The sequence below is a fragment of the Brevibacillus sp. AG162 genome, from assembly GCF_006715575.1.
Lineage (GTDB): Bacteria > Bacillota > Bacilli > Brevibacillales > Brevibacillaceae > Brevibacillus > Brevibacillus brevis.
Window position 1 is genome coordinate 1 of the sequence record NZ_VFNO01000014.1, and the last position, 114,057, is coordinate 114,057.

A 114,057-nucleotide genomic window follows, 5' to 3' on the forward strand; every position below is an offset into this window, starting at 1 on the left:
GTGTGGAAGCGCGGTAACGCGTGGAGCTGACGAATACTAATCGGTCGAGGACTTATCCACACATTTAGCAAATGATCATGCAGATCCAGTTTTCAGGGAATAAAAGAAACCTTCTTGCTGATGATAGCAGGAAGGTTTTTTCGTGTAGATAAAGCAGTGGCAGGAAAACTAATACAGATCAGAGGGCAAAGAGGGAAGGGGCATCCGGTGATTTCGGTGAAATTGCTTTCGAATAACCGAGGGAAAGGTATCCATATGATTATCCAAAAAATGTTCGACCAAATATCGCTCAACAAGTCCGTGAGACATTGTTAGCTCTCCCCACCACTCCGTTTCATAGCGGCAAAGCATGCTGAGTAAATAAAGCAGCAAGTAATGACTGGCCCATTCGGGAAGAGGTAGAGAAGAAGCAGAACCATTCCAAAAAAAGAGGACGTTCTGATGCAAATGAAATAACGGGTGTTGATCCAGTTCAGACAGGGCACACTGAGGAAGGGTCAGTTCCTTTATGTTTTTATTATTCCCAGGGGAGAGTTTTTCCAAGTTACAAACAGAGGGAGCCAGCCTGCGAATGTACTGGATGAAGGTCTCGGTAGAATAGGATAATGGCCCGTCCGTTTTTTCAGGAAAGGTAATGCGAACCAAATCATCCTGACTTATATACTCAATCTTTAGCGTTAACCAGTTACGTGGTTTATCCGTAGCAATTCCGTAACTTTCGCTGACGCTGGGGATGGATGAAAATAAGTCATGGACTGAATAGCGGTCTTGTAACGGCACAAGCTGGAACGCTTGAGCTAATTGCGCAAAAAACCCTTCCTTTTGTGGACGAACCTCGTCCTCCATTAGCATATAGGCGTTTCGTTTAAGCTTTCGTGTCGTGACACCATGTTGAAGAACACGACTGTTTTGGGGATAATACGGATCACGAGTCAATAACATCGCCTTCAACAAGTGAGAGCAGCCATAAAACAGCAGCAATGGCTGGATGGACAAGTCGGCAACAGCGGAAGTGGAATAAAAGTGTCTGGCTTGTCTCCAGAGATACAGGAAACGCGAGCTTTGTTGAAAAGCTAGTCGCTCGGCATGCTCAAGACCCTTGTCATGATAGCAGGCAGCCAAATATTTACGTGCAGTTGGTTCTGTCTCAAAATAGCGTAATGTTTTCCAAGCGTTATCCATGTTACCCACCTTTACCAATTTTCGTAATATGGCTAAGTTTCCCTAATTGTTTTTTGATTTATCTGTCTTATTGATTCTATAACCGAACAATATACTCATTTCTTGACAGTAAATTAAGCCGTTTGTTAAACTGTCTTAAACTATTCGCCGAGAGGAGCTTTCAACTGTGCGGGAAGACAAATTTGTTAAAGAGGGCTTAACGTTTGACGATGTATTGCTCATTCCAGCAAAATCTGAAGTTTTGCCAAGGGATGTTGATCTGCGAGTACAATTGAGTGAGAATGTGAAGCTGAATATTCCTCTGATCAGTGCTGGGATGGACACCGTAACGGAGTCTGGACTTGCAATCGCCATGGCTCGCCAAGGTGGTATCGGGATTATCCATAAAAACATGTCCATTGAGCAACAAGCAAGCGAAGTAGATCGTGTAAAACGCTCCGAAAGTGGCGTTATTACCAATCCATTCTCTCTGTCCCAAGAACATACCGTCGAAGAAGCGAATGCTCTCATGGGTAAATATCGTATCTCCGGTGTTCCGATTGTCGATGAGAATCAAAAACTGATTGGAATTCTCACCAACCGCGATCTGCGCTTTGTACATGACTTCTCCATCAAGATCAAAGAGGTTATGACCAAGGAAAACCTGGTGACGGCTTCTGTCGGTACTACATTGCAACAGGCAGAATTGATTTTGCAACAACATAAGATCGAAAAGCTCCCGCTGGTAGACGAGAACAACATCCTGCGCGGACTCATTACGATTAAAGATATTGAAAAAGCAATCCAATACCCAAATGCAGCAAAAGATCTACAAGGCCGCTTGCTGTGTGGTGCTGCTGTTGGGGTATCTGCAGACACGTTTGAGCGTGCAGCAGCACTTGTACAAGCTGGCGTGGATGTTTTGGTGATCGATACGGCTCATGGGCATTCCAAAGGCGTAATTGAAACGGTAAAAGCCGTTCGCAAAGAATACCCAACGCTCACAATCGTCGCAGGAAACGTTGCAACTGGACAAGCTACTCGCGATCTGATCGAAGCTGGCGCATCTGTGGTGAAGGTTGGTATCGGTCCTGGTTCCATTTGTACAACTCGTGTCGTAGCAGGTATTGGTGTTCCTCAAATTACAGCGATCCACGATTGTGCACAGGTAGCGCGAGAGTACAATATTCCAATTATTGCCGATGGCGGCATTAAATACTCCGGTGATTTGCCAAAAGCAATTGGTGCAGGTGCTTCAGTGATCATGATCGGCAGTCTGTTCGCCGGTACAGAGGAAAGCCCGGGCGAATTCGAGATTTTCCAAGGTCGTCGTTTCAAGGTATATCGCGGAATGGGATCGATTGGCGCGATGAAAGCCGGCAGTAAGGACCGTTACTTCCAAGAGAACGCACAAAAGCTCGTTCCGGAAGGGATCGAAGGCCGTGTTCCTTACAAAGGCCCATTGGCGGATGTCACGTATCAGTTGATTGGTGGACTGCGTGCAGGTATGGGATACTGCGGAGCAAAGACCATCGAAGATTTGATTCAAAACTCCCAGTTCGTTCGCATTACCGGCGCTGGCTTGCGTGAGAGCCACCCACACGATGTACAAATCACAAAAGAATCACCGAACTACTCGATTTCTTAAGCGAAAAATAGTATAGAAGACCTACGTCCCCTTTCTTTTTAAAAGAGAGGGGATTTTTGCTAGTGTCTGGTATGTGGAAATGGGAGGAAACACGCTTTAGCCACCCTGCAACCTATGGTACACTTACAATTGTGTGCTTGTTACATGAAAAAATAAAATCGACAGAAATAGGAGAGTGAGAGATTACATGAAGCGAAAGACATGGACAAAGCGATTGACAGGTCTGTTCCTTTCTGTCGCTGTTTTTGCTACAGCAATGGGAGGAATGGTTTCAAAGGTCGAAGCAGCCCCTGTAGCATCTCAAGCGAATTTACAACTGGAAGCGAAGTCTGCCATTCTTGTTGAGGCATCGACGGGAAAGGTTCTCTATAGTAAAGATCCTGACGTAGCACTTCCGCCTGCGAGTATGAGTAAGATGATGACCGAATACTTGGTTCAGGAAGCTGTGAAGCAAAAGAAAATCACTTGGGATGAGGTAGTGCCTGTAAGTGAATATGCGTTCTATATCGCTAAAATTTCTGATTCGTCCGGTGTGTATTTAAATTTAGGCGAATCCTTTACGGTTAAACAATTGTACGAAGCGATGGCAATTGTATCGGCCAATGACGCTACTGTACTTTTGGCTGAGAAGATTGCGGGAAGTGAGCCGGCCTTTGTTGAATTGATGAACAAAAAGGCAGCAGAGCTTGGCATGAAAAATACTTCGTTCGTCACTTCTACCGGTTTGCCAGCCAATGAATTAGGCCCTTACTCTGTTCAGACCGAACAAACAGAAAACCTGATGTCTGCTCGTGACTCCGCGATCCTCGCACGTGCTCTGATTCACGATTTCCCGGATGCGTTGGAAATCTCCAAAAAACCAAGCTTCACATTCCGTACAGGCACCCCAAATGAGTGGAGTAAGAAAAGCTACAACTGGATGCTGCCTGGCCTGATTAGTTACTACCCAGGTGTAGACGGATTAAAAACAGGGCATACACAAGCAGCGGGCTATTGCTTTACAGGTACGGCTGTTCGCGACAACATGCGTTTGATTAGCGTTGTGATGAAAACAAGCACCGAGACAAAGCGTTTTGCTGAGACGAGAAAACTCATGGACTACGGTTTTGGCAATTTCAAACTCACAAAACAAATGGACAAAAATGTACCAGTCAAAGGATTTGAAACAGCTCCTGTGAAAAACGGTGTAGAGGTAACTGTACCAGTTGTTACAGGCAGTGAAGTAAATATGATCACAAAAACCGGTACCGAAGCAAAATACACACCAACGGTTACCTTCCAGGAGCTAACCGCACCGATTACGCAAGGACAAGTAGTCGGTAAGATCGTTTTGAAAGAAGAAGGTGTGAAGGAAACCGATTTCTTGCAGCCAGAAGACGCAGCAAAGGCAGGCGTGGATATCGTAGCAGGACAGGCAGTAGAGGAAGCCAGCTGGATTCGTCTGTTCTTCCGCAGCATCATCGAATTCTTCAGCAATCTGTTTAGCAGTGGAACAGGAAATTAAATAACTATTGTTTTCCCCTACATCTATCGTTTACAATGACGGTAACAGGAACCATAACACCGCATAACAGTTTCGGTTCTGACTCATGATGTAGGGGGTATTTGTAATGGTACAAGTAGGAACGTCCCGCGTTAAAAGAGGTATGGCTGAAATGCAAAAAGGCGGCGTCATTATGGACGTCGTGAATGCTGAACAAGCGAAAATTGCAGAAGCAGCGGGTGCTGTTGCTGTAATGGCTTTGGAGCGTGTACCGTCTGACATTCGCGCAGCTGGTGGAGTTGCTCGTATGGCGGACCTTAGCATTGTAGAGGAAGTACTGAATGCTGTTTCGATCCCTGTTATGGCTAAAGCTCGTATCGGTCATTTTGTTGAAGCGCGTGTTCTCGAATCTCTGGGTGTAGATTATCTCGATGAGAGCGAAGTACTCACTCCGGCAGATGACTTGTACCATATCAATAAAAAAGAGTTCACTGTACCGTTTGTATGTGGCGCCCGTGATCTGGGTGAAGCTCTCCGCCGTATTGGGGAAGGTGCATCCATGATCCGCACGAAAGGTGAGCCAGGAACCGGAAACATTGTAGAGGCTGTTCGCCATATGCGCACGATGATGTCCCAAATCCGCAAAGTGCAAGCCATGTCCTACGATGAACTGATGGCAGAAGCCAAAAACCTGGGTGCCCCATATGAACTGCTTGAAGAGGTACACAAAACAGGTAAGCTGCCAGTCGTAAACTTCGCAGCAGGTGGAGTAGCAACACCAGCAGATGCTGCCCTGATGATGCAATTGGGCTCCGATGGCGTGTTTGTTGGCTCTGGTATCTTTAAATCAGAGAATCCAGAGAAGTTTGCTCGCGCGATTGTGGAAGCGACTACCCACTACACGGATTACGAACTGATTGCTCGCGTATCCAAAGGCTTGGGAACCGCAATGCCAGGAATCGAAATCTCCAAAATTCGTGAAGCTGATCGCATGCAAGAGCGCGGCTGGTAAGGTGAGTAGCATGAAAATCGGCGTACTCGCTCTACAAGGAGCTGTAGCAGAACATATGCGAATGCTAGAAGAGGTTGGTGCCACAGCCGTCCCGGTCAAAAAAGTAGAAGATCTGGATGACCTAGACGGGCTGGTCATTCCCGGCGGAGAAAGCACCACGATTAGCAAGCTGATGCATAAGTACGGATTCATGGAGGCGGTTCAAGAGTTCGGTAAGGCGAACAAGCCGATCTTCGGGACTTGCGCAGGAGCGATCCTTCTGGCAAAACAGATTCAAGGACAAGACGATTGCCATTTAGGCTTGATGGATATCAAAGTCGAGCGAAATGCTTTTGGTCGCCAAAAGGAGAGCTTTGAAGTCTTGATGCCTGTTGCGGGTGTGGCGGCAGATTACCCGGCCGTGTTCATCCGGGCACCGTATATCATGGAAGTGGGAGAGAACGGTCAAGTCTTGGCCAAGCACGAAGACAAGATTGTTGTCGCCCGAAGCGGTCACTATTTGGCAGCAGCTTTTCACCCAGAATTGACCGAAGATACAAGACTGCACAAATACTTCCTCGACATGGTCAAGGAATACAGAAGCTAGCTGCTATACCGGAAGATCGGCCGTAAATAGGTGCCGATCTTCTTTTTTCTGTAAAGATCGAGGCGGGCTGCTCTTTACATACGTATAGAACCTGTAGTACAGTTAACAATAATAGTATTCATGAATGAGAATGCGATGATGAGAACAAGTACTTTACAAGAGCCAGGCCTAGAGAGTCGGTGGTAGGTGCAAACCGATCCGGTTATGTGAAGGAATCCATCTCGGAGTGGCAAAGGAACAACAACTTTGCCCGGAACCGTCCCGTTATGACGGAAGAGTGGGCATATGCATGAAGGATTGCTGCATGTGTCAACGAGGGTGGCAACGCGGGTATACAACACTCGTCCCTTACCAGGGGACGGGTGTTTTTTGTTTTTTTTCAATACGATTCGGAGGGATTTACACATGTTGGACGTAAAAGTATTACGCCAGGATCTAGAAGAAGTAAAACGCCGTTTGGCTCACCGCAATGAAGATATTTCTGCGTTGGATCAATTCGTAGAAGTAGATGAAAAGCGCCGCCAAGTCATCCAAGAAGCAGAAGCGCTGAAAAATAAGCGTAACACGGTGTCCGAGCAAGTAGCGGTTATGAAACGCAATAAGGAAAATGCAGACCATCTGATCGCTGAAATGAAAGAAGTAAATGAGCGCATCAAGGCTTTGGATGAAGAGCTGCGCCAATTGGATGAACAGCTGGAGTTCATTTTGCTGAGCCTCCCGAACCTGCCGCATGAAAGCACGCCGATCGGTACGACAGAAGACGATAACGTGATTGCTTGGACATGGGGAGAGCCACGTGCATTTGACTTCGAGATTAAGCCTCACTGGGAGCTGGCTAGCCAAGCAGGAATCCTCGATTTTGAAACGGCGGCAAAAGTAACAGGAAGCCGTTTTGTTTTCTATAAAGGTTTGGGCGCACGTCTGGAGCGCGCACTGATGAACTTCATGATGGATTTGCACTCGAATGAGCATGGCTATGAAGAAGTGATCCCGCCGTATATCGTCAACCGTACGAGCATGACGGGAACGGGTCAATTGCCTAAGTTCGAAGAGGATGCATTCAAAATCGAGGGACCAGATTACTTCCTGATTCCAACTGCCGAGGTGCCGGTCACCAATATGCATCGTGATGAAATCATGGATGGAGCGGATCTCCCTCGCTACTACACTGCTTTCAGCGCATGTTTCCGTTCGGAAGCGGGTTCTGCCGGCCGTGATACGCGTGGGTTGATTCGTCAGCATCAATTCAACAAAGTTGAGCTGGTGAAATTCGTGAAACCAGAAGAGTCTTATGACGAACTCGACAAACTGGTGAAAAACGCTGAAAAGGTGCTTCAACTGCTTGGACTGCCATACCGTGTCCTGAGCATGTGCACAGGCGATCTAGGATTTACGGCTGCGAAGAAATTCGACCTGGAGGTTTGGATTCCAAGCGGCGGCACATACCGTGAAATCTCGTCTTGCTCGAACTTTGAAGATTTCCAAGCGCGCCGTGCCAATATCCGTTTCCGTCGCGATACAAAATCGAAGCCGGAATTTGTGCATACATTGAATGGTTCTGGTTTGGCGATTGGACGTACAGTAGCAGCGATCTTGGAGAACTACCAAGAGGCAGACGGAACAATCGTAATTCCAGAAGTTCTTCGTCCGTACATGGGCGGAGTAGACAAGATCGCACCGAAGCAATAAGCGAGAGATTTGGAAAGCAGCTCTTGATCCATAACGGGTCAAGGGCTGTTTTATATTGTGTACTAATACAGGTGGAATTTTTAAAAAAACGTGTTGCACTGTACCAATCTCTGTTATATAATAAAAACAAATTTTAAGAATATTGTTTTAATACAGAGAGGGAGGAATGGAGAATGGACTGCTATCGGTGTGAAGGAAACGGAGAACAAAATTGCCCAAGATGTGGAGGCGTTGGTCGTGATGCCAACGGAGCGGCTTGCCATAATTGTTTGGGAGATGGGCATGTAAGCTGCAGCCATTGCAGTGGCAGCGGGTATCAGGAGTAAGGACATTTTTTTTGCCACTACTGTTATATAATAAAAATCATTTTATCGATCTGTATCATAATAACTTTGGAGTAAGGGAGGAGGAGCTGTTTTGACTACTGTACCAACGAATCCATATCCGCTGGAGGTTCAGATTTCCGGTGAGATGCACCCGGGTTATCAAGATATCCTGACACCAGAAGCAATCCAATTTGTAATGAAGCTGGAGCAAAGGTTTGGCGAAAGACGCCAGCAATTGCTGGCTAAACGCGTGGAGCGTCAATTGCAGATCGATGCAGGTCAACTGCCCGATTTTTTACAGGAAACAGCGGACATTCGTAAAGGAGATTGGACTGTTGCTCCATTGCCTAAAGATTTGCAAGACAGACGGGTGGAGATTACAGGACCTTCGGGTGACCGGAAAATGGTCATCAATGCACTGAACTCCGGTGCTCGGCTTTTCATGGCTGACTTTGAGGACGCGAACTCGCCGACCTGGGAGAACACCATACAAGGTCAAATCAACATGAAGGATGCGGTACGCCGCACGATCTCCTACATCAGTCCAGAAGGCAAATCATACAGCCTCAATGAAAAGACAGCGGTATTGATCGTGCGTCCTCGTGGCTGGCATCTTGATGAAAAACACATCCGCCTCGACCAAAAACCGATCTCCGGCAGCCTGCTTGACTTCGGACTTTACTTTTACCACAACGTAGATGCTCTTATCGCGAATCAGACAGCACCGTATTTCTACTTACCGAAACTGGAGAGCCATTTGGAGGCTCGCCTCTGGAACGATGTCTTCCTTTTCGCGCAGGATGAATTAAATATTCCACGCGGCACGATTCGTGCGACCGTATTGATCGAAACGATTCTCGCAGCTTTTGAAATGGATGAGATTCTGTACGAGCTGCGCGAGCATAGTGCAGGACTGAATTGCGGACGTTGGGACTACATTTTCAGCTATATCAAAAAGCTGCGGAATCAGCCTGATGTGATTACACCGGATCGGGCGCAAGTAACCATGACAGTTCCGTTCATGAAAGCATACACCACGTTGGCCGTGAAGACTTGCCATAAACGGATGGCGCCTTGCATTGGCGGAATGGCTGCACAAATTCCGGTGAAAAATGACCCGGTACAAAATGCAGAAGCCATCGCCAAAGTGCGCGCTGACAAAGAGCGGGAAGCGTACGATGGACATGATGGGACTTGGGTAGCTCACCCTGGGCTCGTGCCAGTAGCCATGGAAGTGTTCGATCGCTTGATGAGAGAGCCGAACCAAATCTGGTACAAACGTGAAGACGTAGACGTATCTGCTAAGCATCTTCTGGCAGTCCCAGAGGGCACGATTACAGAAGCGGGTGTTCGTACAAACATAAGTGTCAGCTTGCAGTACATCGAGGCTTGGTTGCGAGGCTCTGGGGCTGTGCCGATCAATAATCTGATGGAGGATGCGGCTACAGCAGAAATTTCGCGGGCACAAGTCTGGCAATGGATGCGCCATCGTCACGGAGTCTTGCAGGATGGTAGAAAGGTGACAGAAGGCTTGGTGAAGCAGTGGCTGAGTGAGGAGCTGCAAGCAATCAAGCAAGCAATCGGCCAAGAGAGATACGACAACAGCAAGTATCCGATTGCTGGTGATCTGTTCTTGCAATTAGTAACGACAGAAGATTTTGAAGACTTCCTTACGGTACCGGGTTATCGCTATTTGTAAAAATAAAAAGAGTGGGGGAAATGAAAATGACGAAAGTAACCAAGCAAGAAGCGATTCAACAGGTGGAGCAAAGCTGGCAGGGGGAGCGTTTTCAAGGGATTACACGTCCGTATACGGCAGAAGATGTCGTTCGTTTGCGCGGCTCCGTACAAATCGAACATACGCTGGCTCGTTTAGGAGCAGAGCGTCTGTGGGACCTCTTGCATACCGAGCACCATATCAAAGCGTTGGGGGCTTTGACCGGGAATCAAGCGATTCAGCAGGTAAAGGCAGGATTAAAAGCGATTTACTTGAGTGGCTGGCAGGTAGCGGCCGATGCCAATCTGTCTGGTCAGATGTATCCTGATCAAAGCCTCTACCCAGCAAACAGTGTTCCCCAAGTCGTAAAAAGAATTAATCAGGCATTGCAACGGGCTGATCAGATCGATCAATCAGAAGGCGGTACCGACACGCATTGGTTTGCTCCGATTGTAGCAGACGCAGAAGCGGGCTTTGGTGGGCCACTGAACGTCTTTGAATTAATGAAGGGTATGATTGAAGCAGGTGCAGCAGGCGTGCATTTTGAAGACCAACTGGCTTCGGAGAAAAAATGCGGCCATATGGGCGGAAAAGTACTCATTCCGACGCAAGCAGCTGTGCGTAATCTGATTTCCGCCCGCTTTGCAGCAGATGTGATGGGAGTCCCGACGATTATCGTGGCACGTACCGATGCCAATGGCGCTTTCCTGATCACCAGCGACATCGACGAGCAGGATAAACCATTCCTGACAGGTGAACGAACAGCAGAAGGATTCTTCCGTCTACGCGGTGGACTGGACGCGGCGATTGCACGTGGTCTTGCGTACGCTCCTTATGCAGATCTGATCTGGTGCGAGACTTCTGAGCCGAATTTGGAGGAAGCACGCCGTTTTGCAGAAGCGATCCATGCGAAATACCCGGGCAAGCTGTTAGCCTACAATTGCTCTCCTTCTTTCAACTGGAAAAAGAAGCTGGATGAAAAGACCATCGCTCGCTTCCAGGAAGAGATCGGCGAAATGGGCTACAAGTTCCAATTTGTCACGCTCGCTGGCTTCCACTCCCTGAATTACAGCATGTTTGAACTGGCGCGTGGTTATCGTGATCGCGGAATGGCTGCCTACTCTGAATTGCAGCAGGCGGAGTTTTCCAGCGAAGTACATGGCTATACGGCTACTCGCCATCAGCGTGAAGTCGGTACCGGGTATTTCGATGAGGTTGCGCAAGTTATCTCTGGCGGTAATTCCTCTACGACTGCACTCAGCGGGTCGACGGAAGAGGAGCAGTTTGCTCACAATTAAAGAGGAAAAACGAAGGACTAGGTGGTTCTCTGGTATTCAGAGGGCCACTTTTTGCGTTCACTTCTATTTTTCATAGAGTCTTAATAGCTTTTTAACAACGCATTTATATCAGTTTCATTTTGGTTGTTTACGATTGGATTAGAAAAAACCAAAAGATCAAACACAAACCAAAAACGAAAAGGGGCCTTAAAGATGAGAGGGAACCAGTTAAGCTGGAAACGAACCGTTGTTGTCATGACATCCGTTTTTCTGCTTGCGGGATGTGCCACCGAGACGAAATCAGGCACTTCTCTGGATACGTCGCAATTGACCCTGGATCAAATTGTGGAAAAAGCGAAGCAGGAGGGAGAAGTCAATTCCGTGGGTATGCCTGACACGTGGGCAAACTGGGGGGAGACCTGGAGCAATCTCGGAAAGGAATATGGCTTGAAGCATACGGACACTGACATGTCGAGCGCAGAAGAATTGGCGAAGTTTGAAGCAGAAAAAGAAGACGCCACAGCAGACATCGGTGACGTAGGCATCGCTTTTGGACCGTTAGCCAAGCAGAAAGGGCTGACGCTTCCCTACAAAACCTCTTACTGGAACGACATTCCCGACTGGGCAAAAGATGATGAAGGACATTGGTTGCTGGGCTATACCGGAACACTGGCTTTTATCACTGACAAGACAAAGGTGCAAAACCCTCCCAAGACATGGGCAGATTTGAAAAACGGAAGCTACAAGATCGCGATCGGCGATGTCATGAAAGCGAATCAGGCGCAGTTTGCCGTTCTGGCCGCCGCCTATGCTAATGGGGGAGATGAGAAAAATATTCAGCCTGGCATTGACTTTTTCGCTGACTTGGCAAAAAACAAGCGGCTCAGTACGAGCGATCCGAGCCTTGCCAATCTAGAAAAGGGTGAAATCGAAGTCGCAATCTTGTGGGACTTCAACGCGCTCGGGTATCGGGACAAAATCGATAAAAACCGCTTTGATGTCCTCATCCCGGAGGAAGCATCAGTCAGCAGCGGGTACGCTACGGTTATCAACAAGTACGCCAAGCACCCGCACGCTGCCATGCTGGCTCGTGAATACATTCTCTCCGACGCTGGACAGTCCAATTTGGCACGCGGCTATGCACGACCAATTCGCGCCAACGCCAATCTGGATGAATCCGCGAAAGCCATGCTGCTCCCCGATGAAATGTATAAAAACGCACGTCCGGTGGGCGATTTGACTGCGTGGGAAGAGACAGCCAAAAAGTTGCCGCAGCTATGGCAAGAGCAGGTGTTAATCCATGTGCGCTAGCAAGCTCGCCATGATTGTGCTCGACGGATTGAGATTTGACACAGCCGTCTCGCACATGGGTTACCTACATCACCTGGTCGAGTACGGCATTGCAGCCCGCTTTCAGGTACGATCGGAATTGCCAAGTCTGTCTCGCCCTTTGTACGAGGTTCTTTTAACGGGAACCCCTGTTTGGAAGAACGGCATTTCCAGCAATCAGACGGTTCGGCTTTCACATCAGGAGAGTCTCTTTCACCTGACGCGGAGAAACGGGATGTCCAACGCTGCTGCCGCTTATTGCTGGGTAAGCGAGCTTTATAACAAAGCCCCATTCAATCCGTTTCACGACCGAATCCAATTGAACACCGACAAGCCGATACAAAACGGGATGTTCTACTGGGAAGATCACTATCCGGATACACACTTGTTTGCTGACGCCAACTTTTTGTTGAATGGATACAATCCGGATTTTCTTTACGTCCACTCTATGAATATCGATGATGACGGACATAAGCATACGGCCGATTCCGCGCGATATCGAAATCGCGTTCTGGCGGCAGATTCGATACTGGCAAATGTGCTTCCTGCGTGGATCGATGCGGGTTATCAAATCATCGTAACAGCCGATCACGGGATGACAGCCGATGGAAATCATGGTGGCACTTCTAGCGCTGACCGGGACGTTCCCTTGTTTGTCATCAGCAACCTGATATCTCCGGGTATTCGCGAGGAGGCAATTCCGCAATTGCAGGTGGCTCCGCTTGCCTGCCATTTGCTCGGGATCTCCCCCTCGAAAGAGATGCAGCCATTGAACGTATGAGGGCTGAGTAAGACGTCTCCCTGAGGGGGCGTCTTTTCCTCTAAGAAAGGAGCTTTTGCGATGAAACGATTTGTCAGAATGCTTTGGATCACGACGATTCCGTTCTTTGCAATGATCGCTCTGTTTCTCCTCGTCCCATTGCTTTCCATGATCGGAGGGAGCTTTCAGGCCGAGGGGGGCGGCGGTTTTACAATCAGTCACTATCGGGAGATTTTTTCAAATCCGTATTACTTGCAGGCTTTTGAGAACAGCGTGCTCATCTCGTTCCTGTCTGCTCTCATTGGAATCGTCGTTGCTGTTTTCGCCACCTATGCGATTACCCGTTTTCCACAGTCTCTGCAAAAGCGAGTACTTGTCATTACCAATCTAACCTCCAATTTTGCGGGGATTCCGCTCGCTTTTGCCTTCATTGTCCTGTTGGGAAACAGTGGATTGTTTGTTTTGCTCGCGAAGCAACTGGGGATTGATTTTGGACAGTCCTTTACTCTGTATTCGTGGAGCGGCTTGACGCTTGTTTATATTTATTTTCAACTGCCCTTGGCGGTAATGCTTTTGTATCCCCTGTACAACGCCATTCAGAAGCAATGGTTGGAAGCGGCCGAACTGCTTGGGGCAAGTCCCTGGAAGTTTTGGCTGAGAATCGGGTTTCCCGTACTGCTTCCAGGCATCGTCGGCACATTCAGCATACTGTTTGCCAATGCAATGGGTGCCTATGCTTCCGCCTACGCGCTCACCGGGAGCAATTACAATCTGGTGCCCATTCGGATTGGTGCGCTAGTATCTGGCGACATTTTTGCCAGACCCGAGCTGGGTAGCGCACTCGCAGTATTGCTTGGACTGACGCTTGCCGGCGCCTTACTCGTGAACGAGTGGCTGACGCGGAAGATTCGGAGGGATTTGTCTTGAAGCGGATCAGTTTGTCATCCTTGTCGTTTGCGTTGGTCATGCTGTATTTGTTTTTGCCAGTAGCTGCTACCATCCTTTACTCGCTGGCAACCGAGTGGAACAGCACGGTTTTGCCGGAAGGACTCACAGGAAAATGGTTCGCGGAGCTGTATGCCGATCCCCGATTCTTGCAGGCATTCGGGCGTTCTTTTCTGCTCAGCTTTCTGACGACTGTCGTTGCCGTGGTCATTATTGTTCCTGCTGTATTTTCCATTATCGTCTACGCTCCCCGGATGGAGAGGCTGGTTCAGATTTTGGTGATGCTGACCTATGCCGTTCCGGGTGTCATTATGGCGGTCGGATTGATCCGTACGTATTCAGGAAACGGAATTCCAATGGTCATCATCACCGCCGGGGCGTATTTGGTCGGATTGCTTCCGTATCTTTATCAGGGAACGCGCAACAGCCTGCTTGCCATGCAGGCACGTTCGTTGATGGAGGCAGCCGAGCTATTGGGTGCGAGCCACTGGCAGGCGTTCGTACGGATTATCGTTCCGAATATCATGTCTGGAATTTTCGTGTCCTCGCTCTTGTCTTTCTCCATTTTGTTTGGTGAATTCGTATTGATTAACATCCTGGTAGGAGGAAGATACGAAACCTTACAGATGTATCTATACGCCAAGCTATCGTCAAGTGGACATGTCGCCAGCGCGATTACCGTCACTTATTTTGTCCTGATGGCTATTATCACTGGCCTGGTTGTAAAATTCACGCGCCGAAGCTTCGCACGCAAGGAGGTCCCCTGATGAGTTACGTCCAAATCGAACACTTGTCCAAAACCTTTCACGGTCAACACGTGCTGCAGCAACTTGATCTTTCGATTGAAAAAGGCGAGCTGGTTACCTTGCTTGGCCCTAGCGGGTGTGGCAAAAGTACGCTGTTACGCATTCTTAGTGGTCTGACGGCTCCTGATACGGGCATGATCTACATTGACGGCAAAGATGTGACGGACGTGTCGCCAAAAAACAGGCAGATTGGCATGGTGTTCCAATCGTATGCGCTCTTTCCCAATCTTACGGTCAGTCAAAACATTGCCTTTGGTCTGGAAATGAACAAAATCTCGAAAACGGAGATTCGGCTGCGTGTCCAGGAAATGATTGAGCTGGTGGGATTGGTGGGAAAGGAGAAGGCTTACCCACGTGAATTGTCTGGCGGCCAGCAGCAGCGTGTGGCACTCGCCCGTTCTCTGGTCACCCGGCCAAAAGTGCTTCTGCTGGATGAGCCGCTTAGTGCGCTTGATGCCCAGATTCGTAAAAATTTGCAAAAGCAGCTACGCACCATCCAACGTGAGTTAAACATGACGACTGTGCTGGTTACTCACGATCAGGAAGAAGCCATGGCTGTCAGTGACCGCATCTACATCATGAATGGTGGACGAATCGTTCAGCACGGCAGTCCTCAAGAGATTTACACGCAACCTCGTTCTGAATTTGTTGCTCGCTTCATTGGCAATTACAACGTGCTGACTGCCGAGCAGCTTAACCGAATCACGCCTAATCTGTCTCATCCGGCAGTTGAACGTTTCGCAATCCGTCCTGAGACTTTTCGCGAACAGCCTCTGGGTGGGGAGGACATCTGTTTGACCGGGAATATCGCTCAGGTAACCATGCTCGGCAACATTACCCGTTACGAGCTGAACATTGGTGATGTTCCTGTACTGGTGGACACCCTTCACCTGTCCTTCGAGCAGGAGCAGATAGGCACAACAAAAACATTGTATGTAAGTCCCAAGGATGTGATTCCGCTTTATGACACTATTGCCTGAAGAACGACAGCAAGTGATTCTGGACGAATTGAACCGCCACGGTAAAATTCAGGTGATGAGTCTGGCAAAAAACCTGGCAGTAACACCGGAGACAATCCGGCGTGATCTGGACCATTTGGAACAGCAACGTTTGTTAAAGCGAGTGTACGGAGGAGCAATCCCTTATCATTTGGTGAAACGTGAGCCGCACTTTGAAAAGAAACAGGCGATCCAACAGACGGCAAAAACGAAAATCGGGCAAATCGCGGCAGAGCTTTTGTCTGACGGGGACACGATCGCGCTTGATGTCGGGACGACAACACTGGAATTGGCACGGGCTATAAAGGGCCTCAACCAATTAACGATTGTCACGAATTCGCTCCCCGCCGCTTCTTTACTAAACGAGCTGTTGGAAGCCAATCAATTCAACGGTCAGGTCATTATGCTGGGGGGACTGACCCATCCGGCTCAACAATCAGTTGCCGGGGCGTTTACCTGCGAGCTGCTCTCTCGTTTTCATTTTGATAAAGCGTTTATTTCCTGTGGAGGAATTACGGCTGATGGCTTCACCGACTATGACATGGAAGAAACTTTGTGCTCGACCATAATGGTACAGCGGGCGGAGCAAGTCTTTTTATTGGGGGACACATCCAAGATCGGCCAAACGCAATTTTTTCGCATTTGCGGCTGGCCGGATGTCAGCGCGGTCGTTTGTGACCAGCCAATGCCGGATGAATGGCTTTCGTCTGGCATTCAAACTACCTGGATAAGCGAACTTCCGGGAAGGAGAGACTTCACATGATGATTGACTATCATCTTCATCTGGAAGAGGGGCCCTATTCTTTGCGTTGGCTCGACCGTACGAATGCCGCCCTCGACCACTTTTATCCGCTGTCTGAATCTCGACATACCCGTGCCTGGCTGCTGGACAGTCTTGCACGATTAAATAATCGGATGTCTCTAGGAGCATATGACCCATCTTGGATCGATCTGTATTTACGTGAGGCGTTAAACAAAGGCTTGAAAGAAGTGGGGATTGTCGATCATTTATACCGCTTTCGTGAAGCTCGTCCCTACTTTGAGCGGTATATGGATCTAAGTGATACTGATTTGGGTCGCTTGCAGCGCACATGGCTTGATCAAGTATGCACCGAGAGCCTCAGTGACTTTTGTGTCGCCATTGAGGCGGCAAAGCAGCGTTGGTCAGCAAGCGGCGTGGAGTTGCGGCTGGGGATCGAAGCGGATTACTTTATCGGCGGGGAAGCAGAATTGGAGAGCTTGCTGGCAGGTGGTTCATGGGATTATGTGATCGGCTCCGTTCATTTTTTGCAAGGATGGGGCTTTGACAATCCCGAGACTCGTCAATTGTTTGAGCAGCATGACCTGAAACAGCTATATGCGGATTTTTTCCACACAGTTGAATCCATGATTAGGAGCAACTTGTTTGATTTTGTTGCCCATCTGGACAATCTGAAAGTGTTCTCCTATCGCCCAGAGGAATCGGAGCTTGTTCCCTATTACCATCGAATCGCAACTGCTTTGAAAGAAACGGATACAGCGACCGAAATCAATGCGGGTCTGTACTACCGCTATCCCGTTCAGGAAATGTGCCCCAGTCCTGCTTTCCTCGACGTTTTGGTGGCGCATGGCGTTCCACTGACCCTCTCGTCCGACGCCCACTTTCCCGACGATATTGGGAGATACGTGGCGGCGAATCTGGAGATCCTCCATTCAATGGGGGTAACGGAGATTGCCACTTTTTCCGGTCGTCAACGGATCATGAAGCCAATCCGTTATGCATCAGCTATTCCAGACGAGAGCTGCTGATAGGAACTGGAACGGATAGGATTTGCCGAAAAATGGATATACACATATAATAAGAAAGTAGGTGATCATACTTGTCCCCGTAGCTCAGCAGGATAGAGCAACGGTTTCCTAAACTGTAGGTCGGAGGTTCGAATCCTCTCGGGGACGCCATTGAAGGAAAAGCCTTGGTGTATCAAGGCTTTTTCTTTTTTATGCATACCCCTCTCATCGTTTATTTGGAAAACATGGAGACATTGAACATGTCTTGAACGTATAACTTGTAGCAGAAAACGATGGAGATAAGGGGTGTTTCCTTTGAAAAAAGTGATCATAGGCATGGTTTTGGCGATTTTTTTCAGCGGTTGCAGCTCAGATGCGGTCGTACAAAATCAGACTGCTGCGCCACCAGCAAAGGAAGTAACGAACACTGGCACAGAATCGCAACAATCGGTCGACAGCTCTTCAAGCTATAACCAAATCGCAAAATATATGGAAGAAGAGAGCAAAAAAGCTTTCTCCCCCTACTATGAGCTTGTCGAGTTTACAGTATCAGATTATGAAGAGAAAACAGTGGACGGAAAAGTAGAAGCGACATTCGGGTATCAAGTGAAGTACAAAAACTTTGAGAAAGACCCTGACACTGTGGACTACATCAAAGCGGCAAAAGATAAAAACGATCCTAACTACCAACAGCTGTATGATGAATATTTGCAACCCAAGGACATGAGCTTTCATTTGAAAGCCGTAGTTGAAGATGCGGACTCCATAACGCTTTACACTAATGTGAGCCCAAAAGGAATCCAATGGGAGAAGGCAGTCATGTCTGATTTTATCTTTAAGAAATAATGAAGATAACAAACACACAAAGAACGTTCACTTTAAATAGGAGTGGACGTTCTTTGTTTAAGATGATTTGGAGAGACGTCTAGCATGTAAATAGCACATTCTAAGAATTACTATACAACTAATAAATCCAATAATCGTAATGATTGTATTGTATTCATGGTAGCCATTTGATTAAGGATTCAACCATTGAAAAGCCCCAAAGAAAAGAAGGGATAACAAGAAAATAAAACGAGCTTGTGTTAGACGTAACTTTTATATAGAGTAGGACTACTCTTGTGGAGACGAGTAATATTAGAAACATATTTTTCATATTAAATAACGTCTTCCAAAAGGCTGAATATCAATGTTTTTAATAGGGTAAATGGACAAATTGCAAACCTTTCGCTAACAAAAGTGCATTTTTTGAGCTGAAAATGACAGATTCTAATGAGTCAACTGCTAACATTCTGGCAGTGAAAGCCGATCAAGTGGTAACGTTCCTGCTAATACCATTGTTAAAATCACTACCCTTGGTCACCAGGAGTACCAGGCTATGTGTGAAAAAACTGCCCTAAATTTCCGATGAGCACGTTCCGTACAATTTACTCACAGTTCTTACAAAAGGCTGTGGGTAAAGTGAAGTGGATCGCGGTCTGGAGAGGGATTTTCCATTTTTTGGGACAATTGTGTGAAGCGTAAGGTAAGAGTATGCAAAATTACAATTACTTACAAAAGTTTACACAACAGGGATATTAAGTTATTGAATTTGGGTGTTTGGTAAAATGGACTGAGTGGATCGGGACGTGTCAGTGTGATATGGCACGTCTTTTTTTTGATCAAAAACCGAATGTATGATCCTATTTTGTGAGGAGGCATTATGTGATCGAACTTACTGACGCAGCAAATAAAAAGTTTCTGGATGCATTTCTTGCCCAAGCAGACAATCAAGAACTTTACCAGCGAGTGCTTTTTTCCCCAGACGATACGAAAGGTATCGAAGAACTAAATAGACGATTCAAAGAATTCTATGCCGAAGCGAGACTTATCAAGTACATTTCATCAATTATTCACTATACCTCAATCGAACTTTCTTTACGGAACCGAAAGATAGACAAAGCGTGTCAACCGACCGATGAAATTGAGCGGTTGGTTGACGGGCTTACATGCATTTCGAATGAGGGTGATCGGGAGGGTATACAGGAGTGGAAGGATGCTTTGTCTGACAAACGCTTGCTGGAGGCTATTCAAAGACTTACAGAAAAAGAACAGGCGACATTGACACTTCTTTATTTAAGGAACCTCAAAGAACGGGAAGTTGCACGTCTATTAGGCGTCACCCAGCAGGCTGTTTCCAAGGTAAAGAAACGAGCGTTACTAAAGCTCAGAAAACAGTTAGAGGGAGGCGAAATGCATGAGCCTGTTAATGCTGCTATAGCGAGCGCAGAACAACGATGAGGATGCTATGATGGAGATTATCGAAAGGTTTGAACCGAAGATTCGTAAGTCGCTGAGATCAACAGACTCATCTGTACGGGATGACATTAGGCAGGAAATGTCATTAAAAATTATCGAGTATATATTGAAGTATAATTTTGATAAAACACTGGAATGTTTTGATTTTGTGAAGGGGGTGTCCCAAAAATAACATTCGCCTTATCAATACTCAACATCCCGTCCCACTTTTAGCAGTGAAACGGGATGTTTTACCTTTCTCATTTGGGATTCGTTTATTCGAGGTTACCCATTTGGAATACTCCCCAAGGTAATTTTTACTTCTTTGGTTTTAGTTTCACTTTCCTTATTAATCCATTTTTCAATAGTTTTAAACGAGTAGTCCTTTATATCGGGAATCGTTACTTTTAACGTCGTATCATTTTCCCAATGCAAATTACGAATGGGTACGGTGAAATTTCCATTTGTTATCTTGTTGATTATTTCGCTATTATTTTGAAACTCCGTGTTCTTAATTTCGACAGTGTCAATTATCACTAAACTACTTCTGCTTACAGTTGATCCTTCATTTTTCCCGAATTTTATAGCTAAATATTTGTTATCGACCGTAAATAGAGCCTCCTGAAAAAAGCTTGATTGCGGGAGGGGGATAGATGTGACCTGATCGTTTTTATATTTTACAAGAACATTGTCACATAACTTTATTCCACAACTGTAACTTATGACTGCGAAGGTAGCGTTGGGATTCGGAAGTGGGTTAACTCTCATGCGATCTATTTCAGTTTTTCGTTCAGATGAACTGGTAGTATATTCTTCTAAATATGTACGTATAGTAGGGATTTGTTCAATTGGTATGGCAATCGTTTCACTTTCATTTGTGATAATCAGTTCTTCCCTGTTTTGATTTTGGTTACTGTATGAGCCTACAGAATCAGTAGTTGTCTGATTGTTTGAAGAACATCCAATTAATCCGACTCCTAATATAAAAATTAGAAATAAAGCGTAAGTTATAAAATTTTTCATTTTAATCATCTCCTTTGGTTGTAAAAGTTTCAAAAAATTCCTCTTTATATTATTGAATACAAATTAAAGGAGGAAGAAACATGGCACTAACTAAATCTTTGAAATTGAATCTTCTTGAAAGCACTGGTTTTTTTGAAGGTAACGATGGTTACTCTAGCGTTTCTGGAGATCATGATGAGCAAGGTATGTCTTTCGGAATTATCCAATTTAACTTTGGACAAGGTACGTTAGCTCCATTACTTAAGGACTATATCAATGAAAACGAAAAAGATTTTAAAGACATTTTCGGCAGCAGCAAAGCAGCTACACTGAAAAAAGTTGTTTTTGATTATTCGAAATCAAAGCAAGTCTCCTGGGGAAAAAGTATCACAACTAAAGGTGGGGCTGATATTAGTGCTGAGTGGAAAAAACCATTTCAAAAATTGGGCGAAGAAGCAAGCATGCAAAAACTACAATTAAAACATGCAGAAGGATACTTTGATCGCGCTGAATCATTGGCTGAACAATTTGGCATCATTAGCACACAAGGATTAGCATTTCTTTTTGATCATGCAGTACAATCTTGGCGTTTCAATGGTTCGCACTCAAAAATCGAAGACGAGATCAATGATTTGGATCGTGAGTATCGTAACAGCGAGAATGGAGCAAGGTTGCCTGATGAAGACCGTCTAAGTGTACTTCTTGATTACATCCGACCAGGTGATGAGAGTGATCGGCGCCGCGCAATTAAAAATGGTCGGGGTAAAGTGCATGGTAAACAGTATGACGTGGATGATTATGGCCTCTCGTACGATGATGAGTTCTAGAGAAAATCCAGGGGCAATCCCTGGATTTTTTTGTTACAAATGATAGACGCTAAAAAATGTAAAATAGTTACATTTCAAATTGCAAACCGTAACTAGGGAACTGCTCGGAACACGAAGGAATGGAAAATGCAATTAAAAGCTGAGGAATCAGGATTCTTCAACGCCTCAGAACAAGAGAGGGAATCCAGAGGAATGCAGCAAAAAGATGGTTCTGAACCAAATAGCAATAGCACTGTTAGCACAAAATATAAAAAGTTTTTTCATGTTTACCTCTTAGATTTACGTCTGCTACTCGGAATTAAACCGTCAATTTGGCAGGAAGGATTACGTACTCACGCGGTCTTATTCATTTCTCTCGCACCAGTACTCGTACTCATTGTCGATCCAATCTTTAATATGATCGTAATTCTCCCAAGTATCTTCCACGTGATACACACTCGGCTCACAATCAAACGCTTCTAGATAATGATAGCGATACTCCCCCGTATCGAAATCGAAGTAAAACATCGCGAACTGGTTTCCTTCTTCATTCAGCATGTCTTTTGCAAATACTCCACCCGACTTCTCATAAACCTCAGGGCCAGTAATCTTCCTTTGTTTAAAATCAGCGATTAGGTTTTCGAAACTCTTCTTGAAATCCTCGCTAACCATATCCTTTTCAATCAACCAGCCAATGAAAAAGCCTGTATGTACGTATGCCTGTTTTTGAGGAAGATCGTCTTCAAAGTTTTCGTAATGATATTTCGCTTTATCGTATACCGTTGTCACTAGCGAATCCTCGCTTTCTATTTGCCCATTTTCCAAAAATTATACAGGATAGATGTAAGGGTAAAAAGCCAAAAGAGGGTGAAGAAGGAAGGATAGGAATTTTGTAGCATTGCTATGATGCGGAGTGGTAGTATTTAACTGTTATATAGAGAGAACCATTGGTTGGTTCATAGAGGGGTCATATTTCATGCGGAAATTGCTTGCCTATTTTCTTAGCGCTGTAATGATTAGTCTATTAATCCTTCCTGTAGAACCCGCGTCATCTAGAGGCTCAAGTTCATCTAGCTCCAGTAGTTCAGGCAGAAGCTCAGGATCGTCTAGTACCAGCTCATATTCGTCCGGCAAAAGTTCAGGATCATCGAGTACCAGTTCATATTCGTCGGGCAGAAGTTCAGGATCGTCGAGTACCAGCTCATATTCGTCGGGCAGAAGCTCGGGATCATCGAGCAGGCTCATCCTCCTCCAGCAAAAGCTCAGGCTCGTTCAGCAGAAGCTCATATTCTTCAGGAAAAAGCTCAAGCTCATCCAGCAAAAGTTCAAGCTCCACGATAAAAAGTGCAAAACCGTCAAGCGGCTTCAAATCATCCAAGCCGGTTAAAATCAAAAAGGATGATGACGATGACGACGAAGAGCAATTTGGGGAAGAAGAGGCTAGCCAAGAAGAGGAGACGAGCGAAGAAACCGCTGCGGAAGAGGAGAGAATCAAGCGGAACGAACTCTTAATACAAATCGATAGTGGTATTGGACCATACCATTTACAATCGAATCAATTTTATCATACGACCATATGGGGTGACCCAACTCATAATGGCTCTCTATACTTTACCGTACATGATAACGGACAGTTAGAAGAGGTAGATGAGAGTGAGATAAATGGGGCAACAGTATTTAACATCCCATACAATTTCGATCCAACGCCATTTGAAAAACAGTTTTATCTTCATAGCCTACCAACCAATCAAATCTATCTGACATCTTTTCAATATATGCAAATTTACTTGTTTTTACGCCCGGATGGTACCATTCAATGGCTCCCTCAATATGAAGCCTTTGAGAAAAAACTCCCCATCATAGAAGCAGAAGAGGTACTGCTGTCAGAGCAGACACTGGAAGTGCATAGCAACGAAATGGCCTTGCATAATTTCCCGAAAAACAAAGTCTATCGGAAGAATATTAATAGGATTCCCAGGTATTTTCTGTTCAATAATGAAGAAAATGTTCAATTAGTAGGAAAAAAAGAACTTAAGAACTATGAAGTTTTGGAATATGACCAAATGATTGAGCCGACTTCTTCTGATCTTATGGGAGAGATCAAAGAAAAAATCCAGGATTCAGGTGTGCCGACAGGGTACATATACCAGATGACAGTAAACAATGCCCCGCGATATTTTAACTATAATGGAAGCGGTTCGGTTGGGTTTGTAAAGAACCTGTCATCTGTTCAAGCAAATTATAAGGTTCGCGATTTTGAACAGGTTGTCCAAAAGATGCGGGAAGAAAAAAAAGAGGAAGAGAAAAGGCAATCGATCTGGAAGCTGTATTTGATTACAGCCGGAGCGATTATGCTCGGCATTTTTCCTTTATCTTATTGGTTTATGAATAGAAAAAGAAAGAAGAAGAAGCAACCTCCTAACAAGATCATTACGAAAAGTACGAGAAAGAAAAAGAATGTAAAGCCAGTAAAGCCTGAAAGAACACCGATTCAACAGCCCCTACCCAAAAAGAAAGAAATAAGAGTAGAAGAAAAAAAGAAGTATGACGGCGGACTGTTTCAGCAATTTGAAGCCGCAAACAAAAAAGAACAGCCGAAAAGCGCTGGAAGCGGGCTGTTTGATCAATTTAATTCCTCCAAATAGAGACCATTAAAAAAGCAAAGCCCGTCCTCAGCCAAGCTGGAGACGGGTTATTCATTCCATTCTATAACGTATACTCGCTTAAAATAAACTGCGGAGCTAATAAATACTCGACGGGGTATAAATCATCTCTCCTTGTTAGTAATGCCTTCACTAACCCAATTTGATACTCTGCCGTTACTTCAATGACCACGAACGCATCCTGCTTCTCATTCAGAGGATAAATCACATTGCTCGAATCAAACACTTTGTGATCCATATCCAATGTAGCCAGGTGGTAGGGTTGGCCTTTCCACTCTGTGCGATAAACCGCAAACGCTTTATTTTCTAACAAGTGAACCAGCTTGTCTTTGGATAAATTCAGTTCAATTCCTGTCATGTAGCCTTGCTCATCGAGATCGTTCTGGTACTCTTCATCGATCTCATCGCCAACCGCCTTCTTATACGTTTTCGTGGATAATCGCATGTCATGCAACAGCTTTCCCCTGTTGAAATCAACGACTAACGGGATGTGCAACGAGGAAGGATCGACATAACGGCTAATCTGGTTATCCTTCTCCTTTTGATAATCTATGATTTCCTTATCGGGTGGTTGCAAATAAATATAGCCCATGCTGCAATAACCATCGCATGTAATAATCATGAGACTGCCCTCTCTTTCTTTAAATAATTCGACGAATGGTCAGAATTTTGTGCGTATGATAGAATGGTTTACCAACAAATGTGAATCGGAGGGAGCATGTCGGATGCAGAATGATAAGCGAATCAAATTCATTAACCCTGAAACAATGCCACCCACGTTTGGCTACACCCATGCGGTGGAGGTTCGGAACGCACGTACGATTTATGTATCTGGTCAGGTCGCTCTCAACAAGGACGGCCAAGTGGTCGGCACAGGCGATTTAGCGGCACAGACAAAACAAGTCTTTGAAAATATCCGATTCGCTCTGGAAGCGGCAGGAACCAGCTTTGATCATGTAGTGAAATTGACTTTTTTCGTGACCGACATTTCCAAAATGCACATTGTCCGTGAGATTCGAGATCAGTACGTGAATACAGAAACCCCGCCAGCGAGCTCAGCAGTGGAAGTGAGCAAGCTCATCAGAGACGAGCTGTTGATTGAGATTGAGGCCATCGCCGTAGCAGATATATAGTTGTCCCATCTCCCTTCTGTTCGATTATTCATCGTTCAGGAGGGTTTTTTTATGTTCTTTTGGGAAGATTATGGAGCGAGATAAGCGGATCGGAGTTGGTTGCATGAATTATATCATCGCAGGAATAGGTTTGATTACGGTATTTTTGCTTGCTTGGCTGGCAAGTAGCGATAAAAAGCACATTCGGTATCGCCCTATCCTCATCATGATTCTGATTCAGATCGTGTTTGGCTTGCTGCTGTTGCGAACCAATATTGGACTCATTCTCATATCAGGCATTGCCAGCAGCTTTTCCGTACTCCTGGACTATGCTTACGAAGGGATCAATTTTGTTTTTGGTGGCATTGCGAATCCGGATGCGTCGCCGTTTTTCTTGCAGGTTTTGCTGCCCATTGTGTTCGTATCCGCTCTGATAGGCATTCTACAGTACACGAGAATCCTCCCTTTATTTATCCATTATGTAGGACTCGTATTGAGCAAAGTGAATGGCATGGGAAAATTGGAATCGTATAATGCGATTGCCTCGGCGATCGTCGGGCAGTCTGAAGTATTTATTACCGTGAAAAAACAGCTCGGCGCCATACCGGAAAACAGGCTGTACACACTGTGCGCCTCTGCAATGTCCACCGTGTCTATGTCGATCGTGGGTTCCTTCATGACCATGCTCAAACCGGAGTATGTAGTAGCTGCGTTGGTACTCAACCTATTTGGTGGTTTTATCATTGCTTCCATTATTACGCCGTATGAAGTGAAGCCGGAAGATGACTTGCTCGATCAAGAAAAAGAAGAGAAACAGGCTTTCTTTGAAATGCTCGGGGAGTACATTCTGGATGGATTTAAAGTAGCCGTGGTTGTTGCCGCGATGTTACTCGGATTTATTGCACTTATTGCGATGGTGAACGGGTTGTTCACTGCGGTATTCGGTATCTCGTTCCAAGCGTTGTTAGGATATGTCTTTGCTCCGCTCGCTTTTCTTATGGGGGTTCCTTGGCATGAAGCTGTACAAGCAGGAAGTATCATGGCGACTAAAATAGTGGCGAACGAGTTTGTCGCCATCCTCGACTTTACGAAGATTCAAGGTCAGTTGAGCGAAAGAACGGTGGCCATCGTGTCAGTGTTTTTGATTTCGTTTGCGAACTTTGGCTCCATCGGGACAATTGTTGGCGCGGTAAAAGGCTTGAATGAAAGGCAAGGGAATGTCGTCGCCCGGTTTGGATTGAGGCTGTTGTATGGGGCAACACTCGTCAGCATTTTGTCAGGAATTATCATCAGCATTGTGGTGTGAAGGGGGACCCTTTCGGGGGTCTTTTTTTTGTTAGGTACCGTTTCGTAACCAAATGATGGGAAGCAGCGTCTATCAATTGAGATATTCGTCTTTATTTCTCGGGTCGTATCCTTCATCAAAGGAATGGGAATCACGGTTGTTACGCTCTATGAGGACTCTCTGCTTCCGGCGCTTGGCAATCCAATCGATGATGGCTCCAATCAGCAAGAGACCTCCGAAAATAAGTACGACGAGTAACCAGAGTGGCATTCAACCAACACCTCACTTTTTACTAAAAGATACGTTATACCAGTGAAGAAGTTGCGATGAAACCATTCAAGAGGAAATGAAGGAGTGAAGTCGGATGAGAAAATGGGTGTGTATGACCGTAATGGCAGGCTTGATTGTGGGAGGCTGTTCAACTGACACGAGCGTACCAACAGATACTAAACAGCAGCCTGTAGCAGAGCAGAAGCAAGAGGCGGGAAATAGCGGTGGCGACCAAAAGCAAGAGAAGCAAACCGCTGACGTACGTCAAATTATTCTGGATGAGCAGTTTTTGAAGCTGCTCGCCAAAAACGAGATCAGTGGCTTCGATATCCACATCGGGATGAAGCGGGATGAGGTTTCTGCGCTATATGGCAAGGTAATAAAACAAGATTATTGGGATGGCGGGCGCTATGAGGTCTTTGAGAAGCTAGAAAGTGCGCTCATTTATTTTGATGGGCAAGATCGCGTATATGGGATTGATTTGGCCGGTCTTCATCTAAATGAAACGAATCTGGACACGATCCGTAAAAATCTGGGAGCGCCCGTCAGTGAAGATAAGAGCATGGCCGATGAAGATTATGTCATGTTTTTTGAAGCGGGAGATAACTCCGTATTTATTAGTGCAAAGGACGAGAAATCACCAGCAGACAAAATAAGAATCATCAATAAAAAAATGATCGAGGAATCACCGCAGAAAGAATAAAAAAAGCCAAGTCAGAAGGATCTCAAATGTGACCTTCAGGCTTGGCTTTTATATTTTTAACAATGGTATTACTCAACCGATCTTTTACCAAACAGGATAGCGTCCAACGCGAACTTGGAGCTGCCGCTGATACCAAGAGCAACCAACATCGCAAGCAAGGCCAAATCCAGCTCATAACCAGCTCCACCTTCACCGCCCAGGAAGCCGGCAGCAAGCTTGGCTTTAAAGATCGCACCAAGCATGACAACAGACAACGCACCTGCGAACACGCGAGTACCCAGACCCAGAATCAAGGCAATGCCGCCTACGACCTCCAAGAAGGCTACGAGATAAGCAATGAATGCAGGGAGTCCCATGGTCCCGAAGAAACCAGCGACATTCTCCAGCCCCATTTGGAATTTAGCCACTCCGTGAATGGCAAAAGTAAGACCAGCAATCACACGTAGAATAAGTGCGCTCCATTCAAAACGATTAGACATGTATGAATCCCTCCGAAAATTCAAATGCGTAACAAAGTTACTTTTCGTTAGTAAGTATACAATAATAATTTCTTGAGTCAAGTGATTTAACAAAATCCCAACAGTTGGCAAGTGTAATTTTCAAGGTTGATTCCCATCATTGGTTTTGATGGATGGAACAAAGAGCGTTATACTGGAAGGAGAATGAGGTGATACCTATGAAACAGTCTACCCTCTGTCCTAAGTTCGAAAAAGGTATGCAGTTGTTGGGGAAGCGATGGACAGGTCTAATCCTATACCAGTTGTTGTCGGGACCACAGCGATTCTGTGCATTGGAAGGGGCCCTGCCAGTAAGCGGAAGGCTACTTTCTGAGCGTTTGAAGGATTTGGAGAAGGAAGGACTCGTGCATCGGCAGGTGTTTACTGATTCTGCTCCTGTCCGCGTAGAGTATTCCTTAACGGAGATGGGGAAAGCTCTGACTCCGGTTCTCAAAGGAATTGAGTCTTGGTCGCAGAGCTGGATCGAGTTGAATGCAGACGAAATGGCTAACGACAGCGAAGAATAACACAGCCTATATAAAAAAGCATCAGGAGAGTACGCCTGACGCTTGCCACGATGAAAACCCCTGGAGACAGGGGTTTTTCTGTTATCCGTTAATCTTCAAGAAGGGTCTTCGCTCTTTTCTTGCAAAGACTTCCACTTCAAAAATTCAATATGGCGTTTGACCTCAACCAGGTCTTTCTCGGTCAGGCCATCGACATCCAAAAAGGTCGCCGGCGTTTCCCGGACAGAACCGCGTTGCCAAGATGGTTCTTCCGTGCGCCCGTGGAGAAAATCGGTGGATACTTCAAATAAATCTGCGACTTTGGAAATCAGATGAAAATCGACGCCCTTCTTTTCGCCTGACTCGATCCGCGAAAGTACCGTATTATGTATGCCCAGCTTTTCAGCTAATTGAAGTTGTGACCATTGTTTTTGTTCGCGCAGCCATTTTATGCGTTGACCAACTATGGACATCGTGAGACCACCTTTATCGTTTTGGCAATTCCATTCTAACAATTTTCCAAAACGGAAAAAACAAGATTGCTAATATGACAAAATCTGTATTGACTTTGCTAAAATTGAAAGGATATGATGTAACTATAAATATTTGCCATTTTTGCAAATCAGGAGGGGATAACTGGTGGAACGACTCAACCTCCCGTTTATCGCGCAACGACGTAATGAGTGCAAGCTGACCTTGCAAGAAATGGCGGAAGCACTCGGGTTTCGAAATGCTTCAACATACTTGAAGTACGAGAAGGGAGATTATGATTTCAAGGCTAATCATTTGCCGGTGTTGGCTAAAAAGCTACGATGTAACATGCTTGATCTTTTTATCAGGATAGTTTGCTGATTTAGCAAAAGGGGTGGAATGGATTGAACGCTTGGGAGGCAAATAGAAGGCAGCTGGAAATATGGAGAAAGACCGTCGCTTACGAAATTGAAATGATGGCGCCACAGAGTATGCCAGCTTGCGAGGGATTTCTCGAGCGCTTGGTCATGTTTGAAAAGGAGTTGGAAAACAACGCGCGATGCCCATATAGTACGACACATGATGGGAATGATGCCGGGTCGCGTCCGTTACCCATTCAGGAAACAGAAAAAAGCCCGGTACGGACTTCACCGTGACCGGGCATTCGATATATTTTACAGCTTGCTTATCTCTTCTTTTAGCAGCTCCGAATGGGTTCCAAAGACGACTTGCACGCTTCCTTGACCCAGTCGCATGACACCTGCTGCACCGAGGTCCTTCAAGGCTTTGTCGTTCACCTTTTTGTCGTCTTTTAAAACCAGACGCAAACGAGTGATGCAAGCGTCTACGCTAACGACGTTTTCTTTTCCACCAATGTGAGTGAGCACTTGGATCGCTTTATCCTGCATCGAATTGTTCCTTCCCGTAGCTGTAGCTGTCATTTCTTCGTCATCTTCACGCCCTGGCGTCTTGAGGTTCAGCTTTACGATCATGAAACGGAACAGGACGTAGTAGACCACGGCGAATGCCAGACCAATCGGGATGATCATCCAAGCATTCGTAGAGAGATGGAAGTTGATGCCGTAGTCGATCAGACCCGCTGAGAATCCAAAGCCGTGCTTGATGCCCAGAGAGGTCACGATATACCCGGACACACCCGTCAATATCGCGTGGACAAAATACAGGAGTGGAGCAGCGAACATAAACGCAAACTCAACTACTTCGGTAATCCCGGTCAGGAACGAAGCGAGAGCCGCACCAATAAACATAGAAGCAACTACTTTGCGCTTTTCAGGGCGCGCTGAGTGAATAATAGCGAAAGCCGCTCCAGGAAGTGCGAACATCATGATCGGATAGAAACCAGTCATAAACATTCCTGCTGATGGGTCTCCCGCAAAGAAGCGATGCAAGTCGCCGTGTACCACTTTTCCTGTCGCATCGGTAAAGTCACCGATTTGGAACCAGGCAATCGCATTGAGTACGTGGTGCAGACCAAATGGAACGAGCAATCGGTTGAAGAATCCGAACAAGAAAGAACCTGTTGCGCCGAGACCTACGATCCAAGAGCCCAATGAGTCGAGGGCAATCTGGATCGGGCCCCAAATGATCCCGAAAATCAAACCGATGACAACCATGGAAAGAGAAGTGATGATCGGGACGAAGCGTTTTCCACCGAAGAAGCCTAGCCATTCTGGCAGCTTGATCGAATGGTAGCGGTTGTAGAAAAACGCTGCAATACCACCCGCCATAATACCGCCGATGACACCCATGTTCAGTTTTAAATCGTCCGCGATGAAAGGCATGGCAGCAGGAACAGCTGCAAGTACTTTCGTTAATACGACGTAGGCAATGACAGCGGCCAAAGCAGCAACAGCATCTCCAGCCAAGCCAATGGCAACACCGACAGCAAAGATTAATGCCAGGTTGTCAAAAATGGCTGCACCGCCAGCAGCCAAAAGCGGAGCGATGTACGTGTCCATGAATGCACCGAAGGCGCCGAGATTGAGGTCCTTCTCGAATTTGAGAAGACCAAAGCTTTGCAAAATCGCTGCGGCTGGCAACGTTGCGACCGGGAGCATCAGGGCTCTTCCGATCTTTTGCAGAAAAGCGAGCATAGGATAAAACCTCCTTGGAATGGGATGAATTTATCAGGGAAGCCGCTCTCCGGATGAATGGCAAAATGATGAGGGCACAAGGAATAAGCCGGAGAGAGACCATTCTGATCGATATATTGGAAGCGCTTACACTACTCAGGCGACAAAACCTTTTATAAGGCTTTGTCTTTCAGATATTGAACGACCTCGTCTACAGTAGAGAGTGTAAGAACGTGCTCAGCCAATTGCTTCGCTTCCTCTACGCTGGTGGAGCGGATACGTTCTTTGACTTTTGGCATGACCGAAGCGGCACCGCTGAACTCATCGAGCCCCAATCCGAGCAAGAGCTTGGTAGCCAACGGATCTCCCGCCATTTCCCCACACAGCCCAGTCCAAATGCCCGCCCGATGGGAAGCTTCGATGACTTGGGAAATCAATCGTAAAACAGCTGGATGGTAGTAGCTGTACAGCTCGGCGATATTGGCATTCATCCGGTCTACTGCCAGGGTATATTGAACGAGATCATTCGTGCCGATGCTGAAAAAGTCTACCTCTTTCGCAAACGCATCTGCTTGCAGGCAAGCACCCGGAATCTCCATCATCATGCCTACTGCGATCTTCTCGTCAAAAGCGATCCCTTCTGCCCGCAGCTCTGCTTTTGCTTGCTCCAGCAATCGTTTGGCTTCACGCAGCTGCTCCAAATGGGAAATCATCGGGAACATGATCAGCAGGCGGCCAAATGCGCTGGCACGCAAGAGAGCGCGTAATTGCACCAGGAACAATTCCGGTCTGGCTAACGAGATGCGCATGGCACGGAAACCAAGGAACGGGTTTTCCTCCTGTGGAAGCGCGAGGGCTGGCAAATGCTTGTCGCCGCCAACATCCAAGGTGCGAATGATGACCGGCTTGTCGCCAAAAGCAGCGGCTACGTGCTTGTATGCAGCAAATTGTTCGGCCTCATCGGGAAGAGTGCTGCGATCCATGAACAAAAACTCGGAGCGGAACAACCCGATTCCTTCTACACCAGATGCGATCAGTGCATCAGATTCTTCTGGCACAGCCATGTTTGCCATCAGGTGAACGAGGTGACCATCTGTTGTTTCGGCAGGTAGATCTTTAATGGCTTCGTACCATTGGCGTTCCTTTGCTTCCTGTGCGGCTTTTTCCTGATAGGCAGCCAGTGTATCCGCATCAGGCGAAACAATGAGCTGTCCAGAGGTTCCATCGATGATCAGCAAACTTCCGGAGTCTACTTTTTCCATCAAGGTATCGCCTGCACCCATGACAGCGGGAATTCCGAGAGAGCGTGCCAATATGGCTGCATGAGAGGTAGCGCCGCCTTTTGCCGTGACAATTCCCCGTACATGCTGGAGTGGGAGCTGAAGCGTCTCGGATGGGGTGACGTCCCAAGCAACCAGGATAAAAGGCTCTTCCGGGTAGGAGATGACGGTGTCACCGCCCGAAATATTTCGAATCAGACGGCGGCTCACATCACGAATATCATCCGCGCGCTCTTTCATGTAGGCATCGTTCATACTCTCAAAGAGAGCAATGAACTGATCGGCTACTTGCGAGACGGCAGCAGATGCCGCCAGTTGTTGATTTTCAATGAGCGCACTCATCTCCCCCACAAATGCCGGGTCATCCAAAAAGGCGATATGAGCAGAGAGGATGGCCGCTTTTTCCGAGCCCAGTTGTTCCTCTGTCTGTTCTTTTAGCTTTTCCAGTTGTTCGCGAGCTTGCTCTACGCTCTTGCTAAGTAGTCCAAGCTCCTGAGTCGTATCCACTGGAGTCGTATCCACTGGAGTGGTGGACTCTGCCTGCGTGATGGCTGTTTCGTGTGTGAGGCGTAAAACAGGGGCAATCGAAATGCCAGCGGAAACCGGGATTCCTTTTAACATACATCCTTCACCTTCCTGTCCGTCGTTTACACTATATGTTTGACGAGGATTGCTCCAACAGCTGCTGAATCGCAGTGGCTACGTTTTGTTCATCCGCTCCGTCGATCCGAACGGTCAGGGTGTCGCCTTGGGAGACACCCAACGTCATGATGCCGAGAATGCTTTTGCCATCTGCGTGTTTTGTCCCTTTGCTCAGGGTAATCTTTGACTGAGATTGCGACGAACAATTCACGAGTAGAGCTGCTGGTCTCGCGTGGAGCCCACCCTCTACATTGACGGTTACTTCAAATTGAACCATGTTGTACCTCCTTCAACCATGCGCTTCGCTTATTTTAAGACGACAGTCATCAGTGGCTCTTGGCCTGCTTGCACAGTTGCTTTTGCCACCACATTTTTTTCAGCAACCCGATCACCGTTCGTAATAACGATTGGTGTTACGATCGGACAGCCCGCTTCTTCCAGTACACTCTTGTCGAATTGGATGAGCTTGTCGCCAGCTTTGACTTGATCGCCAACGGAGACAAATGGGGTAAAGCCTTTTCCGTTTAATTTCACGGTATCAATACCGATATGCATCAATATCTCGAGACCGCTTTCAGTCGACAGCCCAATAGCATGGTGGGTAGGGAAAAGATGCGTTACCTTTCCATCGACAGGGGAGACGAGAGTGTCTGCACTTGGCAAAATCGCTACACCATCACCGACGACTTTGCCTGCGAATACAGGATCAGGAACTTCAGACAGGGGTAGTACGGTACCTGTTAATGGTGCAAGAAAGGTTACCTCTTGTTGTTTTTTCCGGGAAAAAAGACTGCGTAGCATAGTATCCTCCTTTTGCGTCTGAACCAAAAAAGGCATGAGACGGTTGAATTCATACGACGACATACTTACTATGTCCGTATGATCTCACCGCTCATGCCTAGTCGAGCTAGTAACACGCAGGATTATGATTTAATTTTGTTGTAATAAGCGATAAAGGTGCAGAGCCATGTAACCAACCTCGTCTTCTGGTACAGCAATCTCGAGACGGGTGGAGATGTATTGAGCCAGCTCTGTTGCCAATTGATAGGCTTCTGGCATGGTGGTTTTGACTCGGTCCAGAAGCGGGTTCTTGATGAATTTTTGCTGACGGATGCGCTCAACGGCAAAGCGCAAATGGGTAATGAGACGAACGTAATCAATGGTACTGCGTTCAATCGTAATGGCTGTTCGCTCTTCAATCAGGCTTACCAAGTCTGTGATGATGTTGGTGAATTGGACAGCCTTTTTTACTGGGACGTAGCTGATCGCGGAGTGAATGTGCAAGGCCAGAAATCCGATTTCACTATCTGGAATGTCCAGGTCGAATGCGTTTTTGATCATATCCGCTGCCCGATTCGCCAGTGCGTACTCTTTCGTGTACAGCGTCTGGATTTCGAACAAAAACGGATTCACGATCTCCATGCCGTTATTGAGCCGATAGATCGCAAACTGGATATGGTCAGGCAATGCAACATGGACGTGTTCGTTCAATTCTGGCGTAATTTCACTCGCAATGAGAGCGATAATTTCTTCCGCAATTCCTACGACAGCAGGATCTACTTGGCTCAAGATGTTCTGATACTGCTTCTGATGATTTTCATTTTCGAGCATGAAGCGCTTTTCCACACGCGAATCTTGGGCGGGGATGGCATTCCCGGGTTTTGCGCCAAATCCGATTCCTTTTCCGAACAGGACAATTTCTTGTCCGGATCCGGGTTCTTCTACGAGTACGACGTTATGGTTCAACACACGCGTAATTGCGTACGTTTTTTCCTTTTCACGGGACAATCCATTCCACCACCTTTTGATAGACAAAAAACGGTCCATGACCGTATTTGCTTACCGCAAGCGGTCACATCCAATTTAATGAAAAACGCCGATGAACCATGACGTTAATCAGAAAAAAGAGCCGAAAAAACCTTTTTAACAAGAAAAAGATCTTCTCGGCTCATGCCTGCATTACCAGTAACACGCCTTGTGAAAACGCTTCAATTAAAGCTTATAATAGCTCACGTCTCGTACATTGTCAATCACCCTATTAACCGGCAAAACACAGTAGGCAGGAGAAGCAGGAGCCTGTCCCGAATTGTTTGAACCAACAAAAATAGGGGCAAAACAAAGCCAAGCGGACGCCTCATTAGCAATCCGCCCGCTTTGTTACTTGGTGTACTTGTCGGCAATCGTAGATGCACAGAAGGAGTTCGGTTTGATCTCGGCACGAAAGTGATTGGTTTCTGCTAAGCTCAACAAAGACTGGATAAACTTACGGGTAGGACCATTCGTGCCGATATCAAAATGCAGGCGGATGGGAGTATCTAAGTGGCGGTCCCGCAAATATTGGCGTACTTCTGTGGCAAGTCCGACTGCGTACATCGCTTCCTGGAATATACGCTGTTGCAAGGATGAGTACCGGCGTTCTTGAAATTTGTGATAAAAGAAGGTTCCCCCATGGCCGGGACGAATCACTGTGATAACTAGGGCAAAAAAAGTCCCGCGGCTTTTTAATTGAGAGTCGGCCCCCACAATAATTTCAAATGGACCACCTATGGATGAGATGGTATGTTCGATGTGGGAAAACACTTCTTCTTTTGCCAGTAGACCTCTAGTCGGACTGTGAAAGCGATCAAATAACGTATTTGCAGAGGTTAAGCCCACTCACATCCCTCCAGAAAGAGGCTAACAATGATTTGCATACTTCTTATCCCTTACATCATTAATGTATGTAATCTCTCAGATAGTATGTGAACGGGTTAGGACAAAAACTTCTTGAATCAACTTTTTTGGGGAACGTGGTCCGTTTGTTCGGGACGAAAGACTGTTTTTGAAGGAGCTTTAGGAAACGTGATACAAGCAAATGAACATGATTATTATATGAAACAAGCCATGGAAGAGGCCCAGAAAGCCGCTGCGATTGGCGAGGTTCCGATCGGTGCGGTCATCGTGCGCGACGGGGAAATCGTTGGTCGCGGCTACAACTTGCGGGAAACACAAAAAGACCCTACCTTGCACGCGGAATTGATCGCGATACGGGAAGCAAGTGAACGCTTGGGTGGATGGCGCTTGATCGGATGTACGCTGTACGTGACGTTGGAGCCGTGTCCCATGTGTGCAGGTGCAATCGTTCAAAGCCGCATCGAACAGGTCGTGTATGGCGCTCGCGATCCAAAGGCGGGCTGTGCCGGGACATTAATGAACCTGCTCGCGGAACCGCGCTTCAATCACCAGGTGCCAGTCATAGAGGGGGTTCTTGCAGAGGAATGCGGGAAGATGCTCAAGGACTTCTTTCGTGGATTGCGAAAAAAAAGACAGCCGGTACAGGAATGACCCGGCTGTCTGGACAAACCGCCTGCATGCAGGCGGTTTTTATTTGTTTACGTTTTGCAGCATATTCAGTTCTTCTTCGGTCAGTTCGCGATACTCACCAGGGGCGAGTGACGGGTCAAGGTGAAGCGGGCCCATACGAATCCGTTGCAGATAGGTGACCTGCAAGTCGAAAGCAGCAAACATCCGCTTTACCTGATGGAACTTTCCCTCCATGATGGTGACGCGAATCTCTGATATTTCTCCCGAAGAGATAATCTCCAGCTTGGCTGGCAGTGTAGTAAAGTCCTCCAATTCCACGCCTTTGGCAAACTCCTGTACATGGTGCTCAGTGACCCGGCCATCGATGCGGGCAAAGTACTCCTTGTCCACTTTCTTTTTCGGGGACAAGAGGCTATGGGAGAGCTGACCGTCATTGGTCAAGAGCAAGAGACCCTCTGTATCAATATCCAGTCGGCCTACCGGATGCACTTTGATTGCCCATTCGTACGGGAGCAAGTCCACTACGGTTTCATGGACATTGTCCTCTGTAGCAGAAACCACTCCAGGCGGCTTGTTCAGCAAAACGTATACCCAGCGCTTAAAGTTAAGCGGTTCTCCATCCACAAGGATTTCCTGTTCCTCGGGAATAACGTGCATCCCCGGGTCTGTTGCGACAACGCCGTCTACGACGATCAGTCGCTGCTTTACTAATGCTTTCACTTCCTTGCGCGTGCCGATTGCCATATTGGCCAGCACCTTGTCCAAACGTTCACGTTTCATATATGTTCCTCACTTTTCTTCTGATCGGATACCAATCGGGTGTGCTGTTATTAGTTTGGCCTAATGAGTCGCGCAAATCAAGGGGCATGCAGAGGAATGAGTCTTGCATTTTTGACTGTATTTTGCTATAGTAGATAATGTTTCTGACAAACTAAATATGGAGAGATACCCAAGTGGTCATAAGGGGACGCACTCGAAATGCGTTAGGCGTCGTGAGGCGTGCGTGGGTTCGAATCCCACTCTCTCCGCTTAGATTTTTCGGATCGAAGAGAATGAAGCATAAGTTTGCCGCTATGGTGAGCTTATGCTTTATTTTTGTAGAAAACGGGAGTTCCAGCTAGAAGCTTTTGATAAAATTTTTCTGATCCTTTGTAAATAAATAGCCACGTCGTTCATAGAACCTGTGAGCATGTATGCGAATTGGGTGGGATAACAGCTTTATCCCGGAAAATCCATTGTTCTTTCCCCACTGTTCCAGCTGTTCAATCAACATATTACCTACACCTTGATTTCTATACGTTTCCTTCACAACAAATCCCAGGACGTTTACGAGAGAGTCGGAAAAAAGCAATTCATAAGGGCTTCCATGAATATATCCGATGACTTCGTTATTTTGCTCACAAACAAAGATCATATCATTTGTTTTCTTTGTGATGATTTCGATTTTCTCTTTTACCTGATCTTCGGTAAATACATGCAGATTCGGGTTAAATTCTAGGTTTAACAAATAAATATCACGATAATCCGCGACCCTAATTTCTCTCACACTTTTTTCTCCCATATTTGAACGCCTCAATTCGTTGTATGGTGCTGTCCTCCTAGGTAATGGCTCAGGTGGGACAGCATTTTCTTTTTTCTATCACAAAAACTGTAAGCAAATTTCATTTTCGCGTCTAATAAGATACAAACTTCATAAAGGAGCGTACGAATGGATTCCGATGACCGAATAGAGCGATGGTTCCAGCAATACGGCCATGATATTTACAATTACCTCGCGTATTTTACCGGACGTAGAGATGTGGAAGATTTAGTCCAGGAAGTTTTTACGAAGGCGCTAAGAGCCTTATCAAGCTATGAAGGCAGAGCACAGCCCAAGACATGGCTTCTGACCATCGCGCGCCATGCAGCGATTGATTATAGGCGAAAGCAAAAAATGATGGATTGGTTCCCCGAAAACGTCCTTCGACTTCTTACTTCCAAAGAGCGTACACCTGAGAAGGCATTGGTGTTAAAGGAACAATTGCAAGAAGTTTATGAAGCGATGAATCACCTGAAAAGCACATATCGAGAAGTTCTGATCCTGCGGTTGATCGAGGGAGTATCTACAGTAGAGACAGCAGAAATCTTGGGCTGGAGTGAAGCAAAAGTCAGCACGACGCTCCATCGAGCCATCAAGGAATTGCAAAAACAAATGGGCAATAGCGGCAGGGAGGTCCATCTACATGACGCCATCTTTTGAAGAAAAAGAGATAAGCACAATGCTTCAATCATTTCCGTCGCTTCAGATGGACGAGGACAAACGACGTGAAATCGCGAGTCATATCCGTCGAGAAAGGGAGCTGCTCGTACAAATGAAAAGGCGAAAAAAGTATGCCAAGGTCATCGGGGGCGTAGCTGCTTCATTTGCTTTATTGTTTATTGCTTATCAGTGGATGCCTCCCGAGGTTACCCCTTCCGTACCAAGCGCACAACAGATGAATACAGGGGAGAGTCAAAAGGCAAAAGCCGCGGAAACTTCATCCCAAGCCGATATGGTTCTGACCCTCGATTCACAAATTCAGGAGTATGTAGAAGAAGCGATACATAAGACCGACAAAGCCTATCAGCCCGAGAACATGACGGTAATCGTTACCGATCCAAATACTGGAGAAATTCTTGGGATGGGGAATCTGAAAAAACAGGATGCCAATGACCGGGTTCCAGACATAGTAAAAGCGAAACCAGATCCTGTGGCCGCATTTCCGATCGTGACGTTGGCGGCTGCTATTGAAGAGGGGAAGTATGATGACAACGAAACTTATAAGTCCGGAACCTACGAGATTACCCCGGGCAAGTTTATAAAAGACCACAATAATGGTACAGGCTGGGGACAGATTACGTATTTAGAAGGTATCCAACGTTCTTCGCATGTCGCTTTTGCCAAGCTCAGTGAACAGATACCCAATGATTCGTTGCAGCAATATTTTAAACGGTTCGGTTTTGGAGTGAAAACTGGTACCGAACAAATCAATGAACAGCCTGGAAAGATACCAAACATGGATACTCCCTATGATAAGGCAATGGCAGCTTATGGACTTGGGGGTTCTGCCTCTGCCATTCAACAAGTAGCTGCTGTCGGGGCCATCGCCAACGGGGGTGAATTGATGAAACCCCATGTCACGAGGGAGGCAAGGAATCACATTGACAAAGGGCGTCGAGTCATATCAGAAGAAACAGCCAAACAGGTTCGAGAAATTTTAGAGGTGTTAGTAAAAAACAAACCTGGCTCAGATACAGCCTTTTCCATAAAAGAACATACAGTCGCTGGGCGCACAGGAATCGTAGAGAAACGCGACCAGAAAGGAAACTTCATCGAAGGAAAATATACGTATTCCTTTATCGGATTTGCACCAAGTGATGATCCAAAGCTATTGGTTTACATAGCTGTTGATGACCCGAACACAGACCTCTGGGTAAAATTATGGGGACAAGAAATTGTTGCTCCTCCTTTCAAAGAGATCATGGAAAACAGTTTGCAGTATCTCCAGCAACGATGATCAAGCCATCCATCAAAAAAGGAAGCATGGCGGCATACCCCCAAAGGTATCCGTATGCTTCCTCTTTTTGTTTTCCCCATTCTACTTCCTGCAAAAATAAGGCCCACACCACTGGGTTTCATGGGTCTTCACATACGTCCACGTAAAATCCTTATCTACTACATACACATCGTATTCTTTTTCCAAGTCCGCGACAGAAAACTTTGCAGCATTTTCCAAGATCAACACTTCGTTTTCAAGCTGGTAAAACACATAGTACGACTCATGGGCAACTTGCTGAAAGGCTTCATCCGCTTCCTCGCGTTCAAGACAATCCCTCAGCTTATTGCTGAATAAATGCCACAGATACCCCTGGTAGCCATCTTTATTTTTGAGAAAAATCCTGTCTTTATTTTCTTCGGTCAGATGGCTCGCAAAATGCTTCTCCCATTCTTCCCGTAAGTATGGTCCCCAAATAGACAGCTCTGTTGTCTTCGTGTTCTTTTCCTTCATCCGGTCAGCTAGTTTCATTGGGCGCCTCCATTTTGGTACAAGATCATTTCTTAGAAAATACGTTTGAAAGAGTGAGTCGGTCACGTCTCGCCTATTGACAAAGAAAAATTGGGCGCATATTATAATACCCATAAGGGTATAGGTATAAAGTTGATCAATCACATTTTCATTCAAAAACCTAGGAGGAGACAACATGTCTGCACAATCGAATTTTTCCGCTGATAAAACATTAGATTGCAAGGGCTTGGCATGTCCCATGCCTGTCGTACGCACAAAAAAAGCGATGGAAGAAATGTTACCGGGTCAAGTGATGGAGGTACAAGCGACGGATAAAGGGTCATTGGCTGACCTGAAGAGCTGGGCAAATAATACGGGACATGAATTTTTGGGAACGATTCAGGAGGGGGAAGTATGGAAGCATTTCCTGCGAAAAGCGAGTACCCATGAGGTGAAGGAGGAGACGAACTTCTTGCGGACCATTTCTAATGAAGAACTGCAAAAAAAGCTGGAAGCCAATGAGAAGCTAACGCTCATCGATGTGCGAGAACCGGCGGAATACGCTTTTCATCGCATTCCTATAGCTATTTCAATACCCCTGGGAGTATTAGAGCAGCGCTTGGATGAGCTACAGCCCGATGACGACATCTATATCATCTGCCGATCTGGCAAACGCAGCGACATGGCTTGTCAGTTGCTGGCCGAAAAAGGTTTTACCAAAATCACCAATGTAGTACCGGGTATGTCCGGCTGGAATGGCCCGGCAGAAAAACAGTAAGGGGGAGAAAAAGATGATGGAACAACAAACAAGCGTGAAGGCAATGACAGCACACGAGCTAACGCAGCTTCTTTTTGCACAGGAGGAATTGTTTATTCTCGACGTTCGCAATACGAGCGATTATGAGGCTTGGCAAATCGAAGGGCATCGTGTAGTGAGCATGAACATCCCTTACTTTGATTTGCTGGATGGGGTGGAGGCTGTTCTTGAGAAAATCCCTGTGAAACAGAAGCTGTTGGTCGTCTGTGCAAAAGAGGGCTCGTCCATTTTTGTCGCAGAGATGCTGGCAGAAGCGGGCTTTACGGATGTTTCTTACCTGCAAGGAGGCATGAAGGTGTGGAGTGAGCATCTGGAGCCAGTGAAGGTGGGAGACCTCCGTGATGGCGGTGCGATTTATCAGTTTGTCCGCATTGGAAAAGGCTGCTTGTCTTACATGATCGTATCAGGAGGGGAGGCGGCTGTCGTCGATACATTGCGGATGACGGATGTGTACGAAGCTTTTGCAGCCAAGCATCAATGGACGATCAAGCACACCATCGATACTCATCTGCATGCCGACCATATTTCCGGTGGAAAGAAGCTGGCAGATCGGCTCGATGCATCGTATTGGCTTCCAGAAAAGGATGCGGAAGAGGTTACGTATTCCTATCGTAAGCTAGAGGAAGGGCAGGAAATTCAGGTGGGCGCAACCAAAATTGTGATTCTGCCGATCTATTCCCCCGGACATACCATCGGGAGTACGTCACTGATTGTCGATGATACGTATTTTCTCACGGGAGACAGTCTGTTCGTAGCTTCGATCGGACGCCCGGATTTGGCTGGGAAAGCAGAAGATTGGGTGGGAGACCTGCACAACACCTTGTATAATCGATATAAAGAGCTTCCCGAGCATTTAGTCGTGTTGCCTGCTCATTTTGGCAGCTACACGGAGCTTGGTCCAATGGGTGCCGTATCTGCTCGTTTGGGTGACTTGTATCGCAATAATCCAGGGTTAACGATTGCGGATGAAAGTGAATTCCGGCATATCGTAACGCATCATTTGCCGCCGCAGCCGAATGCGTATCAAGAGATTCGTCAAGTGAACATGGGGAAATTAAAACCGAGCGAAGAGGAACAACAAGAGATGGAAGTAGGGCCAAATCGCTGCGCCGTTCACGATAAATAACCAAAAGGTAGTTCAAAAAATCGTCTTTTGATCACGTATTTATGTAACAGGAGGAATGAAAACATGGCGGATATTGTGGTAGATACAAAAGGTCTGGCTTGCCCGATGCCCATCGTCAAAGCAAAAAAAGCAATGGACGGGATGCAATCCGGTCAAACCATGGAAGTACTCTCGACAGACAAAGGTTCTCTGAACGACTTCACTGCTTGGGTCAAGCAAACCGGGAATGAGCTGGTTTCCCATGAGGTTGAGAACGGTGTGTACAAATTTCTAGTGAAAAAGCTGTAGGGAGACAGGAGCGAGCACGTTTGGATGAAGCAGCTACCAGTTCGTGCAGTGCTCGCTTACTCCTGATTTTCATAAACGATACGTACGCCAAGGTGCGTATAGGTTTCTTCTTTGTAGTGGCCATTTGGGCATTGCTTTTCACTGAACAAGGCATTTTTGTGTGAGCGCAAAGGTTCTTGGCAGGTGGGGCACCGATGCTGAAAAATGGATTTGAAAAAACGAACCATTTAAATCACCTTATTCACAGTTATTTACTTGGGATTAATTTTACTTGAAGATGGTTCATTTGAAAAGAGGGTTGAGCATTCCGATGTGTTAGGTAGGAATGCGAGGAGGATATATGGACGTTTTATTGCTTCTGCTCATGGTCTCTCTCGGTTTTGTCGGTTCCTTTTTTTCCGGATTGCTCGGGATTGGCGGAGCGATCATCAGCTACCCGATGCTCCTGTTTATACCACCGGCACTAGGTGTGGCGCAGTTTTCCGCCCAGGAAGTTTCAGTGATATCGATGTTTCAAGTATTTTTCGCGTCACTGTCTGGCGTACTGGCTTTCCGCAAAAGAAACGGGAAAAACTCGCCCCTGATTCATAAAGGACTCGTCAGAGATATGGGTGTAAGCATCTTGGCAGGGAGCCTGATTGGTGCGGCCCTCTCTCAATACTTGTCGAATGAAAGCATCAATTTGGTGTACGGGATACTGGCGATCATCGCTGTGATTTTGATGCTCGTGAAAAACAGGGGAACAGAAGCGGCAGCAGGGGAAGTCACATATAACCGCTTCATTGCTGCTGGCGCTGCGTTTGCCGTGGGAATCGTATCCGGGATTGTCGGTGCAGGGGGTGCGTTCATCCTCATTCCGATCATGCTGACTGTATTGAAAATACCTACAAGGGTGACGATTGCCTCATCTTTGGCTATTGTATTCATCTCCGCAATAGGTGGTGTGATCGGGAAGCTGTCAGGTGGGCAAATTCCGCTTTTGCCCGTTTTGTATACGGTCATCGGAAGTGTTTTGGGGGCACCAGTGGGCAGTATGGTCAGTGCCAAGAGCGATGTGAAATATTTGCGGTATGGCTTGATCGTGCTGATCTGTGGAACGGCTATCAAGATTTGGAGTGACATTCTATAAGGAAAGATGCTTTTCGTAGCAAAAGCTTCTTTTGCCTATTTTTATGCCCATACAAGTATAAGTATTGTAAAGGAGCGTTCTTAGATGGAAAAACAAAAAGAAAAAACGACGATTGTGCTGTTCAGCGGCGACTTGGATAAAGCAATTGCAGCCTTTATTATTGCGAACGGTGCTGCTGCCTATGATCATGATGTCACGATTTTCTTCACCTTTTGGGGTCTGAATACCATGCGCAAGGACGAGATCGTGAAGGTAGAAAAGGGCTGGCTTGAAAAAGCGTTCGGTTGGATGATGCCAAGAGGCGCCAATAAGCTCGGGCTGTCTAAAATGAACATGATGGGCATGGGGCCAGAGATGATCAAGCATGTCATGAAAAAACACAATGCCCTGACGCTTCCTCAACTCATCGAGCTGGCTCAGGAGCAGGGAGTGAAGCTGGTCGCTTGTACGATGACGATGGACTTGCTTGGTCTCAAACAGGAGGAATTGCTCGACGGAATGGAGTATGCAGGTGTAGCCGCTTATTTGGGGGATGCCACACAGGCAAAAGTAAACCTGTTTATCTAAAACAGCTCGCGTAGGCGCTTCGCTTGACATTGCCTGTATTTCGCATAAGATACCTGTATGTAAGTAAGGTTGTTCCAAGATTATAAGTATGCCTTGTCGTGAAACAGGAGGAATTCATATGGATTACAACTACAGTGACGATATCAAAAGACGTTTACGCCGAATCGAAGGACAGGTTCGCGGTGTGCTGAAAATGATGGACGAGCAGAAAAACTGCAAAGACGTGGTAGCGCAGCTCTCTGCCGTTCGCAACGCTTCAGACAAGGCGATTGCCCAGATTGTAGCGGAAAATCTGCAACGCTGCTTGTTAGAAGAGCAGGCTGTTGGAGGAGACACGAGCAAGCTGGTGAAAGAAGCCGTAGAGCTTTTGGTCAAGAGCCGTTAAACCGATTTTGGAGAGGAGTTTCCTATGAGTTTTACTACGATTCTTTTGCTGATCGCCTACGCCATCATTATTTGGTATGTCATCTCTCGCTTTGTTCCTGTGAAAGGGTTGGAGAATCTCAAATCAGATCAGTTCAAGGAACGGGTCAACCAAAAAAGCAGGGTGCTGCTCATCGACGTACGCGAACCGCACGAATATAAAGCGGGTCATATTCCATCAGCGGTGAACATTCCTTTGTCTCAGCTCGACCAACGTGCAAAAGAAATTTCCAGCAAAAACGATATATTGCTGTACTGCCGGAGCGGGATGCGCAGCAAGCAGGCAGCAAAAATTTTAAAGAAACACGGCATTCCTCAGATGGCCCATCTGCAAGGCGGGTTCATTACCTGGCACGGTCCGACGAAAAAGAAGTAACAGCTAGCACCTGGTGTATGTGTGAATACCCGGGTGCTTTTTTATGCGATGAAAAAACAGGGTTGACATTTTGTTTCGTTGTAACTAAAATGATTACAACAAGGGCGATGCAGTAACGCCTATTCTTTTCGAGATAGTTGTAACTAATTCAGTTACAACTATCTCATACAAAACGGAGGGAATATCATCATGAAGATTGCAATTGTAGCAGCAAGCGGTAAAGCAGGTAAGGTGATTATGAAAGAGGCGTTGGATCGTGGCCATCAAGTGACCGCGATTGTGCGTGATGCATCCAAAATCGAGCAAGCTGACGTAGCTGTGATTCAGAAAGATGTGTTTGACCTGACAGCCGCAGATTTGAACGGCTTTGACGTAGTCGTGAATGCTTTTGGGGCACCAGCGGGCCAAGAACATCTGCACGTAGAGTCAGGGAAGGCTTTGATTGAAGCATTGAAGGGTGCTCCCTCTACACGATTGCTCGTTGTAGGTGGTGCAGGCAGTCTGTTTGTAGACGAAGCCAAAACACTGCGTCTCGTAGAAACTCCTGATTTCCCTAAGGCTTACTTGGCAACAGCGCAAAAGCACGGAGAGTACTTGCGTGTATTGGAAGAGTCAAACGGCATTCAATGGACCTATATCAGTCCATCTGCCTTTTTTGACCCAGCAGGGGAGAGAACAGGCACGTATCAACTCGGAAAAGACCATCTGCTAGTGAATGCTAGCGGACAGAGCTATGTGAGCTATGCCGACTACGCAGTGGCGTTGCTCGATGAAATCGAAAATCCGAAGCATCGCAATGAGCGCTTCACAGTGGGCTCCTAATCTCGATTTGGAATTAGGCTCCTGAACAAAAAGACCAGCTTCCTACTAAAGGATAGCTGGTCTTTGTTGTGTATCGAGATTATCTGCCAATCCCACCGACGAATGGGTAGGAAAACGGGCGTCCATTTAAGGAATAAATGATCCCTTTAATCGGGTAGTAGATCGCCATCAGTCCAAACACAATCAGGAACGGAATCCCAATCAACAAGAAGGTGAAGAACCAGGAAATAGCGATGAGCACCGTCATAATGATGTGGAAGAACAAAGCTTGCAGCGCCATATTTTTGGCGTCACGATTTTGTACGAGCAACCAGACAAGAATGGGCACAAGGATCGGTGCAAAAAATGTGCTAGCGTGCGTTATGACTTTTACACCTTTATAATCCATAAATAAGTCCTCCTTGATTAGATGTAAAACTGATCTACTGTCATTGTAGCGTATGGAAATCATTGAAAAAACCATCATGAGCGTGATTATTTGATCCGACTATAGACGGAGGAATTTTTATTTCCATTCGTTTACTGTTATAGTAGTAAGAAAATCTTTCGTTTTTGGTAGATAATTCGTAATGTTTTTTGGATATGATAAATGGATAAGCAAGAATTGAGAAGGGAGCATATAGACATGATGATCGATTGTCATCATCCATCCAGCATGAAGGATCGGATGATGTTCTTCTATAATTTTTTGCGGTCACCTGGCCAAGTAGGCAGTATTACTCCTAGCTCCCGTGCGCTTTGTAAACAAATGGTTGCGCCCATCGACTGGGAACAAGCACATACAATTGTGGAATTAGGAGCAGGAACGGGTATCTTTACGAAATGGATCGAGCAAAAGAAAAAACCGGAAGCGGTACTGGTATCCTTTGAAAAGGAGACCAAGATGCGCAAAAGGTTGGAACCACTATTTCCCGATGTACGCTTCCACGAAGATGCGGTAGATTTGAATCGGGTTCTTTCGGAAGCGGGATTGGGCAAGGCCGACTGTATTTTGTCGGGACTGCCATTTGCCAACTTCCCGCAAGAGCTGCGCGATCAAATTATGGATCAGGTATATCATGCGCTAAAACCAGGCGGAGTATTTGTCGCTTTTCAATATTCGCTGCAAATGAAAAAGCAGCTTTCCTCTGTATTTGAGCAAGTATCGGTGAAGATGGTTCCATTGAATCTGCCACCTGCCTTTGTCTACGTTTGCCGGAAGGATGATGGCAAGGGTGTCGGCTAGGAGGATTTCGAAATGATTGTCGATATGCTGTCCGAGTCTGTGGGTCAGTTTGGCTATTTTGCTCTTTTCTTTATGTTATGGCTAGGGATTGTCGGTATGCCGATTCCTGACGAGGTGATCGTGCTGTCTGCAGGAGTACTGACCTCGATGGGACTTCTGCATGTTTTTCCTGCATTTATTGCGACCTATTTGGGTGTCGTTTCTGGGCTGTCATTGGGATATGTACTCGGGAGATGGCTAGGTGCACCTGCACTGAACTGGATTAGTCGCAAAAAAGGAATGAACAAGTACGTAGATCAAGCGCAGTCGCTGCTCGATCGTTACGGAAGCTACGCCCTATGTATCAGCTATTTCTTTCCTGTCGTCAGGCATGTGGTTCCTTACTTGGTCGGGATCGGGAAAATGACGTTTCCACGGTACGCCCTGTTTTCGTACACAACCGGCTTTGTATGGACGCTGATCTTGTTTTTGCTCGGTCATTTCATGGGGAATAAGGTGGAGATGCTTACTTCCTATGTGGCCTTGTTGAATAATCGAACCGTGATTTTCTCTGCCTTAGGTGTACTGGTTCTCATTGCTGCTGCTTATTATGGATTTACTGTTTGGAGAAAACAAAAAAGCATGGCAGCTGTGTCACAGCCTTTGATGATCGATCGTGATCGACAAGAGTAATCCGGATGTAATAATAACGAACCCTCTGCGTAGAGCAGAGGGTTTTTGCGTATGTGCGGCACTGGCACAATGGATGGGCTTTGGATAGCGATTATGAGGTAGCCTTGTTTCTTCGAATGTTTCGCTGGCGCAGCCATTCCGGCAAGATGATTCCGAGTAAAATGATCACGACACCGCTCACTTGGAGTATAGAGACAGATTCATTCAGAATGACAAAGGAGGAGAGCACAGCCATAGGTAGCTCAGCTGCTCCTAATATAGCTCCCATCCCCGGTCCTATGTGGGGCATACCATAATTGAAAAAAACGGTCGGGATCAAAATACCGAAAAAGGCGAGTAAAAATACGTAGGGAAACAACCCGTCCAACAATGCTCCGTTGAATAGAAAAACGGGTGGGTAAATCAGGCTGGCCAACAGAAAAGAGCCAGTCGCCATGCTGGAGCTACGAATCCACGGATTAATAGCAATGGCGGTTTTCCCGCTGAACAAAATAAACAATGTAAAAGAAACGGCTGAGAGAAGACCGAATACGACACCCAGGATATGAAATTGGGCCAATCCGCCACTCTCAAAAATTCCTCCTGCAAGAAGGGTCCCTGTCAGCAGCAATAGGAGGGAAAAAATCGTCTCCTTTCCAGGCATCCGGCGAGTCATCACAGCTTCAATTAGTACGCCCATCCACGTGAATTGAAACAAAAGGACAATGGCGATCGAGGCTGGGATATATTGCAGGGCATTGTAGTACATAATTCCCGTCGAACCGACTGACAGACCTACGGCGACCAATACTAGCAACTGGCGAAGGGGAGGCTTGGTCCGCAGGAAGAAAAGAGCGGGTATCCAGGTCAGCACAAAGCCCAAAAACATTTGCCCACCAATTACCTCTGCGGGCGAATATCCTTGCTTGTAGGCAAGTTTTACGATGGTTGATAGTATGCCGTAACTACATGCTCCAAGAAAAACCAGGAGGATGTATCTCATCTGATGCATCTCCTCACATACGATAATAATTCTTAGCTAGGATATTACGACAGCGTCCGTTTGTCTATGGATGAAGAAGATTCCATTTTTGGTTCGAACAAAGGTTTATGTTTGATCCCAGCGGGAAATAGTGAAATGACACTATGTAATCGTACCCACTACAAATGGTGTAGCTATTTTGGTGAACAGCTTAGAAAAAAGGGGGAGGCTTGTGTACCTGAAGTGGAGGGATCGATTATTTTCCACATTTTTATTGTTGATTCTAGGTCCTACTATTCTTATTTGCTTCCTTTTTTATGAACAAGCCGAAGAGGCAGTATTTGAACTACACGAGACGAACATGGATGTGAATATCGGGCTCGTCGATGAAAGGCTTTTGTCTCTTTTTCAGTCTATCCAAAAGGATACCGATGAATTGGCGAATAGACTGTCCAGACGTATGACAGAGGGACCATCTTTTGTCGAAGGAAAAAAGAATGGCTTCAGGCGTGAATGGACATCGCAGGAACAAGCCGTCCAAAATTTATTCGAGCGTTTCTCCCGTAATCAAAATGTGGTAGGAAATATTGTTTTTCTCGGTGAGGATGGAAGAGTTTTCTCATTATACGAAGATAAGAGCTGGAATGCGGAAAATCAATTTCTGGAACGCGAGCCATGGGGAACCGGAGAAAACAGGGTAAATTTCCTTACCAAAAGGGAGCAAGAGGGGCGCCCAAAATCATTTTTTCTTGAGAAGCGCCTGGAGAGTTCGAATCCAAAAGCTGCGGGACTTTTAGTAGTGGAAATCAATCTGGATAAACTGACAGACTGGATCCGTACCTATGTCGTTCCAAAAGAGTATGGCATGATGGTCCTTTCCCCCTCCCGAACCATTATGATTCACACCGATAAAACAATGATTGGAAATCATGTTTCGGTGCTTCCTCATTATGAAATGGTACGCAGTCAGTGGGAACAATCTAATGAAAATGGACTCTTTTCCTTGCTCATCCAAGGCAAGGACATTTACGTATACCGTCAAGTATCTGAAAAAAGCGGGGGTGCTTTTTTTGAGTGGATGCCGAGAGATGGGATTAATGAACGATTACAACGATTGAACCTCATCTTTTTTTTCACTCTTTTTATCGTTGTTTTATTTGCCTGTTATGTGGCTCACCGATTATCAAAATGGATTGGTGAGCCGATCTATAGCTTGGTATCTGCCACTGACTCCTTGTTGAAAGGCGATTTTTCCGTACGTGTCCCGATACAGGGGATGAAAGAAATAACGCTGCTGGAGAATAAGTTCAACACCATGGCAGAACAGATGCATGCGTTAATTACCCGAGAGCGGGAGTATTCGCAACAGAGCCTGGATCAAATCGTTCGCAGCTTTTATTTAGCCGTAGAGATGAAGGACCCTTATACAGCAGGACATACAGAACGAGTTACGCACTATGCCCTTATCATTTACGATTATTTACAGAAACAGGAGCAGCTTGCGGTTTCACGAGATGATTTACGTTATGCTGGCTTAATGCATGATATCGGAAAAGTAGCCATTCCTGATCACGTCCTTTTAAAAACAGGAAAGCTATCGCCTGACGAGTATGAATGCATGAAAACTCATTCCATCATCAGTGGAAAAATTGTGGAGCAGATAGAAAACCTGTCTCATATCAGTCCAGGGGTACGGCATCACCATGAGCGATGGGATGGAAAAGGTTACCCTGGTCAGCTCACAGGGGAAGAAATCCCACTGATTGGGCGCATTCTTGCCGTTGCAGATACGTTTGATGCGATGACTTCTACGCGTTCCTATCGCAAAGCTATGTCCGCAAAAGAGGCGTACGAAGAAATTCTGCGATGCCAAGGAACACAGTTTGACCCCTCCATTGTTACGATTTTTAAGAAGGCTTTTGAGGATGGAGCTATTCAGATTACACAATCGGCGAATTGTAAGGGAAGAGTTAGTAAGGATAGAGAGATTTCCTAGCGCTGGATAGCTTTACTCCTTGCTATCGGCTACTAACTTTGGTATTCTAGTTCTACCGTGCTAGACGGGGAGGTTGCGGTGCCCTGTAACCTGCAATCCGCAATAGCAGGGTTGAATTCCTATCCTAGGTTTTCTTATGTGAGGCTGCCTTATGGCGGCGGTGTTGAGGAGCGGGTCCTGTGCAACGCGAACCCATGAACCTGGTCAGGTCCGGAAGGAAGCAGCCATAAGTGGATCATCGCGTGTGCCGCAGGGTAGCCTGCTCTGAGCTGCTACCATAAGTAACGCTCGGATAAGGATTATCGAAGATAGGTGCACGGTACTTATCACGCATGTACAGATAGCATGTTTCCGAAGGGAAGCATGCTATTTTTGTTATACGATCCAATTGTTTTTTGTTGGAATTTGGCGATAACTAGCGAAACATTTCCATGCTTTTCAGGTGGATAGAATGAAGGTTTTACGAGTATTTTCACGAATTTTCATAATAGGCGGAAAGGATTTCGGTTTCTTTCCTTTCAAAATACGTCATAGGCCAGGAGGGACAAGCAATGAGTGCACTTTCTTCGTTACATCTCGTTGGCTCGTCCGGTCGATTGCAGCGGTTCATGCATCAACTGCCTACTGCCGTTTTATTGGTGAATCAAGCGGGTAGTATCGTGGAGGTCAACGAACAACTGCTTCGTGTAACCGGATATTCACGCGATCAACTTGTCAAAAAGCCTTTCAACTCTCTTCTTCCCCATCGAGGTTCCATGGAGCACTTGTATGAGGAATATTTGCGAAAGGAAGAAGAAGTGGGAACCAAAGGTGAGGTCGAACTGGAATGGTGTGATAAACAGGGGAGATGCAGGAACACATCTGTCATGATCATGGTACAGCAAGCAGAAGAGCTTCTGTACATGATCCATTTTCCCCAACTCGCAAAAGAAAGCGATCAGCTTTTGTCGCAACGATTGCTGACCAAACTGACCTATGATACAAGCATGGGCTTATTTATCCTCGACGAGAAATCGATCATTATCGAAGCCAGTCAGACGGCGTGCAAGCTGCTGGGTATGGAGAGACTGGACGTCATCAATAAACACGTCGATCAAGTATTTAGCGGCATCCCCGAACCGCATCGGTTCATTAAAAAAGAACTGTTGGAAGGCGTGAAGCTGCAAAATGTCGCGACTTCCTGGACCAATGACAACCAACGCTATGAGCTGATTGTTGACGCAAATACACTCCAAGACGAGTCAGGAAAAACAGTAGGGGCGTTTATTCTTTTCAAAGACATTACAAACCTGCGATCCTTCGCCCAAAAGCTCGAGCGGAATGAACGCTTGGCGATGATCGGGCAAATTGCTGCGGGTACAGCACACGAGATTCGCAATCCCCTTACCTCGATCAAAGGATTTCTGCAAATGTTCCTCAGGTTATTCGGTGACAGCGGCATGGACAGGGAGAAAACGTACACCGAAATTATGCTCACCGAAATCAATCGCATCAATTCTTTAGTCAGTGAATTCCTACTATTGAGCAAGCCGCGTAATATTCAATATTCCATGGTGGACTTAAACACCGTTTTTGAGGAAATTTTGCCGATCGTCGAGTCACAGGCGAATCTGTACGGAATTGATGTCCAGTTTGCCTCTTGCGGTAAGCTTCCGATGGTCGTCGGGGATAACGAGCTATTGAAGCAAGTGTTCATTAATATCTGCAAAAATGGAATAGAAGCAATGGGAGAGCAAGGGTCGCTTCGGATTTCCCATCATATCGATCAGGATGGCGACAAAGTGAGTATCGATATTCATGATACAGGTCCGGGCATCCCGCTTTACATTATTGATAAGATTTTTGATCCGTTTTTTACGACAAAAGAGGAAGGGACAGGACTCGGATTGTCTGTCTGCCAAAAAATCATTCACGATATTGGCGGTCAAATCCGTGTCTCCTCCAAAGGGTTTGGGACGACCTTCCATATCATGCTGCCGTATTAGGAGTAAAATGCGTCCCGCACAATTGTGAACGGGGCGTTTTTTAAGTGAGGCATGTCCGTTAACTTTGTACGAACGGTGGCAATCGTGTATACTGAATAGGATATAGAAGAGGACTGTGCAGATGGGGAGTGTCACACGAACATGGCTTATACCGCGCTATACCGCGTATACCGACCGCAGACTTTTCAAGACGTAGTCGGACAAGAGCATGTTACGACAACCTTGCGTAATGCTTTACGCGAAAATAGGCTGTCCCATGCCTATTTATTCAACGGTCCCCGAGGTACGGGAAAAACAAGTGCAGCCAAAATTATGGCGAAAGCAGTGAACTGCGAGCAGCCCATAGATGGTGAGCCATGCAATCAATGCGATACGTGTAGAGCCATCTCCAACGGTTCTGTAACGGATGTGCTGGAAATCGACGCGGCATCCAACCGTGGTGTTGAAGAGATCCGCGACATTCGCGACAAAGTGAAATTTGCCCCGAGCGACGTCAGGTATAAAGTGTACATCATCGATGAGGTGCATATGCTGACGACAGAGGCATTTAACGCTTTGTTAAAAACCCTCGAAGAGCCGCCGTCCCACGTCATTTTTATTTTGGCGACGACAGAGCCGCACAAGCTGCCAGCGACGATTATCTCTCGTTGCCAGCGCTTTGATTTTCACCGAATTCCACTGAGAGTGATGGTCGATCTTTTGCAAAGGATTTGCCAATCACAAGGGGTGCAGGTGGAGGAGCAGGCCCTGCAGCTCGTAGCGAAGATGGCTGAAGGTGGAGCCCGTGATGCTCTTAGCTTGTTGGACCAAGCGATTAGCTATAGCAAGGACGAGGTTCGTGCTAGTGATATTATGCAGATTACGGGCACAGTTGCCCAATCTTACTTTTCTGTGCTTGCGCGACACATTGCCGAAAACGATGTTGCACAGGTCATGGAGCAATTTGATCAAGTCATGGTGCAAGGGAAGGACCCGGAGCAGTTCCTGCACGATTTCCTCTACTATTACCGCGATATGCTGTTATTGAAGACAGCGCCGCAGTTGGAAGAGATTGTCGAGCGGACCATGATTGATGATCAGTTTGCAGAGGTTGCAAAGCTGTACTCGTTTCCGGTGCTTTACGCAGCGATTGAGACCTGCAATCAGGCTTTGTCGCAATTAAAATGGTCGACCTATGCAAGGGTGCTGGTTGAACTGACCCTTGTCAAAATGTGCCAGCCTAATGCGAATGCGACGGAATCTATGGGAGCCTCACCCGTTAACAGCGAAGAACTGACCGCCATGTCTACTCGCATTCGCGTTTTGGAAGAGCGTTTGGCTCAAGTGATGCAAGGTCAGGTGAGCATTCCTGGCCAGCAAAAGGCCGAAGAAACCCGCAAGAACGAGCCAAGGCGCATAGCTGCGGCATCTGGTGGTTCACGAACCCCGATGAATAGAGTCAGGGAAGTCGCGAAAGCCATGGATGAGAATTTGACAAGACAGGTGCGCGGGCAGTGGAGTCAAATTTTGACCGAACTGAAAAAGATCAAGATCCAGTACCAGGCTTGGCTAGTCAATGGTCAACCGGTAGCAGCCGGCAATGAAGCTGTTGTCGTCACCTTCAACAGTGCCATCCATTGTGACAAGACGATGGAGGCAGAGCTTCGGAGCGTGATCGAGCGCGTTATGTCTACGGTGCTGGGCAGGCCCTTGCAGCTCTTGTCTGTCATGGAGGAAGAGTGGCAAAGTGTAGACCAGCAGGTTGGTCAAAAAGATGCTTCAGATGAGCCAGAAGAGGACCCGTTTTTGGCGGAGGCCATCAAGCTCGTCGGAGAAGGTCTTGTTGAAGTGAAAGACTAAATCATAACTCATAACCATTTAGGGAGGATACCTCAATGAAAAACATGCAGCAAATGCAACAAATGATGAAGCAAGTGAAAAAAATGCAGGAAGAAATGCAAAAAGCGCAAGAAGGCTTGAAAGATAGAATCGTGGAAGGCTCTGCTGGTGGCGGTGCTATCACTGTAAAAATCGATGGACATAAGCAAATCAAAGACATCGTGATCAAGCCGGAAGTAGTAGACCCTGAAGATGTAGAAATGCTGCAAGACCTGGTGCTCACTGCTGTGAACGATGCACTGCGCAAAGCAGATGAAATGGTAGGCAAGGAAATGGGCAAATTTACCGGAGGCATGAACATCCCAGGCCTGTTCTAAAAATTGGGCAGGAAAAGAGGAGTAGGCGATGTTTTATCCAGAACCGGTCTCAAAGCTCATTGATGGTTTTATGAAATTGCCCGGCATCGGTCCCAAAACGGCTGGGCGGCTTGCCTTTTTTGTGCTCAATATGAAAGAGGACGACGTGCTTGATCTGGCAAAAGCATTGGTCAATGCCAAGCGTCAGCTTCATTACTGCTCCGTTTGCAACAATATTACCGATCTCGATCCATGTCATATTTGTCGGGACAAACGTCGCGACGGCTCGATCATCTGTGTGGTGCAAGAGCCGCGAGACGTGGTAGCGATGGAGAAGACGAGAGAGTTTGAAGGGTATTATCACGTTTTGCACGGGGCGATTTCTCCTATGGATGGGATCGGTCCGGAGGATATTCGCATTCCCGACCTGTTGAAGCGCCTCGGTGACGAGCAGGTGAAGGAAGTCATTTTGGCGACCAATCCGAATATCGAAGGGGAAGCGACAGCGATGTACATTTCCCGGTTGATTAAACCTTTTGGCATTCGCGTGACACGTATCGCGCACGGCTTGCCAGTCGGTGGAGATTTGGAGTACGCCGATGAAGTGACGCTGACCAAAGCATTGGAAGGCAGACGCGACCTGTAAAGGAAATTTTCAAATATCATCCTAGAGTACGATAAAGATAGAAAAGAAGACGGGGTCTGCCTGTCTTTTTTTCGTTTCGAGAGGGGGATGAAGAATGCCGGTTATTCGTATGGAGTTTTTGATAGATGCGCCGCAACAGGTTTGCTTCGATGCTGCCAGAAGCATTGATTTGCATATGGAATCGACCGCCATCACGAAGGAGAGAGCGATTGGAGGAGTAACGAGCGGACTGATACATGTGGGGGAGACGGTTACCTGGGAAGCCATTCACTTTGGTATCAAGCAGAATTTGACGGTAAAAATCACTGAGATGGAGGAACCGCGCTATTTCGTCGATGAGATGGTTTCTGGCGCATTCAAACGGTTTCATCACACGCATGAGTTCATTCCGATATCGGACAATCAGACGAGGATGATTGATATTTTTGACTACACATCTCCGTTGGGTGTTTTGGGAAAGCTCACGGATTGGTTGTTCTTGGAGGCGTATATGACGCGTTTTTTGCGGACGCGTAATGAATATCTCAAGCAAGTAGCAGAAGCACAGATAAAAGCATTGCAATCTTGATAGAAATGCCGGACTTTTTTGAATGGACGAGACATACAGTGAAATAGGAGCGTGAGGAGATGCTGACAGGACCAGGACTGTCGCTTGCGAGTGGGGTACGGCGACAAAAGTCCACTCCATGGGCGATCATGCTGTTTATTGGGTATTGGCTCATGTTTGTTGCGGAGTTATCCATGATTCGTTTTCACAAGGGAGAAGACGGAAAGTGGGTCGCTACCACCGTCGGGCAACCGGAGGTATGGCTAGGATTACTTGCATTTGCAGTGACGGTATTTAGCTTCATTGCGACCGTTGGTTTCATTGTGAGCTTGCTAAGAGAAAGACAGCAGAAGACGTCATGGCTATGGAAATATGACGAGCTTACAGGGAATGATGTACTGCATATTGTAGCTTGGCTGCATGTGTTTCAAACGGGCGTACTGCTGTTGTACGGGTTTTTACTGGAAGGTACCTTCTTTTCCACCGGTACGATCGGAGGGTTATTGGAATCAGCTATTTTTCAACTGTTCCTGTTGATTTTGATTCCGCTGTGGTTTCGTGGGCGACTGGGGGAAATCGGCGTTTGCCGACCTGTACGACTTGGCCGGATGCTGTTGATGCTCGCTGCTCTGTTTCTTTTGATTGCACTAGTGCTGGATGCGGTGGTGACTAACCCTGTTGCGGACTGGTTTGGACTGTCTCTGTCATCAGAGCGAGAGCAGCAGATCGAAAAAGAGATTGTGCAGGCGAAAGAAACGGATATTTTGGCGGCGCTCACCTCACTTCTGGTCATTGGCATATTGGTTCCGATTGCGGAGGAGATCTTGTTTCGCGGCGTGATTCAGACTTATCTGGTCCAGAGAATAGGACCCGTTTTGGGTATCTTCCTGAGCAGTCTCTGGTTTGGGCTCCTGCATATGGATCTCGCTCTGTTCGCTCCGCTTTTTGTCATTGGACTTTTACTCGGATTCGTTCGACATCGGTACCAATCAATCTGGGGAGCTGTTTTGTTGCATGCAGTGAACAACATGACAGGGGTACTTTACTACTTTCACTGAGGGGGAAGCTTGCAGGTGAGTAGGTGGAGAAAAAAAGCGCGGTACGTGGTGGAATGGAATGAGGCGAGCCTGGATGCAGCTGTTAATCAGGCCCGAATGGACTGGCAGCATGCCCGTCATCTTGCGGAGATCAGTGAACCGGATGGCGGCTTGGATGATGTCATTTATTATTTGCATGTGACCGAAAAGCGGTATATGTATTTGCTCGCGCAAGCAAAGCGCGAGAGGAATCGCCAACAGGCATAGGAGGAAAGCCGATGACTACAGGGTGGGTTATAGCACTGATTGTAGTTGGAATTTTACTGGTGATTGCCGCCAGCAAATCTGTCACGGGCCCGATCAGGTGGATTGGATTTGGGATCATGCAAGTCGTAATTGGCGCACTACTGCTGTTTTTCACCAATTTGGTTGGGGAGTTGGCTAACTTCCACATCCCGATCAACCCGGTGACGGCTCTGCTCGTCGGACTTCTCCGTTTGCCTGGATTGGCTGCGTTGATTGTCATCAAGCTATGGGTTATGTAAAGGCATATCGATTCGGTTATCCATCGGTAAGCAAAAATGCAACGCCGCGATCCTCGTATTTCACCCGGCTACGACTTGGCTGACGAAAGGAAGCAAGGAGGGCGAGGAGGCGTGGCAGCGCGACGATCAACGTTCCGGTGATCAAGGTGAGCGCGTATCCTTCTGAAAGCCACACATAAGCTCCGGCTGCTATCGCCATACTTCCCACGATTACCGTCAGCTCACTGCCCCGATAGACAGATAGCGGGATGGGAAGCGGATAGCCTGCACCCCACCACGGAGAGACGAGCATATCAGCAGTTGTCTTTGGCTTATGGCCGCGCAGCAGGGCATACAGTCGAAACAAGACCAAATGACAGATCGGTATCACGGGTAGAATCGCTAGCGTCACAATCAGCGTATAAGCGGGTACTTGTAGCATGAATGAGTGCAAAATAAGGGACAAGCCTATTAACAACAGTTGAAAAAGGTAGCCGACGAATCGCCAGCGAAAACGATAGAGCAGCTTGTAGCTATAGATCGTATGGGTGGCGGTTTCCTTCATGAGAAGTCACTTCCTTTTACAGCGGTCTGGATGAATGAAAGTCTGCGTTTTCATTATCGCACAGTCGCAAATCTTGAGAAAGCTCATCCAACAAATGAAACAAGCCGTTTGTCTAGCCTGATTAGACTGACGGCTTTTTGTTATGGGCAGGATAAAAGGAATGAAATGGGAACCGATTCGTTGGGGCGTGAGGAGGAGGAAAGAATAGCGTGAGGCTATGGGTCATTTCAAAGGAGGTCGTAGCCAGATTCGGGAAAGAGCTCGGAGCATGTGGAATAGAGCTGGTTGTTTGCAGTACAGATGCCATACAAGAAGGCGCCAATGGATTTCTGCTGACAAAAGAGAGTGATGGCAAGTTTTTGCAGGAAAGGATGCAACAGCTGGGAACAGGGCCATGGCTCACACTTGTCTACGGAAGCGACGTTCCATACGACTGGGCGAATACTTTACATACCCAATATGAGCACACAGGAGAGTATGAGGTCATTCGCATGGCGCTATTTACCCGCGATCGTGCTTTGCTTGGAGGGGAACCCAATGGGAGTTGGATGCGGTACCTCTGTAAGCAGCTTGCTCGCTACTCACTAGTGACCATGGTATGCGGGATACGCGAAGTGGATGAAGCGCTTCGGCAATTGCCTCGCTATTTGGCGTGGAAGGAGCAGTTTTACATCGAACTTGGTGCCAGCTGTGATGAGAAAGGAATTTCTCTGCTCCAAGTCAGTCGCGCGCTGAGTATGGATAAACGAGTCGGTCAGGGGTGGCTCTACCCTTCCCGCGAAGACGATTCCCTCATAGTTCGATGGCTCGAAAAAGAATGCAGGCTCGTTCTACAAAAAGCGAATATACAGCGGATCGCACTTTGGGGAGAGGATTCGCTATGGGAGCATATGCCTTCCGACTGGTTGGCTGAAAAAGAGGTTGCGGTGTACACGGGGGAGGACAAGCCAATTCCGAACAAAAGGATGACGGGTTGGACTTTATGCGATTCGTGGCAGGACGCTGTAAAGGACGCGGATTTGCTCGTGATCGGGAATACCGCAGGAACGACCATTGCTGAGCTGCCGTTACCCGAGCTGGTTTACGGGATGAGGCAGTCCTACGTCATTGATGCGGCAGCTTGCTTCCCTGTGCAAGAAGCCCAGTCCTACTTCCAAGCCTACCGAGCTATCGGCGAAAACACGAACGTTTGGGAATGATGCTGATTATAATGGGGTATAATGGTTGGTATATTGAGGAAAAGGGCAGGCGTTTTCACTATGGAAAAAGTTGCTCAGCGATGTATCGTCTGTGAACAAGAGCAGAATGACGGAATCGCCATTTGTGAGCAGTTTATCTGTCAGCGGTGCGAACAGGAAATGGTCAATACCGATGTACAGGATGAAAAGTATCCGTTTTTTATTCATCAGATGAGACGCATTTGGTTGCGAAAAGATGCGTGAAGAAAGAAGGCATCGGTGCATTCCGGTGTCTTTTTTTTGCTGGACTCACGTGTGTCCAAATCATGCTAAAATAGGGGAATAAAAATAAAGGACGTGAGTCGCGCGTGTTGGAGAGAGATGTTGAATTTCGGGAGCGACAAAAGCGTGCGCCCCTTTATGAACAGCTTGAACGGCACGCCAAGCATCGGCCGCATCCGTTTCATGTGCCAGGACATAAAATGGGCCATAGCTTTGACAACCATGCCAAAAATCGCTTTCAAGACATACTGGAGCTCGATGTAACGGAAATTAGCGGAACAGATGACCTGCATCAGCCACAGGGCGTCATTGCAGAAGCGCAGGATTTGGCGGCGCAAGCCTTCCATGCGGAACAGACCAAGTTTTTGATCGGAGGAAGTACAGTAGGAAATATCGCCCTCATCATGACGGTATGTCGGCCGGGCGACAAGATTCTCGTACAGCGCAATTGCCATAAGTCTGTATTCAACGGCATTATGATGGCGAGAGCAACTCCGATCTTTTTAGTACCTGCCGTCGATTTGGCAACAGGAGTCGCTGCGGGTGTAAGGCGCGAAGATGTAGAGCGTGCGCTGCTTGCACACCCCGATGCCAAGGCAGTGTTTTTGACGAATCCAACCTACTATGGAATGGGTATCGATTTGGCGAAAATGGCGGCTACGGTCCATCGGTTTGACGCACCGCTTTTGATCGACGAAGCTCATGGTGCCCACTATGGGTTCCATCCTGCCTTTCCGCGTTCTGCCATGCAGGAAGGTGCGGATGCTTCGGTCCAATCGACACACAAAATGGGAACGGCGATGACGATGTCCTCGATGCTGCATATACAGGGGGAGCGGATTGATCGTGAACGGCTGTTCCGTCATCTGGCCATGCTTCAGTCTTCCAGCCCGTCGTATGTGCTGATGGCTTCACTCGATTTAGCCAGACGTCATCTGGTGTTGGAGGCGACCGAAGAGTGGAACAAATTGTTGCCGCTTTTGGACAAGTTTCGGGAGCGACTCGATCGACTGGACTGGCTGGATTGGCCGCGACTGTCCACGAACAGCGTATACGCTACGCTTGACCCGTTGAAACTGTTTTTCCATTTGCGAACGTCTCAATTCAGTGGATTTGAGTTGCAGCAATGGATGGAAAAGCACGGGATTTTCTCAGAGCTGGCGGATGACTCTCATGTACTCCTCGCAGCCTCGACAGGAACATCCTCTCGTGATCTGGATGCATTGTGGAGACTGCTTGAATCGATGGCGCCACAAGTAGAGCCGGGAGAGGAGCGCATTCTTTTGACGGGAGTCGTGTCTTCCCATTATTTGCGTGAGCAGGCACTGCCGATGCATGAAGCCGTTGACTGCCCAAGGGAGTCGATTCTTTTGGAGCAGGCTCTGGGACGAATTGTGGCAGAGATGGTGATTCCATATCCGCCAGGGATTCCGGTGCTGGTGCCAGGCGAGCGGATCGATGAAGAAAGTCTGGCGATGCTGAAGGAATTGGCGAGAGGACAAACGCGATTCCATGGCGTACAGGACGACCAGCTACAAACGATACAGGTTTTACGATAATCTAAGCAACTGGCCTGCTACAACAGGGGTGGAAGGAGTATGGAAGTGGCAACAGGAAAAAAAGGCCGATTTATTACGATAGAAGGCGGAGAAGGGGCCGGGAAATCCACCGTCATCGCCAAGCTGTACGAAGAACTGAAAGCACGGGGAGTCGATGTGCTTTTGACTCGTGAGCCCGGTGGAATTGATATCGCCGAAAAAATTCGGGAAATTATTTTGAATCCGGCCCACACGCAGATGGATGAAAGAACAGAGGCTCTCTTGTATGCGGCAGCACGTGGCCAGCATTTGGCGGAAAAGGTGTTACCTGCTTTGGCAGAGGGCAAGCTGGTACTATGCGACCGTTTTATCGACAGTAGTCTCGCCTATCAAGGACATGCGCGGGGATTGGGCATTGAGGCTGTCTACCAGATTAACCGATTTGCTGTCGGCGACTGCATGCCGGAATTGACCTTGTTCTTTGATGTACAGCCCGAAACCGGATTGGCGCGGATTAATGCCTCCCGTGGACGTGAAGTGAATCGTCTCGATTTGGAAGGGATGCGTTTCCATGAACTCGTTCGGGAAGGGTATCAGCTGGTTATGGAACGCGACCCGAAGCGCTTTGTCGTCATTGATGCCGAGGAGCCGATGGAACAAGTATATGAAGCTGCTTTACAGGCACTGCTAGATCGATTGTAAGGTTGGCAGTACCGCTAGAAGATGTACATGCTGTATAATATGTTTAAGCGAAATAACGTACCAAGCCTACGTGTTTTTCATACAATGAAGAAGTCAATTGGGTATTGATCATGGGAGAAAGGGTGATAGCCGATGAAAATGGTAGTTGCGGTCGTCCAAGATAAAGATAGTGGTCGTCTGTCTCAACAACTGGTGAAAAAAGGGTTTCGTGCTACGAAGCTGGCTAGTACGGGTAGCTTTTTACGCGCCGGTAACACAACTTTTTTGATCGGTACGTCTGACGAAAGCGTGCCGGAAGTAATCGACATCATTGCGCATAATTGCAAATCCCGCAAACAAATGGTCACTCCCGTCTCTCCACTCAGTAATGCTGTAGACTCGTTCATGCCATATCCGCTGGAAGTACAGGTGGGTGGTGCGGCAGTATTCGTATTGGATGTCGGAGAGTTCCACTCATTTTAACGTGGTTCCTTCTCTCTTTTTTCGCAACTTTCGTATATACTTGATCTCACGGGGATAAACCCTGTATTGGATCGGGCGACGGAGGTGGCGATATGAAAATCAGTGATGGGTTACGGCCTAAACTGGACTTGATTAAAACGACGGATTCACGCAAGAATCCTCAACTGGAAAAGCTGAATTTTGGCACGATGATTCAAGGAGAAGACGAACGCATGTCTCAGGAGAAGCTTACCCGGCTACTGACAGACATAGACAGGCAGGGACAGATTCTTGCTCGTTCCCGCGCCGTTCGTGACTTCTATGCTTATAAAAATCTCGTCAAGCAGTTCATGGAAGAGGCTGTGAAGTTCGGCATTGCCTTAGACGATAGACGAGGAATGAATCGGCGTGGCCGCAGCAGGCTGTACAAAATCGTCAAAGAAGTGGATGCAGAGCTGCTCAAACTGACAGATGAGCTCTTGAGCGAGCAGGCGCCAACGATTGATTTGTTAGCCAGGATTGGCGAAATCCGCGGCATGTTGATCAATTTGTATTTTTAGTGGGTGTGAAACCATCATGACATGGACCCGTTTTTCTCAGCAGCCACGAGCACAGGAACTGCTGTATCATAGTTTGCGCAACGAACGACTGGCACACGCCTACTTGCTGGCGGGTCCCAAAGGTTCAGGTAAAAAGCAGATGGCCCTGCATCTGGCGAAGTCCCTTTTTTGTTCAGAAAGGGAGGCAGACGCCTGCGGGGCCTGTGTTACATGCAGGCGCATAGAGGGTGGCAATCACCCGGATGTGTTGTTTATTACGCCTGATGGGGCTTCTATTAAGATCGACCAGATCCGTTCGCTGCAAAAAGAAATGGCGATGCGCGCCGTCGAGTCGTCACGCAAGGTATATATCATTGAGCACGTCGATAAAATGACGACACAGGCTGCCAACAGTCTGCTCAAATTTCTGGAGGAACCGCCCGCTGGTGTACTGGCCCTGCTTTTGACAGAGCACAGCCATGCGATTCTTCCTACAATTTTATCCCGATGCCAAATTGTTCAATTTTCACCACTTTCTGCGGAATCGATTGCGGAAAAGCTGCGTGCAGAGGGCGTTTTGGCGGGAATGGCGCAGGTTGCTTCCCACATTACGACAAATGTGGAAGAAGCCATGACACTCAGCCAATCAGAATCGTTTGCACAGCTAAGAAATCTAGTGATACAATTGGTGCAGGAGTGCAAACAGCGCAATTCATCTGCACTCTTAACGATCCATGATATGTTGCAAAAGAGCGACAAAAGTAAAGAGGAACTACCCCTCTTTTTAGATTTGCTCATCCTTTGGCTGCGCGATATCCTGTATTTGCAAGTAGGCAGGCATGCCCATCTCATTAACAGCGACCAACAGGATGTGCTGCAAGGACAAGCACTGGTATGGACAAAAGCTGAGCTCTTGCGCGGGATAGATTTGGTCATGGAGACGAAAAATCGGATAGAGCGAAATGCCAACGCACAGTTGGCTCTTGAGCGGTTGGTTCTTCAATTCCAGGAGGGATAACCCTTGTACGAGGTTGTTGGGGTCCGCTTTAAGAAAGCGGGCAAAATATATTACTTCGACCCTGACCGACTGCCGATTGAGCAAGACTGCACCGTCATCGTTGAAACGGCGCGAGGGGTCGAATTTGGTAAGGTCGTCATTGGCAAAAAAGAAGTGGCTGAGTCTGATGTCGTCTTGCCGCTGAAAAAGGTCATTCGGATGGCAGACGAGCGAGATGCTAAACAGGTGGATGAAAACAAGCAAGCCGCCAAGAATGCTTTTGCTGTATGTCAGACGAAGATCAAGGAGCACAAGCTCGATATGAAGCTGGTCGATGTGGAATACACATTTGACCGCAACAAGATTATTTTTTATTTTACCGCTGACGGCAGGGTTGATTTCCGTGAGCTGGTGAAAGACCTCGCCTCCGTATTCCGTACCCGGATTGAGCTTCGCCAGATCGGTGTGCGTGACGAAGCCAAAATGCTCGGCGGGATCGGGCCTTGTGGCAGGTTGCTTTGCTGTTCGACGTTCCTCGGCGATTTCGAGCCTGTCTCGATCAAAATGGCCAAGGACCAAAATCTTTCGTTGAATCCAGCCAAAATCTCTGGTCTGTGCGGCCGGTTGATGTGCTGTTTAAAATACGAGAACGACAACTATGAAAGCTCGAAGGATGAGATGCCGGACGTTGGAAAACTGGTCACCACCCCGATGGGGAATGGACGAGTCGTTTCCGTAAACGTACTTGATCAATCTGTCCAAGTGGAGCTTTCAATCGACAAACGCGTCACCGAATTCGGATTGGATGAGATTGCGATAGGTCTCCCCACCTTTGAATAAAGCGTGGGGGTAGGGGAGAGGTGAGCTAGTGGACAAACGGGAAATCTTCGTCAAGATGGCGAGCATTGAAGAACGTATTGGTGACCTTTATAAAGAAATTGGTGAACTGAAAGACGTCATCGTTGTTTTGATGGAGGAAAACGCCCAATTACTCGTTGAAAACCAGCACCTTCGCAACCGACTAGACAGGAAAAAGACCGGCTCCCAAGCAAAACAAAAGGGAACAAGCCCTGTCGCGAAGGAAAAAGCCAAAAAGGCAGTGGTCGGAGAAGGATATGACAACCTCGCCCGTTTGTACGCGGAAGGATTTCATATCTGCAATGTGCATTTTGGCAGCCTGCGAAAAGAAGGGGATTGCCTGTTCTGTCTCTCATTCCTGAGCGGCGGCCCTCAAAAATAAGCGGTGAGTAACCAGCACCACATGAAAAAGCGACCTGGGCCACGTGTCAGGTCGCTTTTTTCCGGATAGGAATAATAAGACAAGAACAAAAGGGAGTACGAGCCGTAGATGGAACCTGTCAGCAACGTGCCGCTGTATGAAACAGAGCGCATCGATGATTTATTGACACATGAAATGAAAATAATCCAGAGCCACGAAGTGTTTTGCTTTTCAATGGACGCGGTTCTTTTGGCGCGATTCGCATCGGTGCCAAAGCGCGGAAAAGTATTGGATATGTGCACGGGCAACGGAGCTATACCGCTCATTATGACCACGCGTACGCCGGAAGCCAGTTTTGATGGAATCGAAATTCAAGAGCGTTTGTTCAGTATGGCGAGCCGCAATGTGACATTGAATGGTTTGAACGAACGAATTACGATGCATCACGGCGATGTGAAGGATGCAGTGTCGTTGTTCGGGCACGGGAAGTACGATTTGATCACATGCAATCCGCCGTATATGCCTGCGACGAGCGGGGAGAAAAACATCAGCGAGCACTTTGCGATTGCCCGTCATGAAATTATGCTGTCCTTGGAGGATGTCATTCGCGTGGGGAGTCAGTTGCTAAAAACCGGTGGGAAGCTGGCGCTCGTACATCGATCCACACGTTTGATCGACATCGTTTCGCTTATGCGCCAATACGGCATCGAGCCGAAACGGATGCGTCTGGTTTATCCGCGTAGGGAAGCAGAGCCGAATATGGTTCTGATCGAGGGAATAAGGGGTGGAAAGCCGGAGCTGAGAATTCAGCCGCCGCTGATTGTGTATGAAAATGGAGAGCAATACTGTGAAGAGCTACAGGAAATCTATTATGGCAGACGAGATTCCCTCGAGTAAGAGTCACTATGTCTACATCCTGTCTTGTGCGGATGGGACACTCTACACCGGATATACGACAGAGCTGATCCGTCGCTTGGCTGCTCATAATGAAGGAAAGGGTGCCAAGTATACGAGAGGCCGCGGGCCAGTGGAGCTGCTCTATTGGGAAGAAGGAGCAGACCGTTCCTGGGGTCTCAAGCGTGAAGAGAGCATCAAACGATTAACGCGCAAGAAAAAAGAAGAATTGATTGGAGGGGCCTCCGAATGAATGTGCAACGCAGTTTTGCGTCAGAAGAAGCAGGAGTCCTTTATTTGGTGGCTACACCCATCGGTAATCTCGATGATATCACGGTGCGGTGTCTAAATACGTTGCGTGAAGTCGATGTCATCGCGTGTGAAGATACGCGCCAGACGAGAAAGCTGCTGAATCATTTTCAGATCGAAAAACGTACGGTCAGCTATCACGAGCATAATAAGGAAGCAAGTGGGAATGGGTTGTTGCAGTGGCTTGCCGAGGGCAAGAAAATTGCCTTAGTGAGTGACGCTGGCTTGCCGGCTATTTCCGACCCGGGTGCGGAGCTGGTACGAGATGCGACCGCAGCGGGATTTCCTGTCATCCCCGTTCCAGGTGCCAATGCGGCATTGACAGCGTTGATCGCTTCCGGTCTTCCCACGGATCGATTCGTATTTTGCGGATTTATGGGTCGCGAAAACAAAGAAAGACGCGAAGAGCTGGAACGACTGAAGCGATATCCAGAAACGCTGATTTTTTATGAAGCTCCCCATCGGGTGGAAAAGACGCTTGCTGCCATGCAGGAAGTGTGGGGGAATCGGCGAGCTGTCCTGGCAAGAGAGCTGACAAAGCGCTACGAGGAATTTGTGCGTGGGACGTTGGACGAGCTGCTGGAATGGCTCAGAAGCGGCGAGGTGCGCGGTGAGTTTTGTGTCATTGTCGAAGGGAACACCGGTCCCCTGGAAGCGGAAGCTGATGATACCTGGTGGCAGTCGCTGAGTATCGTGGAGCACGTGGATCATTACTGCGCACAAGGCATGGGGAAAAAGGAAGCCATCAAGCAAGCAGCCGATGATCGGAACGTATCCAAACGAGATGTTTACAACGAATATCATCGTGAATAGAAGGTAATGAGTGAGCAAAGCTGGCCGATACGGTCGGCTTTTTTCTTTTCGTCATGTCGACAGTGTATGTGAATACGATGGTAGGGAGCGCTGACGGTGTTTTCGGAAGGAATAGATGGGGGGATCAGCGGTGAGTATTCGTGATTCTCGTTTTATTGTGAATACAGATGAAAAGGATGATCACTTCATATTTACGCTGCCGGTTACATGGAACAGTAGACCGTACGAATATGCCTGGGCCAAACAGTTTGCCAAACCGAATGACGTCGTGCTCGATTCGGCATGCGGGATCTGCCACCCATTTAAATTTTATTTGGCTGATCATTGTCGAGAAGTACACGCTTGTGATCTCGATAATCGGATATTGTTTAAGGAAGCGATCTATCAAGATATTGTGGACGTATTTGGGAAAAGAGTAGCAGACAGCTTGCCTGCACATTATTTTGAGGGTATTCATTATTGTCGAGCCAATTTGACCTACTTGCCATACTCGAATCAAAAGTTTGATACTGTATTTTGCATCTCTGTTCTCGAACATCTCGAAGACCCGATCATGGTGCAAGCATTTCGCGAATTTCACAGAGTGTTAAAAGACGATGGGGAGCTCGTACTCACTTTTGATTACCCGCTGATCAATTTAGCGCGGCTACAGCAAGTTTTGGGAGAGGTTGGACTACAGTTTTCTGGCGAAGTATCCTTTGAAATGCCGGCAGATGTGGTTTATTCTGATTTGTATGTACCCAGGCTGTTCTTCTTCCGAGCACTGTTGAAGAAAAAATAGCAAACAAATAGCCTTCGTGAGGCTCGTCCCACAAAGGCATGTTTATGTAATCAAATGATATTAGCGTTTAACAGGCATTTCAGTCAGGCAATCTTGGCACACAATTTTACCTTTAAAGTGAGATACTTTATCAGCGTTTCCACAGAAGATACATGCAGGCTCATACTTTTTCAGGATGATGCGCTCTCCGTCAACGTAGATTTCCAAAGCATCTTTCTCAGCGATACCCAGAGTGCGGCGCAATTCGATTGGAATAACAACACGACCCAATTCATCTACTTTGCGAACGATACCGGTTGATTTCATCATAGCTAAAATCTCCTCCCAAAATCTGTATATGTCGATGCTATTGTTATACACTCATCATTTATCGTCAATATTCGACATTTTCTGTTGGGATAATCATACCAGCCATTCCCAAAGGTGTCAACATGATTTTGACAATTCCTTGAAAAGCAAAATGTTTTTTCAAAACGAAAATGCTGTTAAATCGGTGTTTCTCGGAATGATGGAAGTGATATGGAAATTTTTATGGATAAAATTTACTGGGAGTATTGGGTGTCGAACAAGTCGACGAATGTCGAAACACAACATGGAGATTCGACAAAAACTCCAAGTTTTCCCTTTTACGCTTGTAATTTGTAAAGTTGGCATGGAGCGAGTGATAAAATTCCTTAGGAAAATGGGCTTGCCTAGGATGTTTACAAAACAGGTTGGTCGTGTACAATAGAGGATAAATACAGCAAATGATAGCAAACGACCATGATGGGAAGAGTAAGCCGATCCTCCTTATTTCAGAGAGCCGGGGTAGCTGAAAACCGGTATAAGCGAGCAAGCTGAACATGGACCCTGAGTCTTGCAGATGAACAGTGACGGCATTGACCGTACCTAGTAGTTTGTGACGTATGCCCACGTTACGGGTAGAGTCATGTTTTGACTCACCAAGTCCGTTTTCCGTGAGGGAACGGAGTGTTTGGGTGGTACCGCGAGATAGAGCTCGCCCCAATTTTTTTGGGGTGGGCTTTTCCTTATTTTAATAAACGTAAACAGGAGGGGAATAGTTGCAATGAAACCTACTTATTACATCACGACACCGATTTACTATCCAAGCAACAAGCTTCACATCGGTAACGCTTACACTACCATTGCATGTGATGCTTTGGCGCGTTACAAGCGCTTGCGCGGCTATGATGTGTATTACCTGACAGGAACAGATGAGCATGGACAAAAGCTCCAGGAGCGTGCAGCCGAGGATGGCAAGCAACCGCTCGAATTCATCGATCCGATTGTCGATTGGGTAAAGGACTTGTGGCAAAAGCTGGACATCTCTTATGACGATTTCATCCGTACCACTGAGCCTCGTCATAAAGAAGTCGTACAAAAAGTGTTCCAGCGCCTGCTCGATCAAGGTGATATTTACTTGGGCGAGTACGAGGGCTTCTACTGTGTACCTGACGAGGCATTTTGGACAGAAACTCAATGTAAAACCGATAATGGATATATTTGCCCAGACTGTGGACGCGAAGTGAATAAAGTGAAGGAGAAAAACTACTTCTTCCGCATGTCCAAATATCAAGACAGACTGCTTGCGCACATTGAAGCGAATCCTGAGTTTATCCAGCCAGAGAGCCGCCGCAATGAAATGATCAACAACTTCTTGAAGCCAGGTCTCCAGGATTTGTCCGTATCCCGCAGTACGTTTGACTGGGGAATCAAGGTGCCAAGCGATCCGGAGCACGTTATTTACGTATGGATCGATGCATTGACGAACTATATTTCTGCTCTCGGCTACTTGTCCGAGGATGACAGCAAATACCGTAACTTCTGGCCAGCCAATGTTCACATGGTTGGAAAAGACATTTTGCGCTTCCATACGATCTACTGGCCAATCCTGTTGATGGCACTGGATATTCCTTTGCCAAAACAAATTTTTGGTCATGGCTGGCTTCTGATGCCAGATGGAAAAATGTCCAAATCCAAGGGGAATGTCATTGACCCGAAAGTTTTGATCGACCGTTACGGTTCTGACGGCGTTCGCTACTTCCTGCTTCGTGAAATCAACTTCGGTCAGGATGGCATCTTCACGCCAGAATCGTTCGTACAGCGCCTGAACTACGACTTGGCTAATGACATCGGAAACCTGCTGAGCCGTACCGCTACGATGATTGAGAAATATTTCGATGGTATCGTTCCAGCTCCACAGGATGCAGGAGAGCCGGATGACAGCTTGATCGGCCTCGCGATGAAAACGAAGGCGCTGGTGGAAGAGCACATGGAAGAAATGCGCTTCTCCAATGCACTGGCTCACATCTGGGAACTGGTGGGACGTACAAACAAATACATCGACGAGACCATGCCTTGGAATTTGGCAAAATCCGAAGAAACCAAAGGTCGTCTGGCAACCGTTATGTACAATTTGGTGGAAAGCATCCGTATTAGCTCCGTGCTGATCCAACCGTTTATGACCAAAGCACCAGCGAAAATTTGGGACCAACTGGGTATTTTGGGCAATGAAGAAGCAACGAGCTGGGAATCTGCAAGTGTATGGGGTGGATTGCCTGCTGGAAGCACCGTTAGCCGTAAAGAATTGCTCTTCCCTCGTCTGGATGTTCAAGCGGAACTGGCTTTCATCGACGATTCGACAGCAGAGGCACGCCGCCAAGCGGAGGAAAACAAGAAAAAGCAAGCAGCTTTGAAAGGGGAAGCACCTGTGAGCGAAACAAACACCAACCAAACAGAAGCCGCAACTGACAAACCAACTGATGCAAAAGAAGAAATCAGCATCGACGATTTTGGAAAAGTAGAGCTGCGCGTCGCACAGGTAGTGGAATGTGCCAAGCATCCAAATGCTGACAAGCTGTTGGTTCTGCAATTGGATCTCGGCTACGAGAAGCGCCAGGTCGTTTCTGGTATCGCAAAATACTACTCCCCAGAAGATATGGTCGGCAAAAAAGTGATCCTCGTAGCCAACCTGAAGCCAGTGAAGCTTCGCGGTGAGCTGTCTCAAGGGATGATCTTGGCAGCATCGGCAGGAGATCAGTTGACACTTGCGACTGTTGACCCAAGTATGCCAAACGGAGCAATCGTGAAGTAACGAGGGCAAGGAAAGGAAGGACCCATCTTGTTATTTGAAACCCATGCTCATCTAAATGCGAAGGAATTCGATGAAGATCGTGCAGACGTCATTGCTCGTGCGCAGGAAAATGGCGTCAGTACGATTGTGAACATCGGATTCAACGCTGAAACAATTCCAACCTGCATGGATTTGGCTCATGCGTATGACTTTATTTACGCCGTCATCGGTTGGCATCCGCAAGACGCCAAGGACATGACGGACGAACATCTAGAATGGATCGAGGAACTCAGTCGTGATCCGAAAGTAGTGGGATTGGGTGAAATGGGCTTGGACTACTACTGGGATACGTCGCCACGTGTTGTGCAGGCAGAGGCATTCCGCAAGCAGATTCGTCTGGCTCGCAAGCTCGACATGCCGATCATCATCCACAATCGCGATGCGCACCAAGACGTTTTGACGATCCTGAAGGAAGAGAAGGCAGCGGATGTTGGCGGCATCATGCATTGCTTCTCTGGTAGCTGGGAAACGGCGAAGCAGGCACTCGATATGAATTTTTACATTTCGTTCGGTGGTCCGCTTACGTTCAAAAATGCCAAGCAGCCAAAAGAAGTAGCAGCGAAGGTACCGCTAGACAAGTTGTTGATAGAGACGGATTGCCCTTATCTCACGCCGCATCCTTTCCGCGGAAAGCGAAATGAAAGTGGATATGTGCGCTACGTCTGTGAGGAAATGGCGAACATTCATGGCTTGTCTTACGAGGAAATGGCACAAATTACCGCAGACAATGCCAGACGTCTTTTTCGCATGAACGGTTAAGTAAACCTGTATCGAGGCATTTCCAGGAAGTGCGACCGCGTTTAAGCGGACAGTTTTCATGCGCTCCGGAAATATATAAGCGACTGTCACTTATATATTTCCTACACGAAAATAAAAACGGGAAATCACGTGATCAATCGTGATTTCCCGTTTTTTTGTGTGAGGTAACCGGGTTCTACTCTATTTTGTCGACGCATACGATGAACAATGTGTCGAACGATTATTGTCCATCCGACATGGCTTCTCGACAGGTTTCTGCTACCATTCGCCATGCCTATTTTGCTAGTCTGATACCATTATCGCTTCAGCCAAAAGGGAGGGTAAATTTGACAAAGCCGGGAAAGTGAAATACAATCAAAGCCGACCTTGTGAAGTACCGGCCACTTCCAGAATATTAGTGCAATTACATCGACCCTTACCTGGCTAGATAAGAAGAGCCTTGTGCTTTTCTAGGAAAAGGAGTGTGGGAAATGGAGTTACGCGCGATATGGGATAGGTATAAGAATCGTGGGTTAGTCATGTTTGGCTGCCTTGCTCTTGTCCTCGTTCCCATGATTGGCTATTTCTCTGCCCAGGCTACTCAGCCAAAACAGGTCACTTTTTCGTTGGACGGAGAAAGCAAGACGGTCGCTACAAAAGCCAAGACCGTTGAGCAGTTCTTAACCGAGAGAAACATTACGGTAACGGAAAAGGATTCCCTTCAACCGACACCAGAGACGAAGCTAAAAGACGGAGCACTCATTACTTTATATACGACCTGGTCCATACCAATCCAGGTTGACGGGCAGAAAAAAACGATAGAGACACTTAGTCGTGATGTTGCTGGTGCGTTGAAGGACGGCGGCATCGTGCTAGGTGAGAAGGACCGGGTAGAACCGGCATTGACCGCTACACTTACCAAGGACTCCTCGATCAGCGTTAAGCGGGTTGTTGAGAAAATGGTAAAAGTCGATGAGCGAGTCACCTTTCAAGAAATACGCAAAAATGATCCAGCGCTGGAAAAAGGTAAGACCCGCGTATTACAGAGCGGGCAAGAAGGTAAGGCAATTGCACACTACAAGCTAGTCATGGAAGATGGAAAAGAAGTCTCCCGTGATCTGGTCAAAAGAGATGTCCTTGTACCGAAGAAAGATAATGTCGTAGCCGTGGGTACCGCAGTCCCAACGTTGCAGAAAAAGGGTCAACCAGATCGGGTCCTGGTTGCTTCTGCAGCGGGTCCGGTCTCGCGTGGTGGAAAAGTGTTTAGGCCGAAAAAAGTACTGAACGGGGTTACCCTGACTGCTTATACTCCTGCGGGAGGTGGCAAACACCCAAGCTCGCCGGGCTATGGACGCACATCGACAGGGGTAAAAGCCAAGGTTGGTCACACAATCGCTGTAGATCCTAAAGTCATTCCGTATGGATGGTGGGTGTACATTGAAGGTGTTGGGTATCGTCGAGCTGAAGATACGGGCGGTGCCATGAAAGGTGGCAAAATCGACGTATTCGTAGGCACGGAATCCGAGGCGAGGAAATTCGGTCGAAAGCGCAACAAAACTGTATATATCATTGGACCACAGAAGCCTTAGGACAGGAGCGATTGCTCCTGTTCTTCTGTTTCCTCTATGGTAATTGTGATAAGCTGTTTGTTAGTAAGACGATCCTCTTTTGCCAAATGTTACATGTATTTTTGGCTTTGGGTACGATTTTTTTTGGAACACTAGTATCGTACCGACTTTGTACGAAAGTGGGAGCACATGATGAAGATCAAAGAAGTCATCGTGGTGGAAGGACGAGACGATACCGCAGCTATCAAGCGTGCGGTTAATGCCGATACGATTGAAACTGGCGGTTCTGCGATTCATAAAAGAACGATTGAAAAAATCAGGCTGGCACAACAAAAACGCGGTGTTATTATTTTCACAGACCCTGATTATCAAGGGGAGCGCATCCGAAAAATTATCAGCAAGTCAGTTCCAGGCTGCAAGCACGCATTTATTACCCAGGAGGATGGGACCAAAAAGGGCGATATCGGCGTTGAGAACGCGACACCTGACGTGATTATTCGTGCGCTCTCAGAAGTACGTACCGAAATGGCGGAAACGGCTGGAGAGATTACCTCTGACGATTTGTTGGCAAATGGCCTGACGTCCGGAGTAGACGCCAAAGAACGCAGAATTAAGCTGGGAGAAGCATTGGGGATTGGATACGCCAATGCCAAGCAAATGCTGCAGCGGCTCAATGCCTTCCAAATCAGTCGAGCAGAATTCGAAGCAGCCATTACGGCCATCAATAAAGAGAGGGAGTAAGCCATGACCCAAATAGCGGGCAAGGATATTGCCACACCTACGCGTACAAAAGAAATATTGGAGAAGTATGGCTTTTCTTTTAAGAAGAGTCTGGGCCAGAACTTCCTGATAGACACGAACATTTTACATAACATCGTTTCAGAGGCAGACCTTACCAAGGAAAAGGGAGCGATTGAAATTGGGCCCGGTATCGGTGCGCTGACGGAACAATTGGGACGAGCAGCCAAAAAAGTGATGGCGATTGAAATCGACCAACGTCTTTTGCCTATTTTGCAGGACACGCTCTCTCCTTATGAAAATATTGAAGTCGTTCATGGGGACGTACTGGAGCTGGATCTGAAGAAGTTAATAGAAGAAAAGATGACAGGAGTGGAAAAGCTGAGTGTAGTGGCGAATTTGCCCTACTATGTGACGACACCGATCCTGATGAAGCTGCTGGAAGAGAGATTGCCCCTCGAAAACATCGTGGTCATGATTCAAAAGGAAGTGGCTGAGAGAATTGCAGCCAAACCAGGAACGAAAGACTATGGCTCTCTATCAGTCGCAGCTCAATTTTATGCAGATACAGAAGTAGCGATGATTGTGCCTGCTAGTGTGTTTGTTCCACGTCCGAATGTCGACTCGGCAGTGATTCGCTTAAAGGTAAGAGATCGTCCGCCAGTGGAAGTAGACGATCAGGATATGTTTTTCCGGGTGGTACGCAGCTCGTTTGCACAGCGCCGGAAGACATTGTTGAACAACCTGATGAATGGACTGTTTCCTAAAACCCAAAAGGATGAAGTAATACAGATGCTCACTGACATCGGGATCGATCCGACCCGACGTGGTGAAACACTTAGTTTGGACGAATTTGCCCGCCTAGCGAACGAAGGTATGCGCCGCGGACTGATTACGTAAATCGTGTAGACGACCCCCTTATTTTTGGGCGAGATTCCCAAAGAATGGGGGTTTTTGCGTGTTTATTCCCTTTATGCATATCATTTGACAAATATCTACGTTTTTTATGAAAAAAACCCCGTTGACAAAATATCGGCAGGGTTGCTATAATTTTTTATTTCTTTGACAAAATATAAGGGAGCTGTTATAATAGATGTAAGCGAGGTGGATGGAACAATGGCAAGAAACGCGTTACTTGACATTAAACGTAGTTTAGACGGACACATTGGTGAGCGCATCCTGCTTAAGGCTAATGGCGGTCGCCGCAAAACCGTTGAACGTAGTGGCATCCTCGAAGAAACTTACCCATCTGTGTTTGTGGTAAAGCTGGATGACGACCAACTCTTTGAGCGGGTATCTTACAGCTATGCTGACATCTTGACGGAAACAGTAGAATTGACGGTGTGCCGCGAAAACGAGCACATCCGCATCACATTTGTACAACAGTAGAGCCCTTTTGGGTTCTACTGTTTTGTTTTTTATATCGAAAAGCTCTGAACATTTGGTTGAGGCAATAAAAAGAACGGTATGGAGCACACTAAGCCTGTCAACGAGAAGGAGGGTGCTATGGGTCGCAGACGAGGACTGATGTCAGAGCAGTTTAAGATGGAGCTGGCCAAAGAGCTTGGGTTTTACGATACGGTAAAAGCCGAGGGTTGGGGAGGCATCACGACACGGGACGCGGGTAACATGGTCAAGCGCGCTGTTCAGCTTGCTGAGGAAGCATTAGCCGCTAAGCGATTGTAACGTTTGGGTTTGACCGTACGAACGTTTCTCACCATATAAACACTCGTTGACAAGGGCCGGGGCATCCCGGCTTTTTTTCTATAAAGGGAGCTGAATTTTCGAAATACCCATAATGATCTCGATCCTATTCTTTTTAATTGATCAAGTGGCATGGGAGAGTTTGCCTATGCTACAATAAGAGACTAGGAAATTTAGAAAGTAGGCAGAGGTGAATTACGTGCGTATCTCGGTCAAAGCTCCGGCCAAAATTAATTTGACTCTCGACGTGCTTGCCAAACGGCCGGACGGTTATCACGAAGTAGAAATGGTGATGACAACCGTAGACTTGGCAGATCGTGTGGACATGACTCTACGCGAAGATGGTGAGATTACGCTGGACTGTTCTGCCAGCTTCGTACCGGATGATATCCGTAACCACGCATATAAAGCGGCAACGCTCATGAAAGAAAAATTTCAAGTACGCCAGGGCGTACACTTGTATATCGACAAGCAAATTCCGGTTGCGGCTGGACTGGCAGGTGGCAGCAGTGATGCAGCGGCAACACTGCGCGGCTTGAACCAATTGTGGAATCTCGGGTTGACCAGAGATGAGCTGGCTAAAATCGGAGCGGAGATTGGCTCTGATGTGCCATTTTGCGTTTATGGTGGAACAGCGCTGGCGACAGGGCGTGGCGAACAGATCGCGCACCTGGGAGCGCCTGCACCGTGCTGGGTGATTCTAGCTAAGCCGCCGATCGGAGTATCTACCCCGGATGTATACGGAAACCTGCGTGTTGCCCAGATCGATAATCATCCCGATACCAAACAAATGCTGCAAGCCATCGCGACCCAAGACTTTTCACTCATGTGCCAATCTCTTGGAAATGTGTTGGAGAACGTCACGCTCTCGCTCCATCCACAAGTAAGACAAATCAAGGATCTCATGATCGCTTCGGGGGCAGATGGTGTCCTGATGTCTGGCAGCGGCCCTACTGTGTTTGCTCTTGTGCAAAAGGAAGCGAAAGTGCATCGGATCTACAACGCGTTGCGAGGTTTTGTCAAAGATGTGTTTGTTGTCCGAATGTTAGGCGCTCAAGATGGGGAAATACTTGCATAAACCCGTATGGAAATGATACATTATCAGCATAATATTCGGTTTTGGAGGAAGAGCCATGAAGAAATTGCGCAGAAGTGCACGTCTGGTTGACATGACGCAGCACTTGCTCGCCCATCCCCATACGCTGACTCCTCTCACTCTGTTCGCGGAACAATACGGCGCAGCGAAATCATCCATCAGTGAAGACTTGTCTATCATCAAAGAGGCTTTTGAAGTCCAAGGGGTAGGCTTGTTGAAAACGGTGGCGGGAGCGGCAGGCGGAGTGAAGTATATTCCACAGGTCAAAACGGAAGAGGCCCTTCACTTCATGCGCGAACTGATCGGTCAACTCGCTAATCCAGAGAGGCTTTTGCCAGGTGGATACTTGTACATGTCCGACATTCTCGGAAATCCACAAACGATGGCGAAGATCGGAAAGCTCTTTGCAACCGCTTATGCGGATAAAAATGTGGATGTCGTCATGACGGTGGAAACAAAGGGGATTCCACTTGCGTATGCGACGGCTATGTTTTTGAATGTGCCTGTTGTGATTGTCCGCCGTGACAACAAGGTGACGGAAGGTTCAGTAGTGAGCATTAACTATGTATCGGGTTCCAGTAAACGAATTCAAACCATGTCACTCGCTCGCCGCGGTTTGGCCGAACAGTCTCGCGTCCTCATTGTGGACGACTTTATGAAAGCTGGCGGGACATTGCGGGGCATGATTGATCTGTTGCAGGAATTCCGAGCAACCGTAGTAGGATGCGGCGTACTGGTAGAAACGACAGCGGATGTTTCTGAGCGTTTGGTAGATGAATATGTATCGCTTGCAAAACTTCAGGATGTAGACTTCAAGGGCAAGCAAATCGAAATAGAGCTGGGCAGTTTTTTTGAAAAAAGAGGGGAGTAGATAGGTATGGCAATCTCTTTTGTTTCAACTGACAAGGCTCCTGCCGCTATTGGGCCTTACAGCCAAGCTGCAAAGGTAGGTCCATTTCTTTTTGCATCGGGTCAAATTCCGCTGCGTGCAGACGGCACTTTGGTAGAAGGTGACGTCGTGGAGCAAACCCATCAGGTTTTTTCCAACATTCAAGCGGTACTGGCAGAAGCCGGTGGCAACCTGACGAATGTAGTAAAGGCGACCGTATTCATCAAGGACATGAATGATTTTGGTCAACTGAACGAAGTGTACGGCCAATATTTTGGCGATCACAAGCCAGCTCGTTCCACTGTGGAAGTGGCACGCCTGCCGCGTGATGTAAAAGTCGAAATCGAAATCGTAGCTTATATCGAATAGAAAAAAATGGAAAACAGCCTGATGCCACGCGCATTGGGCTGTTTTTGTACCTGCGGAAAATGTTTCCAAAAAATGACATAAAAACATATTTATATATTTTTTCAAAAATTGCACAAAGATAAGCAGGAATATTTACCCAGCGGGTGGAAATAATCCTAAACGCGTTACATAGATAAAGGGAGTGAACTAGATGGAAGTAACAGACGTAAGACTTCGCCGAGTGAATACGGATGGTAGGATGAAAGCGATTGCATCCATTACAATTGACCATGAATTTGTGGTTCATGATATCCGTGTCATTGACGGAAACAATGGTATGTTTGTAGCTATGCCGAGCAAGCGTACACCAGATGGAGAATTCCGCGATATTGCACATCCGATTTCTTCAACTACCCGTGAAAAAATTCAGGCAGCAGTTCTCACAGAATACGACCGCGTAGGTCAAGAGGAAGAAAGCACTATCGAAGCTGGTGCTTAAAAAGTCCTTATACTCAAAGCACCCTGTCACTTGCGGCAGGGTGCTTCGGCGTCCGTTAACCATAACATTTCTTTAGGTCGTTCAAAATATTTTCTTTATCCATTCCTTCCCCGATGAAAACAGCTACCATTTTCGGTCCGAAATTTTCAAAAGGGAACAGGAGCACCTGATTATCGGTATGTTGAAACGAGATCAGCTCGGGCTTTCCGTGGAACTGGACGTAGCCTTTTGCCCGATAGACATTTTTGGGGAGATCGTATAGAAAGTCCTCGAATTTTTTCGCGTCTACGGGACCGGTGAATACATAGGAAAACGTTTCGATACTATTGTAGAGAGAGGGTTGGCTTGTTTTCAGGCCAAGGGATTGCTTGAGCCTGTCCATCGTTGACATTCGTCCGATGCTTTTCTGTACGGCAATGGGGCGGTTTGTCTCGTTGTCGAGCGATCGCTCATGAACGGTGCGTTTGACAGATAAAAGCCGGGAGACTTCTATTTCTGCCTGAACAGTAGCGTGTATGGGTGCGATTGGATTGATTTCGCTGAGCTTTTGCTTGACCCGCTCTATGACATCAGGACTGGTCAAATCGGTTTTGTTCAAAAGAAGCAGGTCTGCGTAACGCACTTGGTTTCGAATCGTTTTGACCAGAGTGGCAGTCGAGGAGAATCGTGAGTTGAGGTCTAGAAAGCGAGAAGCGTCGACAACACTAATGGTCCCTTTTAACTCCAGTCGATCATACAGCTCTGGATGGGTAATCGTATCGATGACATCAAGTGGATCGGCTACGCCAGTAGTCTCGATGAGGATTCGGTCTGGCGCAATGGCGTTCATAATATCTTTCAAGCCTTCCGTCAGCTCGCCCTTGATCGAGCAGCATATGCAGCCATCAAGCATTTTTTTGACAGGAAAGCCGAAGCCTTGCAATTGTTCCCCGTCAATATCTTCCTCCCCCATTTCATTCATCAAGACGACTACTTTCTGGTCTGTGATGCGCAAATGAGTCAGCCACTTTTGCAATAGGGTGGTTTTTCCGCTTCCTAAATATCCAGTCAGCAAGTATATCTCTGCACTCATCTCATCCTACCTCCTTCAAATAACCCCTTTCGCCCAACAATATATCACATTTCTGTCAGAAAATTAAATGTTGTCTGCCTTGTGTCTAACTACTGGCAATGCAAGGAATCGGGCATAATCCTGTATCGATTGTCTTGAAATCCACATATGAATTAGGATATAGTCATTGTGGAACTTCTACGATGGAGGGTTGACATGTCTAAGATCCATGCCGTGGTTCTGGCTGCTGGTCAGGGTACACGGATGAAATCGAAGCTGTACAAAGTCCTGCACCCTGTGTGCGGAAAGCCTATGGTTCAGCATGTAGTCGATACGATGGCATCCATGCAGGTTCAGGATATCGTTGTCGTCGTAGGTCATGGTGCTGACGCTGTCCGCGCCAAACTAGGCGAGGACGTTACTTATGCACTGCAAGAAGAACAGTTGGGAACGGCACATGCCGTTTCGCAGGCAGCGCCGTTTTTACAGGATAAAGAAGGAACTACGTTTCTTTTATATGGAGACGTTCCCCTCTTGTCAGCGACTACGTTGTCGGCCTTGCTGACCTATCACGAGGAGCAGCAAGCGGCTGCAACGGTATTAACCGCCGTGTTACCTGACGCAACAGGTTATGGGCGTATCGTGCGCAATGAGGCGGGCGAAGTATTGCGAATCGTGGAACATAAGGATGCTACGGAAGCGGAACGGGCGATCAGAGAAATTAATACGGGCATATACTGCTATGACAACCGAAAATTATGGAAAGCCTTGGCGGAAGTGAAAAATGACAACGCACAAGGCGAATACTATGTAACAGACGTTGTCGGTATTTTGCGTGATGCAGGTGAAAAGGTAGTTGGATACGAAGCGGTTGACCCGGAGGAAACGATGGGTGTTAACGATCGTGTACAGCTATCGGAAGCAGAAGCCTACATGAAAAAACGTATTATGACTGGTCACATGCGAAATGGTGTGACAATCATCGATCCAGCTTCTACGTACATCGAAGCGGATGTGAAGATTGAGGCAGATACCGTGATCCACCCAGGTTCTTTCCTGCGTGGACAAACAACCGTTGGAGCTGATTGTGTAATCGGACCCCAAGCGGATCTGACGAATGTGAACGTAGCGAGTGGCGTGACCATTTCTTACTCTGTGCTGGTTGATTCGAGTGTGGAAAGCGAGTCTTCTGTTGGTCCATTTGCTTATGTTCGACCAGGAACACAGATTGGACGCAATGCCAAAATCGGTGATTTCGTGGAATTGAAAAATGCGAAAATTGGTGACGGTACGAAGGTTCCTCATCTCAGCTATGTAGGAGATGCGGAGATCGGAGACGGAGTCAATATTGGCTGTGGAACGATTACCGTCAATTATGATGGCGCAGTGAAACATAAAACAACAGTAAAAGATGGAGCATTCATCGGATGCAACAGCAATCTGGTTGCGCCAGTTACAGTTGGACAAAATGCTTATGTAGCTGCTGGATCGACCATTAATCAAGATGTGCCAGATAATGCGCTTGCGATCGCACGTGAGCGTCAAGTGAATAAAATCGATTACGCGAACAAACTGCCTCGCAAGGGCAAAAAGCAATCATAACGGGAGGTTCTTGAGAAGATCATGGCTAATTACCGCGACCCAAAACTGAAGGTATTTACGTGCAACGCAAACCCGGAACTGGCAAAAGAAATCGCCGAACACATCGGTGTACCACTCGGAAACGCACAAGTAGTGCGCTTTAGTGATGGCGAATGCCAACTCAAACTCAATGAAAGCGTTCGCGGTTGTGACGTATTTGTCATTCAGCCAACGTCTGCTCCCGTTAATGAGCATTTGATGGAGCTTTTGGTCATGGTCGATGCATTGAAACGCGCTTCGGCTAAGAGTATTAACGTGGTCATTCCTTACTACGGTTATGCTCGTCAAGATCGTAAAGCACGCGCACGCGATCCGATCACGGCTAAGCTGGTTGCGAACCTGATCGAGACAGCAGGTGCACAACGTGTGATTACGATGGATTTGCACGCAACACAAATCCAAGGCTTCTTCGATATTCCGGTTGATCATCTGCTGGGTGTGCCTATCTTGGGCAAACACTTCTCTGAAAAAGGTCTGAAAGATATCGTTGTCGTATCTCCGGATCACGGTGGAGTGACCCGTGCTCGTAAATTGGCAGAACGTCTGGAAGCGCCTATTGCCATTATTGACAAACGTCGCCCAGAACCAAACGTAGCCGAAGTAATGAACATCGTAGGTAACATCGAAGGCAAAACAGCGATCATCATCGACGATATTATCGATACCGCTGGAACGATCACACTGGCTGCAAGTGCACTTGTAGAAGCAGGCGCACGTGAAGTATATGCATGCTGCACGCACCCAGTTCTGTCCGGTCCTGCTATCGAGCGTATTGCTAACTCGAAGATCAAGGAACTGATTGTGACCAACTCAATCCCGCTGACAGAAGAACAAATTATCGATAAGATTACCGTTCTTTCTGTAGCGCCAATCATTGGTGAAGCAATCATTCGTGTTCACGAAGAGCTTTCCGTAAGCAAGTTGTTCGATTAATATACAATCCCCTATTAGGGGATTGAACTAAACCTCCGATGGACAAGCTAGTGAGGAAACTTTTACTAGCAGTCCGAAGGAGGTTTTTTTGTGGAACAATTACAGGCACAGTCTCGTGAACAAAAGACAGGCAATGCTGTAAAGGTACTGCGCAATGAAGGTTGGGTTCCCGGTATTATGTACGGCAGCGATATGGGCAACAAGCCGATTCAGGTCAAAGGAAGAGAGCTGGATGCTGCCCTGCGTCACCAGTCGACGAACAAGCCATTCCGGTTGAATGTAGACGGGAACACGCACGATGTCATGGTTTATGAGCTGCAACGGCATCCTTTGCAGGGGAACATTTTGCATGCAGATTTTAAGAAGATCAATATGAATGAAAAAATACACACGTCTGTCCCTGTCCTCATGACAGGAGATCCGGAGTTAGGTGTGGCTACCCTTATCCGCCACAGTGTGGAAGTAACTTGCTTGCCAGGTAATATACCAGAATCATTTCTGGTCGATGTCGACGGATTGAATATCGGGGATGTCGTACTGGTTTCCGATCTGAATGTCCCACCCGGAGTAGATCTGGGCCTCGAATCCACAGAAGTGCTGATCAGTGTACTGCCTGTGAAGGCCAAGTCCGAAGAATCAATCGATGCGGAGCAAGAGGCAGAAGCAGTGGCCGAAAAAGCAGGAACCGCTAACGAATAAAATTAGGGCATGTAAAAGAAGGGCGAGGTGATTTCATCTCTGCCCTTTTCCTTTTGTTCACGTGACCATTCGAGTACAATGGGAAGAGAGTAGGAGGGAATAAGCGTGAAAGTCATAATTGGATTGGGTAATCCCGGCAAAAAATATGAAGACACCAGACATAATGCTGGCTTTATGGCCATAGATAAGATTAGCGACAAATGGGGAATTCCTGTTACGCAAAACAAGTTTCGTGCACTCGTGGGCGAAGGACGAATCGAAGGCGAGAAGGTACTGCTGGTGAAGCCGCAGACGTACATGAATCTCTCCGGTGAATCGGTAGCGGAAGTCCTCAAGTTTTACAAACTGATTCCGGACGATCTCGTCGTCATCTACGACGATCTTGATTTGCCGACCGGACATCTTCGTCTGCGAGAAAAGGGCAGCGCTGGTGGGCACAACGGCATCAAGTCTATGATTCAGCATTTGGGCACACAGGAGTTTAAACGAATCAAGGTAGGGATCAGTCGTCCAGAACCAGGGCGGAGCGTCAGCGACTATGTTTTGAATACGTTTCCAGTGGCGGAAAGAGCCGACATTCAAGAAGCGGTGAGCTTGGCTGCTGATGCATGCGCCATGTGGACAAGAGAGTCGTTTTTAAAGGTCATGAACCATTACAACAGCTTGAAAAAGTAGTATGATTTCCCACCCAATCGTCCATACTAAGCGATAGGAACAGTATGGGGGTGGTATGTGCATGAGCATACGCTATACATGTCGTTGCTGCGGCATGAAGATTGCAGAATTTGACGAATCGCAAGTAACAGAAGCGCAGCTCGGGTTTGATTCCTTGACCCCGGAGGAACGTGCTCTTATAATATCGAGAGAACAAAGTGGAGATACGGTCGTCAGCATCACGTGCGACTATTGCCGTGAAGCGCTGATTCAGCATCCAGAGCTTTCGCTAGTCGGAAACCCACTTCAATAAGTGGATACGCATTAGGAAGGCTTGCACTGACAAGGCCTTAGCTTGGGGAGCTAAGGCTTCTTTTCGCATGGCTGACCTGCGGTTGTTGTGAACGTAAGCGAGGCTCTGATTTTAGTTGACAGAAGAATTAGAGAGGGGATTAGTGAATGCAAGTCATCATTAACCCGATGAAACAGGACACGAACGTCGGGACAATCGTGGCTGGTTTGGAGAAGGGGCTACATGAGCAGCTTGTCTCTGGCTTAGCTGGTTCCGCCCGGCAAGTATTGATGGCGTCATTGCAACAAATGTCAGATCGTCCGGTCTGCGTAGTGACGCATAACATGTACCAAGCACAAAAAGTATACGAAGATTTGATCGAGTTGGTTCCCTCTGATCAGGTGTTGCTTTATCCCGGTAATGAGCTGATTGGCTCTGAGCTTGCTATTGCCAGCCCTGAAATGCTGGCGCAGCGAATTCATGTATTCAACCGTCTGGCCCAAGGCTTTACGGGTTTTTTGGTTGCACCTTTTGCTGGCTTGCGTCGCTTGGTCGTTCCCCCGCAAGTATGGAAGGAAGCACAGATTCAGTTGTCCGTCGGTGATGAGCTCGATATCGAGTCCTTTTTGCTCCGATGTATTGAGCTTGGCTATGAGCGAGTGGACATGGTCGAGCGCAAGGGAGAAATGAGTATTCGCGGCGGAATTATCGACTTGTATCCGATCGATTCGGAGTGGCCGGTGCGGATTGAGCTTTTTGATGTGGAGATCGACTCGATTCGTACGTTTGACATGCTCTCCCAACGGTCATTGGAATCCGTCCAGACTTATATTCTCGGTCCGGCAAAAGAAATGATCGCTTCGACTCCGTTATTGCAGGAATCGGCTGTTCGCTTAGAACAAAAGCTGGGGGAAACCATCGCCAATTTGAAAGATGGGGCTGCCAAGGAAAAAGTCATGGAGCGAATCGGCTCTGATGCAGAGAGAATGAAGCAGGGACAGCGTTTTGCACAGCTGTATTCGTACATCTCTGTCATTTACCCGACTGGTGATACATTATTGTCCTATATGCCTGCCGATACCTTGCTGATCGTTGATGAGCCTTCTCGTGTGTTGGATACGGCAGCACAATTGCAAAAAGAAGAAGGGGAATGGCTGACAGGACGCATCATCCAGGGCGAATATATGGCCAATCTCAGCCTGTCGCGCACGTACGACGAGATCGTGTCGACGAAGAAGCGCCAGATCGTTTACCTCTCCCTATTTTTGAGACAATCACCGAAGACCCAGCCACAAAACATCGTAAATCTAACTTGTCGTACCATGCAAAACTTCCATGGACAGATGAACGTGCTAAAAACAGAGCTGACCCGTTGGAAGAAGTCCCAGGATCAGATCGTCTTTGTCGCAGCTGATTTGGAGCGTGCGAAGCGACTGGAGCGTGTCCTGCATGACTACGAAATGGAAGCGGATGTTTTAACAGAAGCCGTGGAGACAGTACCTCCGGGGCGTCCTACGATCATTTTAGGAAACCTCCAGACCGGCTTTGAGCTTCCGTTAAACAAGCTGGTTGTTATTACGGAAGGTGAAGTATTTACCGCGAAACAGCGCAAGGCGCGGAAAGTTCAGCAGACGATGAACAACGCGGAGCGTATCAAAAACTATCTGGAGCTCAAGCCCGGTGATTTCGTCGTGCACGTCAATCACGGGATTGGAAAATACCTCGGAATTGAAACCAAGGAAATTCTCGGAATTCATAAAGATTACCTTCATATTCAATACGCCGCAGGAGACAGTCTGTTTGTTCCGATTGATCAAATCGACCATGTGCAGAAGTACGTGGCGAGCGAAGAGGCACAGCCGAAGATTTACAGCTTGGGGGGCAGCGAGTGGAAACGCGTCAAAAACAAGGTCCAGTCGTCTGTAAAGGATATCGCCGAGGATTTGATCAAGCTGTACGCAGCCCGCGAAGCGGCTGTCGGTCATACATTCTCTCCCGACACGACAGAGCAGCGTGAATTTGAGGCGATGTTCCCGTATCAGGAAACACAAGACCAGCTCCGCGCGATTTCTGAAGTCAAAGCGGACATGGAGCGCAAACGTCCGATGGATCGCCTCGTTTGTGGGGACGTAGGGTACGGGAAGACAGAGGTTGCGATTCGTGCTGCCTTCAAGGCTGTCATGGATGGAAAACAGGTAGCCGTTTTGGTTCCAACTACGATTCTGGCCCAGCAGCATTACGAGACGTTCCGTGAGCGTTTTGCGGAATATCCGATCCGCGTGGAGGTGTTGAGCCGATTCCGTTCGCGCAAAGAGCAGAATGCCACACTAAAAGGACTGAAGGAAGGCACAGTCGATGTCGTCATCGGTACGCACCGTCTGCTTTCCAAAGACCTGACATTCCGCGAGCTCGGTCTGTTAATCGTAGACGAGGAGCAGCGCTTCGGTGTGAGCCACAAGGAAAAGCTGAAGCAGATCAAAACGAATGTGGATGTCATGACTCTAACCGCTACGCCGATTCCACGTACTTTGCACATGTCGATGCTCGGTGTGCGTGATTTGTCTGTCATCGAAACGCCGCCAGAAAATCGTTTTCCGGTACAGACGTATGTGATGGATTACAGTCCTGCTCTCGTTCGCGAAGCGATTGAGCGTGAGATGGCTCGTGATGGGCAAGTGTTCTTCCTCTACAACCAAGTACAAGGAATCGAACAGATGGCGGAGCAGATTTCGATGCTCGTTCCTGACGCACGCATCGCTGTAGCACATGGGCAGATGAACGAAAGCGAGCTGGAAGGCGTCATTCTCGACTTTTTGGAAGGGAATTTTGACGTGTTGGTCAGCACGACGATCATTGAGACCGGGGTGGACATCCCGAACGTCAATACGCTGATTATTTACAATGCAGACAAAATGGGCTTGTCCCAGCTGTATCAGCTGCGTGGACGGGTAGGTCGTTCCAATCGAATTGCGTACGCTTACTTTACGTATCAACGGGACAAGGTGCTGACAGAGGTAGCGGAAAAACGTCTGCAAGCCATCAAGGAATTTACCGAGCTCGGCTCTGGCTTCAAGATCGCGATGCGAGATTTGTCCATTCGTGGAGCGGGTAATTTGCTGGGCGCGGAGCAGCATGGTTTTATTAATACGGTCGGATTCGACTTGTACAGCCAGATGCTGAAAGAGGCCATTGATGAGCTGAAGGGCGAAGTCAAACACGAAATTGTCACACCTGTGGAGATCAATCTGCAACTGGATGCTTACATTCCGTCGATGTACATTACGGATAGCCGACAAAAAATCGAGATGTACAAAAAGTTTGTCGCGGTGTCTACATTGGAAGACGTCGACGATTTGGCAGACGAGCTGCTAGACCGTTTTGGACCAGTTCCGAAGCCGGTTGATAATTTGTTAACCATTTCCCGTTTACGTGTGTATGCCCTGAAGCACCACATCACCGAAATTAGCCAAAAGAATCCGGACGAGATTAAATTGTTCCTGCACCCTAGTCAGAACAACAACATCGATGGTGGGGCTCTATTTGCCCTTACCAGTAACTGGAGCAAGAGGGTTGGGCTGTCGGGTGGACAACAGATCACGATTGCTGTTAAAGTAAAGGGGTTAAAAGAAGATGAGGGCGTGCAGTTGGTTGAAAAGCTGCTGCGTCAATTTCACCAGGTGCGAAGAGACACCGGTACGGAGAGCCCTGTGTCTTAACTGACAAAATGGGCTTGCCCGGGAAGGGAGAACCTTATTTATGAAACGTTCTGTAGCGATTCTATCTTCGGCTGTTCTGGTCGTGGCACTCATGACTGGTTGCGGCGGAAAAGCAGAAGAAGCGAAACAAGATCCAACAACTCCAGCGAATCAGACAGATGGCGGCAATCAAGCTGCTGCTAACGATCCTTTGGTACAATTCCCTAAACTCACTCTGCCTTACGCAGCAGATCAGAAAGCTGCCATTGTAGAGTATCAAGGGGGAACTGTAACAGGAAAAGAGTTCGAAGAGTTCCTGCGTGTTATTAACTTCATGAACCCACAACAAGGTACCATGATTGAAATGGCTGATAGCAACTCACTGAAAGCTTATGCTCGTGAGTATACAGCTACCAAGGTTTTGGCTAGCCGTTCTGACGCTGCTATGAAAAAAGAGTCCAAAGAACTCGCTGAGAAAACCTTCGAGAAAATCAAAACGCAGTACATGGGCTTTTTGGGCAAGGATGAAGCCCAATTCAACAAGCTCTTAGAAGGCCAAGGCGTAACGAAGGACATGATCGTAAATCAGATGGATCTGATCAACCAGTCCATCAATGTGATGAAAAAGAATATCGACGATGCTACGCTGAAGCAAACCTATGATCAAATGGACAAAGCTTCCCGTACCGTTGCTTCTGTTCGCCACATCCTGATCTCTACCGAAAAGCGCAAACCAGAAGAGGCGTTGAAAATCTCCAACGACTTGGTAGCGCGCCTGAAAAAGGGTGAAGACTTTGCGAAGCTGGCAACAGAGTTCACAGATGACCCAGGCAGCAAGCAGTCTGGAGGCTTGTACGCTGACCAGGATGTAACCCAATGGGTACCAGAATTTAAAGAAGCATCCCTGACACAAAAAGTCGGTGAAGTTGGCCCGCCAGTAAAAACTGATTTTGGTTACCATATTATTAAGGTCGAGAATCGCAAAGAAAAGACCTTTGATGAGATGAAAGAGCAGCTCCGCGCAAATTCTTTGGAGAAAGCGTACGACACTTTCGCCAAAAACGAGCTGGACAAGCTGATTACGAAATTCAACATCCCGCAGTCCAAAAATGATGCTCCGGCAAAGAAATAAGAAGTCCGAAGAAAAACAGGGAATTCGTTTCCCTGTTTTTTCGTTTTCTCGCATATTCTTCAAACATGGGCAAATACTATTATCACTCGCTACCACCCGGGGGAGAGTAATTGAAGCAACTGGCAAAAATTGATACCATCACCCATAGTTAAAATTAGAATTTGAGGAAAAAATACAACTAACCAACCACCATCTATTCACTACCCACTTCTCAGGGAAAGCGAGGCAACAAGACATGAAAGCAACTGGTATCGTTCGTCGAATTGACGACCTCGGTCGGGTCGTGATTCCTAAGGAGATTCGTCGTACACTGCGCATTCGTGAGGGCGACCCGCTTGAGATTTTTGTGGATCGTGACGGGGAAGTCATTCTCAAAAAGTATTCACCGATTGGAGAGTTGGGTGATTTTGCAAAAGAGTACGCCGACTCTTTGTATGAAAGCATGAATCATACCGTACTGATTTCAGACAGGGATAGTGTCATTGCAGTGGCAGGTGCCTCCAAAAAGGAATACTTGGAGAAAGCAATTGGCAGTATTGTCGAGAAATGCTTGGAGGAAAGAAAAACCCGACTGGAGAAAAACACAGGCTCTTATGAAATTTGTCGTGACATGAACGAGACATATGGCTCGTTCGTCGTCGCACCGATTGTAGCAGGAGGCGATCCAATCGGGTCCGTGATCCTCCTCAACAAAAACGAGTCAACCAAGATGAGTGATTTGGAGATCAAAATGTCGGAAACAGCGGCCGGTTTCCTGGCAAAGCAGATGGAGCAGTAGGATCGATCAGCAAAAACAGCCTCGTACCCCGGGGCTGTTTTTCTTGTGCCTATGGCCTTGTGGTATAATGAACGAAGTTTTAGGTTGGAGAGGAGAAATTTCACGCACATGGCTCAAACAAAGGCTTCCGTTCAATTTGTGAAAGGCGCGGCGATACTTGGAATTGCCGGTCTTGTCTCCAAGCTGTTAGGCGCTGTATACCGCATCCCATACCAAAACATTGCCGGAGATATCGGCTTGTACGTATATATGCAAGTATACCCGCTGTACACCACGTTGTTGATTCTGGCGACGGCGGGTTTTCCCATCGCCATCTCCAAGATCGTCTCAGAGCGCGTTGCTGTCGGGGATGCGATCGGGGCGCGCAGGGCGTTTCGAGTAGCCAGTATATCGCTGGTCGTTCTCGGGATCTTTTTCTTCTTACTGTTATATGGAGGGGCACCTATGATTGCCCGTATGATGGGTGATGAGCATTTGATTACCCCACTCCGAGCGGTAGCTTGGTCACTGCCGTTGGTGCCGATGGTTGCGATCTTGCGCGGCTATTTTCAGGGGCATCAAAATATGATGCCGACAGGCGTTTCCCAGGTTGCTGAGCAGCTTATTCGCGTGATTTTCATCCTGATCGCTGCATTCTGGGCGATGAACGTGTACCAGGACCCGTACCTGGCTGGTACAGGTGCCGTTTTTGCTGCTTTTCCAGGTGCCATTGCTGCTATTCTCGTCTTGCTTTGGTATTGGAGAGGGGACAAGAAGATGGGTCAGCTGTCCATCGGTCAGGTTCAGCAATCCTCAGCGCATTCGTGGACCAATCGTCAAATATTACGTCATCTTTTGACCTATGCCGTTCCGATTTGTATGGGCGCACTGGTTCTGCCGCTAGTTCCGCTTGTAGACTCGATGACCGTTGTCAATATGCTGCAATGGAGCGGGACTGCTGAGGACTTGGCCAAGCTTTTGAAGGGTGCATTTGACCGTGGTCAGCCACTCATTCAGTTTGGTACATTTTTCGCCACGTCCCTGTCGCTGGCATTAGTGCCTGCGATCAGTGAAGCGGTTGCCCAGCGTCAGCATCAATTGATCTCTCATCGTTCCGAAGTCGCGATTCGACTGACCTTCCTCTTAGGATTGCCTGCTTCCTTTGGACTTGCTCTGTTGGCGGAGCCGATCAACGTTATGCTCTACGGAGACAGCAATGGTACCGAGGCCCTCGCTGTACAGTCCTTCACGATTATTTTCGCCACGGTGAGTATTGCCAGCGCGGGGATTTTGCAAGGCTTGGGACGTGTAATGCGACCTGCCCGCAACCTGTTTATTGGTGTATTGGTAAAGCTCATCCTCAATCTGGCGCTCGTCCCGTTCTGGGGTATATCTGGTGCAGCAGTGTCCACGGTTTTAGCTTATTTGGTCGCCATGGGACTGAACGTTCTAGCGGTAATCAAATACACGGGAGCACACATCGGAATGCGCCAAACGGTGAAAAAGCCATTCATTTCCGTCGTAGTGATGTCGATTGTCGTTCTGATTGTGGAGTGGCTCGCGAATACAGTGCTCGGCAGTGCCGGACTTTCGAATCGCTTGTTCCATACGCTGGTAGGCTTGATTGCTGTCAGTTCAGGAGCATTGGTCTATTTGCTGGCGCTTTTGAAAACGGGTGGACTCACGAGAAACGATATTCAATTTTTGCCAAAAGGAAAGCAGATTGCTTCACTGTTAACGAAATATAAGCTCCTTCCAGCGGAGAAAGCGAGAATGAACGAAAAGGAGGCGTGACGAGTGGAAATGAAGAATAAGACCATTACCGTAGTCGGTCTTGGTGCCGGAGATTTGGACCAGCTCCCTTATGGCATCTATCGTACGCTTAAAGCAGCCAAACAACTGTATCTGCGCACGAAAGAGCATCCGGTCGTAGCCGAATTGATCATCGCAGAAGGCATCGCGATTGAGTCCTTTGATGATGTATATGAGCAGCACGATACGTTTTCCGATGTGTACACCGATATTGTGGAGCGGCTTTTTTCACGCGTAAACGAAGCAGGCAGTCTTGTCTATGCCGTGCCAGGTCATCCTTTGGTGGCGGAACGTACCGTGCAGCTGTTGTTGGCAGAGGGACCAAACCGTGGCGTAGAAATCGAAATTGGCGGCGGACAGAGCTTTATTGATCCGTTGTTTGCCCGCCTACATATTGACCCGATCGAGGGATTCTCTTTGCTGGATGGGACCGCGCTCGCTGCTCATCAAATATCACCGGGGCTTCATACGATTATCGCGCAAGTGTACGATGCCTTTGTAGCCTCTGATGTGAAGCTGACCTTGATGGAAGTGCTGCCGGACGATTACGAGGTGACGGTAGCGACTGCCGTAGGGGTAGCGGGGCAAGAAATCATTGAGACAGTGCCGTTGTATGAACTGGACAGACTCGATCATTTCGGGAATTTGTCCCTGGTGTATGTACCGCCGACGAAGGACGAGAAGGTATCGTACCGCCAATTCTCCTACTTGAAGGAGATCGTTGCGATCCTGCGCAGTCCGGATGGATGCCCGTGGGATCGCGAGCAAACACATCAAAGCATCCGCAAGAACTTGATTGAAGAGACGTACGAAGTTTTGGAGACGATCGACGACGATGATCCAGATGCGATGTGTGAGGAGCTGGGTGATTTGTTGATGCAAATCATGCTGCATTCGCAGATGGCAGCCGAAGACGGATATTTTTCGGTAGATGATGTTGTCGCGACATTGAATGAAAAGCTAGTTCGTCGCCACCCGCACGTATTTGGGGAAAAGAGCGCGAATGATTCCGAGGAAGCCTTGGCGAATTGGCAGGAAATCAAAGCACAGGAGAAAGCGGCAAAAGGTATCGATGTAACGGTTCAATCACAGTTGGCGGGAATTCCGCGCGACTTGCCAGCCCTGATGTATGCGTATAAGCTGCAGAAGAAAGCTGCCCAAGTTGGCTTTGACTGGGACGATATTGCAGACGTGTACAAAAAGGTAGAAGAGGAATACCGCGAGCTGCATGAAGCATCAGAGGAGGAACGCGCTGGCGAATTGGGTGATTTGCTATTTGCAGTGGTCAATCTTGCGCGCTTCCTGAAGCTTGATCCGGAGGAAGCCCTCGCACTGACCAACAACAAGTTCAAGAAGCGCTTTTCCTATATTGAAGGCAAGCTAAAAGAGGCGGGTCGTACCTTCGAGCAGACGGACCTGCAAGAGATGGACAAATGGTGGGAGGAAGCCAAACATGAGACTCGATAAATATTTGAAAGTGTCTCGACTGATCAAGCGGCGCACGCTTGCAAAAGAAGTGTGCGACAAACAGCGTGTGGAAATCAACGATCGCCCTGCAAAGGCGTCCAGTAACGTGAAAATCGGCGACAAGCTGGCGATCCGTTTCGGACAAAAAATCGTATCGGTAAAAGTAGAGGACATCAAGGAAAACCCGCGCAAGGAAGAAGCGGCTTCGCTGTATACCGTCATTGGCGAAGTTCCTGTTCCGCGTGATGAAAAAGAAGAAGACGCCTACCTCAAAGGGTAATGTGCATGCGAAAAGAGACTGCCGAGATGGCAGTCCTTTTTTAGGCTTTTTTTCCATCCGAAGGATATAATGAGAGTACCTGAAGGCATTTCCGAAGGGATGTGAGTTGCATGCAACAAAACGGAGTTCGAACGGGTTACTTCTTGTCCATTTCGCTTCTGTTATCATCTATCTTGTACTTTTTTGCCTCAAACTGGCCGCTCATGGTCAGGGAGCAAAAGATCGGCGTCAGTGTGGCAATCCTCGTTCTTTTTTATTTATTATCCTATGGACTGCGTTTCATCAAACGACATACCTTTTTGAGCAATTGGCTTCTGGTGGCTGGAGGCTTGGCTTTTGGCATCAGTGTGGCTTTGTTGGGGCAAATATACAATAGTCATGCCGACAGCTATATGCTGTTCGTCGTATGGCTCATTCCGAATTTGCTATTCGCGATTTTGACCCGGTATCAACCATTCTATGTCATCAGCTATGTCCTTGCTCATTTGGCGATTTATTTCTTCCTCGATCCGTCTGTTATCCACGTCATCCGTGAGGACGTCTGGTGGTTCATGATGTATTGGTTGATTGCCTTGGGAAATATCGTCTTGTTCTGGCTAACCTCTACGGGGAAATTGCATTCCAAGCCGATTTACTACTTGTCGTTTCTGACGTTTTCCGTCAGTCTTTTCGGCTCATCCTTCACCGAAGTGTATGGTCCGCTCCCTGAGCTTTTATACGTCCTGACGGGCGGGATCCTGTTTGTCACGTTTTTAAAATGGGTGCCGAGCCGCGGGTTTCTGATTGTGACGGCCTCACTGCTCTCGCTGTTTGTGCTCGTTCAGTTCATATCCTACATGGTGAAGTATTTCTCAGAGAGCTTCTTTGTTTTGATGTTGCTGCTGACCGTACTCATTGTCTGGGGGGCAGTTGCAGGGATTAATTGGCTGCGCAAGGAATCTGCGCATCAAAAAAGCAAATGGGTTGTGTTTTTCCAAGAGGCATTCACGGTTCTCGTCACAACCATTGCCGCATCCATTGGAGCCATTTCGTTAACAGGTCTGCTTTTTCTGATCATGGAAGAAGAAACAGTTATTGATTTTCTGTTTTTCCTTTCATTAATTGGCTTTATTGGCCCTGTGGTGTTTATGAGCAGGATGAATGCAACGGTACGATATACGCTGCTTACAATGGGGTACATATTGGGTGTCGGTTCGGTTCTCTTTTTAGAAGGAGCTTATTGGATCGTTTTCCTGTTGGTCCTGTTATACGTGTGGAAAGCTGTCTCTGCCATTCCGGCGCGGCTTTTGACACAGCTGATCTTTTTAGCTGTTCTGGCTACGAAGCTGGATGAGTACCTGCCTTCCTTTGAATTTGTGCTCTTGATCATATTTGCTACGCAGATGGCGATGCATTACGTAAAGCAGTTGCCAGTCGTTTTGCAAAACAGCTCGTTGGTGTACGCCTTACTCTCGCTTTTGATCCTGACAGAGGAAGGGTTTCAATCAGTCTCCATAAATGTGGTAGTGAATCTGGCTTATTTCGCAGTCAGCACGTATTTGTTGTACCGGACATTGCATCAGCAAAATAAGGTGAGATTCGGCATCGTGCTCGGTTTTTGGTTTGCCTTTCTCCTCATGAAGTACTACGACATGCTATGGAGCTTGCTGCACAAGTCACTGAGTCTGCTTCTGCTCAGCCTGGTGTTTTTCATCGCTACTCTGTGGTGGGATCGAAGGGCGAAAATCGAGTGGCCGAATAGCGAGCCTTCCCTTTTTGTAAGAAAAACGCTTGTATTGCTTCCTGTCATTTTGCTGCAATTTGCTTTGATTGGCTATCAAGTATGGAGCAGTGAGGCGATCCTGGCCAATGGAAAAACGGTGAAGCTGGAGCTGGTCCCAATCGATCCGCGTTCGTTGCTGCAAGGTGATTACGTCAGACTTGGCTACACCATATCTACACTCGACCAAGAACAGGTTGACTCAGGGGATAAGATTCGAGTCGTACTGCGCCAACAAGCAAATGGCTTGCACAGCTACAGTGGCTTTTATGAGATCGATGGTCAATGGAATCGTACCTACGAGCCTCAGCCATCGGATGTGGTGATTAATGGAAACACAATCGGTTCCAATCGGGTGGAATACGGCATAGAAAGCTATTTTGTCCCAGAAGGAACCGGACTTGAGGTGGAGCGGAATGCCAAGTATGCCATCGTGAAAATTGGCGAGAGAGGCGATGCCATCCTGGAGAGCCTGTCGAACCAGTAGACATTCCAATAGAAGAAGCTGCCTGTGTCATCGGGCAGCTTCTTTTGCATGAGGGAGTAATCATTCGTTGGAATACATTTGCAAAACGACTGAGTGGGTGAGGATGACGCCTATTACCCCAGAGAAAAGGTGAGGCCGGGCCATGTAAGAGCTTCGCAAATCATCTTATACAACGGTATTCAACATGACTTCGCTTTTCGTCAAGCAATCAAGCATTTGATGGAGGCAGTGTCTTTCCATTTCACTTGATGATAAAATAACTTTTCCATCCAAAATGACACCACCTTGTAAGCGCGTCACGTAAGCTTACGGACGTCCACACTCCTGCACTGGTTACGAGCTGTTAAGTAAGAATAAGGAAAAGGATGGTGAAAAATGATGTCCCGAAAAGTTCCTCCTAGATTGGTTTTCGAAATAGTTAGTGTACAAGGTACGCCTATATGGTAGTATGGAAAAGAGCTTTCTATATTATGGAAATATGGAAAGGGGTATTAGCTTTTGGAAAAGGAAAGAATAGTACTTTATGGTGGGATCTACGGACTATGTTTGTCGGTTATCTTAAGCTTGATTTCAAGCATCGGGACTGCTCCCATTTTACTTTCGGGAGGAAACCTGTTAAACGTATTCCTTTGGATGTTTCTCACTAGTTTTATTCCTTTTACTGTTATTTATGCTCTGTTAGCAAAGAAATTAAGTAATGTAAGTGGAAAAAGGCTATGGTTATTGGCAGCTATAACTGCTTTTATAATCGTTCTTCTTGCTGGGTCTTTAGGTGCAGTAATAGTAGAATCTTATCAAAGTGGTTATGAAAATGTGAATATTCTCGGATTTGTTTATGCTGCACCAGTCTATTCACTTATCCTCCTCCCAATCACTTGTCCAATAATTGTATTAACATTTACAATATGGAAGAATATTAAAGAGTCATATAAAATAAGATGATTTGTTGACAACAAGTAGATAAAAACCCAGCCCTATCTTATCGATAGGGCTGCTCTTTTTTTTGTAGTTCTACTTTTTGTAGAATGCACGAAAGCATTGAAATAATAGCATCGTATTGTTTTTCTTTTTCAAAAAGTTCTTCATATCTCTTCCTCGGCAATGTAATATTTTCACTTTTTATACAATTACACATTTTAGCTTCTCCTTTCTTTTATTTGTCCAATGTTTTGTTATAAGAACCATCTCCTTTATTGCAGAGGAGTTGGTTCTATCTTTATAGGAAATAAAAAGAATTGAAAAACAACTAATTCTGGAGAGTTCTTCAAAAAAATTATGTATTTTTGAAAAATAAATTTGGAAATATGGTTGTAAAAACGTATCTAATTTTTCCTTTATTGTTGAAGAGAAAGACGAGAAGGATTCGAAGTGTAAGGGGGATACATTTCGTGTCTGATCTCCTCAGTCTTTTTCCCAAAACTATAATAGGGAGAGGAATTGAATGGCTAGATTAGTGAAATTTAGATTTGCAACTTTTATTCCGCATGATTGGGTACTGGCATATGCATATCCGGTTGGTGATGATTCTTGTTCAGTGTTCTATAAGGGGGATAACCGAGAGGCATCTCCAACGGGAACATATCGGACAGCACAAGAGATATGGGTTGACTTTGACCGCCGCACGGTTACACCCTACAAAAATACTGGGGTTACCCACCAAAAAGTCGAATGCTCAAACGGACAAAATAGCACAGACCAAGGTCAAATTTCTAATAGTTGCTTGGAGTATAAATGGGAATTCTGGGGCGCCAGTTATGTAAAGTTTAGGCTGGTGTGTGCGTGCGGCAATCCTTTAGAACCTGCGGCACCAGGAATCGATTATGTGTTAGATGTTAAAGTGTGGAGTAATGGTGGAGTAGAGGTAAGTGGCGAACATGATGGATTTCCTGCATACGAAATGTATAAACAGGTAGATAATGGTCAATGGCAACGGTTGTTTCTGCACGATCCCCGAGAGACTGGTGAATATTTGCAAGATTTAGCTCCTCCAATGGATCATAAAATTTATGTAGATAACTAATTCTGATAAAATGGCTGTCCCAAAAGATATGAAAATGGTCTAGGGATAGCCATTCTTTATCTCCTTGTAGGTCATAATTGGAATTAATTCTTTTTGCTTGCTTCCAAATAAAACACTATTTATAGCCTAACTTTTGCTGGCTCTTTTATAAAAATGGTTGCGTTTTACCTTCTATATTTACCTAGTAAGTAGGCGGGTGATGAGTATGAGTGATGAGATATTGATAAAAAAGTGTAGAGAGGTTTTACGTAGGATTGCATGGCGCTTGCAATATCAAGTAAAAAAACTTTCCACTCGAGAACTTCCAATCATAGAAAATATCTGTGGGCAGAATCTAATATCTTCTGTAGATTCTAAGTTGCATGTTGAAGAAATGTTGGATTCCCTTCCATCTAAAGCAAGATTCATTATTAAGCAAGTAGTGATTAATGGAGTTTTGGAAGAAATAGTCGCACAGCATTTAGGTATATCACAACAAGGAGTAAACAAATACAAAAGGAAATATTTAGGGTTACTTCGAAAAAAATTAGAATCTAACCCGACAATCAGTTAAGTTGTTGGCCCTCCAGTATGATATTATCCCCTTCTGAGTAGACAGTGTAAAAAGCCCGCCCATCTAACAGTGGGTGGTACACTCTACTTGGAGGGGATTTTCTCATAGCTAAAAAAGGTCAAACATTAGGAATTAGTCCATTATCTCTTATATACAATCCCGAATCTAATTTTCTATTTCCTTCAATAAATAAATCTATACGGCACTGAACAGTGGAGATAGAAATGAGGTCCCTCTTTCAAACTGTAAGTAAAATCATTCGTTACCAGTCTGTAACCCTTTCCTGCCGAACATTTCCTATCATAGTAGGGAATTGTAGAGAAGGAGGCGTTACCGTTGAACAAAAGCGTAAACAAAGGGATCTCAGTGCTGCTGGCCACTGCGGTACTGGCAAGTCCACTGATGCTCGAGCCAAAAGCGGCTTATGCTCTCTCTATCGAGGATGTTTCTGCAGACGATTCAGATGTGGATGAGGAAACAGAATATACGATTGAGTTTGAAATCAATAAGGAATTAACAGCAGGGGATAGTATCTACGTTAGATTCCCTTCAGATTATTCGGTAGATAAAAAGCTGAGAACATCAGACATCACGCTTGAAGATGACGATGATGATGAAATCTCGATCGACAGTGTATCCGTCAGCAAAAATGTAGTTGAGATCGAAGTCGATGAAAGGATCAGAAAAGGCACTGTTCTCACATTGACAATTGATAACATCACCAACCCGGAAGACAAGGGCAGCTATGAGATCGAAGTAAAAACGAGTGAGGAAAACAGCTACAAGGGTAAAAAAATCAGCATCGGCAAATCTTCGAGCAGTAGCAGTAGCAGCAGCAAGGGCGACTTCGAGGCGTCTCAGAGCAGTAAAAATGCCGAGGACGGAATCTCTTTAACGCTCGGAAAATTTAATCTCTCCTCAAAAAGCAAGCTGAAAGAGGGGAAATACATTTATGTCAATTTCCCTTCAAGGGACATGCTGCCAAAGAGCATCAGCAAGTCTGAGGTGAAGGTAAACGGGTACAAAGCAGATCATGTCTCCAATCTCGATGACGACTCAATTCGGATTGAAATTCCGAGTGGTGCAGATGGCGATAGCTACATAAAACTAGAATTCACTTCTTCAGCGGGAATAGTAAACCCATCCAAACCAGACAAGTATTATTCGTATGAAATTGAATATGACAGCAAGAAATACAAGTCAAAAGATGTAGAGATTACAGGCATAAGCAATACGCCATTCACCGTTTCTTTGTCGGACAGTTCAGCTGGAGCACGCACGAGCTATACGTTTGAAGTGGATCTTTCCTCCAAGCTGGGGTCGAACGCAGAAATCGAAGTGGAATTCCCAAGTGGGGTAACTGTTCCGCCGATTCTTACCAGCAATAGCGTCACCGTCAATGGTGCTCAAGTGACGAATGTAAGCGTGTTGGGAAATAAGATTTATTTCCGCACGCCATACGGATTCAATAGCACAAATCGCGCGAGCATCAAGTTTGCCTTCGAAGGCTACTTGACCGCTCCGAAAACAGCGGGAACATATACCGTGGCGGCTAAGATCGACAACAAGACCTATAAGTCGAAGGAATTCCAAATCACAGGAATGACTCCACCAGTCGCGGTGGATAATACATTGGCAACGGTTGGGCTGACGAGAGCGACTGCCTCTACTCCTGCTGGTATTTCAATCGGCATCAAAGCCATGGGTGCTCCGATTGTTCGCAATCAGGGCTTCATTGAAGTCGTATTCCCAGTTGGCTTCCGTGTTCCAGCCTACTTGCCAGCGAACACAGTAACGGTGAACGGTGTGGCTGCTAGCTTTGTTGGTGTGCGCGGACAAAATCTGATTATTATTCCTGCCCAGGATATTCCTGCAAAAACAGCAGCTCAGGTCAATATCGCCGAGACAGCTGGCATTGTGAATCCGGCTTCTCCAGGTGTGTACAGCATTGGCGTCTACAATTCCGAGGAAAGAGGCTTGCTCTTCTCTCGTCCGGCGACCATTGTGGCTCTGAATGGCGTGAGCTTCAAGCAGAACGTTGCTTCCTTTACGAAGGCTGGTAAAACCACTAAACTTGCAGTGGCACCGTATACCGTAAATGGCAACACGCTGATGCCAACTACGTTTTTCCGTGATGCCCTCGGGTTTTCGATCAGCTACACCAAAACGACTGCAAAAGTTGTGAGCGGCAATACAGTTATGCAATTCAAGGTCGGTTCAAACGTAGCAACCATCAATGGAAAAAATGTAACGCTGCCAGCAGCGGTACAACTGAAAAACAACGTTCCTACCCTGCCTCTTAAAACCATCACGGAGCGTACGGGTTACAAAATCATCTATGTGAACGGGAACTACACCGTTTACAAATAAGGACAGTCTGGCAAAACCCCGTATTTATACGGGGTTTTCTTTTGTGAAAAACATCTCGATGTTTTTCATTAGAGGTAATGCGACCGCTTGCGGTCAACAAAAACCGCTTTGGCCGTTTTTGTTCTAACAGGACATCCCTCCCCATACGATAGTACAAGAAGGGTACGTGAGGAGGGAGTAATCATGAACGATCACACGAGACGGCCACGCCATGAAGTCGTGATGATTAATCGTCGCAGCTTAGCGATATCGGGAGTAAAAAACGTCGAAAGCTTTGACAGCGAAGAATTCCTCTTGGAGACGGACGGCGGCTTTTTAACCATACGAGGCCAAAACCTGCATATGAAAAATCTGAGTCTGGAAACCGGAGAAGTAGCGATCGAGGGGCTCGTTCACGAGATGGCCTATCTGGAGCAAGGGCAGGCCGGCGATCGGTCGAGAGGATTCTTCGGCAAGTTATTCAAGTGAACATCGTCATCCAGTTGCAGACGGTATTGGCCATGTCGACGTGTGGTGCACTGATGGGGATGGGATTCGATACGTACCATGTATTTAAGGGAAAGGCCAGACTGCCACTCTGGTTGGTCTTTTTCTTTGATATCCTTTTTTGGGTGGGCAGTATGGGCGCTGTCTTCTTGATTTTGGTGAAAGTGAACGACGGGATTATTCGGTTTCCGATATTTTTTGGAATGATATTTGGCGCGTGGCTGTACTTCTTAATAGGTAGTAAGAAGTATATCCTTTTCTTGCACCGCGTGATAAAATTCTGTCAGTGGTTTTACCGTACGGTTGTAAAAATTATAGACACCCTGCTTGTACGTCCTGTGCTTTTTCTTATCCGAGTGATCATCATGGTGCTGGCATTTTTGTATTCCGTGTTGCTCGCGATCCTCGGCTTTTTGTGGAAAGTGACGCGTTTTGTCACCTCTCCTTTTGCCAGATGGGGTCAGCATTTGGGGAAAAAAATGTACGGAAAAACAACAGGAATTTGGACCAATTGGAAGAATTGGTTTCACTCAAAGAGAAAACGGGAGTAGATTCGAGGTGGCGTACTGATGAAGGAAGCAAGAACCTCTTCCATTAATCGAAAAGGGCAAAGAAGGAGAATGCGTCTCTTTTTCTTTGTGATCCTGTGCTTTTTCGTCTGGACTAGCTATACCTTGTTTTTGCAAAGTGGCGAGTTGTCCAAGAAGGAGACAGAGCTGGAATCCTTGAAGCAAGAATCAGCGGTCTTGCAGCAAAAGCAAGAGGATCTGACCTATGAAGCAAGCCGGCTAAACGATCAGGAGTACTTGGCAGAGCTGGTACGTAAGCGAATTTTGTTTACCAAGCAAGGCGAAAGCATCTATATCATTCCGGATTGAGTATACAGCTGATCTTCAACGAGAGGGAGGCATTCCGCGTCATGGAGATCAAGGTCGGGAGCATACTGGAAGGGAAAGTCACGGGTATCACCAAATTCGGAGCGTTTGTTCAGCTGCCGGGCGATGTGACAGGACTGGTGCATATTAGTGAAATTGCTGACGTTTACGTCCGGGATATCCATCAATTTTTAAAAATAGGTGACATGGTAAAGGTAAAAGTCCTCAGCCTTCGTGAAGGCAAGATCGGGCTTTCTATCAAAAAAACAATGGAAAAGGAACGGCCACCCCGCTATCAGCGGGAGCGAAGCGAAGGCTTTGAAGAAAAGCTGAGCCGCTTTTTGAAAGAAAGTGAAGACAGGCAGTCCTCCTTGAAGAAAAGCGTGGAAAAAAAGGGCGGCAGTCGGTCTTTTTGATTCGGAAAATTATGATTTTTCTTTCTTTGTGAAAAGCGCATTTTGACTGTAAAAAAAGGAAGGTCATTTCAAAGTCTTGACGAATACAGTATCCTAAGCCCGTTTCGCAAAGCGCGAATCACCTGTCAGCCGACGTTATCCGCCATAACGTCGGTTTTTTTTGTCCATTTGCGCCACTGAATTTGTCGCACGATTCTGTGAATATTCATTGGATTTTTGACAAATTTTACAATGCCCCCTCCGTATAATGGAGAAACACATTGACCAAGAACGGGGTGGAGCGAAATGATTGCGAACAAAAACGTAACACAAGCCGGACAGGCTTGGACGCGGCAAGTGTCCGATCGAATGGGTACCACTACCCAGACGTGGGGAGAAAAAGTAGCAGATTTCATAGAGAAGTGGAATGTTCTCCCCATCCTTATGGGCTTCTTATTGGGACGAGCTCTGATTGTGGAGGAGCTAACTCCCTTTGCTATACCGTATTTCATTGTCATGTTTTATATTCGTCGAGATTGTTTGCTTGTCACGGGGATGGCTCTTATTATCGGTGCTTTTACCCAGTCGGTGCCAGTTGGACTGGAAACCGCTTTGAGTGTGATACTTGCCTTGTTTGCCTGCAAACTGATGAATAAAATGCGTAAGAAAGATTTTTCACGGACGCCTTTGCTGGTCGTCGGGACAATTTTCATCAGCCGTCTGTTGTATGCAGTTCTGACCAATCAGGTAACGACCTACGAGCTCGTGATGGTAGCAGTAGAAGCGATTCTTGGCTTTGTACTGACGCTCATCTTCATTCAGTCCTTATCGATCATTCATTTGGCGAAGCCTTATGAGCCTCTCAAAAATGAAGAGATCGTTTCGCTAGTCATTTTACTGGCTTCCTTGATGACGGGTACTGTGGATTGGATGGTCGAAGGCATTTCGATGGAGCATGTACTTTCACGCTACTTGCTGCTCGTCTTTGCTTTTGTCGGTGGTGGCACGATCGGTGCGGCTGTTGGTGTGGTTACGGGTCTCATCCTCAGTCTGGCTAATGTGAGTGCTCTTTTACAAATCAATCTGCTCGCTTTTTCCGGTCTTCTGGCAGGCTTGCTAAAGGAAGGCGGCAAAGTGGGCGTATCCGCAGGCTTGTTGATCGGTACGGCTATTCTTGCGATTTACGGTGGAGCAGAAGAGACACTCTACTACTCCTTGATTGAAACCTCTCTGGCGATTGTGCTCTTCATTCTGACCCCTGCCGCTCTTTGGAAAAAAGTAGCCCGATTTATCCCCGGGACTCCCGAGAATCTACAATCCCATCAAGAATACATGCGTAGAGTCCGCGATGTGACAGCGGGAAAAATCCAGCAATTCTCCGATTTGTTTACACAACTATCCCATAGCTTTGCCCAGACAGCCGATCCAGAAGAAATAGAAGAACAGGCCGATGCCTTTCTTAGTCGTGTATCTGAATTCACCTGCCAGAAATGCTGGAAAAAAGAACAATGCTGGGAAAAAGATACGCAATCGACCTATGAGGGAATGCGCTTTTTAATGGAAAAAGTGTACGAGCACGGTACCTTGGCCGGCGTTACTCCGCCGCGTGATTGGGAACGCAAGTGTGTCAAAACCGAAAAGGTTATGACTGTGATGGAGCAGGAATACGATCGCCAGCAGTCGTTTGACCAACTGAAAAAGCAGGTAAAGGAAAGCCGAATGCTTGTAGCTGACCAGCTATCGGGAGTCTCTCGTGTCATGAGTGATTTTGCCCGGGAAATACAACGGGAGGGCATGGAGCTGAGCTTTCAGGAAAAGCAGGTCTCACAAGCATTGGAGGGCTTGGGTCTGTCGGTACGCCGCGTAGAAATACACAGCTTGGAAGAAGGGAAGGTCGATATCGAAATCAGTCAGCCTACTTGCTATGGCCGCGATGAATGCGCGAAGATCGTGGCTCCCATGCTCACGGAGATTTTGGGAGAAAACATTGTGGTTCGCGAGCGGCATTGTGAAGCGCAAAAAGACGGTTCATGCACGATGTGCCTTGCTTCCGCCAAAACATATGAGATCGATATTGGGGTTGCAGGTGCAGCCAAAGACGGCAAGCTGCTATCTGGAGACAGCTTCCGCACGATGGATTTGGGTAATGGAAAAATGGCGCTGGCGATCAGCGATGGAATGGGAAATGGCGAGCGGGCATCCATAGAGAGTCAATCCGCCCTCGATATGCTCCAGCAGCTTCTGCGTTCTGGTATGGACGAAAAAATTTCGATCAAAACCGTTAACTCCGTTCTCGCCCTGCGCTCCAAGGAGGAAATGTTCGCGACGGTGGACTTGGCTCTGATTGATCTGCAAACAGCTCATACCCGTTTTGTAAAAATCGGCTCCACCCCGAGCTTTGTCAAAAGAAATAAAGATGTCATCACGATCACCGCCAATAACCTGCCAGTGGGGATTTTGGAAGAAATCGAGGTGGATGTCGTGTCCCGTATGCTCAAGCCAGGTGATTTGCTCGTCATGATGTCCGACGGCATCTATGAGGCGCCGCGCCATATTGAGAACAGGCAAGCGTGGATGAAGCGAATCATCAGCGAACTGGAGACGAATGATCCACAGGAGGTCGCTGATTTACTGTTGGAAAAAGTCATTCGCCAGCATTCCGGACAAATTGTCGATGACATGACCGTGTTGGTGGCGCGAATTGACCGCTTTGTACCACAGTGGGCTGCCATCGCGGTACATGGGATGGAGAAGCTCGAGCGTCCACGGATTGTGAGTTAGGAGTATGTTTTCTCTATTACCCGTCGATACTGTTGCTAAAAATACCCTGCGAAGTGAAGTGGATGAATGGTCGCTACACGGAGCTGGGACTGACAAAACAGATCGAATGGGGAGATTATTGTGAAAGAAGCGACACTTCGTCAAATACTGGTAGTGACAGACGGCTGCTCCAACTCGGGGATGAGTCCCGTTGCTGCAGCGGCATTGGCACGGGAGCAAGGAATTACGGTTAATGTGATTGGCGTAATCGACAAAAGTGAGCTGGGTGAAAAAGGGGAGAAGGAAATCAGGGATATTGCGGAAGCGGGCGGTGGACTCTGCGACATCGTGTACCCCCAACAGCTTGCACAAACGGTACAAATGCTGACGCGAAAAGCAATGACGCGCACCATTCATCAAGTGGTCAATAAAGAATTAAAAGAGATTTTGGGCGATTCCGGAATAGAGGAGCTGGCACCTGATAAAAGAGTGCAGGTTGCCGGAATGGTTGACGAGTTGGGTGAAAAAAGCAGCTTGAACGTCGTGATGCTGGTGGATACTTCAGGAAGTATGAAGCCAAAGCTGTCAGCTGTTCAGCAAGCGATACACGATTTCAGTATTAGTCTACATTCGCGGAGCGGACAAAGCCGAATGGCGGTCGGTTCATTTCCGGGGAAACAAAAGCATCTTGATATCCGTATTCCGTGGACAGAAAAAGTCGAGCAGGCCCATCAAATTACGAGTGATTTGGCGATGAGCGGAATTACTCCTACTGGCCCTGCCATCGTAGAGGCAATTGCCCTGTTTGAGCAGGATAAGCTCCCACGCTCGCTGCAAGAGCGTTACACCGACCAAGATGAAGAGGACGACTCGAACGGAATGCTGCGTGACCATGTCTTTTAAGGCAGCCACCCCCGACCTGCCCAAGTATTTTACAGGAAAATGGAACAAAAAATCGTACCACGTCTTACGGGAGTTGGGGCGTGGTGCAAACGGGACCGTGTATTTGGTATCCCAAGGTGGCGTACAGCGCGCGGTTAAGGTCGGTGTGGAAGGCATAGACATTTTAATGGAAGTGAATGTGTTGAAAAGCACACAGCAGGGGCGGGATTCCAAAGTGGGACCGCTCCTGTGCGACGTGGACGATCTCGTTGTAAACGGGAAGGCCTGTACGTTTTATGCTATGGAGTATCTTCAAGGCCTGCAATTGGATGAGTATATCCAGCAAGCGGGTACAGACTGGGTGGCCGTGATGATGGTTCAACTGCTGGCGCGTCTCGATGTTTTGCACCAGCATGGCTATATTTTTGGTGATTTGAAACCGCAGAATGTGATGGTTACCCAAACGGACAAGCAAGTACGCTTGATTGATTTCGGTGGAGTGACCAAGCTGGGCAATGCCGTTCGGCAGTTTACAGAAGAGTACGATCGAGCTTTTTGGCACGCAGGTGATAGACGGGCTGAAGTAAGTTATGACCTGTTCTCGACAGCCGTGATGATGGTGCGTCTGACGGTTGGACCGGAAACGTGGAAAAACAGCCTTGGTGACCCACGTCACACGATATTGCTCTGTGATATAATACGAAAAAGTGACAGCCTGTACCCTTACCGGGAGCCTTTATTGAAGGCGTTTCACGGTAAGTTTTCGACCGCGAAAGAAATGCGAGCGGAGCTGTTGGCAGTCTTGCGAGATAGCATGGTTGCCAAACCGCAAAAGTCGCAAAAGAAAACGCGGACGAAAGGGAACGCAGGGGCGGGCATTAGCGGTCTTTTTGTCGCCTCGTTACTCCTATTGGCTGGCACTTTGTATTACGCATGGTTTATGTGAAGGATGTGACGGTTCGTGTCCTCAGATTTGGTGATGGATACTTGCTTGTTGGCAGGCTCGATTATTTTGAAAAACGGTGGAGAGACATACCGGACGGAAGAGACAATGGCATTGATTGCGAAGGCTGCGGGGATGGATGACGTCAACAGCTCGGCTACGCCTACGAGCATCATCCTGTCCTTCCGTTGCAGTGGATTGGATCATACAAGAATGGTTCGTACCCCCAAACGTACGACCAACCTCAATAAAATTACGCTCGTGAATGATGTTTCCCGACAGTTTGTCGGTGGGAAAATTAATTTGGAGCAAGCCTATCGGACACTGCGTGAGATCGATCAGAAAAGGCAGATCTATCCGAAATGGTTGCAGCATCTAGCAGCCGCTACGGCCAGCGGCTCCTTTTCTATGCTTGCAGGGGGAGATTGGGGCAGTCTGGTTCCTTCTGCGATGGCCGGGTTGATTGTGAATCTGAGTCAGGAATATTTAGAACAGTTTGTCCGGATGAAGTTTTTTACGGAGTTCTCCGCCGCTTTATTAGGTGGGCTTTTCGCGTTGTTGAGCGTGACGATCTTTCCACAGTTGCATTTAAGCATCATTATTATTGGTGCGATGCTTCCGTTGTTTCCGGGGATCGCCATCACCAACTCGCTTCGGGATTTGATGGCTGGTGATTTGGTTGCAGGTGTTTCACGCGGAGTAGAAGCCATGCTGACAGCTGTCTCCGTAGCGGTAGCCACAGCCATTATTCTTTCGTTTACGAGGTGAGTACGATGTTGTTACAAGGATTGGCGCTTAGCTTCGCCTCTTCAGTAGCCTGGTGTGTGCTGTTCAATGTGCCGGTTCGAACAATCGTAGCGGGTGGTTTTGCCGGAGTGGTCGGTTTTCTCGTTTACTCCATGCTTCCTATCTACGGTGCTGAGGTCTTGTTGTCGACGTTTGTTTCGGCTGCTGCTGTCTCTTTGCTCAGTCAGCTCTTATCTATTATACTGCGAGTTCCTTCTACGAATTTTAGCGTCGCGGGCATTATTCCACTGGTACCGGGATCGTTGGCTTACAAAGCCATGCTTGCCTTCGTGAATAATGATTATGTCGGAGGGATTACCCAGGCGACCAAGACATTGATGGTGGCCGGCGCGATTGCTTCTGGACTTATATTTGGAATTTCGGTTCTGACGATTTGGAAAGGAGCTCGCTATGCTGGCAAGCGTGCGCAACGAGATTGAGTCCGAGGGGCTTTTGCTTCCAGGTGAGACCATTGTTGTCGGAATTTCCGGCGGCAACGATTCTACCGCACTGTTGCATATATTGGCTTCTCTCAATAAACAATACCAGTATAATTGGAAGCTGCATGCGGTCCATCTGAACCACGGCTTTCGTGGGGAAGAAGCAAGGCAGGACGCGCTCTATGCAGAAGAGCTGTGCCGTGAACTCGGCGTAGCTTTCCATCTGTTTGAGTACGACGTTCCTGCTTATATGGAAAAAACGGGACTGGGCGGGCAAGAAGCAAGTCGCGACATTCGCTATCGGCTGTATCGAGAGGTAGGTCTGGCGCAAGGGGCGACCAAGCTGGCATTGGCCCATCATGCTGACGATCAGGTGGAAACGATCCTCTTTCGTTTTGTTCGAGGCAGCAGGTTGCAAGGACTGACTGGGATGCCGAAGCGAAGAATGCTTGCGGATTGCCCGATTGAGCTCGTGCGTCCGCTCTTGCATAAAACGCGTCAAGAACTGGAAGGCTACTGTCGGGAACATCAACTCGCCCCTCGTGAGGATAGCAGCAACCGATCGCGCAAGTATACGCGCAATCTGCTGCGTCTGGATGTCATGCCCTTATTGGAAAAAGTGAATGACAAATATCGGGAGCATATCTTGGCTACTGCAGAGGCAATCCGGCAGGACGAAGCGCTTTTAATGAGGCTGGCGATTGATCAGTTGAAAGAGGTAACGATTGAGAAAAAACCAGAAGCATTTTTGATGGACAATGACAAGTTTCAAACTTGTGACGTTGCTTTACAAAGGAGAATGATTACTCTAATATTAAGTTATCTCTCAAAACATACCGAATGGTCTTCGCAACATGTGGAGACCGTTTTGCACATGCTAGGGGGAAGTCGCCCTTCAGCGGAATTGCATTTGCCGAATGACCTGGTAGTCGACCGGGTGTACGAGCGAATCACTTTCCGTGGTAGAAAGCGACAGGATCGCATACATACGTATAGTTACGAGCTCGCCGTTCCCGGTGTAACCTGGATCGACGAGAGCAAGGCCACGGTACATATTACTTACCTGGAAGGTCCCATGGATTGGGAGCGACTCCCGGCGAATGAAGCGGTCTTTGATGCCGATCAGTTGCCAGGATCGCTGTATTTGCGTAACCGAAAACCTGGAGACCGCATCACCCTGTTTGGCTCAGCAGATGGAAAGAAGCTAAAGGATTTATTGATTGATGCCAAATTTCCGCGAGCATGGCGTGACAAACTTCCGCTTTTGACGGCGGGCGATGAGGTGATTTTGGTACCAGGTGTGCGCCGTTCCGCCGTAGCGCCTGTCCATGGACAGACCAGGCGTTTTCTACACGTGCGGGTAGAGTTTGGAGAAGATTGGCGGGAGGTTTTTTCATGAATCAAGACATCGAGAAGATTTTGCTATCAGAAGAGGATATCGCGGGTAAAGTTCGAGAATTGGGTGAGACGCTGGCTGCAGAATACAAGGATAAAAATCCATTGGTCATCTGCGTGCTGAAAGGTGCAGTCATTTTCATGGCTGATCTGATCCGTCACATGAACATTCCGTGCGAAATGGACTTTATGGCAGTTTCCAGCTACGGAAGTGGAACAGAGTCCTCTGGCATGGTGAAAATCTTGAAGGATCTCGATACATCTGTGCAAAACAGACACGTACTGGTTGTAGAAGACATCATGGACAGTGGACTGACGCTGAGCCGCTTGGTAGAGCTGTTGCGTCATCGGGAAGCTGCTTCTGTAAAAGTGGTGACTCTCTTGAACAAACCAGAGCGTCGCAAGGTTGATATTTCACCGGATTACAAGGGTTACGATGTTCCAGACGAATTCGTTGTGGGATACGGCTTGGACTATGCCGAGCACTACCGTAATCTGCCGTATATCGGTGTATTGAAGCCTGAGGTCTACACGAAGTAGGTTTGTTGTGGAGACCGTACTTTCTATGATAAAATGTGAAAAGTGTCTGTTCGTGAGAGGAGGTAAGGAATGAATCGCTTTTTTCGTAATACCGGGTTCTACCTACTGATTTTTCTTGTCACGGTCGGGATCGTGAATTTCATCCTCTCCGGTACTGATAAGGTTGGGAAACTTACATATCAGGAATTCCGGGTACAGCTAAAAGCTGACAACGTCACTGAGTTGGCGCTTCGACCAGAGAATGGTACTTATAGGGTCGAGGGTACGTTGGCAAAAGCTATTCCGGGACAGGAAAGCAACAAATTTTTTACCAATGTTCCTTTGTATGACTCAGATGTTGTTAAGCTAGTCGAAGAGAAAATCGATGCACAAAAGATGAAAAATGTAGTTGTCAATCCTGCCGAGGGTAACAGCATTTGGCTCACGTTCTTGACCTCTATCATTCCTTTTGTCATCATCTTCATCCTGTTTTTCTTTCTTCTCAACAATGCCCAAGGTGGCGGAAGCCGAGTAATGAACTTCGGTAAAAGCCGCGCGAAGCTTTACAACGAAGAAAAGAAACGCGTTACCTTTGACGACGTAGCAGGAGCGGACGAAGAAAAGGCTGAGCTGGAGGAAGTCGTTGATTTCCTAAAAGACAACCGCAAGTTCAATGCGGTTGGCGCTCGTATTCCAAAAGGGGTACTGCTCGTAGGTCCTCCGGGTACAGGTAAAACCTTGCTCGCTCGCGCTGTTGCAGGCGAAGCTGGTGTGCCGTTCTTCAGTATCTCCGGTTCTGACTTCGTGGAAATGTTCGTTGGGGTGGGTGCATCCCGCGTACGTGACCTGTTTGAAAATGCGAAGAAAAATGCTCCTTGCATTATCTTTATTGACGAGATTGACGCCGTGGGTCGTCAACGCGGAGCTGGACTCGGCGGCGGCCACGACGAACGCGAGCAAACTCTCAACCAGTTGCTCGTAGAGATGGACGGTTTTGGTGGAAACGAAGGGATCATCATGATCGCTGCGACCAACCGACCTGACATTCTCGACCCAGCTCTCTTGCGTCCGGGACGTTTTGACCGTCAAATTACCGTTGATCGTCCTGATATCAAAGGCCGTGAAGCGGTGCTCAAGGTTCATGCCCGCAACAAGCCGATTGGCGAAGACGTGAAGCTGGACGTGATTGCTCGTGGTACATCGGGCTTCACGGGTGCAGACTTGGAGAACTTGCTGAATGAAGCGGCTCTCTTGACTGCCCGCAGAAACAAAAAGCAAATCACGATGACGGAAGTAGACGAAGCGATTGACCGCGTGATTGCAGGTCCAGCGAAGAAGTCTCGCGTAGTGAGCGAAGACGAACGCCGTCTGGTTGCCTTCCACGAAGCCGGTCATACGATCATCGGATACCACTTGAGAAATGCAGAAATGGTACATAAGGTAACAATCATTCCGCGCGGCCAAGCTGGCGGATACACCGTGATGCTGCCGAAGGAAGACCGTTTCTTTGCTACCAAACAAGACCTGCTCGACAAAATCGTCGGTCTGTTGGGTGGACGTGTTGCGGAAGAATTGGTGCTCGGGGATATTAGTACCGGGGCGCATAATGACTTCCAGCGCGCGACTGCTATCGCTCGCAGCATGATTACCGAATACGGAATGAGCAAGCTCGGACCGATGCAGTTCGGTAAGAGTCAAGGACAGGTATTCCTGGGCCGTGACTATGGCAATGAGCGTAACTACTCCGATAAGATTGCCTACGAGATCGATCTCGAAATGCAAAATATTATCAACGAGTGCTACGCAAAATGTACAGAATTGCTGACGACGCACCGTGATCAGCTCGATCTGATTGCGAACACGCTGCTCCGTGTAGAGACTCTCGACGCTGAGCAGATCAAGCAATTGATCGAAACAGGTAAAATGGATAACGATCCAGATGCAAATAAAGATGTGGTCGTGAACATTCAACCGAAGCTGGAAGAAGTAAAAGAAGAACCAAAGCAAGAAGATACAAACGAAGAACCGAAACAATAAGGGGCGCCTCAGGTGCCCTTTTTTGCAATATCGGAAAGTATAAATATTGTGGGTGTTTAAGCTCCTAAGTTTTAAAAGTGTCGATGGACCAATAAAGCTGGTGAGAAGAAAAAGCGCGGGGCTCGTAGACCTTGACAGCGCCACCCCAGTCGGAACTTAAAAAAGGGGACCACGCTTGTCGAACACTTCTTCCTTGAGATCCTTCCGCCCGTAGGGTGGCTTTGGCTCGACGGTCCCCTTTTTTAAGTGGAGACGGGCAGTGAATCCCCCTGCTGGCGTGTCAGAGTCGAAGAGACCTGTGCTTTTTCTTCTCCTCCACTATGGTGACTCAAATCCAATGCGAATGAGAGGGATAGGATATGTTGCTAACACCAGGCATGGCTGCATTTGACATGGATGGAACCTTACTGACTCACGATTCAAAGCTGACAGAAGGAACGAAAGAAGCACTTCGCCAATTGCAACAACAAGGCTGCAAACTCGTTTTGTCTACGGGCAGGATGTATGGCTCCGCTCAAATTCCGATCGATTCCTTTCCTTTTGACGGCTATGTCTGTAGCAATGGGGGCGCTGTATTCGAAGGTGACGGCACGCTGGTCCGTCGATGGCTCCTTCCTACCGAGATGGTAATTGGTGCGATCCATGCACTGGGGCAAGAAACGATTTATTATGAGCTACATGATACCAACAGCAATCGCTGGATGATCAAAGAAGACCGTGAACGTTTGGAAGCGACCATCAGTGAGGACGCGTCTGTGGAAGGGTTCTCGATCTTGAATTTTCCTTACTACCGGCTTGCTCGCGTAGAGCCATTGGCAGAGATGCTGGAAAAGGTGGAGTCCGGGGAAGTGGAAATCGTCAAGTTTTTCATCTGGCATCATGACCCGGAGCGTTTGGAGTGGGTGAAAGAGAAGCTAAAGCCTTGGAGCGAGCAAGTGACCATCACTTCATCCGGAAAGCAGAATGTCGAAGTAATTCCTCAAGGAGTTTCCAAATGGGAAGGGCTTCAATACTTCTGTGAGAAGTGGGGAATCTCCCCAGAAAAAGTAATGGCATTTGGCGATGCAGAAAACGATCGTGAGGCGTTAACGGGCGCAGGATATTCCGTTGCAATGGAAAACGCTTCTGACGAGATCAAGCAGGTGGCCAAATATATCGCCCCACACCATAATGAGGAAGGCGTTGCCCGATTTATTCGGGAGCGCGTTCTTGGAGAGAAACGCGAGTAAGAGAATGAAAAAGCAGAAGCTGCGTCTGTACAGGCCGGTTTCTGCTTTTTCGTTCAAAATGTACCACGTTGACAAGGTGAGGTTATACGCTTACAATGACCGTAAATTATGACACCACCGTAGGGGGATTTTTTCCATGGACGCTTTAGCGTTAGAAAAAAAAGCCCAGCGCAACGCTGAGTTACGTGAACGACTGCTGCAGTTGAAGAAAGAGCGTAATGCCATCATTCTTGCTCACTTTTACCAACGTCCCGAGATTCAGGAGGTCGCTGACTTCATTGGAGATTCCTTTGGGTTGGCGCAAAAAGCGAAAGAAACGGATGCTGATGTGATTTTGTTCTGTGGGGTTCATTTTATGGGAGAAAGTGCAAAAATTCTCAATCCCCAAAAGACCGTCATTATTCCCGACGAACGGGCTGGCTGTCCGATGGCGGACATGGTGAACGTAGACGGGCTCCGCAAGCTCAAAGCACAGCATCCAAATGCAAAAGTAGTGGCTTACATCAATACTTCTGCGGATGTCAAAGCAGAAACTTACATCTGCTGTACCTCATCCAACGCGAAGCGCGTGATCGAGTCGATCGACAGCGATGAGATCATTTGGGTGCCGGACAAAAACCTCGGCCACTATGTATCCCAATTCACGGACAAGAAGATGATTATTTGGGAAGGGTACTGCAACACGCATGACCAACTGTCTGTAGAAGACATCATGACGTTGAAGCAGCAGCACCCGGAAGCTGTGGTTGTCGTTCATCCGGAGTGCCGCCCAGAAGTGGTGTCCCTGGCTGACTACGTTGGTTCCACGACCGGAATTTTGAAATACTGCCGTGAGTCTTCGCACAAGGAATTTATTATCGGAACGGAAGACGGCACACGCTACATGCTGGAAAAGGACAGCCCGGACAAAACGTTCATTTTCGCTTCCAAGTACCTCGTTTGCCCGAATATGAAGGTGAACAACCTGAAGAAATGCGTAGAGG

General features: G+C 47.2%; 124 protein-coding genes, 2 tRNA genes, 1 other RNA gene and 2 other annotated features (1 of these 129 only partly in view). Of the genes, 104 read left to right on the forward strand and 23 right to left on the reverse strand.

Translation table 11 applies throughout. The features are described from left to right. Positions 1-168: 168 nt before the first annotated feature. Positions 169-1,182 (reverse strand): YaaC family protein, encoded by a 1,014-nt coding sequence (locus FB479_RS27705; RefSeq protein WP_106657654.1) that lies wholly within the window; start codon positions 1,180-1,182, stop codon positions 169-171. Positions 1,183-1,348: 166 nt separating this feature from the next. Between FB479_RS27705 and guaB the strand changes: the two genes are divergently transcribed. The 18 genes from guaB to FB479_RS27800 all read left to right on the forward strand — a co-directional run bounded on the left by guaB (position 1,349) and on the right by FB479_RS27800 (position 19,974). After that, complete coding sequence (guaB, locus tag FB479_RS27710) at positions 1,349-2,809, forward strand: IMP dehydrogenase (protein WP_106657655.1); 1,461 nt, start codon at positions 1,349-1,351, stop codon at positions 2,807-2,809. 187 nt (positions 2,810-2,996) lie between these two features. Beyond that, positions 2,997-4,313 carry a D-alanyl-D-alanine carboxypeptidase family protein gene (locus tag FB479_RS27715; protein WP_142067419.1) on the forward strand — a complete coding sequence of 439 codons (1,317 nt, stop codon included), beginning with the start codon at positions 2,997-2,999 and terminating at the stop codon, positions 4,311-4,313. Positions 4,314-4,419: 106 nt separating this feature from the next. Beyond that, complete coding sequence (gene pdxS / locus FB479_RS27720; RefSeq protein WP_012683798.1) at positions 4,420-5,304, forward strand: pyridoxal 5'-phosphate synthase lyase subunit PdxS; 885 nt, start codon at positions 4,420-4,422, stop codon at positions 5,302-5,304. Between the two features lie 10 nt (positions 5,305-5,314). Beyond that, on the forward strand, positions 5,315-5,890 hold the full coding sequence (pdxT, locus tag FB479_RS27725) for a pyridoxal 5'-phosphate synthase glutaminase subunit PdxT (RefSeq protein WP_142067420.1): 576 nt from the start codon (positions 5,315-5,317) through the stop codon (positions 5,888-5,890). 126 nt (positions 5,891-6,016) lie between these two features. After that, positions 6,017-6,242 (forward strand) — a binding site (T-box leader). Between the two features lie 53 nt (positions 6,243-6,295). Beyond that, a complete protein-coding gene (gene serS / locus FB479_RS27730) occupies positions 6,296-7,579 on the forward strand; it encodes a serine--tRNA ligase (RefSeq protein ID WP_142067421.1) in 1,284 nt (427 codons plus the stop codon). Between the two features lie 417 nt (positions 7,580-7,996). After that, entirely contained in the window at positions 7,997-9,604 is a 1,608-nt protein-coding gene (aceB, locus tag FB479_RS27740) for a malate synthase A (protein WP_142067422.1), read from the forward strand. A gap of 26 nt (positions 9,605-9,630) precedes the next feature. After that, entirely contained in the window at positions 9,631-10,920 is a 1,290-nt protein-coding gene (gene aceA, locus FB479_RS27745) for an isocitrate lyase (protein ID WP_106657661.1), read from the forward strand. Positions 10,921-11,112: 192 nt separating this feature from the next. After that, positions 11,113-12,210 (forward strand): ABC transporter substrate-binding protein, encoded by a 1,098-nt coding sequence (locus FB479_RS27750; RefSeq protein ID WP_142067423.1) that lies wholly within the window; start codon positions 11,113-11,115, stop codon positions 12,208-12,210. Beyond that, a complete protein-coding gene (locus tag FB479_RS27755; RefSeq protein WP_142067424.1) occupies positions 12,200-13,009 on the forward strand; it encodes an alkaline phosphatase family protein in 810 nt (269 codons plus the stop codon). Before FB479_RS27750 ends, FB479_RS27755 begins: the two co-directional genes overlap by 11 nt. 60 nt (positions 13,010-13,069) lie before the next feature. Beyond that, entirely contained in the window at positions 13,070-13,915 is an 846-nt protein-coding gene (locus tag FB479_RS27760) for an ABC transporter permease (protein ID WP_142067425.1), read from the forward strand. Next, positions 13,912-14,700: an ABC transporter permease gene (locus tag FB479_RS27765; RefSeq protein WP_142067426.1), complete on the forward strand. Its 789-nt coding sequence runs from the start codon at positions 13,912-13,914 to the stop codon at positions 14,698-14,700. The genes FB479_RS27760 and FB479_RS27765 overlap by 4 nt, the downstream gene beginning before the upstream one ends. Then, positions 14,700-15,719, forward strand: coding sequence for an ABC transporter ATP-binding protein (locus tag FB479_RS27770; protein ID WP_106657666.1), 1,020 nt, complete (start codon positions 14,700-14,702; stop codon positions 15,717-15,719). The genes FB479_RS27765 and FB479_RS27770 overlap by 1 nt, the downstream gene beginning before the upstream one ends. Next, on the forward strand, positions 15,703-16,500 hold the full coding sequence (locus FB479_RS27775; protein WP_142067427.1) for a DeoR/GlpR family DNA-binding transcription regulator: 798 nt from the start codon (positions 15,703-15,705) through the stop codon (positions 16,498-16,500). The genes FB479_RS27770 and FB479_RS27775 overlap by 17 nt, the downstream gene beginning before the upstream one ends. After that, positions 16,497-17,525: a histidinol phosphate phosphatase domain-containing protein gene (locus FB479_RS27780; protein WP_142067428.1), complete on the forward strand. Its 1,029-nt coding sequence runs from the start codon at positions 16,497-16,499 to the stop codon at positions 17,523-17,525. The genes FB479_RS27775 and FB479_RS27780 overlap by 4 nt, the downstream gene beginning before the upstream one ends. A gap of 73 nt (positions 17,526-17,598) precedes the next feature. Further along, positions 17,599-17,675, forward strand: a tRNA-Arg gene (locus FB479_RS27785). Positions 17,676-17,810: 135 nt separating this feature from the next. After that, entirely contained in the window at positions 17,811-18,350 is a 540-nt protein-coding gene (locus FB479_RS27790; RefSeq protein WP_142067429.1) for a hypothetical protein, read from the forward strand. An 858-nt stretch (positions 18,351-19,208) separates the two neighbouring features. Then, the gene (locus tag FB479_RS27795; RefSeq protein WP_255438746.1) at positions 19,209-19,784 is read left to right on the forward strand and encodes a sigma-70 family RNA polymerase sigma factor; all 576 of its coding nucleotides are present in this window, start codon (positions 19,209-19,211) and stop codon (positions 19,782-19,784) included. A gap of 10 nt (positions 19,785-19,794) precedes the next feature. Then, entirely contained in the window at positions 19,795-19,974 is a 180-nt protein-coding gene (locus FB479_RS27800; protein ID WP_255438770.1) for a helix-turn-helix domain-containing protein, read from the forward strand. A gap of 92 nt (positions 19,975-20,066) precedes the next feature. On the opposite strand, the gene FB479_RS27805 is transcribed toward FB479_RS27800, so the two are convergent. Then, positions 20,067-20,804: a hypothetical protein gene (locus FB479_RS27805; protein WP_142067431.1), complete on the reverse strand. Its 738-nt coding sequence runs from the start codon at positions 20,802-20,804 to the stop codon at positions 20,067-20,069. A gap of 80 nt (positions 20,805-20,884) precedes the next feature. Between FB479_RS27805 and FB479_RS27810 the strand changes: the two genes are divergently transcribed. Continuing rightward, complete coding sequence (locus tag FB479_RS27810; protein ID WP_142067432.1) at positions 20,885-21,610, forward strand: lysozyme family protein; 726 nt, start codon at positions 20,885-20,887, stop codon at positions 21,608-21,610. Between the two features lie 342 nt (positions 21,611-21,952). Here the strand turns inward: FB479_RS27810 and FB479_RS27815 are convergent, their stop codons facing one another. The 3 genes from FB479_RS27815 to FB479_RS27825 form a co-directional block, all read right to left on the reverse strand. Beyond that, a complete protein-coding gene (locus FB479_RS27815; protein ID WP_142067433.1) occupies positions 21,953-22,378 on the reverse strand; it encodes a DUF7832 domain-containing protein in 426 nt (141 codons plus the stop codon). Positions 22,379-22,582: 204 nt separating this feature from the next. Next, positions 22,583-22,834 carry a hypothetical protein gene (locus tag FB479_RS30670; RefSeq protein ID WP_185746433.1) on the reverse strand — a complete coding sequence of 84 codons (252 nt, stop codon included), beginning with the start codon at positions 22,832-22,834 and terminating at the stop codon, positions 22,583-22,585. Then, positions 22,818-23,084 (reverse strand): hypothetical protein, encoded by a 267-nt coding sequence (locus FB479_RS27825; protein ID WP_142067434.1) that lies wholly within the window; start codon positions 23,082-23,084, stop codon positions 22,818-22,820. Before FB479_RS27825 ends, FB479_RS30670 begins: the two co-directional genes overlap by 17 nt. A gap of 280 nt (positions 23,085-23,364) precedes the next feature. Here FB479_RS27825 and FB479_RS27830 point away from each other — a divergent pair, with 280 nt between their 5' ends. Further along, positions 23,365-24,234, forward strand: coding sequence for a hypothetical protein (locus FB479_RS27830; protein WP_255438749.1), 870 nt, complete (start codon positions 23,365-23,367; stop codon positions 24,232-24,234). Positions 24,235-24,295: 61 nt separating this feature from the next. On the opposite strand, the gene FB479_RS27835 is transcribed toward FB479_RS27830, so the two are convergent. Then, positions 24,296-24,874 (reverse strand): hypothetical protein, encoded by a 579-nt coding sequence (locus FB479_RS27835; protein WP_106656983.1) that lies wholly within the window; start codon positions 24,872-24,874, stop codon positions 24,296-24,298. A 103-nt stretch (positions 24,875-24,977) separates the two neighbouring features. On the opposite strand from FB479_RS27835, the gene FB479_RS27840 reads away from it, so the two are divergent. Next, the gene (locus FB479_RS27840; protein WP_142067436.1) at positions 24,978-25,385 is read left to right on the forward strand and encodes a RidA family protein; all 408 of its coding nucleotides are present in this window, start codon (positions 24,978-24,980) and stop codon (positions 25,383-25,385) included. Between the two features lie 103 nt (positions 25,386-25,488). Continuing rightward, complete coding sequence (locus FB479_RS27845) at positions 25,489-26,670, forward strand: NupC/NupG family nucleoside CNT transporter (protein WP_142067437.1); 1,182 nt, start codon at positions 25,489-25,491, stop codon at positions 26,668-26,670. Between the two features lie 72 nt (positions 26,671-26,742). Here the strand turns inward: FB479_RS27845 and FB479_RS30675 are convergent, their stop codons facing one another. Further along, positions 26,743-26,919 (reverse strand): hypothetical protein, encoded by a 177-nt coding sequence (locus FB479_RS30675; RefSeq protein WP_007719793.1) that lies wholly within the window; start codon positions 26,917-26,919, stop codon positions 26,743-26,745. 94 nt (positions 26,920-27,013) lie between these two features. On the opposite strand from FB479_RS30675, the gene FB479_RS27850 reads away from it, so the two are divergent. After that, positions 27,014-27,622 carry a hypothetical protein gene (locus FB479_RS27850; protein ID WP_164724415.1) on the forward strand — a complete coding sequence of 203 codons (609 nt, stop codon included), beginning with the start codon at positions 27,014-27,016 and terminating at the stop codon, positions 27,620-27,622. A 68-nt stretch (positions 27,623-27,690) separates the two neighbouring features. On the opposite strand, the gene FB479_RS27855 is transcribed toward FB479_RS27850, so the two are convergent. Beyond that, the gene (locus FB479_RS27855; RefSeq protein WP_056496063.1) at positions 27,691-28,101 is read right to left on the reverse strand and encodes a DoxX family protein; all 411 of its coding nucleotides are present in this window, start codon (positions 28,099-28,101) and stop codon (positions 27,691-27,693) included. Between the two features lie 197 nt (positions 28,102-28,298). On the opposite strand from FB479_RS27855, the gene FB479_RS27860 reads away from it, so the two are divergent. Then, the gene (locus FB479_RS27860) at positions 28,299-28,646 is read left to right on the forward strand and encodes a winged helix-turn-helix transcriptional regulator (RefSeq protein WP_106656985.1); all 348 of its coding nucleotides are present in this window, start codon (positions 28,299-28,301) and stop codon (positions 28,644-28,646) included. 95 nt (positions 28,647-28,741) lie between these two features. Here the strand turns inward: FB479_RS27860 and FB479_RS27865 are convergent, their stop codons facing one another. Continuing rightward, complete coding sequence (locus FB479_RS27865; RefSeq protein WP_255438753.1) at positions 28,742-29,098, reverse strand: helix-turn-helix domain-containing protein; 357 nt, start codon at positions 29,096-29,098, stop codon at positions 28,742-28,744. A 166-nt stretch (positions 29,099-29,264) separates the two neighbouring features. Here FB479_RS27865 and FB479_RS27870 point away from each other — a divergent pair, with 166 nt between their 5' ends. Together FB479_RS27870 and FB479_RS27875 are read left to right on the forward strand one after the other, a co-directional pair. After that, the gene (locus FB479_RS27870) at positions 29,265-29,477 is read left to right on the forward strand and encodes a helix-turn-helix domain-containing protein (RefSeq protein ID WP_142067439.1); all 213 of its coding nucleotides are present in this window, start codon (positions 29,265-29,267) and stop codon (positions 29,475-29,477) included. Positions 29,478-29,500: 23 nt separating this feature from the next. Beyond that, positions 29,501-29,752 (forward strand): hypothetical protein, encoded by a 252-nt coding sequence (locus tag FB479_RS27875; RefSeq protein ID WP_047074384.1) that lies wholly within the window; start codon positions 29,501-29,503, stop codon positions 29,750-29,752. Between the two features lie 18 nt (positions 29,753-29,770). Here FB479_RS27875 and nagE read toward each other — a convergent pair whose 3' ends face one another. The 6 genes from nagE to FB479_RS27905 all read right to left on the reverse strand — a co-directional run bounded on the left by nagE (position 29,771) and on the right by FB479_RS27905 (position 35,766). Continuing rightward, positions 29,771-31,210: an N-acetylglucosamine-specific PTS transporter subunit IIBC gene (gene nagE, locus FB479_RS27880; RefSeq protein ID WP_142067440.1), complete on the reverse strand. Its 1,440-nt coding sequence runs from the start codon at positions 31,208-31,210 to the stop codon at positions 29,771-29,773. Positions 31,211-31,362: 152 nt separating this feature from the next. After that, positions 31,363-33,090 carry a phosphoenolpyruvate--protein phosphotransferase gene (gene ptsP, locus FB479_RS27885; RefSeq protein WP_142067441.1) on the reverse strand — a complete coding sequence of 576 codons (1,728 nt, stop codon included), beginning with the start codon at positions 33,088-33,090 and terminating at the stop codon, positions 31,363-31,365. A 31-nt stretch (positions 33,091-33,121) separates the two neighbouring features. Next, positions 33,122-33,388: an HPr family phosphocarrier protein gene (locus FB479_RS27890; protein ID WP_142067442.1), complete on the reverse strand. Its 267-nt coding sequence runs from the start codon at positions 33,386-33,388 to the stop codon at positions 33,122-33,124. Positions 33,389-33,417: 29 nt separating this feature from the next. After that, positions 33,418-33,912, reverse strand: coding sequence for a PTS sugar transporter subunit IIA (locus tag FB479_RS27895; protein WP_142067443.1), 495 nt, complete (start codon positions 33,910-33,912; stop codon positions 33,418-33,420). Positions 33,913-34,041: 129 nt separating this feature from the next. Beyond that, positions 34,042-34,899 (reverse strand): glucose PTS transporter transcription antiterminator GlcT, encoded by an 858-nt coding sequence (glcT, locus tag FB479_RS27900; RefSeq protein WP_142067444.1) that lies wholly within the window; start codon positions 34,897-34,899, stop codon positions 34,042-34,044. Between the two features lie 369 nt (positions 34,900-35,268). Further along, a complete protein-coding gene (locus tag FB479_RS27905) occupies positions 35,269-35,766 on the reverse strand; it encodes a ribonuclease H-like YkuK family protein (protein WP_012683824.1) in 498 nt (165 codons plus the stop codon). 186 nt (positions 35,767-35,952) lie between these two features. Here FB479_RS27905 and tadA point away from each other — a divergent pair, with 186 nt between their 5' ends. Next, entirely contained in the window at positions 35,953-36,435 is a 483-nt protein-coding gene (tadA, locus tag FB479_RS27910; protein ID WP_142067445.1) for a tRNA adenosine(34) deaminase TadA, read from the forward strand. Positions 36,436-36,474: 39 nt separating this feature from the next. On the opposite strand, the gene FB479_RS27915 is transcribed toward tadA, so the two are convergent. Further along, entirely contained in the window at positions 36,475-37,194 is a 720-nt protein-coding gene (locus tag FB479_RS27915) for a pseudouridine synthase (protein WP_142067446.1), read from the reverse strand. Between the two features lie 159 nt (positions 37,195-37,353). Between FB479_RS27915 and FB479_RS27920 the strand changes: the two genes are divergently transcribed. Then, positions 37,354-37,442 (forward strand) — tRNA-Ser (locus FB479_RS27920). An 89-nt stretch (positions 37,443-37,531) separates the two neighbouring features. Here the strand turns inward: FB479_RS27920 and FB479_RS27925 are convergent. Next, on the reverse strand, positions 37,532-37,975 hold the full coding sequence (locus FB479_RS27925; RefSeq protein ID WP_142067447.1) for a GNAT family N-acetyltransferase: 444 nt from the start codon (positions 37,973-37,975) through the stop codon (positions 37,532-37,534). Between the two features lie 147 nt (positions 37,976-38,122). Here FB479_RS27925 and FB479_RS27930 point away from each other — a divergent pair, with 147 nt between their 5' ends. Then, positions 38,123-38,653 (forward strand): RNA polymerase sigma factor, encoded by a 531-nt coding sequence (locus tag FB479_RS27930; protein ID WP_142067448.1) that lies wholly within the window; start codon positions 38,123-38,125, stop codon positions 38,651-38,653. After that, positions 38,637-39,950: a peptidoglycan D,D-transpeptidase FtsI family protein gene (locus tag FB479_RS27935; protein ID WP_142067449.1), complete on the forward strand. Its 1,314-nt coding sequence runs from the start codon at positions 38,637-38,639 to the stop codon at positions 39,948-39,950. The genes FB479_RS27930 and FB479_RS27935 overlap by 17 nt, the downstream gene beginning before the upstream one ends. Positions 39,951-40,031: 81 nt before the next feature. Here FB479_RS27935 and FB479_RS27940 read toward each other — a convergent pair whose 3' ends face one another. Continuing rightward, entirely contained in the window at positions 40,032-40,460 is a 429-nt protein-coding gene (locus tag FB479_RS27940) for a DUF4275 family protein (RefSeq protein WP_142067450.1), read from the reverse strand. 175 nt (positions 40,461-40,635) lie between these two features. On the opposite strand from FB479_RS27940, the gene FB479_RS27945 reads away from it, so the two are divergent. From FB479_RS27945 to FB479_RS27980, 8 genes are all read left to right on the forward strand, one after another. Beyond that, on the forward strand, positions 40,636-41,217 hold the full coding sequence (locus tag FB479_RS27945; RefSeq protein WP_142067451.1) for a sulfurtransferase TusA family protein: 582 nt from the start codon (positions 40,636-40,638) through the stop codon (positions 41,215-41,217). Between the two features lie 13 nt (positions 41,218-41,230). Continuing rightward, a complete protein-coding gene (locus tag FB479_RS27950; RefSeq protein WP_142067452.1) occupies positions 41,231-42,382 on the forward strand; it encodes an MBL fold metallo-hydrolase in 1,152 nt (383 codons plus the stop codon). A gap of 63 nt (positions 42,383-42,445) precedes the next feature. Beyond that, a complete protein-coding gene (locus FB479_RS27955) occupies positions 42,446-42,670 on the forward strand; it encodes a sulfurtransferase TusA family protein (RefSeq protein WP_007719853.1) in 225 nt (74 codons plus the stop codon). A gap of 340 nt (positions 42,671-43,010) precedes the next feature. Then, on the forward strand, positions 43,011-43,799 hold the full coding sequence (locus FB479_RS27960; RefSeq protein WP_106657003.1) for a sulfite exporter TauE/SafE family protein: 789 nt from the start codon (positions 43,011-43,013) through the stop codon (positions 43,797-43,799). An 84-nt stretch (positions 43,800-43,883) separates the two neighbouring features. Then, the gene (locus tag FB479_RS27965) at positions 43,884-44,366 is read left to right on the forward strand and encodes a DsrE/DsrF/DrsH-like family protein (RefSeq protein WP_142067453.1); all 483 of its coding nucleotides are present in this window, start codon (positions 43,884-43,886) and stop codon (positions 44,364-44,366) included. 118 nt (positions 44,367-44,484) lie between these two features. Continuing rightward, complete coding sequence (locus FB479_RS27970; protein ID WP_106657004.1) at positions 44,485-44,751, forward strand: metal-sensitive transcriptional regulator; 267 nt, start codon at positions 44,485-44,487, stop codon at positions 44,749-44,751. Positions 44,752-44,775: 24 nt separating this feature from the next. Beyond that, the gene (locus tag FB479_RS27975; RefSeq protein WP_142067454.1) at positions 44,776-45,165 is read left to right on the forward strand and encodes a rhodanese-like domain-containing protein; all 390 of its coding nucleotides are present in this window, start codon (positions 44,776-44,778) and stop codon (positions 45,163-45,165) included. A 189-nt stretch (positions 45,166-45,354) separates the two neighbouring features. Then, on the forward strand, positions 45,355-45,987 hold the full coding sequence (locus FB479_RS27980; protein WP_106657006.1) for an NAD(P)-dependent oxidoreductase: 633 nt from the start codon (positions 45,355-45,357) through the stop codon (positions 45,985-45,987). 79 nt (positions 45,988-46,066) lie between these two features. Here FB479_RS27980 and FB479_RS27985 read toward each other — a convergent pair whose 3' ends face one another. Then, on the reverse strand, positions 46,067-46,375 hold the full coding sequence (locus tag FB479_RS27985; protein ID WP_069852527.1) for a DUF4870 domain-containing protein: 309 nt from the start codon (positions 46,373-46,375) through the stop codon (positions 46,067-46,069). 237 nt (positions 46,376-46,612) lie between these two features. On the opposite strand from FB479_RS27985, the gene FB479_RS27990 reads away from it, so the two are divergent. Together FB479_RS27990 and FB479_RS27995 are read left to right on the forward strand one after the other, a co-directional pair. Further along, a complete protein-coding gene (locus FB479_RS27990; RefSeq protein WP_142067455.1) occupies positions 46,613-47,212 on the forward strand; it encodes a class I SAM-dependent methyltransferase in 600 nt (199 codons plus the stop codon). A gap of 12 nt (positions 47,213-47,224) precedes the next feature. Beyond that, on the forward strand, positions 47,225-47,884 hold the full coding sequence (locus tag FB479_RS27995; RefSeq protein ID WP_142067456.1) for a DedA family protein: 660 nt from the start codon (positions 47,225-47,227) through the stop codon (positions 47,882-47,884). 91 nt (positions 47,885-47,975) lie between these two features. Here the strand turns inward: FB479_RS27995 and FB479_RS28000 are convergent, their stop codons facing one another. Further along, positions 47,976-48,866, reverse strand: coding sequence for an EamA family transporter (locus tag FB479_RS28000; RefSeq protein ID WP_106657009.1), 891 nt, complete (start codon positions 48,864-48,866; stop codon positions 47,976-47,978). 211 nt (positions 48,867-49,077) lie between these two features. Here FB479_RS28000 and FB479_RS28005 point away from each other — a divergent pair, with 211 nt between their 5' ends. The 10 genes from FB479_RS28005 to FB479_RS28050 all read left to right on the forward strand — a co-directional run bounded on the left by FB479_RS28005 (position 49,078) and on the right by FB479_RS28050 (position 57,775). Further along, entirely contained in the window at positions 49,078-50,841 is a 1,764-nt protein-coding gene (locus FB479_RS28005) for an HD domain-containing phosphohydrolase (RefSeq protein WP_106657010.1), read from the forward strand. Positions 50,842-50,896: 55 nt separating this feature from the next. Continuing rightward, positions 50,897-51,161: signal recognition particle sRNA large type (gene ffs, locus FB479_RS28010), an RNA gene on the forward strand. Between the two features lie 231 nt (positions 51,162-51,392). After that, positions 51,393-52,826 carry a PAS domain-containing sensor histidine kinase gene (locus FB479_RS28015; protein WP_106657011.1) on the forward strand — a complete coding sequence of 478 codons (1,434 nt, stop codon included), beginning with the start codon at positions 51,393-51,395 and terminating at the stop codon, positions 52,824-52,826. A 141-nt stretch (positions 52,827-52,967) separates the two neighbouring features. Then, the gene (gene dnaX / locus FB479_RS28020; RefSeq protein ID WP_106657012.1) at positions 52,968-54,665 is read left to right on the forward strand and encodes a DNA polymerase III subunit gamma/tau; all 1,698 of its coding nucleotides are present in this window, start codon (positions 52,968-52,970) and stop codon (positions 54,663-54,665) included. Between the two features lie 44 nt (positions 54,666-54,709). Beyond that, the gene (locus FB479_RS28025) at positions 54,710-55,021 is read left to right on the forward strand and encodes a YbaB/EbfC family nucleoid-associated protein (RefSeq protein WP_041749751.1); all 312 of its coding nucleotides are present in this window, start codon (positions 54,710-54,712) and stop codon (positions 55,019-55,021) included. Between the two features lie 28 nt (positions 55,022-55,049). After that, entirely contained in the window at positions 55,050-55,646 is a 597-nt protein-coding gene (gene recR / locus FB479_RS28030) for a recombination mediator RecR (protein ID WP_012683846.1), read from the forward strand. Positions 55,647-55,740: 94 nt separating this feature from the next. Beyond that, positions 55,741-56,214: an SRPBCC family protein gene (locus FB479_RS28035; RefSeq protein ID WP_142067457.1), complete on the forward strand. Its 474-nt coding sequence runs from the start codon at positions 55,741-55,743 to the stop codon at positions 56,212-56,214. 59 nt (positions 56,215-56,273) lie between these two features. Beyond that, positions 56,274-57,251 carry a CPBP family intramembrane glutamic endopeptidase gene (locus FB479_RS28040; RefSeq protein WP_142067458.1) on the forward strand — a complete coding sequence of 326 codons (978 nt, stop codon included), beginning with the start codon at positions 56,274-56,276 and terminating at the stop codon, positions 57,249-57,251. A gap of 15 nt (positions 57,252-57,266) precedes the next feature. Beyond that, positions 57,267-57,497, forward strand: a complete 231-nt coding sequence (locus tag FB479_RS28045) for a DUF2508 family protein (RefSeq protein ID WP_106657015.1) — start codon at positions 57,267-57,269, stop codon at positions 57,495-57,497. A gap of 11 nt (positions 57,498-57,508) precedes the next feature. Further along, positions 57,509-57,775, forward strand: a complete 267-nt coding sequence (locus FB479_RS28050) for a pro-sigmaK processing inhibitor BofA family protein (protein WP_007719887.1) — start codon at positions 57,509-57,511, stop codon at positions 57,773-57,775. A gap of 16 nt (positions 57,776-57,791) precedes the next feature. On the opposite strand, the gene FB479_RS28055 is transcribed toward FB479_RS28050, so the two are convergent. After that, the gene (locus tag FB479_RS28055; RefSeq protein ID WP_142067459.1) at positions 57,792-58,319 is read right to left on the reverse strand and encodes a hypothetical protein; all 528 of its coding nucleotides are present in this window, start codon (positions 58,317-58,319) and stop codon (positions 57,792-57,794) included. Positions 58,320-58,528: 209 nt separating this feature from the next. Between FB479_RS28055 and FB479_RS28060 the strand changes: the two genes are divergently transcribed. The 13 genes from FB479_RS28060 (at position 58,529) to FB479_RS28120 (ending at position 68,012) form a co-directional block, all read left to right on the forward strand. Beyond that, entirely contained in the window at positions 58,529-59,518 is a 990-nt protein-coding gene (locus FB479_RS28060; protein ID WP_142067460.1) for a Rossmann-fold NAD(P)-binding domain-containing protein, read from the forward strand. Between the two features lie 60 nt (positions 59,519-59,578). Then, positions 59,579-59,761 (forward strand): sigma factor G inhibitor Gin, encoded by a 183-nt coding sequence (locus tag FB479_RS28065; protein WP_007719893.1) that lies wholly within the window; start codon positions 59,579-59,581, stop codon positions 59,759-59,761. 104 nt (positions 59,762-59,865) lie between these two features. Next, positions 59,866-61,338, forward strand: coding sequence for an aminotransferase class I/II-fold pyridoxal phosphate-dependent enzyme (locus tag FB479_RS28070; protein ID WP_142067461.1), 1,473 nt, complete (start codon positions 59,866-59,868; stop codon positions 61,336-61,338). Positions 61,339-61,377: 39 nt separating this feature from the next. Then, positions 61,378-62,019, forward strand: coding sequence for a dTMP kinase (gene tmk / locus FB479_RS28075; RefSeq protein ID WP_106657019.1), 642 nt, complete (start codon positions 61,378-61,380; stop codon positions 62,017-62,019). A 132-nt stretch (positions 62,020-62,151) separates the two neighbouring features. Then, on the forward strand, positions 62,152-62,481 hold the full coding sequence (locus FB479_RS28080; RefSeq protein ID WP_007719896.1) for a cyclic-di-AMP receptor: 330 nt from the start codon (positions 62,152-62,154) through the stop codon (positions 62,479-62,481). 92 nt (positions 62,482-62,573) lie between these two features. Next, a complete protein-coding gene (locus tag FB479_RS28085) occupies positions 62,574-63,020 on the forward strand; it encodes a YaaR family protein (RefSeq protein WP_007719898.1) in 447 nt (148 codons plus the stop codon). 16 nt (positions 63,021-63,036) lie between these two features. Beyond that, positions 63,037-64,017, forward strand: coding sequence for a DNA polymerase III subunit delta' (gene holB, locus FB479_RS28090; RefSeq protein WP_047074446.1), 981 nt, complete (start codon positions 63,037-63,039; stop codon positions 64,015-64,017). A 3-nt stretch (positions 64,018-64,020) separates the two neighbouring features. Next, the gene (locus FB479_RS28095) at positions 64,021-64,836 is read left to right on the forward strand and encodes a PSP1 domain-containing protein (RefSeq protein WP_012683857.1); all 816 of its coding nucleotides are present in this window, start codon (positions 64,021-64,023) and stop codon (positions 64,834-64,836) included. Between the two features lie 28 nt (positions 64,837-64,864). After that, the gene (gene yabA / locus FB479_RS28100; RefSeq protein WP_012683858.1) at positions 64,865-65,236 is read left to right on the forward strand and encodes a DNA replication initiation control protein YabA; all 372 of its coding nucleotides are present in this window, start codon (positions 64,865-64,867) and stop codon (positions 65,234-65,236) included. Between the two features lie 108 nt (positions 65,237-65,344). Further along, positions 65,345-66,112: a tRNA1(Val) (adenine(37)-N6)-methyltransferase gene (locus tag FB479_RS28105; RefSeq protein WP_106657020.1), complete on the forward strand. Its 768-nt coding sequence runs from the start codon at positions 65,345-65,347 to the stop codon at positions 66,110-66,112. Continuing rightward, positions 66,087-66,362: a GIY-YIG nuclease family protein gene (locus tag FB479_RS28110; RefSeq protein ID WP_007719905.1), complete on the forward strand. Its 276-nt coding sequence runs from the start codon at positions 66,087-66,089 to the stop codon at positions 66,360-66,362. The genes FB479_RS28105 and FB479_RS28110 overlap by 26 nt, the downstream gene beginning before the upstream one ends. Further along, on the forward strand, positions 66,359-67,231 hold the full coding sequence (gene rsmI / locus FB479_RS28115; RefSeq protein ID WP_106657021.1) for a 16S rRNA (cytidine(1402)-2'-O)-methyltransferase: 873 nt from the start codon (positions 66,359-66,361) through the stop codon (positions 67,229-67,231). Before FB479_RS28110 ends, rsmI begins: the two co-directional genes overlap by 4 nt. A gap of 130 nt (positions 67,232-67,361) precedes the next feature. Next, the gene (locus FB479_RS28120) at positions 67,362-68,012 is read left to right on the forward strand and encodes a class I SAM-dependent methyltransferase (RefSeq protein WP_142067462.1); all 651 of its coding nucleotides are present in this window, start codon (positions 67,362-67,364) and stop codon (positions 68,010-68,012) included. 60 nt (positions 68,013-68,072) lie between these two features. Here FB479_RS28120 and FB479_RS28125 read toward each other — a convergent pair whose 3' ends face one another. Then, positions 68,073-68,321: an AbrB/MazE/SpoVT family DNA-binding domain-containing protein gene (locus FB479_RS28125; protein ID WP_007719913.1), complete on the reverse strand. Its 249-nt coding sequence runs from the start codon at positions 68,319-68,321 to the stop codon at positions 68,073-68,075. A 444-nt stretch (positions 68,322-68,765) separates the two neighbouring features. Next, positions 68,766-69,020: a binding site (T-box leader), on the forward strand. 58 nt (positions 69,021-69,078) lie between these two features. Here FB479_RS28125 and metG point away from each other — a divergent pair. The 11 genes from metG (at position 69,079) to spoVG (ending at position 78,725) form a co-directional block, all read left to right on the forward strand. Continuing rightward, positions 69,079-71,106: a methionine--tRNA ligase gene (metG, locus tag FB479_RS28130; protein ID WP_142067463.1), complete on the forward strand. Its 2,028-nt coding sequence runs from the start codon at positions 69,079-69,081 to the stop codon at positions 71,104-71,106. Between the two features lie 27 nt (positions 71,107-71,133). Continuing rightward, positions 71,134-71,904, forward strand: coding sequence for a TatD family hydrolase (locus FB479_RS28135; RefSeq protein WP_142067464.1), 771 nt, complete (start codon positions 71,134-71,136; stop codon positions 71,902-71,904). A gap of 470 nt (positions 71,905-72,374) precedes the next feature. Continuing rightward, positions 72,375-73,472 (forward strand): resuscitation-promoting factor, encoded by a 1,098-nt coding sequence (locus FB479_RS28140; protein ID WP_106657026.1) that lies wholly within the window; start codon positions 72,375-72,377, stop codon positions 73,470-73,472. Positions 73,473-73,643: 171 nt separating this feature from the next. Then, complete coding sequence (rnmV, locus tag FB479_RS28145) at positions 73,644-74,192, forward strand: ribonuclease M5 (protein WP_047074537.1); 549 nt, start codon at positions 73,644-73,646, stop codon at positions 74,190-74,192. Positions 74,193-74,195: 3 nt separating this feature from the next. Beyond that, complete coding sequence (rsmA, locus tag FB479_RS28150; RefSeq protein WP_106657028.1) at positions 74,196-75,089, forward strand: 16S rRNA (adenine(1518)-N(6)/adenine(1519)-N(6))-dimethyltransferase RsmA; 894 nt, start codon at positions 74,196-74,198, stop codon at positions 75,087-75,089. A gap of 216 nt (positions 75,090-75,305) precedes the next feature. Further along, positions 75,306-75,578, forward strand: coding sequence for a biofilm formation stimulator Veg (gene veg / locus FB479_RS28155; protein ID WP_005830485.1), 273 nt, complete (start codon positions 75,306-75,308; stop codon positions 75,576-75,578). Positions 75,579-75,695: 117 nt separating this feature from the next. Next, a complete protein-coding gene (locus FB479_RS28160) occupies positions 75,696-75,875 on the forward strand; it encodes a small, acid-soluble spore protein, alpha/beta type (protein ID WP_017246937.1) in 180 nt (59 codons plus the stop codon). Positions 75,876-76,092: 217 nt separating this feature from the next. Continuing rightward, entirely contained in the window at positions 76,093-76,971 is an 879-nt protein-coding gene (ispE, locus tag FB479_RS28165) for a 4-(cytidine 5'-diphospho)-2-C-methyl-D-erythritol kinase (RefSeq protein WP_106657029.1), read from the forward strand. Positions 76,972-77,026: 55 nt separating this feature from the next. Further along, positions 77,027-77,860 (forward strand): pur operon repressor, encoded by an 834-nt coding sequence (gene purR, locus FB479_RS28170; protein ID WP_012683868.1) that lies wholly within the window; start codon positions 77,027-77,029, stop codon positions 77,858-77,860. Positions 77,861-77,866: 6 nt separating this feature from the next. Continuing rightward, the gene (locus FB479_RS28175) at positions 77,867-78,247 is read left to right on the forward strand and encodes a RidA family protein (RefSeq protein ID WP_007719935.1); all 381 of its coding nucleotides are present in this window, start codon (positions 77,867-77,869) and stop codon (positions 78,245-78,247) included. Positions 78,248-78,437: 190 nt separating this feature from the next. After that, positions 78,438-78,725 carry a septation regulator SpoVG gene (gene spoVG / locus FB479_RS28180; protein WP_007719936.1) on the forward strand — a complete coding sequence of 96 codons (288 nt, stop codon included), beginning with the start codon at positions 78,438-78,440 and terminating at the stop codon, positions 78,723-78,725. A gap of 55 nt (positions 78,726-78,780) precedes the next feature. Here spoVG and FB479_RS28185 read toward each other — a convergent pair whose 3' ends face one another. Continuing rightward, positions 78,781-79,797 carry a CobW family GTP-binding protein gene (locus tag FB479_RS28185; protein WP_142067465.1) on the reverse strand — a complete coding sequence of 339 codons (1,017 nt, stop codon included), beginning with the start codon at positions 79,795-79,797 and terminating at the stop codon, positions 78,781-78,783. Between the two features lie 195 nt (positions 79,798-79,992). On the opposite strand from FB479_RS28185, the gene glmU reads away from it, so the two are divergent. The 30 genes from glmU to nadA all read left to right on the forward strand — a co-directional run. Beyond that, positions 79,993-81,378 (forward strand): bifunctional UDP-N-acetylglucosamine diphosphorylase/glucosamine-1-phosphate N-acetyltransferase GlmU, encoded by a 1,386-nt coding sequence (glmU, locus tag FB479_RS28190; protein ID WP_142067466.1) that lies wholly within the window; start codon positions 79,993-79,995, stop codon positions 81,376-81,378. A gap of 21 nt (positions 81,379-81,399) precedes the next feature. Beyond that, positions 81,400-82,350: a ribose-phosphate diphosphokinase gene (locus FB479_RS28195; RefSeq protein WP_007726399.1), complete on the forward strand. Its 951-nt coding sequence runs from the start codon at positions 81,400-81,402 to the stop codon at positions 82,348-82,350. A gap of 90 nt (positions 82,351-82,440) precedes the next feature. After that, positions 82,441-83,049: a 50S ribosomal protein L25 gene (locus FB479_RS28200; protein ID WP_106657033.1), complete on the forward strand. Its 609-nt coding sequence runs from the start codon at positions 82,441-82,443 to the stop codon at positions 83,047-83,049. 105 nt (positions 83,050-83,154) lie between these two features. Then, a complete protein-coding gene (pth, locus tag FB479_RS28205) occupies positions 83,155-83,724 on the forward strand; it encodes an aminoacyl-tRNA hydrolase (protein ID WP_064202230.1) in 570 nt (189 codons plus the stop codon). 61 nt (positions 83,725-83,785) lie between these two features. Continuing rightward, positions 83,786-84,016: an anti-sigma-F factor Fin gene (locus tag FB479_RS28210; RefSeq protein WP_007726431.1), complete on the forward strand. Its 231-nt coding sequence runs from the start codon at positions 83,786-83,788 to the stop codon at positions 84,014-84,016. A 146-nt stretch (positions 84,017-84,162) separates the two neighbouring features. Beyond that, on the forward strand, positions 84,163-87,711 hold the full coding sequence (gene mfd, locus FB479_RS28215) for a transcription-repair coupling factor (RefSeq protein WP_106657034.1): 3,549 nt from the start codon (positions 84,163-84,165) through the stop codon (positions 87,709-87,711). A 40-nt stretch (positions 87,712-87,751) separates the two neighbouring features. After that, positions 87,752-88,822, forward strand: a complete 1,071-nt coding sequence (locus FB479_RS28220) for a peptidylprolyl isomerase (protein WP_106657035.1) — start codon at positions 87,752-87,754, stop codon at positions 88,820-88,822. 235 nt (positions 88,823-89,057) lie between these two features. Further along, positions 89,058-89,600 carry a stage V sporulation protein T gene (gene spoVT / locus FB479_RS28225; protein ID WP_047074483.1) on the forward strand — a complete coding sequence of 181 codons (543 nt, stop codon included), beginning with the start codon at positions 89,058-89,060 and terminating at the stop codon, positions 89,598-89,600. 108 nt (positions 89,601-89,708) lie between these two features. After that, positions 89,709-91,373 (forward strand): putative polysaccharide biosynthesis protein, encoded by a 1,665-nt coding sequence (locus tag FB479_RS28230; RefSeq protein WP_142067467.1) that lies wholly within the window; start codon positions 89,709-89,711, stop codon positions 91,371-91,373. 9 nt (positions 91,374-91,382) lie between these two features. After that, positions 91,383-92,858 carry a bifunctional methyltransferase/pyrophosphohydrolase YabN gene (gene yabN, locus FB479_RS28235; protein ID WP_185746436.1) on the forward strand — a complete coding sequence of 492 codons (1,476 nt, stop codon included), beginning with the start codon at positions 91,383-91,385 and terminating at the stop codon, positions 92,856-92,858. Next, positions 92,845-93,138: an RNA-binding S4 domain-containing protein gene (locus tag FB479_RS28240; RefSeq protein ID WP_012683879.1), complete on the forward strand. Its 294-nt coding sequence runs from the start codon at positions 92,845-92,847 to the stop codon at positions 93,136-93,138. The genes yabN and FB479_RS28240 overlap by 14 nt, the downstream gene beginning before the upstream one ends. Positions 93,139-93,248: 110 nt before the next feature. After that, positions 93,249-95,384: a GDYXXLXY domain-containing protein gene (locus FB479_RS28245; RefSeq protein WP_142067469.1), complete on the forward strand. Its 2,136-nt coding sequence runs from the start codon at positions 93,249-93,251 to the stop codon at positions 95,382-95,384. Between the two features lie 498 nt (positions 95,385-95,882). Then, positions 95,883-96,326: a hypothetical protein gene (locus tag FB479_RS28250; RefSeq protein WP_106657039.1), complete on the forward strand. Its 444-nt coding sequence runs from the start codon at positions 95,883-95,885 to the stop codon at positions 96,324-96,326. Between the two features lie 499 nt (positions 96,327-96,825). Further along, entirely contained in the window at positions 96,826-97,404 is a 579-nt protein-coding gene (locus FB479_RS28255) for a DUF3238 domain-containing protein (RefSeq protein ID WP_106657040.1), read from the forward strand. A 205-nt stretch (positions 97,405-97,609) separates the two neighbouring features. Then, on the forward strand, positions 97,610-97,957 hold the full coding sequence (locus FB479_RS28260) for a sigma-70 family RNA polymerase sigma factor (RefSeq protein ID WP_142067470.1): 348 nt from the start codon (positions 97,610-97,612) through the stop codon (positions 97,955-97,957). Between the two features lie 336 nt (positions 97,958-98,293). Then, a complete protein-coding gene (locus FB479_RS28265; RefSeq protein ID WP_142067471.1) occupies positions 98,294-100,327 on the forward strand; it encodes a copper amine oxidase N-terminal domain-containing protein in 2,034 nt (677 codons plus the stop codon). Positions 100,328-100,510: 183 nt separating this feature from the next. Further along, positions 100,511-100,795 (forward strand): sporulation protein YabP, encoded by a 285-nt coding sequence (gene yabP / locus FB479_RS28270; protein ID WP_007726414.1) that lies wholly within the window; start codon positions 100,511-100,513, stop codon positions 100,793-100,795. After that, positions 100,792-101,364, forward strand: coding sequence for a spore cortex biosynthesis protein YabQ (gene yabQ / locus FB479_RS28275; protein WP_106657043.1), 573 nt, complete (start codon positions 100,792-100,794; stop codon positions 101,362-101,364). The genes yabP and yabQ overlap by 4 nt, the downstream gene beginning before the upstream one ends. Before the next feature lie 18 nt (positions 101,365-101,382). Next, entirely contained in the window at positions 101,383-101,691 is a 309-nt protein-coding gene (locus FB479_RS28280; RefSeq protein ID WP_142067472.1) for an FtsB family cell division protein, read from the forward strand. Positions 101,692-101,732: 41 nt separating this feature from the next. Further along, positions 101,733-102,104, forward strand: a complete 372-nt coding sequence (locus FB479_RS28285) for a S1 RNA-binding domain-containing protein (protein WP_106657044.1) — start codon at positions 101,733-101,735, stop codon at positions 102,102-102,104. Positions 102,105-102,389: 285 nt separating this feature from the next. Beyond that, entirely contained in the window at positions 102,390-104,864 is a 2,475-nt protein-coding gene (gene spoIIE, locus FB479_RS28290; protein ID WP_106657045.1) for a stage II sporulation protein E, read from the forward strand. Between the two features lie 120 nt (positions 104,865-104,984). Further along, on the forward strand, positions 104,985-105,746 hold the full coding sequence (locus FB479_RS28295) for a vWA domain-containing protein (protein ID WP_142067473.1): 762 nt from the start codon (positions 104,985-104,987) through the stop codon (positions 105,744-105,746). Further along, entirely contained in the window at positions 105,736-106,671 is a 936-nt protein-coding gene (locus FB479_RS28300) for a serine/threonine protein kinase (protein WP_370511713.1), read from the forward strand. Before FB479_RS28295 ends, FB479_RS28300 begins: the two co-directional genes overlap by 11 nt. A 15-nt stretch (positions 106,672-106,686) precedes the next feature. Then, complete coding sequence (locus FB479_RS28305) at positions 106,687-107,436, forward strand: threonine/serine exporter family protein (RefSeq protein ID WP_106657048.1); 750 nt, start codon at positions 106,687-106,689, stop codon at positions 107,434-107,436. A 5-nt stretch (positions 107,437-107,441) separates the two neighbouring features. Then, positions 107,442-107,894: a threonine/serine exporter family protein gene (locus FB479_RS28310; protein ID WP_142067475.1), complete on the forward strand. Its 453-nt coding sequence runs from the start codon at positions 107,442-107,444 to the stop codon at positions 107,892-107,894. Next, a complete protein-coding gene (gene tilS, locus FB479_RS28315) occupies positions 107,866-109,293 on the forward strand; it encodes a tRNA lysidine(34) synthetase TilS (RefSeq protein ID WP_142067476.1) in 1,428 nt (475 codons plus the stop codon). Before FB479_RS28310 ends, tilS begins: the two co-directional genes overlap by 29 nt. Then, entirely contained in the window at positions 109,290-109,829 is a 540-nt protein-coding gene (gene hpt / locus FB479_RS28320; protein ID WP_047074507.1) for a hypoxanthine phosphoribosyltransferase, read from the forward strand. The genes tilS and hpt overlap by 4 nt, the downstream gene beginning before the upstream one ends. A gap of 69 nt (positions 109,830-109,898) precedes the next feature. After that, positions 109,899-111,845, forward strand: a complete 1,947-nt coding sequence (gene ftsH / locus FB479_RS28325) for an ATP-dependent zinc metalloprotease FtsH (RefSeq protein ID WP_106657051.1) — start codon at positions 109,899-109,901, stop codon at positions 111,843-111,845. Between the two features lie 359 nt (positions 111,846-112,204). Further along, positions 112,205-113,074, forward strand: a complete 870-nt coding sequence (locus FB479_RS28330) for an HAD family hydrolase (protein WP_142067477.1) — start codon at positions 112,205-112,207, stop codon at positions 113,072-113,074. Between the two features lie 136 nt (positions 113,075-113,210). Beyond that, positions 113,211-114,057, forward strand: the 5' portion of a protein-coding gene (nadA, locus tag FB479_RS28335; protein WP_017246967.1) for a quinolinate synthase NadA. It continues 98 nt past the right edge of the window; only the first 847 of its 945 coding nucleotides appear in the window; its start codon is at positions 113,211-113,213; its stop codon lies beyond the right edge, outside the window.

Excerpts from the sequence above, each read along its gene's own strand:
- FB479_RS27705 (WP_106657654.1), bottom strand. The coding sequence starts at position 1,182 with ATGGATAACGCTTGGAAAACATTACGCTATTTTGAGACAGAACCAACT.
- FB479_RS27715 (WP_142067419.1), top strand. The coding sequence starts at position 2,997 with ATGAAGCGAAAGACATGGACAAAGCGATTGACAGGTCTGTTCCTTTCT.
- pdxS (WP_012683798.1), top strand. The coding sequence starts at position 4,420 with ATGGTACAAGTAGGAACGTCCCGCGTTAAAAGAGGTATGGCTGAAATG.
- pdxT (WP_142067420.1), top strand. The coding sequence starts at position 5,315 with ATGAAAATCGGCGTACTCGCTCTACAAGGAGCTGTAGCAGAACATATG.
- serS (WP_142067421.1), top strand. The coding sequence starts at position 6,296 with ATGTTGGACGTAAAAGTATTACGCCAGGATCTAGAAGAAGTAAAACGC.
- aceA (WP_106657661.1), top strand. The coding sequence starts at position 9,631 with ATGACGAAAGTAACCAAGCAAGAAGCGATTCAACAGGTGGAGCAAAGC.
- FB479_RS27750 (WP_142067423.1), top strand. The coding sequence starts at position 11,113 with ATGAGAGGGAACCAGTTAAGCTGGAAACGAACCGTTGTTGTCATGACA.
- FB479_RS27755 (WP_142067424.1), top strand. The coding sequence starts at position 12,200 with ATGTGCGCTAGCAAGCTCGCCATGATTGTGCTCGACGGATTGAGATTT.
- FB479_RS27760 (WP_142067425.1), top strand. The coding sequence starts at position 13,070 with ATGAAACGATTTGTCAGAATGCTTTGGATCACGACGATTCCGTTCTTT.
- FB479_RS27770 (WP_106657666.1), top strand. The coding sequence starts at position 14,700 with ATGAGTTACGTCCAAATCGAACACTTGTCCAAAACCTTTCACGGTCAA.
- FB479_RS27775 (WP_142067427.1), top strand. The coding sequence starts at position 15,703 with ATGACACTATTGCCTGAAGAACGACAGCAAGTGATTCTGGACGAATTG.
- FB479_RS27780 (WP_142067428.1), top strand. The coding sequence starts at position 16,497 with ATGATGATTGACTATCATCTTCATCTGGAAGAGGGGCCCTATTCTTTG.
- FB479_RS27800 (WP_255438770.1), top strand. The coding sequence starts at position 19,795 with ATGGAGATTATCGAAAGGTTTGAACCGAAGATTCGTAAGTCGCTGAGA.
- FB479_RS27805 (WP_142067431.1), bottom strand. The coding sequence starts at position 20,804 with ATGAAAAATTTTATAACTTACGCTTTATTTCTAATTTTTATATTAGGA.
- FB479_RS27810 (WP_142067432.1), top strand. The coding sequence starts at position 20,885 with ATGGCACTAACTAAATCTTTGAAATTGAATCTTCTTGAAAGCACTGGT.
- FB479_RS30670 (WP_185746433.1), bottom strand. The coding sequence starts at position 22,834 with ATGAGCCTGCTCGATGATCCCGAGCTTCTGCCCGACGAATATGAGCTG.
- FB479_RS27830 (WP_255438749.1), top strand. The coding sequence starts at position 23,365 with ATGCAAATTTACTTGTTTTTACGCCCGGATGGTACCATTCAATGGCTC.
- FB479_RS27835 (WP_106656983.1), bottom strand. The coding sequence starts at position 24,874 with ATGATTATTACATGCGATGGTTATTGCAGCATGGGCTATATTTATTTG.
- FB479_RS27840 (WP_142067436.1), top strand. The coding sequence starts at position 24,978 with ATGCAGAATGATAAGCGAATCAAATTCATTAACCCTGAAACAATGCCA.
- FB479_RS27845 (WP_142067437.1), top strand. The coding sequence starts at position 25,489 with ATGAATTATATCATCGCAGGAATAGGTTTGATTACGGTATTTTTGCTT.
- FB479_RS30675 (WP_007719793.1), bottom strand. The coding sequence starts at position 26,919 with ATGCCACTCTGGTTACTCGTCGTACTTATTTTCGGAGGTCTCTTGCTG.
- FB479_RS27850 (WP_164724415.1), top strand. The coding sequence starts at position 27,014 with ATGAGAAAATGGGTGTGTATGACCGTAATGGCAGGCTTGATTGTGGGA.
- FB479_RS27855 (WP_056496063.1), bottom strand. The coding sequence starts at position 28,101 with ATGTCTAATCGTTTTGAATGGAGCGCACTTATTCTACGTGTGATTGCT.
- FB479_RS27860 (WP_106656985.1), top strand. The coding sequence starts at position 28,299 with ATGAAACAGTCTACCCTCTGTCCTAAGTTCGAAAAAGGTATGCAGTTG.
- FB479_RS27865 (WP_255438753.1), bottom strand. The coding sequence starts at position 29,098 with ATGTCCATAGTTGGTCAACGCATAAAATGGCTGCGCGAACAAAAACAA.
- nagE (WP_142067440.1), bottom strand. The coding sequence starts at position 31,210 with ATGCTCGCTTTTCTGCAAAAGATCGGAAGAGCCCTGATGCTCCCGGTC.
- ptsP (WP_142067441.1), bottom strand. The coding sequence starts at position 33,090 with ATGTTAAAAGGAATCCCGGTTTCCGCTGGCATTTCGATTGCCCCTGTT.
- FB479_RS27890 (WP_142067442.1), bottom strand. The coding sequence starts at position 33,388 with ATGGTTCAATTTGAAGTAACCGTCAATGTAGAGGGTGGGCTCCACGCG.
- FB479_RS27895 (WP_142067443.1), bottom strand. The coding sequence starts at position 33,912 with ATGCTACGCAGTCTTTTTTCCCGGAAAAAACAACAAGAGGTAACCTTT.
- FB479_RS27915 (WP_142067446.1), bottom strand. The coding sequence starts at position 37,194 with ATGAAACGTGAACGTTTGGACAAGGTGCTGGCCAATATGGCAATCGGC.
- FB479_RS27925 (WP_142067447.1), bottom strand. The coding sequence starts at position 37,975 with ATGGGAGAAAAAAGTGTGAGAGAAATTAGGGTCGCGGATTATCGTGAT.
- FB479_RS27930 (WP_142067448.1), top strand. The coding sequence starts at position 38,123 with ATGGATTCCGATGACCGAATAGAGCGATGGTTCCAGCAATACGGCCAT.
- FB479_RS27935 (WP_142067449.1), top strand. The coding sequence starts at position 38,637 with ATGACGCCATCTTTTGAAGAAAAAGAGATAAGCACAATGCTTCAATCA.
- FB479_RS27940 (WP_142067450.1), bottom strand. The coding sequence starts at position 40,460 with ATGAAACTAGCTGACCGGATGAAGGAAAAGAACACGAAGACAACAGAG.
- FB479_RS27945 (WP_142067451.1), top strand. The coding sequence starts at position 40,636 with ATGTCTGCACAATCGAATTTTTCCGCTGATAAAACATTAGATTGCAAG.
- FB479_RS27950 (WP_142067452.1), top strand. The coding sequence starts at position 41,231 with ATGATGGAACAACAAACAAGCGTGAAGGCAATGACAGCACACGAGCTA.
- FB479_RS27955 (WP_007719853.1), top strand. The coding sequence starts at position 42,446 with ATGGCGGATATTGTGGTAGATACAAAAGGTCTGGCTTGCCCGATGCCC.
- FB479_RS27960 (WP_106657003.1), top strand. The coding sequence starts at position 43,011 with ATGGACGTTTTATTGCTTCTGCTCATGGTCTCTCTCGGTTTTGTCGGT.
- FB479_RS27965 (WP_142067453.1), top strand. The coding sequence starts at position 43,884 with ATGGAAAAACAAAAAGAAAAAACGACGATTGTGCTGTTCAGCGGCGAC.
- FB479_RS27970 (WP_106657004.1), top strand. The coding sequence starts at position 44,485 with ATGGATTACAACTACAGTGACGATATCAAAAGACGTTTACGCCGAATC.
- FB479_RS27975 (WP_142067454.1), top strand. The coding sequence starts at position 44,776 with ATGAGTTTTACTACGATTCTTTTGCTGATCGCCTACGCCATCATTATT.
- FB479_RS27980 (WP_106657006.1), top strand. The coding sequence starts at position 45,355 with ATGAAGATTGCAATTGTAGCAGCAAGCGGTAAAGCAGGTAAGGTGATT.
- FB479_RS27985 (WP_069852527.1), bottom strand. The coding sequence starts at position 46,375 with ATGGATTATAAAGGTGTAAAAGTCATAACGCACGCTAGCACATTTTTT.
- FB479_RS27990 (WP_142067455.1), top strand. The coding sequence starts at position 46,613 with ATGATGATCGATTGTCATCATCCATCCAGCATGAAGGATCGGATGATG.
- FB479_RS27995 (WP_142067456.1), top strand. The coding sequence starts at position 47,225 with ATGATTGTCGATATGCTGTCCGAGTCTGTGGGTCAGTTTGGCTATTTT.
- FB479_RS28000 (WP_106657009.1), bottom strand. The coding sequence starts at position 48,866 with ATGAGATACATCCTCCTGGTTTTTCTTGGAGCATGTAGTTACGGCATA.
- FB479_RS28015 (WP_106657011.1), top strand. The coding sequence starts at position 51,393 with ATGAGTGCACTTTCTTCGTTACATCTCGTTGGCTCGTCCGGTCGATTG.
- dnaX (WP_106657012.1), top strand. The coding sequence starts at position 52,968 with ATGGCTTATACCGCGCTATACCGCGTATACCGACCGCAGACTTTTCAA.
- FB479_RS28025 (WP_041749751.1), top strand. The coding sequence starts at position 54,710 with ATGCAGCAAATGCAACAAATGATGAAGCAAGTGAAAAAAATGCAGGAA.
- recR (WP_012683846.1), top strand. The coding sequence starts at position 55,050 with ATGTTTTATCCAGAACCGGTCTCAAAGCTCATTGATGGTTTTATGAAA.
- FB479_RS28035 (WP_142067457.1), top strand. The coding sequence starts at position 55,741 with ATGCCGGTTATTCGTATGGAGTTTTTGATAGATGCGCCGCAACAGGTT.
- FB479_RS28040 (WP_142067458.1), top strand. The coding sequence starts at position 56,274 with ATGCTGACAGGACCAGGACTGTCGCTTGCGAGTGGGGTACGGCGACAA.
- FB479_RS28050 (WP_007719887.1), top strand. The coding sequence starts at position 57,509 with ATGACTACAGGGTGGGTTATAGCACTGATTGTAGTTGGAATTTTACTG.
- FB479_RS28055 (WP_142067459.1), bottom strand. The coding sequence starts at position 58,319 with ATGAAGGAAACCGCCACCCATACGATCTATAGCTACAAGCTGCTCTAT.
- FB479_RS28065 (WP_007719893.1), top strand. The coding sequence starts at position 59,579 with ATGGAAAAAGTTGCTCAGCGATGTATCGTCTGTGAACAAGAGCAGAAT.
- tmk (WP_106657019.1), top strand. The coding sequence starts at position 61,378 with ATGGAAGTGGCAACAGGAAAAAAAGGCCGATTTATTACGATAGAAGGC.
- FB479_RS28080 (WP_007719896.1), top strand. The coding sequence starts at position 62,152 with ATGAAAATGGTAGTTGCGGTCGTCCAAGATAAAGATAGTGGTCGTCTG.
- FB479_RS28085 (WP_007719898.1), top strand. The coding sequence starts at position 62,574 with ATGAAAATCAGTGATGGGTTACGGCCTAAACTGGACTTGATTAAAACG.
- holB (WP_047074446.1), top strand. The coding sequence starts at position 63,037 with ATGACATGGACCCGTTTTTCTCAGCAGCCACGAGCACAGGAACTGCTG.
- FB479_RS28105 (WP_106657020.1), top strand. The coding sequence starts at position 65,345 with ATGGAACCTGTCAGCAACGTGCCGCTGTATGAAACAGAGCGCATCGAT.
- FB479_RS28110 (WP_007719905.1), top strand. The coding sequence starts at position 66,087 with ATGGCAGACGAGATTCCCTCGAGTAAGAGTCACTATGTCTACATCCTG.
- rsmI (WP_106657021.1), top strand. The coding sequence starts at position 66,359 with ATGAATGTGCAACGCAGTTTTGCGTCAGAAGAAGCAGGAGTCCTTTAT.
- FB479_RS28125 (WP_007719913.1), bottom strand. The coding sequence starts at position 68,321 with ATGATGAAATCAACCGGTATCGTTCGCAAAGTAGATGAATTGGGTCGT.
- metG (WP_142067463.1), top strand. The coding sequence starts at position 69,079 with ATGAAACCTACTTATTACATCACGACACCGATTTACTATCCAAGCAAC.
- FB479_RS28140 (WP_106657026.1), top strand. The coding sequence starts at position 72,375 with ATGGAGTTACGCGCGATATGGGATAGGTATAAGAATCGTGGGTTAGTC.
- rnmV (WP_047074537.1), top strand. The coding sequence starts at position 73,644 with ATGAAGATCAAAGAAGTCATCGTGGTGGAAGGACGAGACGATACCGCA.
- rsmA (WP_106657028.1), top strand. The coding sequence starts at position 74,196 with ATGACCCAAATAGCGGGCAAGGATATTGCCACACCTACGCGTACAAAA.
- veg (WP_005830485.1), top strand. The coding sequence starts at position 75,306 with ATGGCAAGAAACGCGTTACTTGACATTAAACGTAGTTTAGACGGACAC.
- FB479_RS28160 (WP_017246937.1), top strand. The coding sequence starts at position 75,696 with ATGGGTCGCAGACGAGGACTGATGTCAGAGCAGTTTAAGATGGAGCTG.
- purR (WP_012683868.1), top strand. The coding sequence starts at position 77,027 with ATGAAGAAATTGCGCAGAAGTGCACGTCTGGTTGACATGACGCAGCAC.
- FB479_RS28175 (WP_007719935.1), top strand. The coding sequence starts at position 77,867 with ATGGCAATCTCTTTTGTTTCAACTGACAAGGCTCCTGCCGCTATTGGG.
- spoVG (WP_007719936.1), top strand. The coding sequence starts at position 78,438 with ATGGAAGTAACAGACGTAAGACTTCGCCGAGTGAATACGGATGGTAGG.
- FB479_RS28185 (WP_142067465.1), bottom strand. The coding sequence starts at position 79,797 with ATGAGTGCAGAGATATACTTGCTGACTGGATATTTAGGAAGCGGAAAA.
- glmU (WP_142067466.1), top strand. The coding sequence starts at position 79,993 with ATGTCTAAGATCCATGCCGTGGTTCTGGCTGCTGGTCAGGGTACACGG.
- FB479_RS28195 (WP_007726399.1), top strand. The coding sequence starts at position 81,400 with ATGGCTAATTACCGCGACCCAAAACTGAAGGTATTTACGTGCAACGCA.
- FB479_RS28210 (WP_007726431.1), top strand. The coding sequence starts at position 83,786 with ATGAGCATACGCTATACATGTCGTTGCTGCGGCATGAAGATTGCAGAA.
- mfd (WP_106657034.1), top strand. The coding sequence starts at position 84,163 with ATGCAAGTCATCATTAACCCGATGAAACAGGACACGAACGTCGGGACA.
- FB479_RS28220 (WP_106657035.1), top strand. The coding sequence starts at position 87,752 with ATGAAACGTTCTGTAGCGATTCTATCTTCGGCTGTTCTGGTCGTGGCA.
- spoVT (WP_047074483.1), top strand. The coding sequence starts at position 89,058 with ATGAAAGCAACTGGTATCGTTCGTCGAATTGACGACCTCGGTCGGGTC.
- FB479_RS28230 (WP_142067467.1), top strand. The coding sequence starts at position 89,709 with ATGGCTCAAACAAAGGCTTCCGTTCAATTTGTGAAAGGCGCGGCGATA.
- yabN (WP_185746436.1), top strand. The coding sequence starts at position 91,383 with ATGAAGAATAAGACCATTACCGTAGTCGGTCTTGGTGCCGGAGATTTG.
- FB479_RS28240 (WP_012683879.1), top strand. The coding sequence starts at position 92,845 with ATGAGACTCGATAAATATTTGAAAGTGTCTCGACTGATCAAGCGGCGC.
- FB479_RS28245 (WP_142067469.1), top strand. The coding sequence starts at position 93,249 with ATGCAACAAAACGGAGTTCGAACGGGTTACTTCTTGTCCATTTCGCTT.
- FB479_RS28255 (WP_106657040.1), top strand. The coding sequence starts at position 96,826 with ATGGCTAGATTAGTGAAATTTAGATTTGCAACTTTTATTCCGCATGAT.
- FB479_RS28260 (WP_142067470.1), top strand. The coding sequence starts at position 97,610 with ATGAGTGATGAGATATTGATAAAAAAGTGTAGAGAGGTTTTACGTAGG.
- yabP (WP_007726414.1), top strand. The coding sequence starts at position 100,511 with ATGAACGATCACACGAGACGGCCACGCCATGAAGTCGTGATGATTAAT.
- FB479_RS28280 (WP_142067472.1), top strand. The coding sequence starts at position 101,383 with ATGAAGGAAGCAAGAACCTCTTCCATTAATCGAAAAGGGCAAAGAAGG.
- FB479_RS28285 (WP_106657044.1), top strand. The coding sequence starts at position 101,733 with ATGGAGATCAAGGTCGGGAGCATACTGGAAGGGAAAGTCACGGGTATC.
- spoIIE (WP_106657045.1), top strand. The coding sequence starts at position 102,390 with ATGATTGCGAACAAAAACGTAACACAAGCCGGACAGGCTTGGACGCGG.
- FB479_RS28300 (WP_370511713.1), top strand. The coding sequence starts at position 105,736 with ATGTCTTTTAAGGCAGCCACCCCCGACCTGCCCAAGTATTTTACAGGA.
- FB479_RS28310 (WP_142067475.1), top strand. The coding sequence starts at position 107,442 with ATGTTGTTACAAGGATTGGCGCTTAGCTTCGCCTCTTCAGTAGCCTGG.
- tilS (WP_142067476.1), top strand. The coding sequence starts at position 107,866 with ATGCTGGCAAGCGTGCGCAACGAGATTGAGTCCGAGGGGCTTTTGCTT.
- hpt (WP_047074507.1), top strand. The coding sequence starts at position 109,290 with ATGAATCAAGACATCGAGAAGATTTTGCTATCAGAAGAGGATATCGCG.
- ftsH (WP_106657051.1), top strand. The coding sequence starts at position 109,899 with ATGAATCGCTTTTTTCGTAATACCGGGTTCTACCTACTGATTTTTCTT.
- FB479_RS28330 (WP_142067477.1), top strand. The coding sequence starts at position 112,205 with ATGTTGCTAACACCAGGCATGGCTGCATTTGACATGGATGGAACCTTA.